The organism is Variovorax sp. Varisp41 (assembly GCF_047325085.1).
Taxonomy (GTDB): domain Bacteria; phylum Pseudomonadota; class Gammaproteobacteria; order Burkholderiales; family Burkholderiaceae_C; genus Variovorax.
In genome coordinates this window covers 3,736,347-3,848,004 of the sequence record NZ_CP168540.1, presented here as the reverse complement: position 1 = coordinate 3,848,004, position 111,658 = coordinate 3,736,347, and the positions used below count along the sequence as shown (strand labels likewise).

Sequence of the window (111,658 nt, the reverse complement as noted above, 5' to 3'; positions counted from 1 at the left end):
ATCGGGCTGGACGACAACTTCACCATCCACGACCGCGGCGACGCCGAGGACCTGATGGGGCTGGCGCGGCACGAGCTCGGCTTCTCGTCGAGCGCGCGCCGCTTTCCGCACAAGGGCACCTGCCTGTCGATCTATTCGCGCTGCGTGAACACGCGCGCGCCGCTCGAGTCGGTGCTCAGGCAGTCCTTTCCGTGGTGCGCAGAATGGGGCGTCGAACTGCAGCAGCTGTTCGGCGCCTACGTCGAGGCCAAGCAGCAGCAGAACGTGCTCGACTACGACGACCTGCTGCTCTACTGGGCCGGCATGATGGAGGAGCCCACGCTGGCGCGGCACCTGGGCGAGCGCTTCGACCACGTGCTGGTCGACGAGTACCAGGACACCAACCTGCTGCAAGCCGCGATCCTGCTCGCGCTCAAGCCCGACGGGCGGGGCGTGACGGTGGTGGGCGACGACGCGCAGTCGATCTATTCGTTCCGCGGCGCGACGGTGCGCAACATCCTCGACTTCCCCTCGCAGTTCTCGCGACCGGCGCGCGTGGTCACGCTGGAGCGCAACTACCGCTCCACCCAGCCGATCCTCGACGTGTCGAATGCGTGCATCGCTCATGCGGCCGAGCGCCATGCCAAGACGCTGTGGACCGACAAGCCCTCGGCCGGGCGGCCGCAGATCGTGCGCGTGCCCGACGAGGCCCAGCAGGCCTGCTGGGTGGCCGACCAGGTGCTCGCGCACCGCGAGGGCGGGCTCGCGCTCAAGTCGCAGGCGGTGCTGTTCCGCACCTCGAGCCACAGCGCGCCGCTCGAACTCGAACTGGCGCGGCGCAACATCCCGTTCGTGAAGTACGGCGGGCTCAAGTTCCTCGAGGCCTCGCACGTGAAGGACCTGCTCGCGGTGCTGCGCTTCGCGCAGAACCCGCGCGGGCGCATGGCGGGCTTTCGCGTCACGCAACTGATCCCGGGCATCGGGCCGGCCACCAGCGCGAAGCTGCTCGACGCGATGGACCAGGCGGCCGACCCGGCCATCGCCCTGCGCGACTTCGTGCCGCCGAGCGCCGCGCGCGCCGAATGGGCCGCCTTCGCCGAGGCCTATGCCGCGCTGCGCGCGCCGTCGCTGGCCTGGCCGGCCGACGTGGGCATCGCGATGGAGTGGTACCTGCCGCACCTCGAGCGGCTCTACGACGACACCGCGGGCACGCGCCGCGGCGACGTCGAGCAGCTGGTGCACATGGCCTCGGGCTACGCCTCGCGCGAACGCTTCCTCACCGAGCTCACGCTCGATCCGCCCGAAGCCACCAGCGACCGGCCCGGGCCGCCGCTGCTCGACGAGGACTACCTGATCCTCTCGACCATCCATTCGGCCAAGGGGCAGGAGTGGAATTCGGTCCACGTGCTCAACGTGGTCGACGGCTGCATGCCGGCCGACGTGGCGCAGAGCGCGCAGGAGCTCGAGGAGGAACGGCGCCTGCTCTACGTGGCCATGACCCGCGCCCGCGACCACCTGCACCTGCTGGTGCCGCAGCGCTTCTACATCCCGCAGCAGGCCGCGCGCGGCGACCGGCATCTGTATGCCAATCGCAGCCGCTTCATTCCCGATGCCGACCTCGCGCGCTTCGAAGCCCGGACCTGGCCGCCCCCGCCGCCTCGCGCGCCCGCGGTGCCGCCGCCGGCCGCGGTGATCGACCTGCGCAACCGGATGCGCGCCGCCTGGCGCTGAAGGGCGCCCGGCCCTTTCCCCAGCAGGGACATGCGCGGGTGGCCGCGAAAGATGGGCGCGGCAGCAATGGTTCGCAACGCGGCCCGCAGCATGCGGGGCCGCTGGGGCCTGCTATGGAAGAAATAGCTGAGCATGCGGCGCGGTCCGCCAGCCCGTCATCCGGGCATCCCCCGGTATTGCAATACCGTGACAGCTTGGGCATAGTGAATCGACCTTCTCCTCTCCCGCACCTCTCCCTCTTCCCCTCTCCCCCTTTCTTCTCCCAGCCCCACAACCGTTTTCGCCGGCCGCGCTGCATCCGCAGCGATGGTCATTTCCCCAACCGTCAATTCCAGGAGGTCATTCATGAATTTGACGATCAGCGGTCATCACCTCGACGTCACCCCTGCCTTGCGCACCTACGTCACGAGCAAGCTGGACCGGGTTATCCGACATTTCGACCAGGTGGTCGATGTGAAGGTGATCCTCACGGTGGAAAAGCAGAAGGAAAAGGAACGCCGGCAACGGGCCGAGTGCAACATCCACGTCAAGGGCAATGACATGTTCGCGGAGTCGAGCCACGCTGATCTCTATGCCGCGGTCGATGAACTGGTCGACAAGCTCGACCGCCAGGTGGTGCGCCACAAGGACCGCCTGCAGGACCATCACCACAGCGCGCCCAAGCGCCTGATGTAGGACGAAGCGGGTTCCCGGCTGTCGCGCCGGAGACTCTCGAAGCCGCCTCCGGGCGGCTTTTTCATGGGCTTTTCCGACTGCCCATCAAGGGTTTGAAGGGCCTCTGTCGAGGGAAGCGAGGCCTGCGGGCAACATGTAACCAGAAAGTAGATAAGCGGAGTGGGGGTTTTTACCAAGCAGGTGCATAATCGCCCCCGCTCTGACCCACCATGAATCGTCTCGCGTCCATCCTGCCGCCCGCTCAAGTGCTCGTGAGCGTTGACGCCACCAGCAAGAAGCGTGCTTTCGAGGAAGCCGGCTTGCTGTTCGAAAGCCTTCACGGGCTGGGCCGCGCCCTGATCACCGACAGCCTGTTCGCGCGCGAGCGCCTCGGCTCCACCGGCCTCGGTCATGGCGTCGCCATTCCGCATGGTCGCATCAAGGGCCTCAAGGCCCCGATGGCCGCGGTGTTCCAGCTCGCGAACCCGATCGGCTTCGATGCCCCCGACGAGCAGCCGGTCGGCCTGCTGATCTTCCTGCTGGTGCCCGAAGCCGCCACGCAGAAGCACCTCGAAATCCTCTCCGAGATCGCCGAGCTGCTGAGCGACGCCGGCCTGCGCGAGCAGATCAAGTCGAGCACCGACGCGGCCGCGCTGCACGGCCTGATCGCCGGCTGGCACTCCACGCAAGTCGCCTGAGCCCATGGCTCGGGGCGTGGCTGCTGCTAAGCTGCGCTGCCTTTCCTCCCGTTCCCCTCACCTCCGAAGAAGCGGTGCCGCGCGCCGCGCCCTGAACGCATGAAGCCGACCGTCATCAGCGCCGATGCCATGTTCGAGGAGTTCCGCGGCTCGCTGCGCTGGGAATGGCTCGCGGGACTCGGCGCCTCCGAGCGCCAGTTCGATCCCGAAGTCATCAGCCGCGCCCAGTCGGCCGCCGACCTGGTCGGCTACCTCAACTACATCCACCCGTACCGCGTGCAGATCCTCGGCGCGCGCGAGGTCGCCTACCTGACGCGCGGCAGCCCCGAGGACACCGCGCGGCGCATCGCCCGCATCGTCACGCTCGAGCCGCCGATGCTGGTGCTGGCCGACGGGCAGGCCGCGCCCGACGAGCTGCTGTCGATCTGCGAGCGCGCCCAGTTGCCGCTGTTCGCCACGCGCGAATCCTCGGCCTTCGTGATCGACCTGCTGCGCGCCTACCTGTCCAAGCACTTCGCCGAGCGCACCTCGATGCACGGCGTGTTCATGGACATCCTGGGCATGGGCGTGATGATCACGGGCGAGTCGGGCCTCGGGAAGAGCGAGCTCGGCCTCGAGCTGATCTCGCGCGGCAACGGCCTCGTGGCCGACGACGCGGTCGATCTCTACCGCATCAACCAGAACACCATCGAGGGTCGCTGCCCCGACCTGCTGCTCAACCTGCTCGAGGTGCGCGGCATCGGCCTGCTCGACATCCGCGCGATCTTCGGCGAGACGGCGGTGCGGCGGAAGATGCGGCTCAAGCTCATCGTGCACCTGGTGCGGCGCGACAGCTTCGAGCGCGACTACGAGCGCATGCCCTCGACGCCGCTCACGCAGGACGTGCTGGGCATCCCGGTGCGCAAGGTCATCATCCAGGTGGTGGCGGGCCGCAACATCGCCGTGCTGGTCGAGGCCGCGGTGCGCAATTCGATCCTGCAGCTGCGCGGCATCGACACCTATGCCGATTTCGTGGCGCGCCACCACAAGGCGATGGAAAGCGCGCGCGACGCGGACTAGCTCAGCGCTTTTTGACGCAGTCGCCGCACAAGCCGTAGAGCGACATGGCGTGGTCCTGCAGGATCCAGCCCTTGTCCTTGGCCACCAGTTGCTGGCGGCGCTCGATCTCGGCGTCGTAGAACTCCTCGACCTTGCCGCAGGCGGTGCAGATCAGGTGGTCGTGGTGCGTGCCTTCGTTGAGTTCGTAGACGGCCTTGCCGCTCTCGAAGTGGCTGCGCTCGAGGATGCCGGCCTGCTCGAACTGGGTGAGCACCCGGTAGACGGTGGCCAGGCCGATGTCGGAGTGCTCGTTGAGCAGCACGCGAAACACGTCCTCGGCGGTCATGTGGCGTTGGCCGCCGGTCTGGAAGATTTCCAGGATCTTCAGCCGCGGCAGGGTGGCCTTGAGGCCGGTGTTCTTGAGTTCGTCGATATTGGCCATGATGGTTCCTGCGCCCTGGGCAGCCAAAGGCCCCGGAAGGGGCCAGCCGCTACAATGGCCGATCATATCGCTACCCCCTTTTCCCCCAATGCCTGCCATTTTCCAACGCCGTCCCTGGCTGCTGGCTGCGGCCGTTGCCGTCACCCTGGGCCTCGGTGCCTGCAGCGGTATCAGCGAGCGCTCGCGTGGCGCGCTGGCGGCCGTCACTCCCTACAAGGTCGAGGTGGTCCAGGGCAATTTCGTGTCCAAGGAACAGGTCGCCGCGCTCAAGACCGGCATGTCGCGCCAGCAGGTGCGCGAGATCCTCGGCACCTCGCTGCTGACCGACATCTTCCATTCGAACCGCTGGGACTACGTCTTCACGATCCGGCGCCAGGGCGTGGAGCCACAGGAACGCCGCTTCACCGTCTTCTTCAACGGCGAGCAGCTCGAGCGCTGGGAAGGCGGCGACATGCCGAGCGAGGAAGAATTCGTCGCCACGCTCGACACCCGCAAGAAGACCGGCAAGGTGCCGCCGCTCGAGGCCACGGAAGAAGAACTCAAGAAGTTCGACCCCAAGGGCGACCGGAAAGCCACCGACACCGAGAGCAAGGCGCCCGCCACGCTGCCCCCGCTGCCGGCCGCCTACCCGCCGCTCGAGGCCGCGCGCTAAAAGCGGCGCCCGGCCGGCGCGCCGAACCTGGCTTGGCGCGGCGGCGCGGTTTCCCCACCCATCGTCCCCACCGTCCCTAGACGGCAAGCAAGCCCGAATCCGCGTGACCGACTCCAACACCACCACCTCCTCCTCCACGCCGGCCGCGCGCCGGGTTGCCGTCGCCGGCGCGTCGGGCCGCATGGGCCGCATGTTGATCGAGGCGGTCCGTAACGCCCCCGACTGCCGCCTGGCCGGCGCGCTCGACGTGGCCGCCAGCCCCGCCATCGGCAGCGACGCGGGCGCCTTCCTCGGCTTCGCCAGCGGCGTGGCCATCCAGGCCGACCTGCGCGCGGGCCTGCAGGACGCCCAGGTGCTGATCGACTTCACCCGCCCCGAGGGCACGATGGCCCACCTGGCCGTCTGCCGCGAGCTCGGCGTGCAGGCCGTGATCGGCACCACCGGCTTCAGCGATGCGCAGAAGGCCGAGATCGCCGAGATCGCGAAGGACATCGCGATCGTCATGGCGCCCAACATGAGCGTGGGCGTCAACGTCACCTTCAAGCTGCTCGAGATGGCGGCCAAGGCGCTGTCCACCGGCTACGACATCGAGATCGTCGAAGCCCACCACCGCCACAAGATCGACGCCCCCTCGGGCACCGCGCTCAAGATGGGCGAGGTCATCGCCGACGCGCTGGGCCGCGACCTCAAGGAATGCGCGGTCTACGGCCGCGAAGGCGTGACCGGCGAGCGCGACCCGTCGACCATCGGTTTCGCCACCGTGCGCGGCGGCGACATCGTCGGCGACCACACGGTGCTGTTCGCCGGCACCGGCGAGCGCATCGAGATCGCCCACAAGTCCTCGAGCCGCGCCAACTACGCGCAGGGCAGCCTGCGCGCGGTGCGCTTCCTGGCCGACCAGCGCGCCGGCCTGTTCGACATGTTCGACGTGCTCGGCCTGCGCTGAGACGGCTCCCCCTTCGCCATCCCCGACGATGAGCGTCCTCGAACTGCTGACCCACGGCGACGGCGTCAGCCGCTCGGTGGCCGCGCTGCTGCTCGCGATGTCGGTCTCGAGCTGGGTTGTGATCCTCTGGAAGGGCTGGCTGCTGCGCGGCGGCACGCGCGACGTGCTGCGCAGCATCGCGGCCTTCTGGCAATCGACCAGCCTCACCGAGGCGGAACAGCGGTTGCAGGCCTTCGACCGCTCGGCGCTGGTGCTGCCCGCGGTCGCGGCGCTGCGCCAGGCCGCGGCCTCCCGGACGCAAGACGCCACCACCCTCGGCGCCGCGGGCGACCGCAACCAGCGCCTCACGCGCGTGCTGCGCGAGGCGCTGCACGGCGCGCTGCGGCGGCTGCAGGCCGGGCAGATCCTGCTCGCCACGGTCGGCGCCACGGCGCCCTTCGTCGGCCTGCTCGGCACGGTCTGGGGCATCTACGGCGCGCTCGTGGGCATTGCGGGCCAGGCCGGCGGCTTCACCATCGACAAGGTGGCCGGCCCGGTCGGCGAAGCGCTGGTGATGACCGCCTTCGGCCTCGCGGTGGCGATCCCGGCCGTGCTGGCCTACAACGTCTTCGGCCGTGTCATCGGCCGCGTCGAGGCCGAGCTCGAAGGCTTCGCCCACGACCTGCTCGGCAGCTTCGGCGAAGCGCCTGCGCCGGCCCCGCCGCCGCCTGCCCGGCCGATGCCGGTCTGAAGGATTCCGCCGTGGCCTTCGGACGCACCTCGCTCGGCAGCAGCTCCGCCGGCGGTGGCCGTGCCACCGGTGCCGGCGGACAGCGGCCGCTGTCCGACATCAACGTCACGCCGCTGGTCGACGTGATGCTGGTGCTGCTGGTGATCTTCATCATCACGGCGCCGCTGATGGCCAGCTCGATCAAGCTCGACCTGCCGCAGACCGATGCCGGCCAGCCCAACGACACGCCGAAGTTCGTGAGCCTGTCGGTCGACGCCTCGGGCAAGGTCTTCCTCAACGACCAGCCCGTGACCGACGAGGAGCTCGCGACCCGCCTCGAGAAGGCCGCCGCCGACAGTAAGGACACCGAGGTCCAGCTGCGCGCCGACCAGACCGTGTCCTACGGCCGCGTGGTGGCCCTGATGGGCATCGCCAACAAGGCGGGCCTGAGCCGCATCGGCTTCGTCACCGAGGCGCCGCCGCCGACGACGCCGCGCTGATGCCGCCCGGCGCCGGGCTCAGCCCAGCACCACCGGCTTGGTCTGCCAGATGTCGTGCGCGTACTCGGCGATCGTGCGGTCCGACGAGAAGGCGCCCATGCCCGCCACGTTGAGGATCGCCATGCGCGTCCAGGCATCGGCATCGCGGTAGAGCGCATCGACCTCGGCCTGCTTCGCGACATAGCTCGCGTAGTCGGCCAGCAGCAGGTAGTGGTCGCCCCAGTTCACGAGCGCGTCGTAGATGCCCTGGTAGCGCGCCGGTTCGGCCGGCGAGAAGGCGCCGTCGCGGATCGCGTCGAGCACGCGCCGCAGCTCCTCGTTCCCGTCGTAGATGTCGCGCGGCTGGTAGCCGCGCGCGCGGATCTCGGCCACCTCGGGCGTGGTGTTGCCGAAGATGAAGATGTTCTCGGGCCCGACGTTCTCGCGCATCTCGACGTTGGCGCCGTCGAGCGTGCCGATGGTCAGCGCGCCGTTGAGCGCGAACTTCATGTTGCCGGTGCCCGAGGCCTCGGTGCCGGCGGTGGAGATCTGCTCCGACAGGTCGGCCGCCGGCATGATGATCTCGGCCAGGCTCACGCTGTAGTTCGGCAGGAACACCACCTTCAAGAGCTTGCCCACGCGCGCGTCGGCGTTGATGGTCGCGGCCACGTCGTTGATGAGCCGGATCACCTGCTTGGCCATCACGTAGGCCGAGGCCGCCTTGCCCGCGAACACCACCACGCGCGGCACCATGTCGACGCTGCCGCCCGCGGCCTGGGCGTCGAGAATGCGGTGGTAGCGCGCGATCACGTGCAGCACGTTGAGCAGCTGGCGCTTGTACTCGTGGATGCGCTTGACCTGCACGTCGAACATCGCGTCGGTGTCGACCACGATGTTCATGTGCTGCTCGATCCAGTTGGCCAGCCGCAGCTTGTTCTCGCGCTTGGCGTGGCGGAAGGCGCGCACGAAGGGCGGCTGCGTCGCCATCGGCCGCAGCGCCTCGAGCTGCGAGAGGTCGCGCCGCCAGCCCTTGCCCAGCCGCTGGTCGAGCAGCGCGGCCAGCGGCGGGTTGGCCTGCGCGAGCCAGCGCCTGGGCGTGACGCCGTTGGTCTTGTTGTTGAAGCGCTCGGGAAAGATCTTCGCGAAGTCCGCGAAGATCGACTGCTTCATCAGCTCCGAGTGCAGCCCCGACACGCCGTTGATCGAGTGGCTCGCGAGCACCGCCACGTAGGCCATGCGCACGCGGCGCTCGCCGGCCTCGTCGACCAGCGAGAGCCGGCGCATCAGCTCGACGTCGTTGCCGTGCGTCTGCGTCACGGTGGCGAGGAAGCGCGCGTTGATGTCGTAGATGATCTGCAGGTGGCGCGGCAGGATGCGCCCGAGCATCTCGACCGGCCAGGTCTCGAGCGCCTCGTGCATCAGCGTGTGGTTGGTGTAGCTGAACACCTTCTGCGTGTGGGCCCAGGCCGTGTCCCAGGGCAGGCCGTGCTCGTCGAGCAGCAGGCGCATCAGCTCGGGCACCGCGAGCACCGGGTGGGTGTCGTTGAGGTGGATGCTGACCTTCTCCGAGAGCCGGTCGAAGCTGGTGTGGTTGCGCAGGTAGCGCCGCAGCAGGTCCTGCACGCTGGCGCTGCAGAAGAAGTACTCCTGGTGCAGCCGCAGCTCGCGGCCCGAGGGCGTGGAGTCGTCGGGATAGAGCACGCGCGAGACGTTCTCCGAGTGGTTCTTGCTCTCCACCGCCGCCATGTAGTTGCCGCGGTTGAAGGCCGAGAGGTCGATCTCCTCGGTGGCGCGCGCCGACCACAGGCGCAGCGTGTTGGTGGCCTGCGTGCCGTAGCCCGGGATGATGGTGTCGTAGGCCACGGCGCGCACGTCGTGGGTGTCGACCCAGTCGGCCGCGCCGTAGGGCGCGTTGGTGCCTTCGCGTTTCTGCACGCGGCCGCCGAAGCGCACGCGGTAGTTGACCTCGGGCCGCTTGAATTCCCAGGGATTGCCGCGCGTGAGCCAGTAGTCGGGCGTCTCCACCTGCTGGCCGTCGACGATGCGCTGGCGGAACATGCCGTACTCGTAGCGGATGCCGTAGCCCATGCCCGGCACGCCGAGCGTGGCCATCGAGTCGAGGAAGCAGGCCGCGAGCCGGCCGAGGCCGCCGTTGCCGAGTGCCGCGTCGGGCTCGCGCTCGGACAGCGCCTCGATGTCGACGCCGAAGTCGGCCAGCGCGTCGCGCACGGTGGCGTGCAGGTCGACCGCGAGCAGCGCGTTGGTGAAGGTGCGCCCGATCAGGAACTCCATCGACAGGTAGTACACGCGCTTGAGGTCCTGCGCATAGTTGGCGCGCGTGGTGGCCATCCAGCGCTCCACCAGCTGGTCGCGCACCGCGAGCGCGGTGGCGTAGAGCCAGTCGTCCTGGCTCGCGGCCACGGGGTCCTTGCCGACCGCGTAGATCAGCTTGTTGGCCACGGCGCGCTTGAAGGCCGCGACATCGCGGTCGGGATGGTCGTAGGCGAAGTCTTCGATCGTCATGGTGGGTGTGTCTTGTGTGCGGGTTGAACGGATGCCTGCGCCTTCGTCAGTGGGGCAGGGGCGTCGGTGCCTGGGCCGCGGCCAGTGCCTGCCGGTACACGGCCACGTACTGCGCGGCCGCGGTGGCCCAGTCGGCGGGGCGCCGCATCGCATGGCCGCGCACGCGCCGCCAGTCGGGTGCGCGCTGGTAGAGCGCGAAGGCGCGGCGTACCGCGCGATCGTAGTCCGCCGAGTCGAAACGGTCGAACACGAAGCCGGTGGCCTCGCCGCTGGCCATGTCCTCGAGCGTGCTGTCGACCACCGTGTCGGCCAGCCCGCCGACGCGGCGCACCAGCGGCAGGCTGCCGTACTTGAGGCCGTACATCTGCGTCAGGCCGCAGGGTTCGAACAGCGAGGGCACGAGGGTCACGTCGCCCGCGCCGAAGAGCTGGTGCGCGAGCGTCTCGTTGTAGCCGATGGTGACGCTGACCGCGTCGGGCGCGGCGGCCGCGCGCTGGCGGAAGGCGTCTTCGAGCCAGGCCTCGCCGCTGCCCAGCAGCGCGAGCTGGCCGCCCTGGGCGAGCAGCGCGTCGAGGCCCTGCAGCACCAGGCGCAGGCCCTTCTGTTCGGTGAGCCGGCTCACGAGGATGAACAGCGGCGCGTCGGGCCGCGCGGCCAGCCCGAGCTGGTGCTGCAGCACGGACTTGCAGCGCGCCTTGCCCGTCATGTGGCGGCCCTCGGGCGCCTGGTAGCCCTGCACCAGCGCCGGGTCGGCGGCCGGGTTCCAGACCTGGTCGTCGACCGCGTTGAGGATGCCGTCGAGCACGCCGCCGCGCTGGCGCAGCAGGCCGTCGAGGCCGCAGCCCTGGTCGGGCGTCTGGATCTCGCGCGCGTAGGTCGGGCTCACGGTGGTGAGCCGGTCGGCATAGGCGAGCCCGCCCTTCATGAACGAGAGCTGGCCGTGGTATTCGAGCCCGTTCATCTGGAAGGCCGGCGCGGGCAGGCCGAGCTCGGGGAAGTGCCAGGGCGCGAACAGGCCCTGGTAAGCGAGGTTGTGGACCGTGAAGACGCTGCCCACGCGCGGCCCGTCGACGCCGCGCGCGAAGGCCATGTAGGCCGGCGCGAGCCCCGCGTGCCAGTCGTGCGCATGGACCACCTCGGGCAGCCAGGCCGGATCGAGCCCCTGCGCGAGCTGGGCCGCGGCCCAGCCCAGCAGCGCGAAGCGCCGGTGGTTGTCGCCGTAGGGTTGCCGGTTGGCGTCCTCGTAGGGATTGCCGGGCCGGTCGAACAGCGCGGGTGCGTCGACCACGTAGGCCGGGATCGGCGGCGCACCGTCGATCTCGATGCGCCCCTGCAGCAGCCCGAAGCGTTCGCCCCAGGGCGCCGAAAAGGCCGCGACCGGCGCGAGCCCGCGCACGCCCGCCACGATGGCCGGGAAGCCCGGCAGCAGCACGCGCGCGTCCTGGCCCGCGGCCATCAGCGCGAGCGGCAGCGCGCCAGCGACGTCGGCCAGGCCGCCGGTCTTGAGCAGGGGGAAGAGTTCGGCGCTGACCTGGAGGACTCTCATCGGCGGCATCAGGCGGCGGGCGCCGCGGAGCGCTCCGCCAGCCGCTTGAGCATTTCGCGCGTGACCAGCACCACGCCCGTTTCGGTGCGCTCGAAGCGCGCGGCATCGGCTTCGGCGTCCTCTCCGATCACCATCTCGTCGGGGATCACGCAGGCGCGGTCGATCACCACGCGGCTGAGCCGGCAGCCGCGCCCGACCTCCACGTCGGGCAGCAACACCGCCTCGTGGATGGTGCAGAACGAATGGATGCGCACGCCCGAGAACAGCACCGAGCTGCTGACCTGCGAGCCCGAGACGATGCAGCCGCCCGAGACGATGGTGTTGACCGTCATGCCATGGCGGCCGTCGTGGTCGAGCACGAACTTCGCCGGAGGCAGCTGCCGCTGGTAGGTCCAGATCGGCCAGTCGGTGTCATAGATGTCCAGCTCCGGGGTGATCGACGCGAGGTCGAGGTTGGCGGCCCAGAATGCATCAATCGTGCCCACGTCGCGCCAGTAGGCCTTGGCATCCGGCCCGCGCGCGGCGCGCGTGACGCAGGACATGCCGAAGGGATGCGCGAGCGCCCGGCCCTCGGCCACCGCGCGCGGGATGATGTCCTTGCCGAAGTCGTGGCTGGAGTTCGGGTCGCGGCTGTCTTCCTCGAGCAGCTTGTAGAGGTAGGCCGAATCGAACACGTAGATGCCCATGCTGGCCAGCGCCACGTCGGGATGGCCCGGCATCGCGGGCGGGTCGGCCGGCTTCTCGAGGAAGCTGGTGATGCGGCGGCTGTCGTCGATCGCCATCACGCCGAAGGCCGTGGCCTCCATGCGCGGTACCTCGATGCAGCCCACGGTGCAGCCGGCGCCGCTCTCGGCATGGTCCTTGACCATGATCGAGTAGTCCATCTTGTAGATGTGGTCGCCCGCGAGCACCACCACGTAGTCGTGCGGCGTGGAGCGGGTCTGGATGATGTCGAGGTTCTGGTAGACCGCGTCGGCCGTGCCGCGGTACCAGTGCTCGTCGCCCATGCGCTGCTGCGCGGGCAGCACGTCGACCATCTCGTTGAGTTCGGCGCGCAGGAAGCTCCAGCCGCGCTGCAGGTGGCGCATCAGCGAATGCGACTTGTACTGCGTGACCACCGCCATGCGGCGGATGCCCGAGTTGAGGCAGTTGGAGAGCGCGAAATCGATGATGCGGAACTTGCCGCCGAAATACACGGCCGGCTTGGCGCGCCGGTCGGTCAGCTGCTTGAGCCGGGAGCCGCGTCCGCCGGCCAGCACCAGCGCGATGGTGCGGCGCACGAGCTGGTGCGATTGCAGTGGCGCGCCGGGGGCGGCCGCGGGGGTCTTGGGGTCCATCCTGTGTCTCCGTTCGTTCGTGTGTCGTCAGAGTTTCTGTACGTGCCTGTGCCCGCTCGGGCCCTTGCACACTAGCACCGCCGCGCGGCGCGGGCTCCTACGTTGTTGCAATCCAGAGGCTCGAGGGCGGTATCTCGACCTCGGTGGCGTTCACCACCGAGGGCTCGGGGCCCGGGTCGATGGCGGGGTCGCTCGCGAGGACGCAGCGCCAGGCGCCGGGCGGCAGGCGGAACGGCTGCGCCCGCGCGCCCGCGTTCACGAGCAGCAGCCAGGCCGGCGCTGCCTTCGGTGTGGCTGGGGGGGTGGTCGATGTCGGTGTCTCCTTGGCGGTGCCTGCCTCCAGGCTGCCGAACAGGATTGCAAGGGTCGTGCCGCCTTCCCAGTCCGGCGGCTGCATCGGCGTGCCATCGGGCCGCAGCCAGCGGATGCCGGCCGTGCCCGGCGCGGGATCGGCCGGCCACCAGCGCGTGCTGCGCAGCACCGGTGCCGCGCGCCGCAGCGCGGCCAGCCGCGCCACGAAGGCGCTCAGCCGAGCCGGCTCGCCGGCCGGATCGGTGCTGCCGACCCAGTGCAGCCAGGTGGTCTCGTTGTCCTGGCAGTAGGCGTTGTTGTTGCCGTGTTGCGAGTGGCCGATCTCGTCGCCGGCCAGAAGCATCGGCGTGCCCTGCGACAGCATCAGCGCGGCCAGCAGCGCGCGCGAGAGCCGCAGCCGTTCGGCCCGCACCGCGGGGTCGTCGCTCGGGCCTTCCACGCCGCAGTTGCGGCTCAGGTTGTGGCCATGGCCGTCGCGGTTGTTCTCGCCGTTGGCCTCGTTGTGGCGCGTGTCGTAGCTCAGCAGGTCGCGCAGCGTGAAGCCGTCGTGCGCGGTCACGAAGTTCACGCTCGCGGCGGGCGAGCGCCCGTCGTGCGCGAACTGCGCGCTCGAGGCCGCGAAGCGGTGCGCGAAGTCGCCGAGGCCCGCGCGTCCCTCGCGGTCCTGGCGCAGCCAGAAGCCGCGTTGCGTGTCGCGGAAGCGGTCGTTCCATTCGAGCCAGCCCGGCGGGAATTCGCCGAGCCGGTAGCCACCGGGCCCGATGTCCCAGGGCTCGGCGATCAGCAGCGTGCGCGACAGCAGCGGGTCCTGCGCGATGGCCGCGAAGAAGGGCGCGCGAGGGTCGAAGCCCGTGGCCGTGGCGCGGCCCAGCACCGGCGCGAGGTCGAAGCGGAAGCCATCGACTCCCATCTCGCCGGCCCAGAAGCGCAGGCTGTCCATCACGAGCTGCAGCACGCGCGGCTCGCCGAGGTTCAGGCAGTTGCCCGTGCCGGCCCAGTTCTCGTAGAGCGCGCGGTCGTCGGCGCGCAGGTGGTAGTAGAGGGCGTTGTCGATGCCGCGCAGCGACAGCGTGGGGCCGAGCTCGTCGCTCTCGGCGCTGTGGTTGTAGACCACGTCGATCACCAGTTCCATGCCGCGCGCATGCACCGCGTCGGCCAGCGCGCGGAATTCGCCGGCCGGCGTGGTGCCGGGGCGGCCGCTCCAGTAGCGTGCCTCGGGCGCGAACCAGCCGATGGTGTTGTAGCCCCAGTGGTTCGTGAGGCCCATCGCGAGCAGCCGTTCCTCGTCGGCGCGGTGCTGCACCGGCATCAGGCTCAGGGTGGTGACGCCCAGGCGCTGCAGGTGGTCGAGCACGGCCGGCTCGGCGAGGGCGGCGTAGCTGCCGCGCAGGGGGGCGGGGACGGCGGGGTGCAGCTTCGTGTGGCTGCGGACGTGGAGCTCGCAGATGACGCGGTCGGTGGCGGGGATGCGGGCGTGGCCTGGGGCTCGAGTGGTCGATGGGGACACCACGCGGGCCTTGAGGGCGATGCTGGCGTTGTCCCGTGTGTCGCGCTGCGTCGGGTCTGCGGCGGCGTGGCCGTGGAAGAGGTCGCTGCCGTCGTAGCTTCCGACGATCTCGCGGGCGTAGGGGTCGAGCAGCAGCTTCGAGGGGTTGAAGCGGTGGCCCTCGCTCGGGGACCAGGGGCCGTGGACGCGGTAGGCGTAGACGAGGCCGGGGCGGGCGCTGGGGAGGTGGCCGTGCCAGATGCCGTCTGTGAACTCGGGGAGCTTGAGTCGCTGCTGTTCGTGGGTGCCTGTGGGGTCGAAGAGGCAGAGTTCTACCTTTTCTGCATGGGGGGCTGCCAGGGCGAAGTTGACGCCTGTCTGGGTTGCCGTGGCGCCTAGGGGGTGTGAGGTTCCTGGGTTCAGCACGATGGGTGAGGCTTTCTCTTGCTGAGGCTGGAGCCGGGAATTCGCCCCGGCGGGCGAGTCACTTTCTTTTGCTTCGCCAAAAGAAAGTAACCAAAGAAAAGGCGACCCCGCTGTCTGCGACCCCTCCGCTTCGCTACGGGGCAACCTGCGGTGCTCGCGTTTCGCGGGGTCTCGCAGAACTCGCTTCGCTCAAACAGCTGCGAGCCCTTGTCCGCGAAACGCTGCGCTCCTCGGCGCAGCCAGAGGGGGTGGGTCGGGCCATCGCTGCGCTCGGCCCCGGATACCCAACGGGCCTTCGCTTCGCTCGGCCCCGGTGGAAGAAGACCCGGGGCCTTCGCACTCGCACCTCCCCACACAAGGACGCGCCATGGCGCGTTGACCCTGATCCCCTCTGGCTGTGCCGAGGAGCGCAGGGGAAAGCGGGATAAGGGCCGCAGCTGTCTGAGCGGAACGAAGTGGAGCGAGTTCTGCGGACCCCCGCTTTCCCCGAGCACCGCAGGTTGCCCGTAGCGAAGCGGAGGGACACAGACAGTGGGGTCGCGTTTTCTTTGCCTAATTTCTTTTGGGGAAGCAAAAGAAAGTAGGTCCGCCGCCGGGCGGAATTCCCGGCACCTGCGTCTGCAAGACAAACAACTCAAATTCAAGCCAACACCCACATCAAGGTAGCCAGGGGAGGCAAATCAACAACCACCGAATCCGCTTTCCCATGCCAAGCCAAAGCCTCACTGACAACCACCCCATTCCCCACCCCACTCCCCCCATAAACAACCCCATCGGTATTGATGATCTCCCGATAGGACCCCGAACAAGGCACCCCCACCCGATACCCATGCCGAACCACAGGCGTGAAGTTGCAGACGGCCAAAACGAACGCCCCATCCCGCCCCCGACGAACAAAGGCAAACACCGACTGCGCCGTATCGTCATGCACCAGCCACTCGAACCCCGCCCCTTCATGGTCGAGCTCGTGCAACGCCGGATAGTGCCGATACACGTTGTTGAGATCCCGCACCAGCCGCCGCACCCCTTGATGCGATGCGTGCTCGAGCAGATGCCAATCAAGGCTGCGATCCGCATTCCACTCCGCCATCTGCGCGAACTCGCACCCCATGAACAGCAGCTTCTTCCCCGGATAGGCCCAGAGATAGCCGTACAGGTTGCGCAGCCCCGCGAACTTCTGCCATTCGTCGCCCGGCATGCGCGCGATCATCGAGCCCTTGCCGTGCACCACCTCGTCGTGCGAAAACGGCAGCACGAAGTTCTCGCTGTGCGCGTACATCAGCCCGAAGGTGATCTCGCGGTGGTGGTGCGGCCGATACACCGGGTCCTTGCCCGCGTAGGCCAGGGTGTCGTTCATCCAGCCCATGTTCCACTTGTAGTGGAAGCCCAGCCCGCCGTCCTCGGGCGGGCGCGTCACGCCGGGAAAACTGGTCGACTCCTCGGCGATCGTCACCGCGCCGGGGCGCTCGGTGCCCACCACGCGATTCATGCGGCGCAGGAACTCGATCGCCTCGAGGTTCTCGCGCCCGCCTTGCGCGTTCGGCACCCATTCGCCGGGCCCGCGGCTGTAGTCGCGGTAGAGCATCGAGGCCACGGCGTCCACGCGCAGGCCGTCGATGCCGTAGCGCTCGAGCCAGTACAGCGCGTTGCCCACGAGGTAGTTGCGCACCTCGGTGCGCGACCAGTTGAAGATCAGCGTGTTCCAGTCGTTGTGGAAGCCCTCGCGCGGATCGGCGTACTCGTACAGCGCCGTGCCGTCGAAGCGGCCCAGGCCGTGCGCGTCGGTCGGGAAGTGCGCGGGCACCCAGTCGAGGATCACGCCGAGCCCGGCTGCATGCGCCGCGGCCACGAAGAAGCGGAAGTCGCTCGGGGTGCCGAAGCGCGAGGTCGGCGCATAGAGGCCGATCGGCTGGTAGCCCCAGGAGCCGTCGAACGGATGCTCGGTGATGGGCAGCAGCTCGATGTGGGTGAAGCCCATGTCGCGCACGTAGGGCACCAGGGTGTCGGCGAGCTCGATGTAGTCCAGCCATTCGTGGCCGTTCTTGCGCCGCCACGAGCCCAGGTGCACCTCGTAGATGCTGATCGGCGCATCGCGCCCGTTGGCCTTGGCGCGGCCCGCGGGCATGGTGGCGACCGGCGGCAGCGGGCGCACCACGCAGGCGGTGTCGGGCCGCAGCCGCGACGAGAAGGCGAAGGGGTCGGCCTTGCGCAGCAGCTCGCCCTGCGCCGACAGGATCTCGAACTCGTAGGCATCGCCCACCGCCACGTGCGGCGCGAAGACCTCCCACACGCCGCACTCGCGGCGCAGCCGCATCATGTGGCGCCGGCCGTCCCAGTTGTTGAAGTCGCCGACCACCGACACGCGGCGCGCATTCGGCGCCCAGACCGCGAAGGCCACGCCCTTGACGCCGTCCATCTCGCGCAGGTGCGCGCCCAGGCGCTCCCAGGGGCGCAGGTGCGTGCCCTCGGCCAGCAGCCAGATGTCGGTGTCGCCGAGCACGAAGGGAAAGCGGTAGGGGTCGTCGATGCGCGAGACGTGCGAACCCCAGTCGACCTGGAACGCATAGCCCATGCGCGCCTGGGCCGCGGGCACCAGGCCCGCGAAGAGGTCGGAGCCCTCGTGCCGCTCGAGCGTGGCCAACGGCCAGCCAGAGCGCGCATGCAGCACCGTGACGCCCTGCGCGCCGGGCAGCAGCGCGCGCACCACCAGGCCGCGCGCGGTCTCGTGCGGGCCGAGCACGCCGAAGGGGTCGCCGTGCTCGGCGCGCATCAGCGCATGGACTTCGGCTTCGGGCAGTTGCGTCGGGGCCATGGGGTCAGTCGGTAATCGGTTCGCCGAAGAAGGCGCCGAAGGGCGCCAGCGTGAGCGCGCGACCGTCGGCGCCGCCGAGCGTCGCGGTCGACGCCAGTGGCGCGTCGGCCACGGCGCGCAGGGTTTCGCGCAGCATGATCGACACCGGCGCCGCGCCGAGGTTGAACACGGCCTGCAGTGAATTCGCGCCCTCGCGGCGCTCGAACCACAGCACCGGCTCGGGCGCGTCGAAGAAGGCGATGGCTGCCGTGTGCAGCAGCGGCTGCGCGCGGCGCCAGCGCAGCATCGCGCGGCTGAAGGCCAGCATCGACCGAGCATCGCCTTCCTGGCGGTCGACCGCCAGCGGCAGCTGCGCGGGCGACATCGGCAGCCAGGGCGTGCCGGTGGTGAAGCCGCCCTGCGCGTCGTCGCCGCGCCAGGGCATTGGCGTGCGGCAGCCGTCGCGGCCCTTGAACTCGGGCCAGAAGGCGCGGCCGTAGGGGTCCTGCAGCAGCTCGAACGGCACCTCGGCCTCGGGCAGGCCCAGCTCCTCGCCCTGGTAGATGCCGGCGCTGCCGCGCAGCGACAGCAGCAGCGCGAGCCACAGGCGGCTGCGCCGAACGTCGGGCGCCGCGCCGTCGCTCCAGCGCGTGGCCACGCGCGGCACGTCGTGGTTCGACACCGCCCAGCAGCCCCAGCCGCCGGTGGCCGCGAGCGCATGGTCGAGCGCCTCGACCTGCTGGCGCAGGTGCTTCGCCGTGTGGTCGGCGGTCAGCAGGCTGAAGCTGTAGGCCAGGTGCAGGCGCCGGCCGCGCGCGGTGTACTGCGCCATCACGGGCGGCGCGTTCTCGTCGCCGACCTCGCCGAGCGCGACCGCGCCGTGGCGCTCGAGCAGGGCGCGCAGCCGCTCGAGGAACAGCAGGTTCTCGGGTTGGCTCTTGTCGTACAGATGCTGCTGCATCGCGTAGGGGTTGTCGGCGCGCACCGTGCTGACCTCGCCCACCGACTGCGCCGAGGCCGGCGGGTTGCTGCGCAGCAGGGCGTCGTGGAACTGGTGGTTGCAGGCGTCGAAGCGGAAGCCGTCGACGCCGCGCTCGCACCAGAAGCCGACCTCGCCGAGCAGCGCGTCCTGCACCGCGGGGCAATGGAAGTTGAGGTCGGGCTGCTCGGCCAGGAAGCTGTGCAGGTAGTACTGGCGGCGGCGCGAATCCCATTGCCAGGCCGGCCCGCCGAAGACCGAGAGCCAGTTGTTGGGCGGCGTGCCGTCGGGCTTGGGGTCGGCCCACACGTACCAGTCGGCCTTGGGGTTGTCGCGGCTCGCGCGGCTCTCGGCGAACCAGGCGTGCTGGTCGGAGGTGTGCGAGAGCACCTGGTCGATGACGAGCTTCAGGCCCAGTTCGTGCGCCCGCGCGAGCATGGCGTCGAAGTCGGCCAGGGTGCCGAACATCGGGTCGACCGCGCGGTAGTCGGCCACGTCGTAGCCGAAGTCCTTCATCGGCGAGCGGAAGAAGGGCGAGACCCAGATCGCATCGACCCCGAGCGAGGCCACGTGCGGCAGCCGCGCCGTGATGCCGGGCAGGTCGCCGATGCCATCGCCGTTGCTGTCCATGAAACTGCGCGGATAGATCTGGTAGATCACCGCGCCGCGCCACCAGTCATCGCTCTTGCTGCCGTTGCTGCTGCTGCCCATGCTGTCCCTTGGTCTGAAATCATTGTGGCATGCGAAATCCGGGCCAGCGGTACGCTCGTGCGCGCCCCGCGACTCTCTACACTGCACGCGCTCCATGACAGAGACGATTCCTCACGCCAACGCGGGTTCCCCGCCCCCCGCCTCCGATGCCGAAGGGCTGCCCGCGCTCGAGCGCCGGCTCGCGCGCGACCTCGACATCCTGGGCTGGCGCGCCCGCGCCTGGATGCCGGCCTGCGAACACGAGGGCGAGGCGGTGCTCGACGTGGCCATCGTCGGCGGCGGGCAGGCCGGGCTGGCCGCGGCGGCCGCGCTCGCGAACCAGGGCATCCACGCCGTGGTGTTCGACCGCGCGCCCGAAGGTCTCGAGGGACCCTGGGCCACCACCGCGCGCATGGAGACGCTGCGCTCGCCGAAGGAACTCACCGGCCCGGCGCTGGGGCTCGCGGCGCTGAGCTTTCGCGCCTGGTTCGAGGCCCAGCACGGCGGCGCCGCCTGGGCCGCGCTCGACAAGATCCCGCGGCTGCAATGGATGGACTACCTGCGCTGGTACCGGCGCGCGATGGCGCTCGAGGTGCGCAACGACTGCGCGGTCACGGCGACCGTGCCCGAGGCCGGCGGCGCGCTGGTGCGGCTGGACCTGCGCACGCCCGCCGGCGCGCGGCGCGTGTTCGCGCGCCGCGCGGTGCTGGCCACCGGGCGCGACGGCCTCGGCGGCCCGGCGGTGCCGGATTTCGTGGCCGGGCTGCCGCGCGAGCGCTGGGCGCATTCGTCCGACGCCATGGACTACGGCCGGCTCGCCGGGCTGCGCGTGGGCGTGATCGGCGCGGGCTCCTCGGCCATGGACAGCGCCGCCACCGCGCTGGAGGCCGGCGCGCGCAGCGTCGAGCTGCTGATCCGCCGCCCCGACCTGCCGCGCGTCAACAAGGGCAAGGGCGCCGGCGTGCCGGGCCTGACCCAGGGGCACTACGACCTGCCCGACGAGAACAAGTGGCGCGTGCGCCACTACATCAACCGGCTCAACGTGCCGCCGCCGCACGGCAGCACCCTGCGCGTGTCGCGCTTCGCCAACGCCTTCTTCAACTTCGGCTGCCCGGTCGAGGCGGTGGCGCTGGCCGGCGACGGCGCGATCCGCGTGGCGACGCCGCGCGCGGATTTCGAGTTCGACTTCCTGATCGTCTCGACCGGCTTCAAGGTCGACTGGGCGGCGCGCCCCGAGTTCGCCGCCATCGCGCCCCATGTGCGGACCTGGAAGGAGCGCTTCGTGCCCGCGCCCGGCGACGAGGACCAGGAACTGGCCGATTCGCCCGACCTCGGCCCGGCGTTCGAGTTCGAGGAGCGGGTGGCGGGCGCCTGCCCGGGGCTGGCGCGCATCCACTGCTTCTGCTATCCGGCCGCGCTCTCGCACGGCACGGTCTCGGGCGACATCCCGGCCATCAGCGACGGCGCCAAGCGGCTGGCCGCGGGCATCGCGGGGCTGTTCTACCGCGAGGATTTCGAGCGCCATTTCGCCAACATCGAGGCCTACGCCGAGCCCGAGCTGTACGGCGACGAATGGACCCCCGCGCCGCAGCCCGACCGGCGGCCGGCACCCAAAGCCCGCTGAATGGCCCGGCCCGGCGGGAGCCGGGCGGCCGGGGCGCGATAATCCGCCTTCCCGGCCGCCCCGCGCCGGGCTCCTGCCGAACCCCGTCATGAACCCCAGCTACAAACCCAGCGACGTCGAGTCCGCTGCCCAGGCGCAATGGAGCGCCGCCGATGCCTACCGCGTGACCGAGGACGCGAGCCGCAAGAAGTACTACGCCTGCTCGATGCTGCCGTATCCCAGCGGCAAGCTGCACATGGGCCACGTGCGCAACTACACGATCAACGACATGCTCACGCGCTACCTGCGCATGAGCGGCTACAACGTGCTGATGCCCATGGGCTGGGACGCCTTCGGCCTGCCGGCCGAGAACGCGGCGCTGAAGAACGGCGTGCCGCCGGCCAAGTGGACCTACGAGAACATCGCCTACATGAAGGGCCAGCTCCAGGCCATGGGCCTGGCGATCGACTGGAGCCGCGAGATCGCCACCTGCGATCCGAGCTACTACAAGTGGAACCAGTGGCTGTTCCTCAAGATGCTCGAGAAGGGCATCGCCTACCGCAAGACCCAGGTCGTGAACTGGGACCCGGTCGACCAGACCGTGCTGGCCAACGAGCAGGTGATCGACGGCAAGGGCTGGCGCACCGGCGCCACGGTCGAGCGCCGCGAGATCCCGGGCTACTACCTGAAGATCAGCGACTACGCCGAGGAACTGCTCGAGCACACCCAGCACAAGCTGCCGGGCTGGCCCGAGCGCGTCAAGCTGATGCAGGAGAACTGGATCGGCAAGAGCGAGGGCGTGCGCTTCGCCTTCACCCATGACATCAAGGGCGCCGACGGCCAGCCGATCCAGGACGGCCGCATGTACGTGTTCACCACGCGCGCCGACACCATCATGGGCGTGACCTTCTGCGCCGTCGCGCCCGAGCATCCGCTGGCCGCGCATGCCGCCACGCTCGATCCCAAGGTCGCGGCCTTCATCGAGGAGTGCAAGAGCGGCGGCACCACCGAGGCCGAGCTCGCCACCCAGGAGAAGAAGGGCGTGCCCACCGGCCTCACGGTGACGCACCCGATCACCGAGGAGCAGGTGCCGGTGTGGGTCGGCAACTACGTGCTGATCGGCTACGGCGACGGCGCCGTGATGGGCGTGCCCGCGCACGACGAGCGCGACTTCGCCTTCGCCAACAAGTACGGCATCGAGATCATCCAGGTGGTGCTGGTCGACGACGAGCCGCACTTCGACTATCACAAGTGGCAGGACTGGTACGGCGACAAGCAGCGCGGCGTGACCATCAACTCCGACAACTTCAGCGGCATGACCTACAAGGAGGCCGTGGCCGCCGTGGCGCATGCGCTGGGCCAGAAGGGCCTGGGCGAGCTGCAGACCACCTGGCGCCTGCGCGACTGGGGCGTGAGCCGCCAGCGCTACTGGGGCACGCCGATCCCGATCATCCATTGCGAGGAGCACGGCGCGGTGCCGGTGCCCGAGAAGGACCTGCCGGTGGTGCTGCCCACCGACTGCGTGCCCGACGGCTCGGGCAACCCGCTGCACAAGCACGAAGGCTTTCACGCCGGCGTGGTCTGCCCCGTGTGCGGAAAGCCCGCGCGGCGCGAGACCGACACGATGGACACTTTCGTCGACTCGTCGTGGTACTTCATGCGCTACTGCGATCCGAAGAACGACCAGGCGATGGTGGCCGAAGGCGCCGACTACTGGATGCCGATGGACCAGTACATCGGCGGCATCGAGCACGCCATTCTTCACCTGCTGTACGCGCGCTTCTGGACCAAGGTGATGCGCGATCTCGGCCTGGTGAAGGCCGACGAGCCCTTCAGCAAGCTGCTGACCCAGGGCATGGTGCTCAACCAGATCTTCTACGCGCGCAACGAGAAGGGCGGCAAGGATTACTTCCCGCCCTCGGATGTCACGCCCGAGCTCGACGCGCAGGGCCGCATCGTCGGCGGCACCGCGGCCGACGGCACCAAGGTCGAGTACGGCGGCGTCGGCAAGATGGGCAAGAGCGAGCGCAACGGCGTCGACCCCCAGGACCTGATCGAGAAGTACGGCGCCGACACCGCGCGCCTGTACACCATGTTCACGGCACCCCCCGAAGCCACGCTCGAGTGGAACGACGCGGCCGTCGAGGGCAGCTTCCGCTTCCTGCGCCGCGTGTGGAACTTCGGCGCGGCGCAGTCCGCCGTCGCGACCCCCGCGGGTGGCAAGCCAGCCTACGGCAAGCCGGCCCAGGCGCTGCGCCGCGAGGTGCACACCGTGCTGCGCCAGGTCGACTACGACTACCAGCGCATGCAATACAACACCGTGGTCTCGGGCGCGATGAAGCTGCTCAACGCGCTCGAGGGCTTCAAGCCCGACGGCAGCGCGGGCGACGCGGCCACGCTGCACGAAGGCTTCGGCATCCTGCTGCGCTGCCTCTATCCCGCCACGCCGCACATCGCCCAGCAGCTGTGGACCGAGCTCGGCTACGACCAGGCGCTCGGCGCCCTGCTCGACGCGCCCTGGCCCACGGTTGACGTCGATGCGCTGGCGCAGGACGAGATCGAGCTGATGCTGCAGGTCAACGGCAAGCTGCGCGGCAAGCTGCTGGTGCCGGCCGGCGCCTCGAAGGAAGAGATCGAGAAGCTCGCGCTGGCCTGCGAGGACTTCACCACCTTCGCGCCGGGCGCGAGCGCCAAGCGCGTGATCGTGGTGCCGGGCCGCCTGGTCAACGTGGTCATTTGAACAAGCCAAGCATGAACATCCGCACTGTCTCGCTGCCGCGCCGCGGCTTCCTCCTGGGCCTGGCCGCCGGCGGCGCCTCGCTGGGCCTGGCCGGTTGCGGCTTCGAGCTGCGCAAGCCGCCGGTCTTCGCCTTCAAGTCGATCGCGATCTCGGGCAATTCGGCGCTGGTCAACCAGATCCGCCGCAACCTGCGCGCGGCCGGCACGGTGACCCTGCTGCCGGGCGACGACAAGACCGCGGAGGCGGTGCTCGAGATCCTCGGCGAGGACCGCGAGCGGCTGGTGGTGTCGACCAACTCGGTCGGCCTGCTGCGCGAGATCCAGCTTGTGCTCAAGGTGCGCTTCCGCCTGCATGCGCAGGGCGGCAAGGACCTGCTGGCGGCCACCGAGCTCATGCAGACGCGCGACCTGACCTTCAACGAGACCAACGCGCTGGCCAAGGAAGGCGAGGCCGACCTGCTGTTCCGCGACATGCAGGTCGACATCGCGCAGCAGCTGGTGCGCCGCCTCGGGGCGGTGAAGACGCTGTGAGCGGCCGCTGACGCGATGCAGCTCGCCAGCGCCCAGCTCGCGGCCCACCTGCAGAAGGGGCTGAAGCCGCTCTACACGATCCACGGCGACGAGCCGCTGCTCGCGCAGGAGGCGGCCGACGCCATCCGCGCGGCGGCGCGCGCGCAGGGCCATACCGAGCGCAGCTCGTACACCGTGGCCGGCGCGCACTTCGACTGGAGCGCGGTGCTCGCGGCCGGCGGCTCGCTCTCGCTGTTCGCCGACAAGCAGATGGTCGAGATCCGCATTCCCTCGGGCAAGCCCGGCAAGGACGGCAGCGTCGCGCTGCAGCAGATCGCCGAGGGCGCGGCCTCGAACGAAGGCACGCTCACGCTGGTGATGCTGCCGCGGCTGGACAAGGCCACGCGCACCGGCGCCTGGTTCTCGGCGCTCGAGAACCACGGCGCCAGCATCCAGGTCGACCCGATCGAGCGCGCCGCGCTGCCGCAGTGGATCGCCCAGCGGCTCGCGCTGCAGGGCCAGCGCGTGAAGCCCGGCGACGAGGGCCAGCGCACGCTGCAGTTCTTCGCCGACCGCGTCGAGGGCAACCTGCTCGCGGCGCACCAGGAGATCCAGAAGCTCGCGCTGCTGCATCCGGAGGGCGAGCTCGGCTGGGAGGAGGTCGAGGGCGCGGTCAACAACGTCGCGCGCTACGACGTCTTCAAGCTGTCGGAGGCCGTGCTCGGCGGCAACCCGCAGCGCGTGGCGCGCATGCTCGACGGCCTGCAGGCCGAGGGCGAGGCCGAGGTGCTGGTGCACTACACGCTGGCCGAGGACATCCGCGCGCTCAAGCGCGTGAAGGATGCGATGGCCGCGGGCCGGCCGCTGCCGATGGCGCTGCGCGAGAACCGCATCTGGGGCCCGCGCGAGCGCGCCTTCGAGCGCGTGCTGCCGCGGCTGGACGACCGCATGCTGGCGCGGCTGCTGCGCGCGGCGCACCTGGTCGACGGCATCGTCAAGGGCCTGAAGCAGCCCGACTGGCCGGCCGGCGGCTGGCAGGCGCTGCAGCGGCTGGCGCTGATGCTGTGCCGCGCCTGCGGCAACGGTGCCGCCGCGGCACCGCGCCGCGCCTGAATTCCCGGCGTCAGCCGCCCGCAGGGTTGGCGTGGGAAAATGCCGCCCATGAACGCGTTCAATGTCAGTGAACACATGCAGACCCTGGGTCTGCAGGCAAAAACGGCCGCCGCCCTCATGGCGCGTGCGGATGCAGCTACCAAAAACGTAGCGTTGAAGGCGCTGGCCCGGCGCCTGCGCGAAGCCGGCCCGGTGCTCGCCGCGGCCAACCAGAAGGACCTCGAGCGCGCCACGGCCGCGGGCCTGTCGGCCCCGATGGTCGACCGCCTGAAGCTCGGTCCCAAGGTGATCGAGACCGTCGCCCTCGGCTGCGAGCAGCTCGCGGGCATGGCCGACGTGATCGGCGAGATCATCGGCATGAAGCAGCAGCCCAGCGGCATCCGCGTCGGCCAGATGCGCGTGCCGATCGGCGTCTTCGGCATGATCTACGAGAGCCGCCCCAACGTGACCATCGAGGCCGCGAGCCTCGCGATCAAGTCGGGCAACGCCGCCATCCTGCGCGGCGGCTCGGAGGCCATCGAGTCGAACAAGGCGCTGGCGCTGCTGGTGTCCGGGGCACTGGCCGAGGCCGGCCTGCCGGTGGAGGCGGTGCAGCTGGTGCAGACCACCGACCGCGAGGCCGTGGGCCAGCTGATCGCGATGCCGCAGTTCGTCGACGTGATCATCCCGCGCGGCGGCAAGGGCCTGATCGAGCGCATCAGCCGCGACGCCAAGGTGCCGGTCATCAAGCACCTGGACGGCAACTGCCACGTCTACGTCGACGACACGGCCGAGTTCGGCATGGCGCTGCGCATCGTCGACAACGCCAAGACCCAGAAGTACAGCCCCTGCAATGCCGCCGAAGGCCTGCTGGTGGCGGCCTCGGTGGCCGAGGACTTCCTGCCGAAGATCGGCGCCATCTTCGCCGCCAAGGGCGTCGAGATGCGCTGCGATCCGGCCGCGGCCCAGATCCTGCGCGCCGATGGTGCTATCGATCCGGGAGCAAAGGTGGTCGATGCGGTGGAATCCGACTGGTCCGAGGAATACCTGGCCGCGGTGATCAGCATCAAGGTGGTGGCGGGCCTCGAGGAGGCCATCGCGCACATCAACCACTACTCGAGCCACCACACCGACGCGATCGTCACGCGCGACCACGTGAATGCCCAGCGTTTCCTGCGCGAGGTCGATTCGGCAAGCGTCATGGTCAATGCGAGCACACGCTTCGCCGACGGTTTCGAGTTCGGCCTCGGGGCCGAAATCGGCATCAGCACCGACAAGTTCCACGCCCGCGGACCGGTGGGCATCGAGGGGCTGACCTCGCTCAAGTACGTGGTGCTGGGGCAGGGCGAAGTCCGGACCTGAGGGGGCGCGACGGGCGCCTTGCGGTGCCCTTCGCATCGGCGGCGCGTGTGGATTCCACGTAGGCCATGGTGCTTGTCATCGGGGTTCGTGTCCCCAAATCCTAGAATCCCGCATACCGTTAAGTAGAAAACAAAGAAGGCCGCCGCATGGTTCCGCATCTCGTCACAGCCTTGACCGGCCCGATCAACGAACTGGAGCAGCGGGTGCTCGACTCGATGCCCGCCATCGAGCGCTGGTTCCGGCTCGAGTGGATGGAGCACACGCCGCCTTTCTACAGCGCGGTCGACATCCGCAACGCGGGCTTCAAGCTGGCGCCGGTCGACACCAACCTCTTTCCCGGCGGCTGGAACAACCTCACCAAGGAAATGCTGCCGCTGGCGGTGCAGGCCGCGCAGGCCGCGATCGAGAAGATCTGTCCCGAGGCGCGCAACCTGCTGGTGATCCCCGAGAACAACGCCAAGAACAGCAGCTTCTACCTGGCCAACGTGGCGCAGATGGTGCGGATCTTCCACATGGCCGGGCTCAACGTGCGCGTGGGCTCGATCGATCCGGCGATCAAGTCGCCCAAGAAGATCGAGCTGCCGCACGGCGACGTCGTCACGCTCGAGCCGGTGGTGCGCACCAAGCGCCGCCTGGGCCTGAAGAACTTCGACCCCTGCACCATCCTGCTGAACAACGCGCTCTCGGCGGGCACGCCCGGCATCCTCGAGGACCTGCACGAGCAGTACCTGCTGCCGCCGCTGCACGCGGGCTGGTCGGTGCGCCGCAAGAGCAACCACCTGCACAGCTACGAGGAGCTGTCCAAGCGCTTCGGCAAGCTGCTGGGCATCGATCCCTGGCTCATCAACCCGATCTACGCGCGCGCCGACGGCGTCGACCTCGCCGAGGGCCGCGGCCTCGACGTGCTGACCAGCCACGTCGATGCGGTGCTGACCAAGGTGCGCCGCAAGTACAAGGAATACGGCATCAACGAGAAGCCCTTCGTGGTGGTCAAGGGCCAGAGCGGCGCCGAGGGCCCGCGCGTGCTGACGGTGCGCGACGCCAAGGAGGTCGAGGGCCTCGTGGGCAAGGCGCGCGGCGCGGCCGCCCGGCCGGCCGGTGCCCGCGAACCGGGCGAGATCATCGTGCAGGAGGGCGTGCTGACCAACGAGCGCGTGCACAACGGCGTGGCCGAGCCCGTGGTCTACATGATGGATCGCTACGTGGTCGGCGGCTTCTACCGCGTGCATGCCGACAGCGCGCCCGACGAGAACCTCAAGCTGCCGGGCGCGAGCTTCGTGCCGCTGGCCTTCTCCGAGAGCGCGCACCTGCCGCAGCCCGGCGCCAAGCCCGGCGCCAGCGCGCCCAACCGCTTCTACATGTACGGCGTGGTCGGACGTCTCGCGATGGTCGCCGCCAGCTACGAGATGGAAGCCACCGACCCGGATGCCGAAGTCTACGAATGACCCCCACCGCCCGCCGTGTTTGCGGCCCGCGCGGGTGACGGCAGAATAGCGGCCCCACAGCAACGGAAATCGAAGGGCGGCGAGGGCGAGGATCGAGGCGCGGCGGAAGCACCGTCCGCCCGGGCACGCCCCCTGGCATACCTGATGCGTCGTCATCGCGAGCCGCCGGCCCTTTTCCCATCGACCTCGTGTCAGCCCCCAAATCCCTCTCCGCCGGCCTGATCGTCGGCGCCATCGGCGTCGTCTATGGCGACATCGGCACCAGCGTGCTGTACGCCGTCAAGGAAGTCTTCGGCCACGGCCACGTGCCTTTCACCGTCGAGAACGTCTACGGCATCCTTTCGATGTTCGTCTGGACGCTCACCACCATCGTCTCGCTCAAGTACGTGGTGCTCGTGCTGCGCGCCGACAACGAGGGCGAGGGCGGCCTGGTCGCGATGCTGGCGCTGGCCTCGCGCGCCGTGGCCGACAAGCCGCGGCTGCGCCACCTGCTGCTGGTGATCGGCATCTTCGGCACCTCGCTGTTCTACGGCGACGGGGTGATCACGCCGGCGATCTCGGTGCTCTCGGCGGTCGAGGGCCTGGAGGTGGTGTCGCCGCACTTCAAGCATTACGTGATCCCGATCACGCTGGTGGTGCTGTTCTGCCTGTTCGCGGTGCAGAAGCACGGCACCGCGGGCATCGGCCGCTTCTTCGGGCCGATCACGCTGGTGTGGTTCCTCTCGCTGGCGGTGCTCGGCGTGTGGCACATCGTCGACCATCCCGAGATCCTCAAGGCCCTGAGCCCGTTCTACGCGCTCAAGTTCATCTGGGACAACCCCGGCACCAGCTTCATCCTGCTGGGCGCCATCGTGCTGTGCGTGACCGGCGCCGAGGCGCTGTACGCCGACCTCGGCCACTTCGGCAAGGCACCGATCCGCATTGCCTGGTTCACCGTGGTGATGCCGGCGCTGATCCTCAACTACTTCGGCCAGGGCGCGCTGCTGCTGGCCAATCCCGAGGCCGTGAAGAACCCGTTCTTCATGATGGCGCCCGAGTGGGCGCTGATCCCGCTGGTGCTGCTGGCCACCGCCTCCACGGTGATCGCCTCGCAGGCCCTCATCACGGGCGCCTTCAGCGTCACGCGCCAGGTGATCCAGCTCGGCTACCTGCCGCGCCTGAACATCGAGCACACCAGCGTGCGCACGGCCGGCCAGATCTACATCCCGCTGGTCAACTGGGGCCTGTTCGTGGCGATCGTGCTGGCGGTGGTCATGTTCCGCTCCTCGAGCAGCCTGGCCGCGGCCTACGGCATCGCCGTGACCACCGACATGCTGATCACCACGGTGCTGACCTTCTTCGTGATCCGCTATGCCTGGAAGCTGCCGCTGGCGCTGTGCATCGCCTCGACCGCGGCCTTCTTCTTCATCGACTTCATGTTCTTCGCGTCGAACCTGCTCAAGCTGCCCGAGGGCGGCTGGTTCCCGCTGGTGATCGGCGGCGCGGTGTTCATGCTCATGATCACCTGGAAGGAAGGGCGCCGCCTCATGGGCGAGGTGCAGCGCTCCGATGCCATCGAGCTGAAGGCCTTCCTCGACTCGGTGTTCGAGAATCCACCGGTGCGCGTGGACGGCACCGCCGTGTTCCTCACGGCCGAGCCCGGCGTGGTGCCCAATGCGCTGCTGCACAACCTCAAACACAACAAGGTGCTGCACGAGCAGAACCTGTTCGTCACCGTGCGCAACCACGAGGTGCCGTGGATCCCGATGGACAAGCGCATCGAGATCGAGCCGCTGGGCCGCCATTGCTGGCAGGTGATCGTGCACTACGGCTTCAAGAACGACATCGACCTGCCTCGCGCGCTCGACAACGCGCGCCTGCGCGGCTGCCAGCTCGAGCCGATGCTGACCAGCTACTTCCTTTCGCGCGACGTCGTGATCCCCACGCTGGGCAGCGGCATGGCGCCCTGGCGCGAGAAGCTGTTCGCGCAGATGCACCACAACGCGAGCGGCGCGGCGGCCTTCCTGGGGTTGCCGAACAACGCGGTGGTGGAGTTGGGGTCGAAGATAGAGATCTGAATTCGGACAGCCGAACGCAGAAGTCGCGACCTCTGCGCGCTTTGGGCGTTCTTCTGCGTTCGGCTGTCCGCTTTCAGTCGAAGTCCGCTGGCCGTTCCAGCGCGAGCTGCCCCATGTGCGCCGCGATCGCGCCGGGCGTGGTGAACCAGATCTCGCCGCGGTCGCGCGCGAGCGCCAGCTGCGTCAGCACGCCGCGCAGGTGGCGCAGCCGGTAGGGCTGGCCCACGATGTAGGGATGCAGCGCGAGGCCCATCACCAGCGGCTGGGCGCGCGACTGAACGCGCATCTCCTCGAAGTTGTCGAGCACCATTGCGCAGAAGTCCTTCGCGTCCATCAGCCGGCCCACGATCATCGGGATGTCGTTGAGCTCCTGCGGATAGGGCACCGACCAGATCGAGCCGCCGCCGCGCGTGCGCATGCGCACCGGCTGGTCGTCGTGGCACCAGTTGAGCGTGTAGCCGTAGCCGGTCTCGGCCAGCAGGTCGGGCGTCAGCGGGCTCTCGGAGATCCATGGCGACAGCCAGCCCGCGGGCGCCTGCCCGCTCTCGCGCGCCATGCGCTCGCGGCAGCGCACCAGCAGCGCGCGCTCGTGGTCTTCGCCGAGCGCGCCCTGGCGCTCGGCGTTGCTGTGGCCATGGCCGATCAGCTCGTCGCCGCGTGCCACCAGCGCCTGCACCAGTTCCGGGCAGTGGTCGTAAAGGGCGGTGTTGACCAGCGCGCCCGTGGGCAAGGCGAGCGCATCGAACAGCTCGAGGCAGCGCCAGGCGCCCACGCGGTTGCCGTATTCGCGCCAGCCGTGGTTGAGCACGTCGGGCTGCGGCGAGGCCGGGCCGAGGCAGGCGCCCAGCCCGTCGCCGAAGGCGAAGTGCTCGATGTTGAAGCCGAGGTAGACCGCGAGCCGCGCCCCGTTGGGCCAGCGGTAGTCGGGCCGGCGCGTGATCGGCCGGTAGTCGAAGCGGTCGTGCGAGGGCAGCAGTTCGGGCCAGCGTGTCGTCATGCCCTGGTCGCCTGCAAGCCTCGTGCCCGATGGTCGACATATCGATCTGAAATTGTTGACCATCGCGCCACCGGGACGGCCCGGCGCGACCGGCCCGGCACAATCGCGCGATGCGTTTCTTCAAGGACCTGAGCCTTTCCGCCTTCACCGCCGGCTTCGTCGCCGTGCTCGTCGGTTTCACGAGTTCGGTGGCCATCGTGTTCCAGGCCGCGCAGGCCTTCGGCGCCACGCCCGAGATGGTGGCCTCGTGGATGTGGGCGCTGGGCATCGGCATGGGGCTGGCCTCGATGCTGCCCTCGCTGTGGTGGCGCAAGCCCGTGATGATCGCCTGGAGCACGCCCGGCGCCGCGGTGCTGGCGGTGGCCGGCGCGGGCCACGGCATGGGCGAGGCGGTCGGCGCCTTCGTCGTCTGCGCGCTGCTGATCGTGCTGGCCGGCGCCACCGGCTGGTTCGAGCGCGCGATGAACCGGATCCCGATGGCCATCGCCTCGGCGCTGCTGGCCGGCGTGCTCGCGCGCTTCGGCCTCGCGGCCTTCACCGCGGCGCAGACCGCGCTGCCCCTGGTGCTGCTGATGCTGGCCACCTACCTCGTGGGCAAGCGCTGGTTGCCGCGCTACGCGGTGCCGCTCACGCTGCTGGTGGCGATCGCCTTCGCGGCCGCGCGCGGCGAGCTCGCCTGGTCGGCGGTGCATTTCTCGCTGACCTGGCCGGTGTTCGTCATGCCGGTGTTCCACTGGCAGGCGATCGTGAGTCTGGCGCTGCCGCTGTTCGTCGTCACCATGGCCTCGCAGAACCTGCCGGGCGTGGCGGCGATCCGCGCCGCCGGCTACGGCGAGCTGCCGGTCAGCAAGCTCATCACGATCAGCGGCCTGACCACGCTGGTGCTCGCGCCCTTCGGCGCCTTCGCGCTGAACCTCAGCGCCATCACCGCCGCGATCTGCATGGGCCGCGAAGCCCACGAGGACCCGGCGCGGCGCTACACCGCGGCCGTGAGCTGCGGCGCGATCTACGTCGTGATCGGCCTGTTCGGCGCGGCCGTGACCGGGCTGCTCACGGCCTTCCCGAAGGAGCTGGTGGCGGCCATCGCGGGGCTCGCGCTGCTCGGCACCATCGGCGGCGGACTGGCGGCCGCGGTGCGCGACGAGCCGCACCGCGAGGCCGCGCTGATCACCTTCCTGGTCACGCTCTCGGGCGTGACCCTCGCCGGCATCGGCTCGGCCTTCTGGGGCGTGGTGGCGGGCGCGTTCGCGCTCGCGGTGCAGCGGCTCGGCAGACGGCCGGGCCCGCCAAAAGCCCCGGCCGGCCAGGGCCTCGCCGCTTCCGGCAACATCGCGACCGACAGCAGCAACATGGCGGCCCCGCCGGGCGCCGGAAAGACCTCCTGATGAAAAACATCCTCTTCGTGGCCGACCCGCTCGATCACTTCAAGATCTACAAGGACACCACCTTCTCGATGATGCGCGAGGCCCAGCGCCGCGGCCACCGCATCGCGGCCTGCCTGCCGCAGGACCTGCAGTGGGTGTCGGGCGGCAAGGTCACGGCCACGGTGCGCCAGGTCACGCTGACCGGCGACCCGAAGGACTGGTACGCCGTCGACATCGTCGAGACCAAGGCGCTGGCCGATTTCGATGCCGTGCTGATGCGCAAGGACCCGCCCTTCGACGCCGAGTACATCTACGCCACCCACCTGCTCGAGCAGGCCGAGCGCGAGGGCGCGCGCGTGGTGAACAAGCCGCGCGCCCTGCGCGACCATCCCGAGAAGCTCGCGATCATGGAGTTTCCGCAGTTCACCGCGCCCACGCTGGTCACGCGCAGCGCGCAGGCGGTGCGCGACTTTCATGCGCAGCACGGCGACATCATCCTGAAGCCGCTCGACGGCATGGGCGGCATGGGCATCTTCCGCGTGAAGCAGGACGCGCTGAACCTCGGCTCGATCGTCGAGACGCTCAACAAGGACGGCGCCGAGACCATCATGGTGCAGCGCTTCGTGCCCGACGTGGTCGAGGGCGACAAGCGCATCCTGATCATCGCGGGCGAGCCCGCGCCCTTCGTGCTGGCGCGCATCCCGCAGGGCACCGAGGTGCGCGGCAACCTCGCGGCCGGCGGCAAGGGCGTGGCCCAGCCGCTCACGCCGCGCAACCGCGAGATCGCCGAGATCGTGGGCCGCGCGCTCGCGCCGCGCGGGCTGCTCTTGATCGGCCTCGACGTGATCGGCGACTCGGTGACCGAGATCAACGTGACCAGCCCGACCTGCTTCCAGGAGATCACGGAGCAGACCGGCTTCGACGTGCCGGCGATGTTCATCGATGCGCTGGAGGCGCATCTGGCGCAGGCGGCCTGAGGGCCATGAAAAAGGCGCCCGGGGCGGTCTTCGCCCCGGGCGCCTTTTTTTTCGATCCCGAGGAAGCCAGGATCGCCGATCAGAAGTCGACCGTGGCCGACAGGCTGAAGGTGCGCGGGTTGCTCAGCACCAGGTAGCCCGAGCCCGGGTAGCCGCCCACCGAGGCCCAGTAGCTGCGGTCGGCCACGTTCTCGATGCGCGCGCGCAGGGTCAGCAGCTTGCCGTTGCCGACCTCGGTGACGTAGCGCGCACCCACGTCCAGGCGCGTCCAGCCGGGCACGCGCAGCGTGTTGATCGCATCCGCGTAGCTCGAGCCGCTGGTCACGACGCGACCGTTGAGCGACAGGCCCTGCACGCCCGGCACGTCCCATTCGACGCCGATGCTGCCCTGCGCCTTCGGCACGCCGATCACGCGCTTGCCGTCGGTGGTGAGGCTGCCCGTTTCCTTCTGCTTGGCGTCGAGCCAGGTCACGCCGCCGAGCACGCGCAGGCCCTTGGTCGCCTCGCCGAAGACGTTGAGCTCGACCCCGCGGTGGCGGTCCTCGCCGCCGGCCTGGAACGAGCCGTTGGCCACGAAGGCGCGCGGCTTGGCGGTGCTGAACAGCGCCAGGCTGCCGCCGATGCGGCCGGCGTCGTACTTGACGCCGATTTCCTTCTGCTTCGACACGTAGGGACGCAGCGACTGGCCGGCGTTGAGCACCGGCTGGCCGTTCGACTGCGCGGGAGCGCTCTCGCCGGGCGACAGGCCCTCGATGTAGTTCGCGTAGACCGACAGGTCCTCGCGCGCCTTGAACACGATGCCGGCCACCGGGCTGGTGCGGCTCTGGTCGTACGAGGTGACGGCGCCGCCGGCCGAGGTCAGCCGGCCGCCGCTCACGATCTGGTAGCTGATGTCGCTGGTCTCGATCGACTGGCGGCGCACGCCGAGCGTGACGAGCAGGCGGTCGTCCAGGAAGGACATCGTGTCGCCGATCGCCACGCTCTTGAGCGTGATGGTGCCGTTCAGGCGCGGGCTCGCGAGGTTGTTGCCCAGGTAGGTGAGCTGCGTAGGCAGGTAGCCGCGCGGGTAGTAGATGTTGCTGGCGAGCGTGCCGCCGGTGCCCAGGCCCAGGCCGTAGGCGTTCTTCTTGTCGAGGTCGAAGTAGGAGTAGCCCAGCACCCACTCGTGGCCCACGCTGCCGGTGCGCGCCTTGCCGCGGATGCCGAGCTCGGCGGTCTTGACCTTGTCCTCGCGCGTGTTGTCGAAGCGGCTGGTGGTGAAGGCGCCGGTCAGTCCGTTGGACACCGTCGGGCCCGCGAGCGAGTTGTTCTCGTAGCTGCTGCGCGCGCCGGCCGCGGCCCAGGCCGTGATGTTCGGCGTGATGTCGTATTCGCCGCGCACCGAGCCGAAGGTGTCGCGCTCGTAGGAATAGGTCCAGGGCTGGGCGAAGTTGGTGTCGTTGTCGGGCGCCTTGGGCACCACGGTGACGGCGCTGCCGAGCGTGACGTTGGGGCGCGTGTTGCGCAGGCGGTGCTCCTGGTGGCCGATGTCGGCCGAGATGCGCGCGTCGCGGCTGCGCCAGTCGAGGCCGACCGCCAGCGCGTCGAGCTTGACGCTTTCGCCGTTCACCGCCGTGCCGCCGTCGCGGTGGACGGCATTCAGGCGCACGCCCACGCTGTCGTCGGGCCCGAAGCGGCGCGCGATGTCGGTCGCGGCATAGGACTGCGAGCCGCTCGCGGTGCCGAGCGTGAACTGCGTGAGCGGCTCGTTCGGCGCGCGCTTGGGCAGCAGGTTGATGGTGCCGCCGATGCCGCCGCCCGTGGGCGCCGCGCCGTTGAGGAAGGCGCTCGCGCCGCGGAACACTTCCACGCGCTCGAACAGCTCGGAGGCGATGTACTGGCGCGGCAGCAGGCCGTACAGGCCGTTGTAGGCGATGTCGTCGGAATTGACGATGAAGCCGCGGATGAAATAGGACTCCTGGAAGTTGCCAAAGCCGCGTGCCACGCGCACCGAGGGATCGTTCTGCAGCACGTCGGCCACGCTGCGGGCCTGCTGGTTCTGGATCAGCTCGTTGGTGTAGTTGTTGCTCGAGAACGGCGTTTCCATCATGTCCCGGGTGCCCAGGATGCCGGCGCGGCCGCCGCGCGCCACCTGGCCGCCGGCGTAGGGCTTGGCCAGGCCTTCGGCCGAGGCGTCGGCGCTCGCTTCGACGGTGATGGTGGCGAGCGCGGCGCCGGGAGCGCCCGGTGCGGCGGCCGGCTGGGCCGGGGCCGGCGCGGCGGTCTGCGCCGAGGCCGTCAGGGCATGGAGGACGAGCAGCGTCGCGGCGACGGTCGGGCGGAGGCTGGCGCGGAGAAGGGCGGGGGAGGCGGGCATGGACGGTTCGTATTCACGCAAATGAGAACCGTTATTGTTATCGCCTCAGGCCCTCCCACCGATACTTTCTTGCAATGTTGCGAAAATGTGTCAGAAAAAACGTTTCGTTTGCAGGGCCATCGGCCTGGCGTCAGCCAACCCGTTGCCGGCAGGCCACGGCGGCCGGTGCTTCAGTGCCCCGAGCGCTGCCCGTCCACGAACACATGCAGCTCGCCCGGCTCGAACGCCGTCCACTCCTCGTTGGTGGTCAGCGGCGCGGTCACCACCACCGCGACGCGGTCGTGGGGCGTGGTGTGCTGGGCGAAGTCGATCTCGAGGTCCTCGTCCGACAGCTGCGCGGTCACGAAGGGATGGCGCCGCTCCACGTACCAGAGGTTCGTGGAGGCATGGGCCCACAGCGCCTGGCCGTTCGAGAGCATGAAGTTGAAGGTGCCATGCCGCGCGAGCTGGGGCGCGAGTTCGCGCAAGGTGAGCGTGAGCTCCTCGACGCTGGGCACGCCCGCATGCGACTTCGCGAGCTCCTGCATCAGCCAGCAGAAGGCGTGCTCGCTGTCGGTGTTGCCCACCGGGTGGAAGTTGCCGTGCAGCCGCGGGCGGAAGTCCTTCAGGTCGCCGTTGTGCGCGAACACCCAGTAGCGGCCCCACAGCTCGCGCACGAAGGGATGGCAGTTCTGCAGGTTGACCTCGCCCTGGGTGGCCTTGCGGATGTGGGCGATGACGTTGCGGCTCTGGATCGGGTAGCGCCGGATCAGCTCGGCCACCGGCGACTCGCAGGCCGGCTGGTGGTCGACGAAATGGCGCAGCCCGCGGTCCTCGAAGAAGGCGATGCCCCAGCCATCGGCGTGGTGGTCGGTGCGGCCGCCGCGCTGCGCGAACCCCGTGAAGCTGAAGGTCACGTCGGTCGGCGTGTTGCAGTTCATCCCTAGCAATTGACACATGGGGGCCATTAGACACCGCCCCCGCTTACCCGAGCGCCCGGGTTTGCTTCCGCGTCAGCGCAGGAAGCGGCCTTCCTTGGTCACGCGGACCATCTCGATGAAGCGCGAGCCGGTGTTGCTGGCGCCGGTGAAGTCGAGCTCCATGCCGGCGATGCGCAGCTTCATCGCCTTGAGCGCCGCATGCAGCCGCGCGCGCGTGAGGTCGCGGCCGGTGCGGCGCAGCGACTCGATCATCACCAGCGCGTTCACGTAGCCCTCGAAGCTCAGGTAGCCGATGTCGACCTTGGCGCGCTCGGCGAGCTGGCGGTAGTCGCGCGCCACCGGCTCGACCTCGCTCCAGGGATAGGGCACCACCTGCGAGATCGCCAGCCCGCTGGTCTTGTCGCCCACCAGCCTGGCCGTGACGTCGCCCGGCACGATCGACATGCCGTAGAACATCTGGCGCCCGCCGGCGTCCCAGGCGCTCTTCATCACCTCGCCGCCGATGGCACCGCCCAGGTACATGATCACTGCCTGCGCCTTGCTGTCGGCCAGCGCCTTGCCCATGGCGGCGTTGGTCGAGCCGTCGCCCTTGACCGCCACGGCCGCCACCGGCTTGAGCTGGTGCGCCGCGAGCGCGGCCTCGACCAGCTTCGTGACCTCGGCGCCGCCCGGGTTGTCGAGGCAGGCCGAGGCGATGCGCGTCACGCCGATGGTCGTGAGGTGCTGCACCAGCGCCTGCGCCTCGCGCGCGAAGGTGGCGCGTACGAAGTAGCCCGAGCCCATGACCTTCTCGCGCGCCGAATCCGACACCGCATAGCCCGCGACCATCGGCGCGCCGCTTTGCGACAGCACCTTGGCCGCGGCCGCGGTGGTGGCCGAGCCGACGCAGCCGAAGAAGGCGAACGCGCGGTGCTCGCCGAGCAGCTTCTCGTAGTTGGCCACCGCCTTCTCGGGCGAGAGTTCGTCGTCGAGCGACACCAGCCGGATCTTGCGGCCCGAGACGCCGCCCTGCGCGTTGACGGCGTCGAAGGCCAGCCCCGCGCCGGACATCACCACCTTGATCGGCGCGCCCAGCGGGCCGCTGAGGATGCCGGTGTGGCCGAGCACCACCTCGGTGTCAGTGACCCCGTTCTCGGCCGCGCGGGCCACGGAAAAAAGGCCAAGGCTGGCCGCGGCCGCCGAGGCGGCCATGAAGTTCCGACGATGCATGGGAGAAAACCGTCCAATCGATACAACTGATAACAATTGAAATCGATGGGCGGCCGTTTGCCCGCAGGGGTTTACCCCGGCTTGCGGGGCGCGTCGCCGGGATTCGCGCGGATGCGAAGCTGCCAGGCCGCGCAGATCGCGAGCGCGCACAGGCCGGCCAGCATCGCGAACACCTCGTCGAAGGCCGCCAGCCGCGCCGGGCTGGTCTGCGGGTTGGCGAGCGAGTCGCCGTGCGCCGCCAGCCGCCACTCGAGCACGATCGCGCACAGGCTCACGCCGGCCGCGCCGCCGAGCATGCGCACGAAGTTGATGGCGCTCGCGCCCTGCGGGATCAGCGGCTTGGCCAGCGGCCGCATCGAGCCCAGGTTCAGCGAGGGCAGGATGAAGCCCAGCCCGATGCGCCCGACGATCGCGAACGCCACCAGCAGCCACAGCGCGCTGTCGGCGCGCAGCAGCATCATCAGCGCGAACGAGGCCGCCAGCAGCGCCAGCCCGATGCTCACCAGCGCCCAGGTCGGCTGCCGGTCGGCCAGCCGGCCCACGCCCGCGATGGTGGCCGCCAGCACGAAGCCCGCCGGCAGCAGGATCGTGCCCACGTGCGAGGCCGACAGATGCAGCCCGACCTGCATGTAGACCGGCAGCAGGTAGGTGGAGCCGAACAGCGCGGTGCCGTAGATGAAGGCGACCACGCTGCCCATCGCGAACTGGCGGTAGCCGAACAGCGCGAGGTTCATCAGCGGCGTGCCGCCCGCGGCCGCCAGCCGCCGCTGCCACCAGATGAAGAGCCCGAACGAGAGCAGCGCGGCGCCCAGCAGCGCGGCCGCCTCGAGCGGCGAATCGCCGCGCAGCGCCACCAGGCCGTTGAGCAGGCACAGCGTGCCCACGGTGCCGAGCGCGAGGCCGCGCACGTCGAGCCCGCCGCTGCGTGCCGCGACCGCGCCGCCGGGCGCGGTGGTCGGCACGAACTTGTAGGCCAGCCACAGCGAAGCGAGGCAGAACGGCACCACCATGTAGAAGATCGAGCGCCAGCCGAACAGGTCGACCAGCACGCCGCCGATGCTCGGGCCGATGGCCGGCGCCAGCACCACGCCCATGCCGAAGATGCCGCTCGCGCGGCCCTGCTCGTGGGGCTCGAAGGCGCGCAGGATGATGATCGCCGGGATCGGCTGCACCACGCCCGCGGCCAGGCCCTCGGCCACGCGCGCCAGCAGCACCAGCGAAAAATCGTTGGCCATGCCGCCCGCGATGCCGCCGGCCAGCAGCAGCAGCATCGTGCCGACGTAGGTGCGCCGGTAGCCGTAGCGCCCCAGCAGCCAGGGCGTGGTGAGCATCGACACCGTCATCGCCACCATGAAGCCCGAGCTCACCCACTGGGCGCGCTCCTGGCCCAGCGAGAAGTGGTGGCTCATGCCGGGGATCGCCACGTTGACGATGGTCGAGGACATGATCGAGGCCATCGTGCCCACCATCACCGACAGCAGCAGGTACCAGCGGTAGCGTTCGCCATAGCGCGCGCGCAGCGGGCCCATGGCGGGGGGCGGGGCCGGCGGGGCGGCTTCGGGCGTCTCTTGGTGGGTCATCGGCGGTGGGGGAACGTCGGGCGTGAAGGTCGGCGATGCCGGGCCCGTCGTCCTACAAGCATATCGGGCTTTGCGCGGCGGCCCGCGCAAGGGCCGGCTCCACAATGCCCGGGCTGTCCCGCATCCGACCCGCCGCCGATACAACGCAAAGACGACCATGGACCTCTCTACGCCCGCGACGAACGACGACATCCCATCCGAGCCCGCCGAGGGCGCGACCACCCTGGCCGCCGAGCTCGCCGCGCCCACCGTCACGCGCGCCTACCGCTGCCAGTGCGGGCGGCCCGTGTTCCTGCGCAACAGCGAGTGCCTGGCCTGCCACACGCCGCTGGGCTACGTGGAGGACAGCCTCGGCGTGGTGCCGCTCGCGCCCGCCGCGGCCGAGGACGCGAACGGCAACGCCGTCGCCGAGCCCGACAGCTTCACCATCTTCGGCGACCCGCAGGGCCCGACCTACCGGCGTTGCGCCAACCTGATGACGCCCGCGGCCTGCAACTGGATGGTGCCGGTGGCACGTCCCGGCCAGACGCTCGCGCCCGACATGCACGGTCTCGCGCCCGGCTACTGCCTGGCCTGCAGCGTCACGCGCACCATTCCCGATCTCTCGGTGGCCGGCAACGACGAACTCTGGCGCAAGCTCGAGCAGGCCAAGCGGCGCCTGATCTCGCAGCTGCTCGCGCTGCGGCTGCCCGTGGTGAGCCGCCATGCCGACCCGGTGCACGGCCTGGCCTTCGACTTCCTGAGCAACGTGCCGGGCGGCCCGCACGTGATGACCGGCCACGACACCGGCATCATCACCCTCAATGCCGAGGAGGCCGAGGACGCGGTGCGCGAGCGCATCCGCACCGAGATGCGCGAGCCCTATCGCACGCTGGTGGGCCATTTCCGCCACGAGATCGGCCATTACTACTGGGACCTGCTGGTGCTGCCCTCGGCCTGGCTCGAGGACTTCCGCACGCTGTTCGGCGACGAGCGCGCCGACTACGGCGCCGCGCTGCAGCGGCACTACGACCAGGGCCCGCCGCCCGACTGGGCGCAGCGCCTCGTGAGCAGCTACGCCAGCATGCATCCGTGGGAGGACTGGGCCGAGACCTGGGCCCACTACCTGCACATGGCCGACTCGGCCGACACCGCGATGAGCTTCGGCGTCGATGCCACCAACGTCGAGCTCACGAGCGACCTGTTCACGCCCGAGGACCTGTGGCGGCCCGAGCATCCCGAGGCCGCGAAATTCCTCGACTTCATCAACAGCTGGGTGCGGCTGACCAACGTGCTCAACGAGTTGTCGCGCAGCATGGGCCAGCCCGACTTCTATCCCTTCGTGCTGCCGCGCACCGCCGTCGGCAAGCTGCAGTTCATCCACTGCGTGGTGACCGAGCTGCGCGGCGATGGCGGGCCTTCGCTGGTGACGGCGCAGGACGTGGAGGCGGCGGCCGAAGCCGTGGCGCAAGCGCAGGAGCAGGGACAGGAGCAGGCGGCCGAGGTCGAGGCCCAGCCCGCGGTTCAGTCGCCCTGAGCGCCCGCCGCGCAGCGCGCGCAGAGGCAGGCCTGGCCGCGCAGCGCCTCGGGCAGGCGCTCGAGCGGCGCCCGCGAGAAATCCACCGCCATGCACCAGCACGGCGGCTGCGGCTGGCCGGTCTCGCGCTCGATCTCCATCGCGCAGCGGTTCGCCGCGCCGCACAGCGGGCAGCGCGTGGCGTCGAGCGCCTGCACCATGTTCGCCATCACGCGAGTTCGAACGGCGGCAGCTTCTTCGGCACCGCCACGTTGCCGAGCGTGGCGTAGACCGGCAGGCCGCCGCGGTAGGCCGGGTAGTCCTCGCCCTCGATCAGCGGCAGCAGGTAGCGCCTGCATTTCTCGGTGATGCCGTAGCCGTCGTCGGAGATGAAGTCGCGCGGCATCGGCTTCTCGACATTGGCCACCGAGGCCAGCGGCGCGCTGCCGATGGCGTAGGCATAGGGCACATCGCTGGTGCGCTCGATCGTCGGCATCACCGCGTTGTGGCCTTCCAGCGCGAGCTCGACCGCGCGCTGCCCGAGCTCGTAGGCCTGGCGCACGTCGGTGGCCGAGGCGATGTGGCGCGCCGCGCGCTGCAGGTAGTCGGCCACCGCCCAGTGGAACTTGTGGCCCAGCGCGTCCTTCACCATCTGCGCCACCACGGGCGCCGCGCCGCCGAGCTGCGCATGGCCGAAGGCGTCGCGCGTGCCCTGCTCGGCGAGGAAGGTGCCGTCGGGATGGTGGCAGCCCTCGGACACCACCACCGAGCAGTAGCCGTGCCGCTTCACCAGTTCGTCGACACGCACGAGGAAGCGTGTCTTGTCGAACTCGATCTCGGGGAACAGCACCACCACCGGAATGCCCTGGTCGGCCACGAGCCCGCCGGCCGCCGCGATCCAGCCCGCGTGCCGGCCCATGACCTCGAGCACGAACACCTTGGTCGAGGTGGCGGCCATCGAGCGCACGTCGAACGAGGCCTCGAGCGTGGACACGGCCACGTACTTCGCGACCGAGCCGAAGCCCGGGCAGCAGTCGGTCAGCGGCAGGTCGTTGTCGATGGTCTTGGGCACGTGGATGGCCTGCAGCGCATAGCCCATCGACTGCGAGAGCTGGCTCACCTTGAAGCAGGTGTCGGCCGAATCGCCGCCGCCGTTGTAGAAGAAGTAGCCGATGCCGTGCGCCCGGAAGACCTCGATCAGCCGCTCGTACTCGCGCCGGTTCTTCTCGAGCGACTTGAGCTTGTAGCGGCAGGAGCCGAAGGCGCCCGCGGGCGTGCTGCGCAGCGCGGCGATGGCCTCGGCCGGTTCGGCGCCGGTGTCGATCAGGTCCTCGGTCAGCGCGCCGATGATGCCGTTGCGCCCGGCATAGACCCGGCCGATGCGTTCGGGATGCCGGCGCGCCGTCTCGATCACGCCGCAGGCCGAGGCATTGATGACCGAGGTGACGCCGCCCGACTGGGCGTAGAAGGCGTTGGTGGGATTCGTGGGCATGCGGGGGCTCCTTCGCGCGGGGAAGGCCATTCTGGCCCAGTGCGCGGCCGCGCTCAAACGGGCCCGGGGCCCGTCACGCCGCGGATTCGGCCGGATGGAACCAGACGTTGCGGATGCACCCGTCGATCACTTCGTAGACCGCCACGATCTCGACGGCATTCGCCGCCAGGCCCGTGATGCGTTCGTGGTCGATCACCTTGTTGCCGACCACCATGCGCTGCACCACCTCGGCATGCAGCTCGGGCAGCACGAAGCGGTGGTCGCGGTAGTAGGCCCGCAGCGCCTCGCGGCCGACCAGCACGGGCTCGGGCGCGGGCGGGCGGAAGGTGCGCACGTCCTCGGCGTATTCGGCGACGAAGGCGTCGAGGTCCCTGGCGTTGTAGGCGAGCAGTTGCCGTTGCACGGCGTCTTCGGGTTTCATCGGCGTGTTCCTCCCTCGAGTCGCGCCCGGACGCGAGCGCCCGCGCAGTCTAGCGGCCGGGAAACTCCGGCGCGCGCTTCTGCAGGAACGCGCTCACGCCTTCGCGGAAAGTCGGCCGCTCGATCAGCTCGCGCTGCCGCTCGCTCTCGTAGTGCAACTGCTCGGGCAGCGTGTGGCGCTCGGCCGCGGCGAAGGCCGCGCGTGCCTCGGTCACCGCGTGCGCGGGCAGGCGCGCGAGGCGCTGCGCGGTCTCGCGCGCTTCCGCCATCAGGTTCTCGTCGTCCACGCAGCCCCAGATCAGGCCCCACTGCACCGCGCGCCCGGCGCCAAGCCGCTCGTCGAGCAGCGCCATGCCCATCGCGCGCGCCCGGCCCGCGCGGTGCGGAATGGCCCAGGTGCAGCCCAGGTCGGGCACGATGCCGAGCTTGGGCAGGAAAGGCAGGTAGAAGTAGGCGCTGCGCGCGGCGAGCGTGATGTCGGCCGCGAGCGCGAGGCCCACGCCGGCACCGGCGGCCGCGCCGTTGACGGCGGCCACGACCGGAATCGGCATCGACTGCAGCGTCTCGATCAGCGGATTGCTCAGCGACTGCATCCACTCGGCGGTCTGGTCGCCAAGCGTCTTGCCGTCCTGCGGCGGCCGCATCGCGCTGAGGTCGGCGCCCACGCAGAAGGCCTTGCCCGCGCCCGTGAGGATCAGGGCGCGCACCGCGCGGTCGTCGCGGATGCGTTCGAGGTGGGCACGCAACTCCTGCTGCAGCTCGAGCGCCAGCGGGTTGAGCTTGGCCGGCAGGTTGAGCGTGAGCGTGGCGATGCCCTCGTCGAGCGCGTAGAGCACGAAGGGTTGCGCGCCCGGGTCCTGTGATGGTTGCGTCATCGGAATCTCTCCACGTGTTCGTCGCCCTGGATGTTCGGAGGGAATGGCCGGCCGTGCACGGCCCCAAAGAAAAAGCCGCCCGTCGACGGGGCGGCTTTCGATCGCGTGCGCCGGTTCCCTGGCTTCGATGGTTCGATGCCGGGGGGCCAGGGTCAAGCCGGGGACAACCCGTGGGGCAGCAGTCGCCAAGGCGACCGCCGGCGCGCGGGCACCGGCAGCGGGATCGCGGCCGGCTGCGCATCCGACACCGTGATGCGCGCGGGCTCGAGCGCCGACACCAGCATGCGGCGGTGCTCGCTGCCCTCGAAGCGCTCGCCGGGCTCGAGCACGATGTCGCGCGGATCGCGGTCCAGGGTGACCCAGACCGAGCCGCTGCGGCACTCGATGCCCACGCCGGCGCCATCGGCCACGGCGAAGACCGCGCGCGCCGGCAGGCTGAGCTGGAAGCAGGAAGGGAAGGGGGTGCTCATGGCAAGCTCCATTGCATTCGTCATGCGAATGAATATATTGAGCGCCCGGTCCTTTACAAACGGTCTTTTGGAACTCATTGCATGCGTATCGAGAATGCAAAGCCGGCCTCGGCGGCCCTGCCCCAGAGCGCGGTCGATCTGCCGCCGCTGGAACTCCTGCGCAGCTTCGAGGCCGCCGCGCGCCGGCTGAGCTTCACGCTGGCCGCGACCGAGCTGCACCTCACGCAGTCGGCCGTGAGCCGGCAGATCCAGCAGCTCGAGGCCAGCCTGGGCGTGCTGCTGTTTGAGCGCCGCCACCGCGCGCTGGTGCTCACCGAGGCCGGCGGCGTGATGCAGCGCGCCGTCACCGACAGCATGGAGCGGCTGCGCGACGCCACCGCGCGCGTGCGCGCCGGCTCGGCGCCGCGCCAGGTCGCGATCACCACCACGCCGGGCTTCGCCTCGCTGTGGCTGATCCCGCGGCTCGCGCGCTTCACCGGCAGCCATCCGCAGGTCGACGTGCGCGTGTCGGCCACGCTCGAGGTGCTCGACCTCGAGCGCAGCCGCGTCGACGTGGCGGTGCGGCTGATGCCGGTCTCGCGCGGCAAGGGGCCGGCGCTGTTCGAGGAGAGCGTGGTGCCGCTGTGCTCGCCCGCGCTCGCCAAGTCGCTGCGCAAGCCGGCCGATCTCGCGAACCTGACCCTGCTCACGGTCGAGTACCCCGACCACAGCGAGGCGCCCACCATCGACTGGGAGCCCTGGCTCAAGGTGATGGGCCTGCACGACCTGCGCATGAAGAGCACGCTGCGCTTCACGCAGTACGCCGACGCGGTGGGCGCGGCGGTGGCGGGGCAGGGCGTGGTGATCGGGCGCCTGCCGCTGCTGCGCGAGCTGATGCGCGAGGGCCGGCTGGTGGCGCCGCTGGGCGAGGGCGCGGCCTCGCAGCGCGGCTACTTCGTCGAGACCTCGCGGCGCGCCGCGGGCAACCGCGATGCGCTGGAGTTCGCGCAGTGGCTGCGCGAGGAAGCCGAAGAGGCCGAAGCAGCGCAGCGCGCCTGAGCACGCCGCGCCGGCGGGCGATCAGCCCGGCAGCAGCACCTTGTTCACGACGTGGATCACGCCGTTCGACTGGTAGACGTCGGCGATCGTCACCATCGCGGTGCCGCCCTTCGCATCGGTCACGAGCACGTTGCTGCCGCTCATCATCGCGGTCAGCGTGCCGCCGCTCGCGGTCTTCAGCACGGCCTTGCCGCCGCCGGCCTTGATCGCGTTCATCAGCGCGGCGCTGTCCATGCGGCCGGGCACCACGTGGTAGGTCAGCACCGTCGTCAGCGTGCCCTTGTTCTCGGGCTTGAGCAGCGTGTCGACCGTTCCGGGCGGCAGCGCGGCGAAGGCCGCGTTGGTGGGCGCGAACACGGTGAACGGGCCGGGGCTCTTGAGCGTGTCGACCAGGCCCGCGGCCTTCACCGCGGCGACCAGCGTCGTGTGGTCCTTCGAATTCACGGCGTTGTCGACGATGTCCTTCGTCGGATACATCGGCGCGCCGCCGACCATGGGCGTGTTCATGTTGCTGCTGCTGCCGCCCATGCCCATGCCGCCCGCGCAAGCGCCGAGCAGGACCGAGACGCCGAGTGCGATGACGAGTTTCTTCATGAAGGTCTCCTTGAGGGATGCGCCATGCGCGCATCGCCGTGTGTCTGTGGAACCGCCAACAGCGCGGAGGCGCGATGCGCTTGAGACCAATACGGGGCGCATGCGCGGCTGGATTCGCGCGGCGGTTTTTTTCTTCGATGACGGTGAATCGGACACGTCGCCTTCACGCCACAGCGTTGCACAACGGTCTTGCGCGCCGTGCGCGGCCTCGCCAGAATCCGGCCTTCATTTTTCAGCGACAGTTTTTTCTTTCACGCGCGCACGGCGACGATCGACCTCCCGGGCGCACCACCACTTCAATGAACCGTCCTCTGAACTCCTGACCGCACACCGACCGCCCCGGCCGGATGTGCACCCACGCATCCCGCCGCGGCCGTATCGACAAGGGCCCCGCGCGCAAACATTCGCCGGGGCCTTTTTGTTTTTGATCCGGAGTGTGTGCACATGAGTGCTCAGCGAAAGGCCCGCGACGACGAGAAGCGTCTGGGCCGGTTCTATTTCTCGGTGCCGGGCGAAGCCCCGCGCAATCCCGTCGTGGCCGCGATGGCACGCCGCGCATCCAGCCAGGGCGCGGGCCGCCACCTGCGCACGCATCGCGCCGAGCGGCGCGCGCAGAAGGTCGCGCTGCAGAAGGCGGCGCGCGGACTGAAGGAGGACTGACCATGCGCGAAGACATGGACAAGGTGATCGTCGAACGCCCGCGCGGCGGCTGGCGCGTGCAGGGCGACGGCCGCCCGTGGCGCAACAGCCGCGAGCGCGGCTCGCACCTGGGCATGCGGCGCGGCTACCAGCACCCCAAGTGGCTCAGCGAGAACCTGCAGCCGCTCAAGCGCTGGCTGCACAAGCAGGTGCATCGGCCCTGGGACAAGGTGTGGAGCGAACTCTGCGAAGGCATCGACCGGCGCAACACGGTGCAGGCCCACATCTTCGTGCACATCGACCAGTTCGTCGAACGCCAGGCCGAGCTGCGCGCGGGCGAGGTGTGGGTGCCGGGCCGCGTGTGGCAACGGTCGCTGGTGCCGCTGCGCGAGTCGGCGTCGGTGGAGCTGTTCGTGCATCCCGCCACGGGCATCCTGCTGCCCAACCGCCACCTGCAGCGCGCGAAGCGGCAGCGCAAGGCCGAGCGGGCCGAGCGCTACGGCAGCAGCGACACGGTGCGGCCCTATGCGCCCTATCACGTCATCGATGCCGTCACGCAGTGGCATCGCGTCGATGGCGCCTGGTGGGAGGTGAGGCTCGCGCGCGTGCCCGAGGCGCGCGGCGGCGAGGCCGAGCCGCGGCACTACGACGTGCTGCGCCGCTGCTTCGTCACGCGCAAGGGCTGCGAGGCGCCGGCCTTCGGCAGCGCCGATGCGCGGGCGATGTACGGCCGGCCGCACGTGTACGCGCAAGACATGCGCCGGCTCGGCCGCGTGGAAGTGCGTTCGCGGCTCGGCTGAGCCTCAGCGGCCGGCGGCGATCGCGCCCGTGCGTTCGTGCGCGCGCGGCAGCAGCAGGAAGGCCGTGGTGCCCGCGGCCAGCATCAGCGCGATCGTGAGGAACACCGCGCGGAACGGCTCGACGCCGTTCGTGGCCGCCCACGAGGCGGCCACGCCGGTGGTCCACTGCATCAGCGAGACGCCGAGGAACATCGCCATGTTGAGCAGCGACAGCGCGCGCCCGGTCATCGCGGCCGGATAGGCGGCGCGCGTGTACGAGTACTGCAGCACCGAGTAGCCCGAGAGCAGGCCATAGAGAATCGGCAGGCCGATGTCGACCGCCAGCGACTGCGTGAACGCCATCAGCGCGAACATGATCGCGGCCGCCGAGGCGCAGCCCATGAGCCAGCGCCCGCGCCGCGCGCCGCCGGGATCGAGGCGGCCGAACAGGGCCGGACTGATCATCCCCGCGACGGTCATTACCAGCGCGACGTTGCCGCTGCTCACGAGCGAGAGTCCGTGGCGGTCGTGCAGCACCGGGCCGAGCCACAGGCCGCGCAGGGTGATGAAGGCCGCGTACGAAACGCAGGCGAAGCACAGCAGGCCCAGCGTGTGCGGCATCGCGAACAGCGGCAGCAGTTCGCGCACCGCCTGGCCCAGCGTCTGGCGCTGCGTGGCCTGCGCATGCGGCGGCTCGTGCACGCGCCAGAACACGAAGCCCCACGACAGCACCGCGAAGCCCGCGAGGCAGGCATAGCCCGCGCGCCAGCTCGCGGCCTCGATCAAGAGCGCCAGCGGCGTGCCGGTGAACAGGATGCCCAGGCCCGCGAGGCTCATGACCAGGCCCGACATGGCGGTGAAGCGCGCGGCCTCGAAGTGGCGCGCGATGAACACGGTGCAGGCCAGGAAGGCCGGCGCGCAACCGACGCCGATCATCGCCTGGCCGAGCAGCAGCCCGTGGAAGCTCGGCGCCAGCGCGCACAGCACCGCGCCCACGATCGCGAGCGGAAAGGCCGTGAGCACCGTGCGGCGCACGCCGTACATGTCGATCGCCACGCCCATCGCGAGCTGCGTGGCGCCGAACATGAAGTGGAAGGTGCCGGCCCACAGGCCGAGCGCCTGCGCCGTGAGGCCGAAGTGCTGCGAGAGCGGCGTGGCCATCATCGCGCCGACGGTGCGGAAGGCCTGGCTCAGCGCGAAGGCCGAGGCCAGCACGATCAGCATCGAGGTGGCCGAGCGTGCGCGGGCCGGGGAGAACGTCATGGGACAGCAGGAAACGGAGAGCGGCACGCATCCTAACCAGCCATGAAAAACGGCGCCCGAAGGCGCCGCGGTTCGCGAGTCGTTCGCTCGGCGATCAGGCTTCGCCCTTGACCTTCAGGCGCCAGGCGTGCAGCAGCGGCTCGGTGTAGCCGCTGGGCTGCTCGATGCCCTTGAACACCAGGTCCTGTGCTGCCTTGTAGGCGGCCGAGGTGTCGAAGTGGCCGGCCATCGGCTGGTACAGCGGCTCGCCCGCGTTCTGCCCGTCGACCACCTTGGCCATGCGCTGGAAGGTCTCGTCGACCTGCGCTTTCGTGACCACGCCGTGCAGCAGCCAGTTGGCGATGTGCTGGCTCGAGATGCGCAGCGTGGCGCGGTCTTCCATCAGGCCCACGTCGTGGATGTCGGGCACCTTCGAGCAGCCCACGCCCTGGTCGATCCAGCGCACCACGTAGCCGAGGATGCCCTGCACGTTGTTGTCGATCTCCTGCTGCTTCTCGGCCTCGGTCCACTTGGCTTCGGCGGCGATCGGCACCTGCAGCAGCGCGTTCAGGATGTTGTCGCGCTCGGCATCGGCGTCGATCTTCTCGAGCTCCTGCTGCACCGCGGTCACGCTGACCTGGTGGTAGTGCAGCGCATGCAGCGTGGCGGCGGTGGGCGAGGGCACCCAGGCGGTGTTGGCGCCGGCCTTCGGATGGCCGATCTTCTGCTCGAGCATGGCGGCCATCAGGTCGGGCATGGCCCACATGCCCTTGCCGATCTGCGCCTTGCCGCGCAGGCCGCACGACAGGCCGACCAGCACGTTGTTCTTCTCGTAGGCGCCGATCCAGGCGCTGGCCTTCATGTCGCCCTTGCGGATCATCGGGCCGCCCTGCATGGCGGTGTGCATCTCGTCGCCGGTGCGGTCGAGGAAGCCGGTGTTGATGAAGGCCACGCGCGCGGCGGCCTCGGCGATGCAGGCCTTGAGGTTCACGCTGGTGCGGCGCTCCTCGTCCATGATGCCGAGCTTCACGGTGTTGGCCGGCAGGCCCAGCAGCTGCTCGACGCGGCCGAACAGCTCGCTCGCGAAGGCCACTTCGGCCGGGCCGTGCATCTTGGGCTTGACGATGTAGATGCTGCCGGTGCGCGAGTTGCCCTTGCGCTTGAGGTCGATCATCGCGATGGTGGTGGTCACCACGGCATCGAGGATGCCTTCGGGGATTTCCTTGCCGCCGTCGTACAGCACGGCCGGGTTGGTCATCAGGTGGCCCACGTTGCGCAGGAACATCAGCGAGCGGCCGTGCAGCTTGATCGGCTGGCCGTTGGCGCCGGTGTATTCGCGGTCGGGGTTGAGGCCGCGCGTGAAGGTCTTGCCGCCCTTGGCGACTTCTTCCGTCAGCGTGCCCTGCACGATGCCGAGCCAATTCGAGTAGGCGACCACCTTGTCGGCGGCATCGACCACGGCCACCGAGTCCTCGAGGTCGAGGATGGTCGACAGCGCGGCCTCGAGCACCAGGTCGCTGACGCCGGCGGCGTCGCTCTTGCCGATCGGCGTGGAGCGGTCGATGCGGATGTCGAGGTGGATGCCGTTGTGCTTGAGCAGCACCGACGACGGGGCCGAGGCATCGCCCTGGTAGCCGATGAACTGCGCGGGATCGGCCAGCGCGGTGCTGCTGCTCTGCAGCGCGACGACCAGCTGGCCGTCCTTCACGCTGTAGCCGGTGGCGTTCTTGTGCGAGCCGTTGACCAGCGGCGCGGCCTGGTCGAGCACGTTGCGCGCGAACTCGATGACCTTGGCGCCGCGCACGGGGTTGTAGCCCTTGCCCTTTTCCGCGCCGTCGGTCTCGGGAATGGCATCGGTGCCGTACAGCGCGTCGTACAGCGAGCCCCAGCGCGCGTTGGCGGCGTTGAGCGCATAGCGTGCGTTGAGGATCGGCACCACCAGCTGCGGGCCGGCCTGCTGCGCCAGTTCGGCGTCGACGTTGGCGGTGGTCGCCTTCGTGCCCTTGGGCTGCGGCAGCAGGTAGCCGATCTTCTCGAGGAAGGCGCGGTAGGCCGGCATGTCGGCGATCGGGCCGGGGTTCTTCTTGTGCCAGGCGTCGAGTTCGCTCTGCAGGCGGTCGCGTTCGGCGAGCAGCGCCACGTTCCTGGGCGCGAGGTCGGTGACGATGGCGTCGAAACCCTTCCAGAAGGTCTCGCTGGCCACGCCGCTGGCGGGCAGCACCTTCTCCTCGACGAAGCGGTGGAGTTCGGTCGCGACCTGGAGTCCGTGGGCGGTGGTGCGGGCGGTCATGTTTTCTCCTCGGGGACGAAATGCGATGCGGGGGATGTATTCGGGTTCGGGGCGCGCGCATGCGCGATCCATAAGCTCCACTTTATTGCATACCGTAGTGAAGAGTAATAGCTCAAAGCGGGATTAATCGATGACAAAAATGAATGTAATAGCAGCCGCTCACCGTCATTGCGTTCACCCGCGGCCTGCAATGCGTTCACCCGCCCGCGCCTGCGGGAAGGGTAGGCCCCGATGGCCGCGCCGGGCCGGCCGGATAAATTTAACTTCTTAAATAAATCCGCCTTTCCGCACCGACGACATGACCGCCCCGAAGATCCTCCTGGCCTCCAACGAAAACCCGCTCGGCATGCCCGAGTCGGCGCGCCGCGCGGCCGCCGACGCGCTCGCGGGCGCCGGCACCTACCCCGACAGCAACGGCAGCGCGCTCAAGCAGGCGCTGTCGGCGCGCCTGGACGTGCCGCCCGACTGGCTGGTGCTGGGCAGCGGCTCGAGCGAGATCCTCGAGCTGGCCGCGCAGGTCAGCCTGAAGCCGGGCGAGAACGTGGTCTATTCGCAGTACGGCTTCGTGGTCTACGCCCAGGCCACGGCGCACGCCCATGCGCGCGCCACCGTGGTGCCGGCGCGCGACTTCGGCCACGACCTCGATGCGATGCGCGCGGCCATCGGCGAGGACACGCAGCTGGTCTTCGTCGCCAACCCCAACAACCCCACCGGCAGCTTCATCGAGGCCGCGCCGCTCGAGGCCTTCCTGCAGTCGGTGCCGGCGCACGTGACGGTGCTGCTCGACGAGGCCTACACCGAGTACCTCGCGCCCGCGCAGCGCTACGACAGCATCGAGTGGGTGCGGCGGCTGCCGAACCTGATCGTGGCGCGCACCTTCTCCAAGGCCTTCGGCCTCGCGGGCCTGCGCATCGGCTACGGCGTGGCCCAGCCCGCGCTGGCCGCGCGCATGAACGCGCAGCGCCCGCGCTTCAACGTCACGACGCCGGCGCTGGCCGCGGCCACGGCCGCGCTGGGCGACGCGGACTTCCTCGCGCGCAGCTACGAACTCAACACCGCCGGGCGCGCGCAGCTCGCCGCGGGCTTCGACGAGCTCGGCCTCGCGCACCTGCCCTCGTCGGGCAACTTCCTGGCGGTGAAGGTGGGCGACAGCGCCGCGGTGCATGCGCGCCTGCTGGCCGCGGGCATCGAGGTCTCGCTGCTGGGCAACTACGGCCTGGGCGAATGGCTGCGCGTCTCGATCGGCCTGCCCGAGCAGAACCGCGCGCTGCTGGCCGCCTTGCGCTGAAGAGCGAAGAGATCCAGGGACGACGACACGACAACAACGCGACAGACCATCCACCCCCGAGGAGACAGACCCCATGAAACGCCGTCAGTTCGCAGCGCAGGCCGCTGCATTCGCCGCCGCCGTCGCCATCGCGCCGCGGTCCTTCGCGCAGGAGCGCACCCTGCGCATCCTGGTGGGCTTCCCGCCCGGCGGCTCGGCCGACGTGGTCGCGCGCCTGCTGGCCGACAAGATGCGCGTGACGCTCAACCAGAACGTCATCATCGACAACAAGCCCGGCGCCGCCGGCCGGCTCGCGCTCGGCGAGGTCAAGCGCGCGGCGCCCGACGGCAACACGCTGGTGTTCTCGCCGAGCGGCGCGCTGGTGATCCATCCGTGGCTCTACCCGAACCTCGGCTACGACCCGGTCAAGGACTTCACGCCGGTCGCGCTCGCGGGCACCTTCGACTTCGCGGTCACGGCCGGCCCCGGCGCGCCGGCCGGCGACCTGAAGGCGGTGCTGGCCTGGATGAAGGCCAACCCCACCAAGGCCAACTACGCGACCTCGGGCGCGGGCACGGTGCCGCACTTCGCGGGCCAGCTGCTGGCGCAGGCCTCGGGCGTGCCGATGACGCACGTGGCCTACCGCGGCGGCGCGCCGGCCGCGCAGGACCTGATCGGCGGCCAGGTGCCGCTGATGGTCGACACCGCCTCGGAGACCATCGAGCACCACCGCGCGGGCAAGGTGCGCATCCTCGCGATGACCGGCGCGCAGCGCAACCGCTCGCTGCCCGAGGTGCCCACGCTCAAGGAGGCCGGCATCGACGTCACGGCCAATGCATTCTTCGGCCTCTACGGCCCGGCCGGCCTGCCGGCCGAGACGGTGCAGCGCCTCGACCGCGCCGTGGCCGAGGCGCTGCGCGCGCCCGACGTGCAGGAGCGCATCTACGCGCTGGGCCTGGTGCCCACGCACGCCGGCCCGGCCGAACTCGCGGCCACGCAGGCGGCGCACCTGAAGATGTGGGAGCTGCCGATCAAGAACTCGGGCTTCAAGGCCGAGGGCTGAAGCCGAACAGCCGAACGCAGAAGGAAGACAAAAACTACGCAGAAGTCGCAGAAGGAAAACCATTTTTTGGCTGTTTCTTCCGCGACTTCTGCGAAACCTTCGCGACTTCTGCGTTCGGCTGTCCGAGCCCGTTCCCCTACACCAGCCCCGTCAGTTCGCGTGCCGCTGAACGCACCGCCTCGGCATGGCGCGCGTCGTAGCGATGCGCGGGCATGGTCAAGGTGACCGCCGCGGCCAGGCGGCCGTCGCCATGGAACACCGGTGCCGAGATGCCCGCGAGCTCGGCGCTGCGGTCGCCCACCAGCGCGCAGAAGCCCTGCGCGCGGATCTCCTCGTAGCGCCGGCGCTCGGCCGCGGCGCGCGGCAGCTCGGCCTCGGGCCCCCAGGCGATCAGCACGCGCGCGCCCGCGCCGCGGTCGTTGGGCAGCAGGTCGCCGGCGCGCACGTGGTCGCGCACCACCTGCGGCGAATCGACGCGGAACTGGCACAGCCGCACCCAGCCCGTGCCCTGCGGCTGCCGCACGTGATAGGCCGCGCTCTCGCCGGTGGCCGCGACCAGCGCGCGCAGCACCGGCAGCACGATGCGGTCGAGCGACTGCGCGGCCGCGTAGAGCCCGTGCAGCCGCGCGATCTCCGAACCGAGCGCATAGCGGCCGTCGTCCTGGCGGCGGATCAGCCGTGCGTGCTCGAGCGAGGCCAAAAGGCGCAGCACCGTGCTCTTGTAGAGCTGCGTGCGCTCGGCGAACTGCGCGAGCGACAGCGCCTCGTCGCCGGGGCGGAAGGCACCGAGCAGGCTCAAGGCGCGGTCGACCGCGGCCGCGCCTCCGGGCGCGGCATCGCGGTCGGACATCGATTCGGTCTGGGCTTTGCGGGGCATGGGCAGGGTGCGTGGCTTGACAGCGATGCCGGGGCCGGCGTCTAATTCTGTTCTGCAAAATATAGTTCTGTCAGATAGAACTGTCAAATTTCCGATGACAACTCCCGATGTGCTCATCAGCGAGGTCGGTCCGCGCGACGGCCTCCAATCGGTCGCGGCCACCATGCCGACGGACTCCAAACTGCGCTGGATCGACGCGCTGCACGCCGCCGGCGTGCGCGAGATCGAGGTCGCCTCCTTCGTGCCCGCGAAGCTGCTGCCCCAGATGGCCGACGCGGCCGAGGTGGTGCGCCATGCGATCACCTTGCCCGGCCTCACCGTGATGGCGCTGGTGCCCAACCGCAAGGGCGCGCAGGCCGCGCTCGAGGCCGGCGTGCACAAGCTCACCATGCCGGTGTCGGCCAGCGTGGCGCATTCGCTGGCCAACGTGCGCAAGACGCCGACCGAGATGGTCGAGGAGGTGCGCGCCATCGCCGAGCTGCGGCGCGCGATCGCGCCGCAGGTGAAGCTCGAGGCCGGCATCTCCACCGCCTTCGGCTGCACCCTGCAGGGCCTGGTGCCCGAGGACGACGTGATCCGCCTCGCGGCCCAGTGCATCGAGGCCGGCGCCGACGAGTCGGGCCTGTCGGACACCGTGGGCTATGCCAATCCCGCGCAGGTGCGACGCCTGTTCAAGCGCCTGCGCGCCGAACTCGGCGCCCACGCCGGCGCGGCCCACATGCACAACACGCGCGGCCTCGGCATCGCCAACTGCCTCGCGGCCTGGGACGAGGGCGTGCGCACCTTCGACGCCTCGCTCGGCGGCCTCGGCGGCTGCCCCTATGCGCCCGGCGCCTCGGGCAACGCGGTCACCGAGGACCTGGTCTTCATGTTCGAGGCCATGGGCGTGCGCACCGGCATCGACATCGAGAAGCTCATCGCGGCGCGCGCGCCGCTCATGGCCGGCCTGCCCGGCGAACCGGTCTACGGCATGACGCCCGAGGCCGGCCTGCCCAAGGGCTTCGCCCAGGAGAACACCGCCCATGGCTGATACGAATCCGCTGCCCTACGCCGGCGTGCGCGTGGTCGAGTTCACCCACATGGTGATGGGCCCGACCTGCGGTCTGATCCTGGCCGACCTCGGCGCCGAGGTCATCAAGGTCGAGCCGGTCGAGGGCGACAACACGCGCCGCCTGCTCGGCTCGGGCGCGGGCTTCTTCCCGACCTTCAACCGCAACAAGAAGAGCATCGCGCTCGACCTCAAGCAGCCCGAGGGCATCGAGGCCGCGCTGCGGCTGATCGCCACGGCCGACATCGTGAGCGAGAACTTCAAGCCCGGCACGATGAAGAAGCTGGGCCTCGACTACGACACGCTCAAGACCCTGCACCCGGGCCTGATCTACGTGAGCCACAAGGGCTTCCTGCCCGGTCCCTACGACCACCGCACAGCGCTCGACGAGGTGGTGCAGATGATGGGCGGCCTGGCCTACATGACCGGCCGCTCGGGCGATCCGCTGCGCGCGGGCACCAGCGTCAACGACATCATGGGCGGCATGTTCGGCGCCATCGGCGCGATGGCCGCGCTGCGCCAGCGCGAGCTCACGGGCAAGGGCTGCGAGGTGCAGTCGGCGCTGTTCGAGAACAACGTGTTCCTGGTGGCGCAGCACATGATGCAGTTCGCCGCCACCGGCAAGCCGGCGGACCCGATGCCCAGCCGCATCTCGGCCTGGGCGGTGTACGACGTGTTCACGGTCAGGGACGGCGAGCAGATCTTCCTCGCGGCCGTCAGCGACAAGCAGTGGGCCGTGTTCTGCCAGGCCTTCGGCCTCGAGGAACTGGCCGCCGACCCGCGCCTGAAGACCAACAACGACCGCGTGCTGGCGCGCGAATGGATGATGCCGATCCTGCGCTCGCACCTCGCCGGGCGCAGCGCGGCCGAGCTCGCCGCGGTGTTCGAGCACAACGAGCTGCCGTTCGCGCCCATCACCAAGCCGCAGGCGCTGTTCGACGACCCGCACCTCAACGCCACCGGCGGCCTCGCGCCGGTGCGCATGAACGACGGCCACATGGCCAAGGTGCCGCTGGCACCGTTCACCCTCGACGGCCAGCGGCCCGGCATCCGCCTGCAGCCGCCGCGCCTGGGCGAGCACACCGTCGAACTGCTGCGCGAAGCCGGCTACGACGACGCAGCGATCGAGGCGCTCCGGCGCCGCCACATCACCACAGGAGACTGATCCCATGACATCCATCCCACGGCGCGGCCTGCTGGCCGGCGCCGCGACCGCGTTCGCCTGCGCCCTGGCGCTCAGCGCCTGGCCGGCCCATGCCGACACCGCCTGGCCCGACAAGCCGGTGCGCCTGGTCGTGCCCTACACGCCGGGCGGCGCCACCGACATCGTTTCGCGGCTGGTCGCGCAGAAGCTCGCCGAGGACACGAAGTGGAGCTTCATCGTCGACAACCGCGCGGGCGGCAACGGCAACATCGGCATCGACGTGGTCGCCAAGGCCAAGCCCGACGGCTACACCATCGGCATGGGCCAGACCGCGAACCTCGCGATCAACCCGACGCTGTTCCCGAAGATGCCCTACGACGCGCTGAAGGACGTGGTGCCGGTTTCGGTCGTCGCCGCGCAGCCCGTGGTGCTGGTGGTGCGCGCCGATTCGCCCTACCGCTCGCTGGCCGACTTCGTCGCCGCGGCCAAGGCCAGGCCCGGCGAGATCAAGCAGGCGCTGGCCGGCACCGGCACCCTGGGCCACATGGCCGGCGAGGTGCTCGCCAAGCGCGTGGGCTTCAAGGTGCTCAACGTGCCCTACAAGGGCGCGGCGCCGGCCATCACCGACCTGCTCGGCGGCCAGACCGACTGCATGTTCGCGACGCCGCAGGGCGCGCTGTCGATGGTCAAGGCCGGCAAGCTGCGCGCGCTGGCCGTGACCTCGGCCAAGCGGCTGCCGGTGATGCCCGACATCCCCACCGTGGCCGAGACCTACAAGGGCTTCGAGGCGGTCGACTGGAAGGCGGTGGTGGTGCCCGCGGGCACGCCGAGCGAGATCGTGAAGAAGCTCAACGCCGCGATCGACAAGGCGCTGGCCAAGCCCGCGACCATCGCGCAGCTGCAGGCCGAGGGCAGCATGCCGGTGGGCGGCAGTCCCGAGCAGGCGGCGCAGTACGTGCGCGCCGAGCATGCGCGCTGGGGCGCGGCGGTGCGCGAGGCCGGGGTGCAGCCCGAATAGCCGGTTCCCGGGATGAGCCCGCGCGGCGCCGGGCTTCCCGCCGCCTCTATATAGTTCGGGCGCCATGGACCGCCTGAAGCAGCTCGAATCCTTCGTCTCGGTCGCCACGCGCGGCAGCCTCACCGCGGCCGCCAAGGCCGAGGGCGTGGCGCCCGCGATCATGGGGCGCCGGCTCGATGCGCTCGAGGAGCGCCTGGGCGTGAAGCTTTTGGTTCGCACCACGCGGCGCATCACGCTCACGCACGAGGGCAGCGCCTTCCTCGAGGACTGCCAGCGCCTGCTGGTGGAGTTCGCCAATGCCGAGGCCAGCGTGAGCGCGGGCGGCGTCAAGGCCAGCGGCCACCTGCGCGTGACCGCGCCCGCGGGCTTCGGCCGGCGCCATGTCGCGCCGCTGGTGCCGCGCTTCCATGCGCTGCATCCCGAGGTGACGATCTCGCTGAACCTCAGCGACCGCGTGGTCGACGTGGCCGGCGAGAGCTTCGATTGCGCGGTGCGCGTGGGCGACCTGCCCGACTCCTCGCTGGTTAGCGTGCGGCTGGCCGACAACCGGCGCCGCTGCGTGGCCACGCCCGAGTTCGTGCTGCGCCACGGCGCGCCGCGCCATCCGAACGAGCTCACGCGCTTCGCCTGCCTGGCGCTCACCAGCGACGCCTCGCAGACGCGCGGCTGGGCCTTCCGCATTCCCGACGACCAGGGCGGCCACGAGCTGATCCACCTGCGGCCCAGCGGCCCGCTCGACTGCTCCGACGGCCAGGTGCTGCACGACTGGTGCCTGGCCGGCCACGGCATCGCCTGGCGCAGCACCTGGGAGGTCGAGGCCGAGATCGACGCCGGGCTGCTGGTGCCGCTGCTCGACGAGTTCGCGGCGCCGCCCAACGGCATCTACGCGGTGTTCGCGGGCGCCAAGCACCTGCCGCTGCGCGTGCGACTGTGGCTTGATTTCCTCAAAGACCAATACGGGCGGCCCGAATTCTGGGGTGGACGGACCTGAGCCGGGCGCGCGGCTGCACAATCTGTTTGCATTTGCAAACCCCACGCGCCCCGACGAAGAGAACGCCACGATGACCCTCGAAGCCATCCTCGCCTACCTGCATCTGCTGGCCATCCTCACGATGGTCGTCTTCATCGCCAGCGAGGCGGCGCTGTGCCGCGTCGAGTGGCTCAATGCCGCGGTGGTCGAGCGGCTCGCGCGCGTCGACATGGTCTACGGCATCGCCGCCGTGGCCGTGCTGCTGACCGGCATCGCGCGCACCCTCTGGGGCGTGAAGGGCACGGCCTGGTACTGGACCAACCCGCTGCTGCACCTGAAGCTGGGCCTGTTCATCGTGGTGGGCGTGCTGTCGATCTTCCCGACCCTGAACTACCTGCGCTGGCGCAAGGCGCTGCGCGCCGGCGGCACGCTGCCGTCGGACGTCGAGGTGAAGAAGACGCGCAAGCTGGTGATGATCCAGGCCCACCTGATCGCCGTGATCCCGCTGGCGGCGGTGTTCTTCGCGCGCGGCTTCGGCAGCAAGTAGTCGCATGGCGAGCGCCGGCATCCAGCTCCTGTTTGCCGGCACGATCTTCGGCAGCGCCTTCCTTCTCTTCCTCGTCCAGCCGCTGATCGCCAAGCAGATCCTGCCGTGGTTCGGCGGCTCGGCCGCCGTGTGGTCGATCTGCATGGTGTTCTTCCAGGTCGCGCTGCTCGCGGGCTACGCCTATTCGGACTGGATCTCGCGCCACCTGCGCATGCGCGCGCAGGCGCTGCTGCATGTGGCGCTGCTGCTCGCGAGCCTGGCCTTCCTGCCGATCGTGGCCGGCGCGCAGTGGAAGCCGGCCGGCGCCGAGGATCCGGCCTGGCGCATCCTCGGGCTGCTGGTGGGCACCATCGGCCTGCCGTATTTCCTGCTCTCGACCACCGGGCCGCTGGTGCAGTCCTGGGTGTCGCGCACGCCCTGGGGCGCGCGCGTGTACCGGTACTTCTCGCTGTCGAACCTCGCATCGCTGCTCTCGCTGCTGAGCTACCCGGTGCTGATCGAGCCGCGCAGCACGCTGATGCAGCAGGCCATCGGCTGGTCGTGGGGCTACGCGGGCTTCGTCGTGCTCTGCGCGGGCACCACGCTGTACATGGCGCGCCGCTGGAGCCATGACCTGCCGGCCGCCGTATCCACCGATGCGCCCGTCGCCGCGCCGCGCCGCATCGACCAGCTGCTGTGGCTCGCGCTGCCCGCGCTCGGCTCCTGGCTGCTCTTGGCCGTCACCAACCACATCACGCAGAACATCGCGGCCGTGCCCTTCCTCTGGGTGCTGCCGCTGTCGCTCTACCTGCTGACCTTCGTGCTGTGCTTCGAGAGCGATCGCTGGTACCGGCGCGGCCTGTTCGTGCCGCTCGCGGCCGCGATGCTGGCGCTGTGCGCCTACCAGCTGCAGGACGGCGCCGGGCTCAAGATCCATACCGCGCTGACGATCCACGTGGCGGGCCTGTTCGTGCTGTGCATGTTCCTGCACGGCGAGACCGCGCGGCTGCGGCCCGGTCCCGCGCACCTCACGCGCTTCTACCTGATGCTGTCGCTGGGCGGCGCCATCGGCGGCGTGACGGTCGGGCTGGGCGCGCCCTACCTGCTGCCGGCCTACTACGAGCTCGGCATCGGGCTGGTGCTGGCCGCGCTGCTCGCTGCGCTGGTGCTGCGCGCGCGCTGGCTGCTGTGGGTGCCCGGCCTGGGGCTCGCGGCCTGCTGCGCCTGGCTGCTCTCGGAGCAGGTGCGCAGCGACCACGAGGGGCTGCGCACCCTGGGGCGCAATTTCTACGGATCGATGCACACCTACGACGTGCGGCGCCAGGACCCGCCCGACTACGTGCGCCAGTTCGTCCACGGCTCGATCAAGCATGGCGAGCAGTTCCTCTCGCCCGAGCGCCGCCGCGAACCCACCACCTATTACGGCGCCACCTCGGGCATCGGCCGCGCCATCGAGGCGCTGCCGATCGGCGCGCGCCGCGTCGGCCTGATCGGGCTGGGCGCCGGCACGCTCGCGGCCTACGGGCGCACGGGCGACGTCTACCGCTTCTACGAGATCAATCCCGAGGTGTTCGGCATCGCGGACCGCGAATTCACCTTCCTGCGCGACAGCCGCGCGAAGGTCGAGCGCGTGCTCGGCGACGCGCGGCTGGCGCTGGAGCGCGAGAGCGCGCAGGGCTTCGACGTGCTGGCGGTTGATGCCTTCTCGGGCGACTCGGTGCCGGTGCACCTGCTGACCGCGCAGGCCATGCAGGTCTATCTGCGGCACCTGCGGCCCGACGGCGTGGTGGCCTTCCACGTCACCAACCACTTCCTCGCGCTCGCGCCCGTGGTGGCCCGCATCGCGCAGTCGCAGGGGCTGCACGCGGTGCTGGTCAGCGACGACGCGGAGGATTCGGCCTGGCTGCACGCCACCGACTGGGTGCTGGTGGCGCGCGATCCGCAGGCGCTGGCGCGGCCGCCGATCGCGGCGGCGGCCCAGCCGATCGCGGTCGACCCGGCCGCGCGGCCCTGGACCGACGACTACAACAACCTGCTGGGCGTGCTCAAGTAACAAAGCCCGCACGAGGCGGGCTTTGTTTACAAAGGTTGCGGAGAAAAGCGGTCTCAACCCTTGGCGGCGTCCGCCTCGCACTTCTTCATGAAGCTGTTCTTGGCGGCGCCGGCGAGCGCCTTGCCGTTCTTGTCGACCGCCTTGGTGGCGCAGGCGGGGGCGGCGGCGGCCTTGGCTTCCTTCTCGCACTTCTTGATCGAGCTGGCCTTGGCGGCGCCGGCCAGGGCCTTGCCGTTCTTGTCGACGGCCTTGGCTTCGCAGCCGCCGGCGGCTGCGGCGGGGGCCGCCGCGGCGGGAGCGGCCGGGGTGGCGGCCTTGTCCTGGGCCTGGGCGGCGCCGAAGGAAAGGCAGGCGCCGAGCGCGATGGTGGAGGCGACCAGGGAAAGGAGCTTCTTCATGGTGTGTGTCCTTGCAAATGGGTTGTGACAGTGGCTGCCCCGCCTCGGGGTTGACCATCGTAACGGCCAAGGTCGACGGTTGGATGACGATCGTCAACTGCGGCCGAGTTTGCCCCCGGTAAAATTCCACGATGCTATTGGTCAAACAGGAGCTGCTCGCGGCGCTCGCGAACACGCTCGAATCCCTCTCCCCCGGCGCCGGCCTCAAGGCCGCGTTTGAGTCCCCCAAGGTCGCGGCCCACGGCGACTTCGCCAGCAATGCCGCCATGCAGCTGGCGAAGCCGCTCGGCCGCAAGCCGCGCGAACTCGCCGAGGAACTGAGCGCCGCGCTGCTCGCCACCCCCGCCTTCGCCCAATGGGTCCAGGCGGTCGAGATCGCCGGCCCCGGCTTCCTCAACATCCGCCTGAAGACCGCCGCCAAGCAGCAGGTGGTGCGCGAGGTGCTCGACGCGGGCGCCGCCTTCGGCCAGCGCCCCGCCACCGGCGAGAAGGTGCTGGTCGAGTTCGTCTCGGCCAACCCCACCGGCCCGCTGCACGTGGGCCACGGCCGCCAGGCCGCGCTCGGCGACGCCATCTGCAACCTGCGCGCCTCGCAGGGCGAACAGGTCTGGCGCGAGTACTACTACAACGACGCCGGCGTGCAGATCCAGACCCTGGCCAACAGCACGCAGCTGCGCGCGCGCGGCTTCAAGCCCGGCGACGCCGAATGGCCGAGCGGCGAGAAGGCCGCGGCCTACAACGGCGACTACATCGCCGACATCGCGGCCGACTTCATCGCGAAGAAGACCGTGAAGTCGGAGGACCGCGAGGTCACGGCCAACGGCGACATCGAGGACCTGGACGCGATCCGCGAGTTCGCCGTCGCCTACCTGCGCCGCGAGCAGGACCTGGACCTGCAGGCCTTCCGCGTGCGCTTCGACCAGTACTACCTCGAGTCCAGCCTCTACACCAGCGGCCGCGTCGAGCGCGCGGTGGCGCAGCTGGTCGCCGCGGGCAAGACCTACGAGCAGGACGGCGCGCTGTGGCTCAAGTCGACCGACTACGGCGACGACAAGGACCGCGTGATGAAGAAGCAGGACGGCACGTACACCTACTTCGTGCCCGACGTCGCCTATCACATCGCCAAGTGGGAGCGCGGCTTCCACAAGGTCATCAACATCCAGGGCACCGACCACCACGGCACCATCGCGCGCGTGCGCGCCGGGCTGCAGGCGGCGGGTGAGGGCATCCCCGAGGGCTACCCCGACTACGTGCTGCACACCATGGTGCGCGTCACCAAGGGCGGCGAGGAGGTCAAGATCAGCAAGCGCGCCGGCAGTTACGTCACGCTGCGCGACCTGATCGAGTGGACCAGCACCGACGCCGTGCGCTTCTTCCTGCTGAGCCGCAAGCCCGACACCGAATACACCTTCGACGTCGACCTGGCCGTGGCGCAGAACAACGACAACCCGGTGTACTACGTGCAGTACGCGCATGCGCGCATCTGCTCGGTGCTCGCGGCCTGGGGCGGCGACGCGGCCGTGCTGCAGGGCGTCGACCTGTCGCCGCTCGAGAGCCCGGCGGCCCAGTCGCTGATGTTGCTGCTGGCCAAGTACCCCGAGATGCTGAGCGCCGCGGCCAAGGATTTCGCGCCGCACGACGTCACCTTCTACCTGCGCGAACTGGCGGCCACGTACCACAGCTACTACGACGCCGAGCGCATCCTGGTGGACGACGAGGCGGTGAAGCTGGCGCGCCTGGCGCTGGTCGCCGCGACCGCGCAGGTGCTGCACAATGGCCTCGCGATCCTCGGCGTCACCGCGCCGCGCAAGATGTGAACCCCCTCACCATGAAGAAGACAACCAGACAACGCGGCAACATCGTCATCGGCCTGATCATCGGCCTGGTGCTCGGCCTGGGCGTCGCGCTGGGTATCGCGGTCTACGTGACCAAGGTGCCGATCCCCTTCGTCACCAAGACGCAGCGCGGCGGTGCCGAGCAGGACGAGGCCGAGGCGCGCAAGAACCGCGACTGGGATCCGAACGCCCCGCTGGCCGGCAAGCCGCAGCAGCCCCGTCCCGCGGCCGCCGGCCCGGTCGGCGCGCCGCCTTCCGGCGACAACGCCAATCCCGCCACCGCCGCGGTCTCGCCCGGCACCCCGCCGCCCACGGCGCCGGTGCCTGTGGTGGTCGCGCCCAAGCCCGCGCGGCCCGCCCCGGTGCCGGCCGAGGCCAATGCGCTGCCGCCCTCGAACGATCCGCTCGGCGACCTGGCCCGGGCGCGCGCCGGCAGCGTCGGCGGCAGCACCACGGTGGCCGCCGCCCCGTCGTCGAGCAGCGGCAATGCCGCGGCCGCCACCGGCTCCGGCGGCGCCGATCCCTTCATGTACTTCGTGCAGGCTGGCGCCTTCCGCACCACCGAGGACGCCGAGGCGCAGCGCGCCAAGCTCTCGCTGATGGGCGTCGAGGCCCGCGTGACCGAGCGCGAGCAGGCCGGCCGCACCGTCTACCGCGTGCGCGCCGGTCCGTTCAACAAGAAGGACGACGCCGACCGCCTCAAGGAACGGATGGACGGCGCCGGCCTCGACTCGGCGCTGGTGCGCGTCCAGCGCTGAGCGCCGCCCGGGCCGGGGGAGGGCACCATCCTGTGGTGGCCTTTCCCGACAACGGTCATGGTTTTTCTTTAAGCTTCGCCGCGGTCCGCGCCGCCCCCGGTTTCCCGGAGCCCCGAGCACCGCGCGCGGGAACTCCGCTTCACCGGCCCGGCTCAGTCTGCCGTCTATCAACTGGAGAGCTCTTTCCCATGAAACGTCGTGATTTCTCGCTGGCCGCCGCCGCCGGTTCGCTCGGACTGCTGGCCCACCTGCCGGCGCAGGCCCAGGCCCGCGCGCCCAAGGCCGGCACCGAATACCTCGTGCTCGACAAGCGCGTGCCGGTCGATGCGCCGGCCGGCAAGATCGAGGTGATCGAGTTCTTCTCGTACAACTGCCCGCACTGCAACGACTTCGAACCCGCGCTCGAGGCCTGGGCCAAGAGCAAGCCCGCCGACGTGGTGCTGCGCCGCGTGCCGGTGCCCTTCGTGGGCAACGACGTCGAAGCCAAGCAGCGCCTGTACTACGCGCTCGAGGCGATGGGCAAGGTCGACGAGTACCAGCCCAAGGTCTTCAGCGCCATCCACGCCCAGCGCCAGAACGTCAACGGCGACGCCAACATCGTGGCCTGGGCCGAGAAGAGCGGCCTCGACGCCGCGAAGTTCAAGGAGCTGTTCACCTCCTTCGGCGTGGCGAGCAAGGCCAAGCGCGCCTCGCAGCTGACCGACGCCTACAAGGTGGCCGGCGTGCCCGCGCTGGCCGTGGCCGGCCGCTGGTACGTGGACGGCGAGACCGCCGGCAACATGAACAAGGCGCTGGCGGTCACCAATTTCCTGATCGGCGAAGCCCGCAAGGGTTGATTTCGATTTCGTGGCCGCCGGGAGGCCGGGCCCCATCGAGGGTTCCGGGGCGGCCGGGCCGTCATTCGGCCGGTCGGCAGAACGCGGGGCGATCCCGCGGGGTGCCGTGCCCGGGTTCGCCGCCCCGGGGCTTTTTCATCCGCGCGCATGGGTCTGGCGCGATGGGCCGCATACAATGCAGAGCAAGTTTCGTGCCTCTATGACATCGCACTCTCACCCCACCTCCTCCCTTCGCCGCACCGGCCGCCTCGTGCTGGCCGCGCTGCTGCTGGCCGGCTCCGCCGCCACGGCCCTGGCCGAAACGGCCGACCGGACCAAGCCGATGAACATCGAATCCGATTCGATGCGCTACGACGATCTCAAGCAGACCAGCGTCTTCACCGGCAACGTGGTGGTCACCAAGGGCACCATCATCATCCGCGGTGCGCGCATCGACGTGCGCCAGGACCCCGAGGGCTACCAGTACGGCGTGGTCACCGCGGCGCCCGGCAAGCTCGCCTATTACAAGCAGAAGCGCAACGGCAACGGCGACGAGTGGATCGAGGGCGAGTCCGAGGTCATCGAGTACGACAGCCGCGCCGACAACGTCAAGTTCATCCGCCGCGCCGTCATGCGCCGCCTGGTCGGCGCCACGCCCAACGACGAGAGCAGCGGCGCGCTGATCGTCTACGACCAGAGCAACGACACCTACACCGTCAACGGCTCGACCGTGCCGCCGAACGCCGGCGTGTCGGCACCGGGCGGCGGCGGCCGCGTCAAGGCCATCCTCACGCCGAAGTCGGCCGCGCCCGCGGCACCGGGCGCCTCGGCCCCGGCCACGCGCCGTCCCGCGGCCCCGGCGCCCACGCCGGCCCCGGGCGCCGGCCTGCGCCCGAGCACCACGCTCAGCGGCGAAGCGGAAGAGCGCAAGTGATCGAAGCCGCCGGAACCCAGGAAACCAACGGCGTGCCGGGCAGCCGCCTCGTCGCGCGCGGCCTGCAGAAGAGCTATGGCAGCCGCAAGGTGGTCAAGGACGTCTCGCTCGACGTGCAGAAGGGCGAAGTCGTCGGACTGCTCGGCCCCAACGGCGCCGGCAAGACCACCTCGTTCTACATGATCGTCGGGCTGGTGCGCGCCGACGCGGGCGAGATCTCCATCGACGGCGAGCCCATCGCCCACATGCCGATCCACCGCCGCGCGCGCATGGGCCTGAGCTACCTGCCGCAGGAAGCCTCGATCTTCCGCAAGCTCACGGTCGAGGAGAACGTGCGCGCGGTGCTCGAGCTGCAGCGCGAACCCGACGCCAACGGCCGGCCGCAGGCGCTGTCGAAGCAGCGCATGGAAGAGCGCCTGTCGGAACTGCTGGCCGACCTGCGCGTCGACCACCTGCGCGATTCGCCCGCGCTCGCGCTGTCGGGCGGCGAACGCCGCCGCGTCGAGATCGCGCGCGCGCTGGCCACCCAGCCGCGCTTCATCCTGCTGGACGAACCCTTCGCCGGCATCGACCCGATCGCGGTGATCGAGATCCAGCGCATCATCAGCTTCCTGAAGGAACGCGGGATCGGCGTGCTCATCACCGACCACAACGTGCGCGAGACGCTGGGCATCTGCGATCACGCCTTCATCATCAGCGACGGCCATGTGCTGGCACAGGGCACGCCCTCGGAGATCGTCGACAACGCCGAAGTGCGCCGGGTCTACCTGGGCGAGCACTTCCGCATGTGATGACCCTCGCGCCAGCCATTTCCTGAGGGCATGAAACAAGGCTTGTCGCTGCGCGTTTCGCAGCATCTCGCGCTGACGCCTCAGCTGCAGCAGTCGATCCGGCTGCTGCAGCTCTCCACGCTCGAGCTGAGCCAGGAGGTCGAGCAGATGCTCGACGAGAACCCCTTCCTCGAGCGCACCGCCGAGGAAGCCGCGCGCGAGGAATTCGGCCTCGACGCCGCCGACACGCCCGCGCCGCGCGAGGACACCGAGCGCGAGGCCGAGAGCGACTACGCGGGTGCCGCGCCCTCGACCTCGACCACGTCCACCGAGACCGCCTCGTCGTCCGAGGCCGAGCCGGCCCTCGACTCGCCCGAGCGCGAGCCCGACTGGGAAGGCGACGGCACCGTCGACATGGCGCCCGACGACAGCGAGTGGGGCAGCGACGCGCCCGCGCGCAACAACAGCAGCACCGGCGACGACGAGCGCGCCGATGCCACCGAGCTCGCGCGCAGCCAGGAATCGCTGCAGTCCTTCCTGCACCGCCAGGCGCTGAGCCTGCGGCTCAACGAGAACGACAGCGCCGCGCTGCGCTTCCTGATCGAGTCGCTCAACGACGACGGCTACCTCGAGGATTCGCTGCCGGCCCTGGCCTCGGGCCTCGCGGGCGACGACAACGACCAGTTCGACGAGCTGGTGCACCACTTCCAGGTCGCGCTCGGCCTGCTGCAGAGCCTGGAGCCCGCGGGCGTGGGCGCGCGCGATCTCGGCGAATGCCTCGCGATCCAGCTGCGCGCGCTGGCCGACGAAGACGAGACAGAGGAAGAGGAACTGGTGCGCAAGACCGCGCTCGCCATCTGCAAGCAGCCGATGGAGCTGCTCGCGCGGCGCGACTTCAAGCGCCTGGCCACGCTCACGCGCACCAACGAGGAGCTGGTGCGCTCGGCGCTGCAGGTCATCGCGCGCCTGGAGCCCAAGCCGGGCCGCCGCTTCGTCGACGTCGAGCGCAACATCGTCATTCCCGACGTGATCGTCACCAAGACCGGCCGCGGCACCAACGTGAAGTTCCGCGTCATGCTCAACCCCGAGGTGATGCCGCGGCTGCGCGTGCACGACATCTATGCCGGCGCGCTCAAGTCGCACAAGGGCGAGGGCAGCCAGGCGCTGTCGCAGCGGCTGCAGGAGGCGCGCTGGTTCATCAAGAACATCCAGCAGCGCTTCGACACCATCCTGCGCGTGAGCAACGCCATCGTCGAGCGGCAGAAGAGCTACTTCGTGCACGGCGAGCTCGCGATGCGCCCGCTGGTGCTGCGCGAGATCGCCGACGAGCTCGGGCTGCACGAATCCACCATCTCGCGCGTGACCACCGCCAAGTACATGGCCACGCCCTTCGGAACGGTCGAGCTCAAGTACTTCTTCGGCTCGGCGCTGGGCACCGAGACCGGCGGCAATGCCTCGAGCACCGCGGTGCGCGCGCTGATCAAGCAGTTCGTCGGTTCGGAGAGCGTGAAGAAGCCGCTGTCGGACAGCCAGATCTCCGAGATGCTCAAGGAGCAGGGCATCGAGTGCGCGCGCCGCACCGTCGCCAAGTACCGCGAGGCGCTGCGCATCGCGCCCGCCAACCTGCGCAAGGCCCTGTAGAAAGCCGCCGATGGCCCGACGCCTGCTGTCGCGCTGTGGGCTCCGGGTGTTCGCCCTCGCGGCCACGCTGCTGGCCGCCGGCTGCGCCTCGCTGCCCGACGAGGCCCCGCGCACTCCCACCAAGGCCATCGCCGTGTCGAAGGACACCGCGCTCGGCCGCATCGCGCTGGCCGCGCAGCCCGACCCCGACCTCAGCGGCTTTCGCCTCATGCCGGGCGGCGACTTCGCCTTCGACACCCGCATCCAGCTTGCGCGCCGGGCCCAGCGCACGCTCGACGTCCAGTACTACCAGATCGAGAACGACGAGACCGGCCGCTACCTGCTGCGCACCCTGCGCGACGCCGCGCAGCGCGGCGTGCGGGTGCGCGTGCTGATGGACGACCTCTACACCGCGGGCGAGGACGAGCTGCTGCGCGGCTTCGCGGCCACGCCCAATGTCGAGCTGCGCCTGTTCAACCCCTTTCCGGCCGGCCGCGGCAGCCTGCTCGCGCGCTTCACCGCCTCGCTGTTCGACTTCAGCCGCGTTAACCGGCGCATGCACAACAAGCTGTTCATCGCCGACGGCGCGATGGCCGTGGCGGGCGGGCGCAACATCGGCAACCAGTACTTCCGGCGCACCGCGGGCGAGAACTTCATCGACCTCGACACCTTCGTGACGGGCGCGCTGATCCCGCGCCTGGGCAGCCTGTTCGACCAGTACTGGAACAGCCCCTACGTGCGGCCCGTCGAGTCGGTGGTGGCGAGCGCGCTGCCTGCCGACGAACTGCGGCGCCGCTTCGAGGCCGCCACCGGCCCCGACACCACGCCGCCGCCGCCAAAGCCCGCGCCCAACGACCTGCTGGGCTACGGCCCGATCGCCGAGGACCTCGATGCCGGCCGGCTCGGCCTGATCTGGACCACGGCCGAGGCCTATGCCGATTCGCCCGACCGCGTGATCGGCAAGACCGCCTCGTACGGCGGCGTGCCGCTGCTCGACGTGGACAGCGTGCGCTACAACGTGGTCGAGCAGATGCGCCGCGCGCGCAGCGAGGTGACCATCGTCTCGCCCTACCTGATCCCGGGCGCCGCGGGGCTCGAGGTGATGAACGAGATCCGCCGGCGCCAGGTGAAGATCAGCGTGGTGACCAACTCGCTCGCCGCCACCGACGAGCCGCTGGTGCACACCGCCTACCGCCGTTACCGGCCCGAGATGCTGCGCCTGGGCGCCGAGCTCTACGAACTCAGCACCAACCGCACCCGCCGCAGCGTGCGGCTGGGCCTGTTCGGCACCTCGGTCGGCCGGCTGCATGCCAAGTCGGCGGTGATCGACCGGCGCATCCTGTTCGTCGGCTCGATGAATTTCGACCCGCGCTCCGAGGTCCACAACACCGAGATCGGCCTGTTCATCCGCAGCCCCGAGATGGCGCAGCAGGCGCTGAAGCTGCTCGAGGTGCTCAAGCAGCAGGGCGCCTACAGGCTGCGCTTCGCCGAAGGCAGCGACTCGCGCCTGGAGTGGGTTAGCGAGGAGGCCGGCAAGACCACGGTGCTGAGCGAGGAGCCCGACTCGGGCTTCTGGGATCGCACCATGCTCGAACTGCTGGCGCCGCTGACGCCCGAGAGCCTGCTCTAGGAATCGGCCTCAGGTCCCGCGCACCGCCGACCACACCAGCCGCAGCCCCAGCAGTCCCATCACGCCGCCGGCCGCGCGGTCGATCCAGGTCTTGTAGCGCAGGTAGGCCGAGCGCGGCGCCGCCGACGACAGCGCGAGCGCGACGATGGCGTACCAGCCGGTCTCGATGCAGAAGATCACGGCCGGCACCGCGAGCGCCAGCACCAGCGGCACCTCGCGCGGCAGGAAGGCCGCGAAGATGCTCGCGTAGACCACGGCCGTCTTCGGGTTGCTGACCTGCGTGGCCAGCCCGAGCAGGAAGGTGCGCTTGCCGCGGCCGCCCGAAGCGGCGGGCGTGCCCGCCTCCGGCGCCATCGCGAGCGGCTGCCGCGCGCCGCGCCAGATGCGGATGCCGAGGTAGACCAGGTAGGCGCCGCCGAAGCCCTTGATCGCGAGGTAGAGCGCCGGCACCGCGAGGAACGCGGCCTGCAGCCCCGCGAGCGCCGCGATCGCGAACACCAGCCCGCCCGCGCCCATGCCGAGCGCGGCCGCGAGGCCGTCGGCGCGCGAGGCCACGGCCGTGCGCGCCACCATCACGAAGCTCGGGCCCGGGCTCATCGCGCCCACGGTCATGGCGCCGGCGATGCCGAGCAGGGAAAGGGTGGTGTCGATCATCGGAAGTGCTCTCTTTCGGAATTCATTGCTGCACGTTGACCGCCTCGACCTGCACCAGCAGCTTCACCTTGTTCTCGAAGCCGAAGTTCAGCCCCCAGGTGATGCCCCAGTCGCTGCGCTCGACGGTGGTCTCGAAGTCGCCGCCGCAGACCTGGCGGTTGATCAGCGGGCTCAGGTAGCAGTTGAAGCGCACGGCCTTGAGGGTGACGGGCTTGGTCTGCCCCATCAGCGTGAGCGTGCCGGGCACCTCGGCCACCTTGTCGCCGCTGAAGGCGATGCGCTCGGCGACGAAGCGGCCGGTGGGGAATTCGGCGACGTTGAAGAAGTCCTTGCTCTGCACGTGCCGGTTCAGCAGGTCGACGCCGGTGTTGATCGAGCTGATGTCCATGGTGATGTCGACCTTGCCGCTGGTGCCGGCGGCATCGATCTGCACGCTGCCGTCCTTGGTGCTGAAGCGGCCGCGGTTGGTGGTGGTGCCGTAGTGGCCCATCTCGTACATCACGAAGGTGTGGGTCGGGTCGACCACGTAGCTGGCGCCCTTGACCGGGCCGCCCGCGGGCTTGGCCGCGACGGGCGGGGCGGTGTATTCCTGCGCGGCGGCAAGGCCGGACGCGGCGAGCGCGAGGCCCAGCAGGGCGGCGGGAAGCAGTGTCTTGTTCTTCATGGCGAATGCTGCATGCGGGAGAAATGTGAAGGGTCAGGGCGCGCCGAGGCCGTCGACGACCAGCTTGAAGCGCACCTGCACCTCGTTGGCGATCACCGAGGTGTCGGTCCATTCGCCGTCGCCGACCTTGTAGTCGATGCGCTGCAGCACGAAGCTGCCGCTGGCCACCGACTGGCCGTTGGCGGCCGGCGCGATCGTCACGGGCACGGTCAGCGGCCTGGCGATGCCCTTGAGCGTGAGCTTGCCGGCCATCTCGAAGCGGCCGTCGCCGAGCGCCCTGATGGCCGTGGTCTGGAAGCCGGCCTGCGGGAAATGCGCGGCATCGAACCACGGCGCCTTGGGCAGCTCGGCATCGGTCATCGGAATGCCGAAGGCCGCGCTCGCCGTGTCGATCTGCAGCGCCACGCTGCCGCCCTCGGGCTTCTTCGGATCGAAGGCGATGCGCGCGTCGAACTTCCTGAACGAACCCTCGACCGGCACGCCCATCTGCTTGCTCACGAACACGATCTGGCTTTTCTCGGTCACCAGCCGCGCGGGCTGTGGCTCGGCATGGGCCGCCGGAAGGAGGAGGGTGGCGAGCGCCAGCGCACCGTGCCAGCGGTGAAGAAGGGAAGTCATGCGTCGGGTTTCCTGGAAGTCGATGACGGCCCGGGCCACATGCGCCGCAGCAGGCCGTCGCGCGCGATCCACTGGTGCTTGACGACGGCCGCCACGTGCAGCACCGAGACGGCGGCCAGCAGGTAGGCGCCGGCCCGGTGCAGCGGCTGCAGCCAGTGCTCGGCGAGCGCGCGGTCCACGGGCACGAAATCGGGCAGCGGCAGCACGCCGAACCACACCACCGGCACGCCGAGCGCCGAGCTCTGGGCCCAGCCCAGCAGCGGCACGGCGAAGAACAGCAGGTACATCAGGCGGTGGCTGGCCGTGCGGCCCGCGCGCTGCCAGCGCGGCATGGCGGCCCGCACGAAGCCGGGCAGGCCGGGCGGCGGATGGCCGAGGCGCCACAGCAGGCGCACGGCGGACAGCAGCAGGATCGCGATGCCGGTCCACTTGTGCCAGCTGTAGAAGCGCACGCGCTGCGGCGAGAACGGCAGCCCGGTCATGTACAGGCCCAGTGCGAGCGCGCCGAGGATCAGCAGCGCCAGCAGCCAGTGCAACCCGATCGCGACCGGCGTGTAGCGGGCGGCCTTCGGTTCGGCGAGGGTCGGGGCGGAGGGGGCGCTGGGCATCGGCGGACGGGCCGGCATCGGGGATGGCGCGCAGCATAGCTCGGAACGCCGCGCCGGGTGGCGCGGGGCTCAGCGCTGCGCCCGCCGCAGCAGCGCATGCAGCTCGGCCGGCTGCACCGGCTTGCGCAGCGCGTGCCAGCCGCGCTCGTTGGCCAGCCGCTGCGTGGCCTCGTCGATGTCGGCCGACACCAGCGAGATGGCCAGCGCGGGCTTGAGCTGCTGCAGCCGGGTGGCCAGCGCGATGCCGTCGAGCGCGCCCGGCAGCCGGATGTCGCACAGCGCCAGGTCGAGCGCCTGCAGGTCGGCCAGCGCCAGCGCCTCGGCGGCGCTGCCGTAGACGCGCGGCTGCGCGCCCCACTGGCGCAGCAGCGACTGCAGGCTGTCGGCGACCACGGCGTTGTCCTCGACCACCAGCACCGCGAGGCCGGGGCGCAGCGCGGGTGCGGCCTCGGGCGGCGGCTTGAGGGCGGCCGGCGCCGGCGGCGCCGAGTCGGCGGGCGCGGCCGCGAGCTCGAAGGCGAACACCGAGCCGCGCCCGGGCGCCGAGCGCAGTTCGACCTCGATGCCGAGCTGGGTCGCGAGCCGCCGCACGATCGCCAGCCCCAGGCCGTGGCCGCGCTGCAGGTTGCGCTCGACGTTGCCGATCTGCTCGAAGTCGCCGAACACGCGCTCGTGCGCCTCGGGCGCGATGCCGATGCCGCTGTCGCGCACCTCGACGCGCCAGGCGGCTTCACCCTCGCGCCGGCGTGCGCGCACCGCCAGCAGCACGCGGCCCGCGGGCGTGAACTTGACGGCGTTGTCCACCAGGTTGGCGAGCACGCGGCGCAGCGAGACCGCGTCGCTCCAGGCCACCGCGTCGCTCGGGCAGCGCACCAGCACGCGGCGCTCGCCGGCCTGGCGCGCGAGTTCTTGCAGCAGCGGCGCCAGCGCGACCGCGGCCGGGCGCAGCGGGTCGGCCGCGGCCTCGATGCGGCCGATCTCCAGCAATTGGTTGGTGAGCCCTTCCAGCGCCTGCTGGGCGCGTGCCAGCGAGCCCACCGTGTGCTGCACCGCCATCGTGTCGGCGCCCTCGCGCAGCTGCTGGCGCAGCACCTCGGCCTGCAGGCCGATGGCCATCACCGGCTGGCGCAGGTCGTGGTTGGCGGCCGAGAAGAAGCGCAGCCGCTCGGCCTGGGCCTGCTCGGAGGCGCGCAGGCCGGCCAGCGCCTGCTCGCGCAGGGTGCGCTCGTTGAGGCGCAGGCCGATGTTCTCCTCGAGCTGGCGCGAGCGCTCGGCCACCAGCTTCCACATCATGGCGGTGAGGCCGGCGCCGATGACGGCGACCGCGATCATCATCGGCGGCCCGAGCCAGATGCCCATCACGATGATCGGCGCCAGCAGCAGCGTGATCGCGAGCTGCGTGGCCGGCGTGTAGAACGAGACCGAGAAGGCGGCCGACAGCGTCATGCCCATCACGATCACGCCCAGCAGCAGCTGCAGCTCGATGCGCGAGGGGTCGAACAGCAGCACGCCGGCCGCGCCGTGCGCCAGCTCCCAGATGCCGGTGCGCAGCACGTGCACGCGCTGGGCGCGGCGCAGGCTCGCGGGCGTGAAGGGCTCGGGCAGGCGCTGCGGCACGAAGGCGCGCATCACCGTCACCAGCGTGATCAGGCCCAGCCAGGCCAGCGACAGCGGCAGCGAGAACTGCCAGGCGAACAGCGCCGCGATGCCGCAGTTCAGCAGGTACTGCACCGCCAGGATCGGCCCGATCGGCTGCACCGAGATGCGCAGCACCTCGCACTGGATGGCGAAGCCGTCGTCCCGCGCCGCCCCGGGGGAAGAGGGGTTTCCGCCGGCGCTGGCGGGGTGGGCGGCGGGCGCCGCGGAGTCGTGCAGGGGCTTCATGGACCGGACCACTATAGGCAAGCAGGGCGACACAGCGACAATGGCAATCCCGTAGCCGGCCGTCGACCAAGCGAACTTCCGTGAATGATCTCTCCCTTTTCCTGCCTTGCGCCGCCGGCGTCGAGGAGTTTCTCGCGCAGGAGGTGCATGCGCTCACCGGCCGTGCCGGCGACGACCTGCTGATGCTGCGCGGCGGCGTGCGGGTGCGCGCCGACTGGCGCGAGGTGCTGCAGCTCAACCTGCACTGCCGCCTCGCGCAGCGCGTGCTGGTCGAGCTGGCCCAGGGCCTGTACCGCAACGAGAACGACCTCTACGGGCTGGCCAGCGGCGTGGCCTGGGAGATCTGGTTCACGCCCAGGCAGACCTTCAAGATCGAGACCACGGCCCAGCACAGCCCGCTGCAGAGCCTGAACTTCGCCACCCTGCGCATCAAGGACGCGATCGCCGACCGCTTCCGCGCCAAGGCCGGCGGCGTGCGCCCCAGCATCGAGACCCAGTGGCCCGACTGCCGCGTGTTCGCGCACCTGACCACCGACACCTGCACCCTCTACATCGACACCTCGGGCGAGCCGCTGTTCAAGCGCGGCTGGCGCCAGGACAAGGGCGACGCGCCGCTGAAGGAAACCCTGGCCGCCGCCATGCTGGCCGCCAGCGGCTGGTGGAACCCCGAGACCGGCGAGGTCGACGACAAGCCGCTGTACGACCCCTGCTGCGGCAGCGGCACCATCGCCATCGAGGCGGCCCAGATCGCGCTCGGCATCCCGGCCGGCTGGCTGCGCCGCTTCGGCTTCGAGAAGCTGCTGCCGTTCCAGCCCCACGTGTGGGCCGCGGTGCGCGCCGCCTCCGAACCGCCGGCGGCCGAAGCGGGCGCCGCGCCGCGCATCTTCGGCTCCGACGTCTCGCACCGCATGGTCGATTTCGCGCAGCGCAATGCCGAGCGCGCGGGCGTCGACCACGCGGTCGAGTTCCGCGGCGGCGACGCGCTGCAGCGCATGCCGCCCGCCGCGGCCGGCCTGATCGTGCTGAACCCGCCCTACGGCGAGCGCATCGGCATCGGCGGCGTGGCGCGCAGCGGCGCGCGCGAGACCGCGCAGGTGGCGGCGCCGGCCGCGGGCGAGGGGGAAGGCGACGGCGGCGAATTCTTCCCGCAGCTCGCGAGCCACTGGAAGAAGAACTACCCGGGCTGGACCGCCTGGGTGCTCACGCCCGACCTCAAGCTGCCCAAGCGCATGCGCCTGAAGGAATCGCGCCGCGTGCCGATGTGGAACGGCCCGATCGAGTGCCGGCTGTTCCGCTTCGACATGGTGGCGGGCTCAGCGCGCGGGTAGCGAGGCGGCGTCGGCCGGCGCTGGCGCCGCGCCGTCGCCACCGGTGCGCGGCGGGCGCACGCTGCAGGCCGCGTTCACGGTGCGCACCGCGAGATCGGGCGGCGCGCCCGCGAAGGCCATCGGCCGCCGGTCCTGCGGCTCGAACACGCGCACCGCGATGGGTTCGCCCACGAAATCGGGCCGGCCGTAGTAGGTGGCGCTCACATAGCGCGCGGCGCGCGCCTCGCAGTCGACCTGCACGCGGCTCGTGAACGAGCGGAACACGATGCCGTCGCGCGTGGTGCGCGGCGCGGCCAGGCTCAGGCGCACCGCCATCGTGCGCTGCGAGCCCTCGGCCTCCACGCTGGTGGGGTCGACCTGCACGTAGCTCTCGCCAGGCACGCCGGCCGAGCCGCGCAGGGTGAACCATTCGGCACGGGCGCCGGCGGCGGCGAGGAGCAGGAGGCACAGCAGCGAGAATCGCTTCATCGAAAGAAGATGCAACAGGGCGATGGCGGATGCGCGATTGTCCCTGCCCCCGTCCCGCCGCGGGCGCCATCGTGTGATTTGACATGTCCCTGCCTTCCCCCGGCGCGCACGCCGCCGATGCCGCTGCCGCTCCCGCCGATGTCGTCATCGACACCAACATCGCGCTCGACCTGCTGGTGTTCGACAACCCCGAGAGCGCGCCGCTCGCGGCCGCGCTCGCCGAGGGCCGGCTGCGCTGGCTCGCGACCGCGGCGATGCGCGTGGAGCTCGCGCGCGTGCTCGGCTATCCGCTGATCGTGCGCCGCCTCGCGCAGCGCGAGCGCGCGGCCGAGGCGGTGCTGGCCGAGTTCGACGCGCGCTGCGTGATGGTGGATGGCGTGCCGCCGCGCGCGAGCTGCGTGTGCAAGGACCCCGACGACCAGGTCTTCATCGACCTCGCGGTCGCGCGCGGCGCGCTGCTGCTGAGCAAGGACCGCGCGGTGCTCGTCATGCGCAAGCGGCTGGCCGCGCGCGGCGTGGTCGTGCGTTCGGACTGGGCCGCCGGGTAGGCCTTCGGCCTGCATGCGCGGGCGACGCCGGCCGACACGGCTTCGCGGCGCCGCGATGGGCATACAGGTGCCATCGCACGGCTCAATGGAGGCTCGCGTACGGCGGGGGATTCAGAGGGCCGATGGGAAAAGACGAGGAAAAAAGGTTGCATGCGCAAGCTGTCTAGACAGCCATGGCAGGGCACGCAGATGCACCACTGTGGCGTTTGCCATGAGCGCATAAACACCGCCGTCATCCGCATAGGGTCTGGCATTTGCTTGTGGCCCTCACTATCTTCCGCCCCGCGCAAGCGGCCCCACCCAGGGAATCGGCAGCCTCGCGGCTGACACGCAAAGAAGGTCCGCTCGACTTCGGAAGCCGGCGATTCGTCGCCGGCCGATCCGCGCCGCCACGTTCGGCCGGCGCCATGTCCAACACCAAGAAAGTCATGCCGAATCCAAGCCAAAGACCACCGCGCCAGCTGCTGCCCGAATTCGAAGTCGAGATGTCCCGTTCGCCCGCCCTGGGCTATGAATCCCCGCAGGAGCGCGGCCTGGTGCGCTGCCTCAAGCACGGCTACCCGACGCCGCTCGCGCGCTGGCACTGCCACGAGGAGTACGAGCTGCACCTGATCGTGGCGACCTCGGGCACCGCCTTCGTCGGCGACTGGATCGGCGACTTCGAGCCCGGCCACCTCGTGCTGTGCGGACCGAAGCTGCCGCACAACTGGATCTCGCGCGAGGTGCCGTCCGAGGGCGTGGCCGTGCGCGACCTCGTGATCCAGTTCCTGCACGACCCGATCGTCGAGGCCGCGCAGAAGATCCCCGAGCTGCTCGAGGCGGTGCGCGTGCTCGAGCGCGCGCGCCACGGCATCGAGTTCTTCGGCATGGCCGAGCAGGCGCAGACGCACTGGCGGCGCGTGAAGGCCGCGCGCGGCCTCAAGCGCTTCAGCCTGTTCTGCGACTTCCTCTCCGACCTCGCGCAGTGCGGCGACTACCGGCTGCTCTCGGGCATGCAGGGCGAAGGCGACAACCAGATCGATGCCATCAACGCGATCGTCACGCGCATCGAGAAGAACCCCGAGGCCGAGGCCAACGCGGCCGAGATCGCGGCCGAGCTCGGCATGAACTCGGGCCGCTTCAGCCGCATGTTCCGGCGTGCCACCGGCCACAGCTTCCTCGGCTACGTGAACCAGGTGCGCGTGAACAAGGCCTGCCTGCTGCTGATGCACAGCGATCGCTATGTCACGTCGATCTGCTACGAGGTCGGCTTCAACAACGTCTCGAACTTCAATCGCCATTTCCTCGAGATCAAGGGCGTGACGCCGACCGAGTTCCGGCGGCAGAGCCAGTTGCGGCTCGAGGGCGCGAGCATCGCGGACTGAGGTGAAAGTGCCTCGCGGCGCGAGAGTGTTTACCAAAGAATTCTCTCGCGCGATGCAATGGCGATCGACAACGAATTCGTATCGACATTCACAAAAAGTCTATCGAGGCGGCGCCGCGCGGCTTCCTACGATCCGGCTGTCTTTTCAACAGCAGCCAACTCGCAGAGGAACCTACGCAATGCATAGCCAACGCCTGACACGCATCGGTGCCCGCCTCCTTTCGCAGATCAAGATCCGCGGCCAGGGCATGACCGAGTACCTCGTCATCCTGGGCCTGATCGCGATCGCGGCGATCGCGGTGTTCAGCTTCTTCGGCCAGACCATGCGCAACCAGGTCGCGGGCATGGCGCAGGAAGTGGGCGGCAAGACCGGCACGGCCGAAGTGACCAAGGCGCAGGCCGCGGCCGGCAAGGCTTCCACCAACGCCGACATCAACATGAACATGAGCACCTATACCAAGGGCGGCGCCGACGGCGCGAAGTAAGAGCGGCGCGCGGCATCCATCGCAACGGCGAGCCAGCGAGGTGAGCATCCCTCCATCGCGCAGCGCCCGGCGGCAGTCGGGCCAGGCGATCGTCTGGATCGTCGCGATGCTGCCCTTCATCTTCCTCGCCGTGCTGGTGGTCTACAACACGGCCGCCGCCACGCGCGAGAAGATGAAGCTGCAGGCCACGGCCGATGCCACCACCTACAGCGCGAGCGTGCTCACCGCGCGCACGCTCAACTACCTCTCCTACACCAACCGCGCGATGGCCGCCAACGAGGCCAGCATCGCCACGCTGGCGAGCGTGCAGACCTCGATGGCCGCCTTCATCACGAGCGCGGCCAACATCCAGGAGGGCCTGGTCATCGCCAAGGGCTTCCAGGGCCTGCGCAACCTCGAGCGCAGCCGGCTGCCGATCGTGGGACCGATCTTCGCGCTGCAATGGCTGGTCAACGTCGGCCAGGCGCAGCGGCTGCAGCGCACCGCCGACCGCATCGCGGGCTTCGTCGAGCCGGCCTCGCGGCCGCTGCAGGTGGGCGTGGACGTGCTGCGCGTGCTCAACCAGGGCATCTCCGCGAGCCAGGCCGCGATGCTCGCGAGCACGGTGGCGCAACTGCCGCAGCTCATCGTCGACGTGATGCGCAGCAACGATCCCGACGCCACCGTGCCGCCCGGCGAGACCGCGATCCTCGCGACCAAGTACGTGGTCGACCTCGGCACCTACCTCGACACCTACCACCAGTCCACGCGCGGCCCGTTCGACGAGGACGAGTTCAACGAGGTGCTGCGCTTCGCGCACGCGGCGCAGGCCACGCGCGACGACTGGACCAAGAACCGCCGCTTCCTGCCCGACTGGGCGAGCTGGATCGGTTCGGGCCTGGCCGGCGCGATGCACGGCATCGCCAACCAGTTCCCGGTCTCGCCGCCGGGCTTCGCCGAGATCGCGGGCGACGCGCTCGCCGGGCTGGTCGAATGGAAGGGCGGCACCGAACTGGTGGCGGCGCAGAACCTGATCGGCGAGGAGCAGGGCCGCATCCGCTGGCAGTCGGCCGATTCGATCGAGATCAAGCTGCCGATCGGCCTGCTCTACACCGACATCATCGGCGGCGCGAGCGACATCGCGCGCGGCCGCTTCGGCCTCGGTGCCGGCGCCGCCGCGGCCGGCGGCCCCAACTACATGAGCAGCTGGGAAGGCCAGCGCCTCACCCTGCGCAGCTATGCGCGCGAGGCCCGCACCTACGGCGGCCTGAACCGCGAGATCGGCGACCACGCCTACATGGAGCGCGGCTCGTTCCAGCGCGCGGCCGGCGACCGCGACGGCGCCATCCTGCCCGGCGCCTTCCCGGTGCTGGTGTTCAACGCCAAGCTGCACTACGGCCCGCGCACCTCGATCGGCACCAACCTCACGCAGGGCTGGAGCCTGCCGCGCTACGTCGACGTGCGCGAGCATCCGCCGATGCGCGCCAACGAGGCCGACAACTGGATCGCCGAGCAGGCGATCCGCGGCGCCAATCCGCTCAAGTGGGGCAAGAACACCGACAAGGGACCGGCCTTCACGCTGGTGGTGCAGAAGGGCGCCGAGCGCGTGCGCACCGGCCAGGTCGCCGGCTTCGGCGACGCGAGCGAGGAGGGCCGCACCGGCCTGCGCGACAACTTCGCGGGCAACCAGGTGAAGGCGGTGTCGACCGCGCAGGTCTACTTCCGCCGGCCGCAGGACCGCTGGGCGCGGCGCGACTTCTCGGCCACCGATCCGCCGACCGTCGGCGGCCACAACGTCGGCTTCGCGGGCGGCTACATCGAGCACCGCAGCCTGTTCAGCCCCTACTGGCACGTGCACAACATCGAGCCCTCGCTGTGGGCGCGCGCGGTCGCCACCGGCGGCGCGATCGTGAGCGCGGGCGCGCAGGAGGACAACGGGCAATGACCGCACGTCGCATGCATCCGCGCGCCGCGACGCAGCGCGGCCAGTCGATGACCGAGACGCTCCTGATCGCGAGCTTCGCCGCGCTCGCGCTCGCGGCCGTGCCGGCCATCGGCGAGTACGGGCTCAAGCGGCTGCAGACGGTGTCGGCCGCGCGGCTGGTGGCCTGGCAGCGCACCGTGTGGCTGCCCGACGAGCACGGCGTGAGCGCCGAGGAAGCCAAGGGCGCTTCGGGCGCGATCAAGAAGACCGATGCCGAGGTCACGCGCGACCTGCGGCGCCACATCTTCCGCGACCGCCGCGAAGCGGGCGCGAGCATCCATGCCACCGAGATCGCCGAGTTCGAGGCCACGGTGCCCGCGGTCGATCCGCGCACCACGGTCGTCACCGCCTCGAGCACCGCGCAGTCGCTGCCCTCGCTGATGAATGCCTCCGACGTGCTGTGGGACAACGTGCGCGTGGCGCAGAACGCGCTGGGCAACAACCTCGTCACCGGCTCGCTCGGCAAGTTCACCTTCATCAGCAGCGGCTACCTGCGCAACGAGGTCAAGGTCACGCAGACCAACCCCGCCTTCGCGCTGGTGCCGCAGATCGAGCTCGGCGAGCAGGTCACGATGCTGACCGAGGCCTGGAATGCCGGCGGCACCAACCGCGAGGAGAAGAAGATCCAGGGCCTGGTGCCGCTGAAGCTGACCGACAGCGTGTTCTACCAGCAGCTGCGCGGCGGCCTGCACCAGACCGCCTACAGCATCAGCCAGGTCTACCCGGCCTTCGCCAACTCCAACCTCACCTTCGGTCTCACGCCTGGCGACGCGCTCGAGAAGACGCCGCTGGACCGCTTCGAGCGCTTCCCGGGCGAGACGCCGCCCGCGGGCGAGGCCGGCGGCGGCGCCGATGCCGACGGCGGCAGCCCGCGCGACAAGTTCCGCTACTACCGCGCGTTCCCGCCGACGCCGGTGGTCAACACGCTGCCCTGAGGCCATGAAGCGAACGCACGCAACCATCCGACGCCTGGGCGCCTGCGTCTGGCTGGCGCTCGCGGGCTGGGCCGGCGCGGCCGCGCCGCAGCGCGACTGGCCGCAGGTGCCCGTGCCCGGGGATGCGCGCGCCTTCTGGGTCGCCGAGTACATCGAGCAGAACACGGTGCCGATGCAGATCCGCGGGCTGGAGTCGAAGGCCCCGATGAAGGAGGTCTCGCGCTACTACGAGAAGTGGCTGGCCGAGCGCCCCGGCTACGGCGTCACCACGCTGGGCGCGGTGCGCATCCTCGGCGCGCGCTTCGGCGACTACCAGGTCACGGTGCAGCTGCGCGACACGCCCGAGGGCACCATCGGCCGGCTGGTGTCGGCCGCGGTCTACGAGCCCGTGGGCGACGTGCAGGAGCGCAGCGCGCGCATCGGCCGCGGCTTCCCGCGGCCGGCCGGCTCGCAAGTGGTGTCGGACACGCTGTCGTGGGACCAGGGCCAGCGCAACCGCACCATCGTCGTGACCAACGGCGTGAGCGTGGAGACCAATGCGCTCTACCTGCGCGAGCAGCTGCTGCGCCTGGGCTGGACGCTGGTGCAGGACCGCACCATCGAGGGCGGCCAGCGCAGCGCCCTGGTGTTCCGCCGCACCAACGAGGAAATGGCCGTGACCATCGTCAAGCGCGATCAGGCCTATGTCGTCACCGCCAGCCAGACCTCGCCCGAATGAAGCGCCCGCGCCACGTTCCCCCGCACCGCCAGCGCGGCCAGACCATCCTCGAGTACGCCATCGTCGCCGGCATCCTCGCCACGATGCTGTTCGCCACCTTCCCGGGCGCCGACCGCTCGGTGGTGGGGCTGCTGATCAAGGCCTTCCGCGATGCCTGGGCCACCTACTCGTACACGCTGTCGTTCCCGCTCTAGCGCCTTCCCTTTCCTCTCTCTCCTCTCCCGCATGAAACCCGCCTCCGCCCGATTCACCAAGTTCAAGCACAGCGTGCGGCGGCTCTCGCCGCTGATCGGCGCGGTGGCCCTCGGCGTGCTCGCCGCCGGCCTGGGCTGGTACTACCTGCGCGCCAGCGAGCGCGAGATCGCGGCCAGCCTCGAGAAGGATGCCGACAGCCAGCGGCGCGACGTGGTGGTGGCGCGCCAGGCGCTGGCCGACGGCGTCAACGTGATGCCCAACATGGTGGCCAAGCGCTCGGTGCCCAACGAGTACGTGCACAACGATGCGCTCACGCCCGAGACCTTCCAGCAGTTCGTGGGCCGCACGCTGACCGTGCCGGTGGCGCCGGGCAAGCCGCTCTTGGCCTCCTTCTTCGCGCAGCCGCGCAAGGTGTTCGCGCAGGAGATCGAGCAGGGCGTGCGCGCCGTCACGATTCCCGTGGACGAGATCAGCTCCATCTCGGGCATGCTGCGCGCGGGCGACCGCATCGACTTCATGTACGTGGTCGACAAGGGCGCGGCCGCGGCCGGCGGCGAGCCCTCGGTGGTGGTGCCGCTGCTGCAGGACGTGGAGGTGCGCGCCACCGGCCAGATCACCTCCGAGCAGTTCGCGGCGCTGCGCCGCCGGCCCGACGTGGCGGCCGATGCCGATCCCTACGCGCAGCAGCGCTACTCGACCGTCACGGTCGCGATCCAGCCGCAGGACGCGCAGAAGCTGATCCTCGCGCAGCGGCTCGGCAAGATCGTCGCGGCGCTGCGCAACCCCGAGGACCGCGCGACCATGCACACGGGCGTGGACGCGGTCGACCTCGACGCGGTGGTGGCCGGCTTCCGGCCGCAGCGCGGCGGCCCGGTGGTGGCCGCGCGCGGTCCGGCGCCGCGCCCGGGCGTGGAATACATCGTCGGCGGTGCCGGCAACCGCGGTGCGGCGCCCGCCCCGAGCCAGATGCTGCCGCAGGGCGAGCTGCCCGTGCGCTGACGCGAGCGCCTCCCCGCCATGCCGGCCGCGCGGAGGGCGCGGCTTCCGAATGTTGTTCCGAAAAGAAGTCCGAATGAATCTCAAGCGATGCACCCTGGCAGCGAGCGCGCTGTGTCTTGTCCTTCATGGCGCGGCCCGGGGCGCCGAGGGCACCATCACGGGCGGCGGCTCCTACGTGGGGACCGCGCGCGGCATGGGCGGCGCGCCCGCGGCGCTCGCGGTGCCGATCCCCGCGCCGCCGCCGTCGCTGCCTTCCGCGGCACCGTTCGCCGCGCCATCCGCCGCGCCCGCCGCCGAGCGCTCGCCCGGCATCCGGCCGCCGGCGCCGCCGCCGGCCGTCGCGCCGGTGATCACGCCCGAGGAGCTGCAGCGCATCGCGCAGCGCGCCACCGTGCTGCAGGACCTGCCGCAGACGCTCACGCTCTACGTCGGCCAGATGGTGCTCGTGAAGATGCCCGGCGTGGCGCGCGTGGCGATCGGCAGCGGCAAGGTGATGGAGGCGCGCGTGCTCGATGGCGCCAACCTGCTGATCACCGCGCAGGACGCGGGCGACAGCACGCTGCACGTGTGGGAGAAGGGCGGGCGCGTGCGCAAGCTCAAGGTGCGCGTCAACGTGGTCGACCTCGAGCGCATCGCCGAGGAGCTGCGCGAGATCACGCACGGCATCACCGGCGTGAACATCCGCCGCGTCGGCGAGCGCGTGATCCTCGACGGCAGCAACCTCGACCCGGCCGCGGTCGAGCGGCTCAACACCATCGCCCAGCTCTACGCGCCGGCCGCGGTGTCGCTGGCCACGGCCGACCGCATCCGCGTGGACCGCATGGTCGACATCCAGGTGCGCATCGTGGAGTTCACCAAGACCGCGCTCGACGACCTCGGCGTGCGCTGGCAGAGCTCGGGCGACGGCTTCAACTTCGGCCTGTTCTCGGACATCGCGGGCAACGGCCGCTACCGCATCCTGCCCGACAACTCCGGCTTCAACACCAGCACGCCCGAGGGCGCGGCCTTCCTCGCGCAGCGCCACCGCTCGCCGCAGGCCTACTTCGGCCTCGCCACCAGCCTGACCTCGCAGATCAACCTGCTGGTGCAGCGCGGCAACGCCTACCTGCTGGCCTCGCCCAACCTCAGCACGCGCAGCGGCGGCGAGGCCAAGTTCCTGGCCGGCGGCGAGATCCCGCTGCCCGCGCTGAGCACGCAGGGCGCGGGCTCGGTGGAGTTCAAGCCCTACGGCGTGCGGCTCAACATCAAGCCGATCGCCGACGGCGAGGGCAACATCTCGGGCAGCATCCTGACCGAGGTCAGCAGCATCGACCGCAGCGTGGCGGTGCAGGGCATCCCGGGCCTGCTCATTCGCCGCACCGACACCGAGTTCAACGTCAAGGCCGGCGAGACCATCGTGCTGTCGGGCCTCCTGAGCCGCGAGTCCACGCGCTCCAGCGACGGCGTGCCGGGCCTGCGCAAGGCGCCGGTGATCGGCCGCGCCTTCCGCGCCGACACCGACAACGACAAGGAGCAGGAGGTGGTGGTGTTCATCACGCCGCGCGTGGTCGATCCCTCGTACAGCCAGCCGCGCATCGAGCGCGCGCGCCAGATCGAGGGCGACGTCTCGCGCAACTTCGAGACCCTGACCGAGGACCGCTCCGACCCCGAGCGCCGCCGCCCGCCGCCGCCGGCCGCCAGCATCGACGGCCTGGTGCCGCCCGCGCCGCCGCGCGAGAGCGAGGCGCCCGACAACCCGCTGGGCTCGCCCGCCAACCCGATCGCCCCCTGAGCGGGCCGCGCCACATGCACAAGGTCTTCGTCAATTCCCCGCAGCAGCCGGTGCGCGAGTTCCCGTTCGACGCGCCCGAGCTGCAGGTCGGCAAGGACGCCGCGAGCCGCATCGTGCTCAGCGGCTGGAACGTCGCGAAGCAGCATGCGCAGTTCGTGCTGCACGAGGACGAGGTGTTCGTGCAGGACCAGGGCAGCCTGTTCGGCACCTGGGTCGACGGCAACCGCGTCACGCGCTACGGCCCGTTCAAGGGCGGCGAGGAGATCATCATCGGCGGCCACACGCTGGTGGTGTCGCTCGACAGCGCGATCCGAGCGCCGCGCGCCGACGGCCACGAGGCCGAGGAGACGCGCTCGCGCGACGCCGTGCCCGCGGTGCAGGAGGACCCGCTGCTGCAGTGGCGCCGCACCCTGCACCGCACGCTGCTGCAACAGCTGGACAACCGGCGCGTCGACACCGCGAACATGAAGGACGAGGAGCTGCGCTCCAACATCCGCGCGCTGATCGCCGAGATCATCCGCGACACGCGCGACCTGCCCGCCGAGCTCGACCGCGCGCTCCTGAGCCAGCAGCTGCTCGACGAGGCCATCGGCCTCGGGCCGCTGGAGGTGCTGCTCAAGGACGAGAGCGTGACCGAGGTGATGGTCAACCGCTTCGACGAGATCTGGATCGAGCGCGCCGGCCGCCTCGAGCGCACCAGCGTGGCCTTCACCAGCAACATCGCGGTGCTCGGCGCCATCGAGCGCATCGTCACGCCGCTCGGGCGGCGCATCGACGAGAGCTCGCCGATGGTCGACGCGCGGCTCAAGGACGGCTCGCGCGTGAACGCGATCATTCCGCCGCTGGCGCTGCGCGGGCCCAGCGTCACGATCCGGAAGTTCCCGAAGAACCGCATGGGCCACGAGGGCATGCAGCGCATCGGCTCGCTGACCGCGCCGATGGTGGAGTTCCTGCGCATCGCGGTGGAGGAGAAGCTCAACATCATCGTCTCGGGCGGCACCGGCACCGGCAAGACCACGCTGCTGAACATGATGTCGAACTTCATCCCGGGCAACGAGCGCATCGTCACCATCGAGGACGCCGCCGAGCTCTCGCTGGGGCAGCCGAACCTGGTGTCGCTCGAGTCGCGCCCGGCCAACATCGAGGGCAAGGGCCAGATCTCGATCCGCGACCTGGTGCGCAACGCGCTGCGCATGCGGCCCGACCGCATCGTGGTCGGCGAGTGCCGCGGCGGCGAGGCGCTCGACATGCTGCAGGCCATGAACACCGGCCACGACGGCTCGCTGACCACGCTGCACAGCAACTCGCCGCGCGACGCGGTCTCGCGCCTGGAGGTGCTGGTGACCATGGCCGGCATGAGCATCCCGGTGGCCGCGATCCGCGAGCAGATCGCCTCGGCGGTGGACCTGATCGTGCAGCTCACGCGCTTTCCCTGCGGCAGCCGCAAGGTCACGCAGATCACCGAGGTGGCGGGCTTCGCCGAGGGCGTGATCCAGTTCCAGGACGTCTATGCCTTCCGCAAGACCGGCGTGGACGAGAACTACCGCACCGTGGGCCACTTCGAGGCCGCGGGCACCGTGCCCGAGTTCTTCACGCGGCTGCAGGAGCACGGCGTGAAGCTCGACCTGGACTTCCTCTTCGGGGAGACGACGCGATGAAGACCCTGGTGCTGTTCGCCTCCGTGCTCTGCGGCATGGGCTTCTTCACGCTGTGCGGCTACCTGTTCCTGCGCGGCTCGCCCGAGCTCGCCTCGCGCCTCATGCAGCGGCTGCAGTCGAGCGGGCGGCGCACGCTCAACCTCTCGGAGTTCCAGGCCCAGCACGCGGTGGCCTTCGCCTCGGGCCACGTGCTGCTGGTGGCGCTGTGCGGCCTGCTGGGCTGGGCCGTCACCGGCAAGCTCATGGGCGGCGCGGTGGCGGCGGTGGTGCTGTACCTGCTGCCGGCGCGCTGGTTCGCCTGGCAGCGCAAGAAGCGGCGCAAGCAGATCGAGGCCGAGCTGCCCGACGCGCTGCTGTTCATCGCGAGCGCGCTGCGCACGGGCAGCGCGCTGTCGGTGGCGCTGCAGGTGCTGGTGCGCGACCAGCAGGGGCCGCTGGGCCAGGAGTTCGGGCTGGTGCTCAAGGAGCAGCGCCTGGGCGTGAGCTTCGACGACGCGATCCAGAAGATGGCGCAGCGCCTGGGCATCCCCGACTTCGTGCTGGTGGTGGTGGCGCTGCGCGTGTCCAAGGAGGTCGGCGGCAACCTCTCGGAACCGCTGCAGGCGCTGGCCGAGACGCTGCGGCGCAAGGCGATCCTCGAGGGCCGCATCCAGGCGCTGACCGCGCAGGGCCGCATCCAGGGGCTGGTGATGACGCTGTTCCCGGTGTTCCTCGGCGGCGTGCTCTACATGATGCAGCCCACCATGGAGCTGCTGTTCACCACCACCATCGGCTGGGTGGTGATGACCGTGGCGCTGGTGATGCTGCTGCTGGGCTACCTGATGATCCGCAAGATCGTCGCGATCGACATCTGAGCACCGCGAGGCCGCCCCATGCGTTCGCTGATCCTGCTCGCCATCGTCTTCCTGTGCGCCACCACGGGCGTGATCCTGCTGCTGTACGTGATCTCGCTGATCCGCAAGGCGCGGCCCTCCGAGCGCACGCACATGGACCCGCTGCCGCGGCTGCTGCGCATCGTGTGGCCCGCGGTCAACATCCTGCAGTTCCACATCTCCGAGATGGCGCCCACCGCGATGCTGGTGCGGCGCCGGCGCCAGCTGCAGCTCGCGGGGCTGGAGTTCGTGCTCAAGGCCGAGGAGTTCATCGCGGTGCAGGTGGTGGCGCTGCTGGTGGTGGGCGCGCTGGGCCTGTGGTGCGCGGGCCTGCTCGACGCGATGGCCGGCACCAAGGTCTGGGTCACGCTGGCCTCGTGCCTCGCGGGCTGGTACTACCCGGTGCTGTGGATGCGCGACCGGCGCAAGCGCCGCGAGAAGGAGATCCTGCGCACGCTGCCGGGCTACCTCGACATGATCACGCTGTGCTGCCAGGCCGGCCTGAGCCTCACCGGCGCGATCGCGCAGGCGGTGCAGAAGGGACCGGGCGGCGCGCTCGGGCAGGAGTTCGACCGCATGATGCGCGAGATGCGCACCGGCGCGAGCCGCATGGACGCGCTCAACGCCATGGCCGAGCGGCTCGACAACAAGCACATCAAGAGCCTGGTGTCGAACCTCACGCAGGCCGAGTCGCTGGGCGCGAGCCTGGCCGACACGCTGACCGCGATCTCCGAGCAGCGCCGCACCGAGCGCTTCCAGCAGGCCGAGAAGCTTGCGATGGAGGCACCGGTGAAGATGATCGGGCCGCTGGTGATCTTCATCTTCCCGGTGACCTTCATCATCATCTTCTTCCCGCTGGTGATGCAGTTCCTCGAGACCCAGCGCTGAAGGCCGGGCATGCGCATCGTCTCGCTCCGCACCACCGCCGCCCGCGCGCCCTTCGGCCCGGTGCGCGTGGCCGAGCGCGGCTGGGACCGCACGCGCGGGCTGCTCGGGCGTGCGCGCATCGAGGGCGGCGAGGGCCTGCTGATCACGCGCTGCAGCTCGGTGCACACCGTGGGCATGCGCTATGCGATCGACGTGGTGTTCCTCGACCGCGAGGGCCGCATCGCGCGCATCGTCGAGGGGCTGCGGCCGATGCGCATGGCGCTGTGCCTGGGCGCGGCCAGCGTGCTCGAGCTGGCCGAGGGGCAGGCCGCGCGGCTGTCGCTGCGGCCCGGGCTGCTGCTCGAAGGCTGGTAGGAACCACGACAAGGAGATGAAAGCCATGCGACACCGAACCCGTTCGCCGTATGCAACGCGCCGCCGCCCCGCGCGCGGCGTCTCGATGGTCGAGACCCTGATCGCGCTGCCGGTGCTGATCCTGTTCGTGACCAGCGTGGTCCAGTTCGGCCTGATCTACCGCGCCAAGCTCACGCTCGAGTACGCGGCGCACGAGGCCGCGCGCGCCGGTTCGCTGAACAACGGCATGCCGCTGCCCTTCATCTTCCGCATCGGCAACTCGACCATGCCGGGCGTGGGCACCGTCAACAGCGCTGCGCTCACCACGCTGACCAACGCGCTCACGCGCGGCAGCGTGTGGCAGGGCCTGGTGAAGGGGATGATGCCGCTGCAGGTGCGCGAGTCGAGCGTGGGCGGCATGCTCTCGGGCTGGGTGGCGACCAACAAGGACCTGATCGAGTCGGCCTGCATCGAGTACCTGAACCCGACGCAGACCACCTTCGTCGACTGGGCCTTCATCGAGAACTTCGGCGAGCACCGCTGGATCGTGCAGATACCGAACGACACCCTGCGCTACCGCAAGCCGCTGCCCTACGACTACAAGGCCAAGGCCATGGGCACGGCGGCCGGCATCAACGACCCGACGCCGCCCGACGCCGAGCTGCGCGGCACCGCCTCGAACAAGACGCTGGGCGAGACCAGCGTGCTGCACCTGAAGGTGCACTACGGCTACCGGCTCGGCATCCCGGTGGCCAACCGCATCATCCTCAAGGCGCTGCAGGGCTACCAGTTCGTGGCCGAGGCCTGGTTCAAGCTGCTGTCGCCCGACCGCGCGACCGCGCCCGCGGGCGACTTCCGCTTCACCCAGCTCGAGGCCTACTACATCGCCAACGGCAAGATCCCGCTCACGGCCGAGGGCGTGGTGGGCATGGAGTCGCCGATCTACTGGCATCCGTTCTATGCCTTCGGCCCGCAGGCCGACCGCACGATCGGCATCCAGTGGGACCCGGCCTGGAGCCAGAACACCGGCACCAACGTGCTGGAGGCGCCCGGCGACGCGATCACCAACGTCAGCGCCTTCATCCGCAACAACAGCACCGAGTGGGCCACTCAGCTGGCGGCACGCGGCCTCGACGCGCTGGCCGACAAGGTCGGCGACGGCAACGCCTTCTGCCCGGCGATCTGGGACGCCTCGGTCAAGGGCCAGCTCGACAACGTGCCGAGCCCGGACGGCAGCACGGGCGGCGGCGGATGAGCGTGCCGGTCTCGTCCGCGCGCGCGGCCGGCCTGTGCGCCGCCACCATCTTCGTGTCGGCCTTCCTGCTGTTCCTGGTGCAGCCGATGGTGGGGCGCCAGATCCTGCCGTGGTTCGGCGGCTCGGCCGCGGTCTGGACGCTGTGCCTGGTGTTCTTCCAGCTGTTGCTGCTGGCCGGCTACTTCTATGCCGAGCGGCTCGCGCGGCGGCCGCTGCGCACGCAGGCGGCGGTGCATGCGCTGCTGCTGCTCGCGGCCTGCGCCACGCTGCCGGTGATCCCGGGCGCGGCATGGCGCCCCGACGGGCAGGGCGACCCCTCGCTCGGCGTGCTCGCCGTGCTGGCCGCGACGGTGGGGCTGCCCTATCTCGCGGTGTGCACCACCGGCCCGCTGGTGCAGAGCTGGGTGGCGCGGCTGCATGCGCACGATGCGCAGCGGCGCGCGCGCGTGTACCGGCTGTTCGCGCTGTCGAACCTGGCCGCGCTCGCGGCGCTGGTGGCCTATCCGTTCGCGATCGAGCCGGTGTTCGCGCTGCGCACCCAGGCGCTGGCCTGGTCGGCCGGCTTCGTGCTGTTCGCGCTGCTGGCCCTGGGCTCGCTGTGGGCGGTGGCGCGCTGGCAGCGGTGCGCGGGCGAGGCGCCCGCGGCCGCGCCCGCCGCGCGTCCGGCCGCGCCGCCCGGCTGGCGCGACCAGCTGCTGTGGCTGCTGCTGTCGGCGCTCGGCACGGTGGCGCTGCTCGCGGTCTCGGCCTTCATCACGCAGGACATCGCCTCGGTGCCGCTGCTGTGGATCCTGCCGCTCGCGCTGTACCTGCTGTCGTTCGTGCTGTGCTTCGACAGCGAGCGCTGGTACCGGCGCGCCGTGTTCTGGCCCGCGGTGCTGCTGCTGGTGCCGGTGATGGGCTGGTATCCGACCACCGCGCAGCGCGCGCTGCCGATCGCCGCCGCGGTGGGGCTCTACGCGCTGGGCCTGTTCGCGGTCTGCATGTTCGCCCACGGCGAGCTCGCGCGCGCGAAGCCCGCGCCCGAGCGGCTCACGCGCTTCTACCTGATGGTGGCGCTCGGCGGCGCGATCGGCGGCCTGTTCGCGGGCGTGGCCGCGCCGCACCTGTTCGACGGCTACTGGGAACTGCCGCTGTGCCTCGCGCTGCCGGGGCTGCTGATGCTGTGGCTCACGCGCGGCCAGCAGCGCGGCCCGTGGCCATGGTTCGCCTTCGGCGTGGTCGCGGGCTTCGCGGCCTGGCTGCGGCTGGCCTCGGTCGCGGTCTCCAGCGGCGTGTACCACGCCATGGTGGCGGCGCTGGCGCTCGTGGCCGTGGCCTACACCGCGCGGCGCGCGCGCTCCTGGTCGGCGGGCGCGGGCCTGATGGGCGCCTTCGCGGCAGCCGCGGTCGCCTGGTTCACGCTGTCGAACCTGCGCGAGACCGACGGGCGCACCGCGCTGCGCGTGCGCAACTTCTACGGCGCGCTGCGCGTCGAGCAGTTCGGCGCCACCGATTCGCCCACCGCCTCGCGGCGGCTGATGCACGGCGTGATCTCGCACGGCGAGCAGCGCCTGGGCGCGGTGGCGCGCAGGCTGCCGAGCACCTACTACGGGCCGGGCTCGGGCGCCGGGCTGGCGATCGCGGCGCGCGGCACGCAGCCGCAGCGGGTGGCGGTGATCGGCCTCGGCGTGGGCACGCTCGCGGCCTACGGCCGGCCCGGCGACACCTACCGCTTCTACGAGATCAACCCGCTCGTGATGGCGGTCGCGCGCTCGCACTTCAGCTACCTCGCCGATTCGCCTGCCACCATCGAGATCGCGCAGGGCGACGCGCGGCTGCTGCTGCAGCGGGAGCTCGAGGCGCGCGGGCCGCAGGGCTTCGACGTGATCGTGGTCGACGCCTTCTCGGGCGACTCGATCCCGATGCACCTGATGACGCGCGAGGCGCTCGCGCTCTATGCCAGGCACCTCGCGCCCGGCGGCGTCGTGGCCTTCCACATCAGCAACCGCCACCTGGCGCTGGCGCCGGTGGTGCGCCGGCTGGCCGACACGGCCGGGCTGCAGGCGCGGCGCGTGCACCACGTGCCCGATGCCGACAGTCCCGCGCTCGAGCACACCTCGGAGTACGTGCTGCTGTCGCGCGACGCGGGCTTCATCGAGGGCGCGGCGATGCGCGAGCACGGCGAGCCCATCGAGGCGTCCGCGGCCGCGCCCTGGAGCGACGACCACGCCAACCTGCTGGCCGCGATGCGCTGGACGCCGCGCTGACGAGCCTCAGCGCGCCGGCGGCAGGTGCCAGCGCCCGAGCAGCCGCGCCACCGCGCGCACGCGCTGCGTGTCGCGGCCCCAGCGGCGGCTCGCGGGCAGCTTCTGCGCCCACTTCATGCGCCGCGCCGCGTTCGCGATGCGCTCGCGCACGTCGGCGTTCACCTCGGCCAGCGCCGCATGCCAGTGCTGGCCGGCGGCATCGGGCGCGGCGGCCTCGAGCATCATGGCCGTGGAATGCAGGTAGCTGAGCCAGTCGCGCGCCTGGCATTCGGCCAGCGTCATCACCTCCGAGGGGTCGTCCTCGAAATCGATGTAGCCGATCACGCCGTCGGGGCACTGCACCAGGTTGCGGTCGAAGGCCTGGCTCAGGTGCTGGCCGTGCGCATGCACGGTGGCGATTGCCGCCAGCCCCTCGCGCCAGACCGCGAGCAGCGCGGCCGGGCCGGCGGCCGCGGCCTGGTCGAGCCGTTCCTGCAGCACCACGGTGCCGCGCCCGCTGGCGCCCAGGTCGGAGATCAAGAGGCCGTCGGCCTGTTCGGCCAGCACCCGCGGCACGCGCAGGCCGGCCGCGGCCAGCTGGCGCAGCCGGCGCGCCTCGGTCGCGATGGCGGCCTCGCCGCCGGGATTGGGCACCGGCTTGATGATGTCCAGCCCCGCCATGCGCGCGACCGCGGCCATCACCCGGTAGCCCCACTTGCCGTGGCGCGGGCCGGCCTTCTTGAGCCACACGCGCTCGTCGCCGAAGCGGTGGCTGGCCACGTTCCTGGCCTGGCGCGGCAGGGTGGCGCGCAGGAAGGCCGCGTAGTCGCCCGGCGCGGGCGCGGAGGGGATCGCGTCCAGCGGGGCCGGGCCCGAGGCCACGCCCTTGCGCATCGAAAGGCGCGCGCCGGCGCCGCCACGTCGCAGCGGATTCATGCGGCCAGTGCGAGCCCCTGGGGCGCCGTGGCGAGCGCCTCCTGCGTGCCCTGGACCCCCTGCGTCAGGGGCTGGAAGCTGTCGGCGCTGGCCAGCGGCCAGTAGGTGCGGAACACGTTGTGCTGCGCGTCGAGCGGGCCCAGCAGCGCGCCCGGCTGCACCTGCATCACCAGGTTGCTCAAGAGGCGCACCTCGGTGTCGGAGATCCGGCGCACGATGTGGTGGGCCGTGATCTGCTGCGGATGGTCGAGGCCGGCGGCCTGCACCAGTTCCTTGAGCGCATGCAGCGTGCTGTGGTGGAAGTTGCGCACCCGCTCGGCCTTGGTCGGCACCACCAGCGCCTGCTGGCGTACCGGGTCCTGCGTGGTCACGCCGGTCGGGCAGTGGCCGGTGTGGCAGCTCTGCGCCTGGATGCAGCCCAGGGCCATCATGAAGCCGCGCCCCGCGTTGCACCAGTCGGCGCCCAGCGCCATCATGCGCGCCAGGTCGAAGGCGGTGATGACCTTGCCGGCGCAGCCCAGCTTGATGCGGTGGCGCAGGTTCACGCCCAGCAGCGTGTTGTGCACCAGCAGCAGCCCTTCCTGCAGCGGCGCGCCCACGTGGTCGCTGAACTCGACCGGCGCCGCGCCGGTGCCGCCCTCGGCGCCGTCGACCACGATGAAGTCGGGCGTGATGCCGGTGGCCTGCATCGCCTTGACGATGCCGAACCATTCCCAGGGATGGCCGAGGCAGAACTTGAAGCCCGTGGGCTTGCCGCCCGAGAGCTCGCGCAGCCGGGCCACGAAATGCATCATCTCGGTCGGCGTGGAGAAGGCGCTGTGCGAGGACGGCGAGATGCAGTCCACGCCGATCGGCACGCCGCGCGCGGCCGCGATCTCGGGCGTGACCTTGGGCGCCGGCAGCACGCCGCCGTGGCCGGGCTTGGCGCCCTGGCTCAGCTTGATCTCGATCATCTTCACCTGCGGGTCGCGCGCATTGGCGATGAAGCGTTCCTCGCTGAAGGTGCCGTCCTCGTTGCGGCAGCCGAAGTAGCCCGAGCCGATCTCCCAGATCAGGTCGCCGCCGTGCACCCGGTGGTGCTGCGAGATCGAGCCCTCGCCGGTGTCGTGCGCGAAGCCGCCGCTCTTGGCGCCCTGGTTGAGCGCGAGGATGGCGTTGGCCGAGAGCGCGCCGAAGCTCATGGCCGAGATGTTGAACACGCTGGCGCTATAGGGCTGCGTGCAGACCTGGGCCGGGTTGGCGTCGGCCGGCTGCGGCGTGCCGCCGATCACGATGCGGAAGTCGTGGCCGGCCAGCTTGGTCGGCTGCATCGAGTGGTTGATCCACTCGTAGCCCGCGATGGTCACGTTGAGCTGGGTGCCGAAGGGCCGGTTGTCGGGCTCGCCCTTGGCGCGCTGGTAGACCAGCGAGCGCTGGGCGCGCGAGAAGGGCGCGGCCTCGGCATCGCTCTCGATGAAGTACTGGCGGATCTCGGGCCGGATGAATTCGAGCAGGAAACGCAGGTGCCCGATCACCGGGTAGTTGCGCAGGATCGCGTGGCGGGCCTGCCGCAGGTCGTGCACGCCGGTGCCAGCGAGCACCGCGAACACCACCAGCGCGATCCAGGCGAACCAGAGATGGGGGGAGGCCAGGACGAAGGCCAGGCTGGCCGCGAAACCGGCCACGCACAGGGCGAAGGCGGTGTAGCGGACCGGGAATGGAGTGATCGTGGGCATGGTTGTTGGGGGTCTGCCGAAGCCTGCTGCATCATAGAGGGCTGCTTCGAACTTGCCATGACGACCTCCCCACCCGACTCCGCCGGCACCAGCCCGGCCCCCGCCACCGACCTGCAACCCCTCGGTCCCGACGACTTCGACGCCCTCGACCGGGCGCTCGACGCGATGCGCGAGCACGACGAGGAAATCCCCCAATGGGAGTTCTGCGAGGGCTTCATGGCGGCGCTGATTTGTACCCGCCGCGTCATCGAGCCCTCGGAGTACTGGCCCGTGCTACTGGGCGATGGCTTCGTGCCGGCCCAGCAGATGGAATTCGTCTGGCACTGGAAGCGCCGCTGGCGCGAGATCGAGACCGGTCTCGATGCCGACGTCGAGACGCTCGAGGACGAGCGCAGCTGGCAGCCCGAGGTGCTCGACACCCGTGGCGCCATCGCCATGCTGCCGCCCGAGGAGCGCGCCGAGATGGACGGCGAGGCCCTGCCCTCGTTCGCCCAGATCTGGGCGCTGGGCTTCATGTACGCGGTCGAGAACTGGCCCGAGGACTGGACCCCGCCGCGCGACAAGGAGGCGGCCCGGATGCTCGACGACGCGCTCGAGAACATCGTCGTGCTGACCGAGGACGACAAGGCCAAGCCGGTGCTCTCGATGTACGACGAGAACGGCCCGCCCAGCGTGAGCCAGCAGCGCCTGGACGACTTCGGCGCCGCCATCTGGGCCGTGTACGACCTGCGCCAGCTCTGGAAGAGCCTGGGCCCCAAGGTCGAGACCCTCCGCAAGGAAGCCGCGCCCGGCCGCAACGACCCCTGCCCCTGCGGCAGCGGCAAGAAGTACAAGAAGTGCCACGGTGCCGGCTGAGGGCGCCAGTACCGCTTCACCACCGGCCGCGGCGCTGAACGCGCGCGCGGCCTGGGCCATGGTGCTCGCGCTGTGCGCGGGCGTGGCGCTGAGCCAGGCCTTCCGCACCGTCGGCGCCATCATGGCCAGCCCGCTGCAGGCCGAGTTCGGCCTGTCGCCCCAGGCGCTGGGCATCTTCTCGGGCGCCTTCCATTTCGCCTTCGGCGCGATGCAGCTGTTCATGGGCATCGGCATCGACCTGCACGGCGTGCGGCGCACCGTGCTGGTGGCCTTCCCGGTCGCGATCGCGGGCGCGTTGCTGTCGGCCCTGTCCTCGAACTACCTGGTGCTGGTGCTGGCCCAGGCGCTGATCGGCGTGGGCTGCGCGCCGGCCTTCCTGGTCTGCACCGTGTTCATCGCGCGCCACTTCCCGGCCGAGCGCTTCGCCACCGTCTCGGGGCTGGTGCTGGCGATCGGCGGCCTGGGCATGCTGGTCACGGGCACGCCGCTTGCCTGGCTGGTGCAGGCGCATTCCTGGCGCGCCGGCTTCGTGCTGCTGGCGCTGGCGGCCGCGCTGGCCTGGCTCGCGATCTGGCACTGGGTGCGCGAACCCGCGGCGGCCGTGCCGGCGCGGCGCGAGTCGGTGCCCGAGGCGATCCGCCAGTTCGGCGCGCTGCTGATGCTGCGCCACACGTTGGGCATCGTGGTGCTGGGCGGCGTGACCTACGCCGCCTTCATCTCGCTGCGCGGGCTCTGGCTCGGGCCGCTGATGATCGAGCGGCACGGCTTCTCGCTGGTGCAGAGCGGCAACGTCGCGCTCGCGGTGTCGGTGATCTCGCTGGTCGGCGCGCCGCTGTTCGGCCGGCTCGACAGCACCGATCCCGCCGCGCGGCGCCGCCGCATCGTGCTCTGGGCGCTGGCCTACACGGGCCTGTTCGCGCTGATCGCCTTCGTGCACTCGGCCTGGCTCGACATCGCCGGCATGCTGCTGATCGGCCTGCTCTCGGGCTTCATCGTCTGGCAGTACGCCGACGTGCGCGGCGCCTACCCGGCGGCGCTCACGGGGCGCGCGATGGCGGTCTTCACCATGGCGATGTTCATGGGCGTGGCGCTGATGCAGTGGGGCACGGGCGTCGCCGCCTCGGTGGCGGTGGCGCACGGCGGCGATCCGCTCACGGCCGTGCTGGCCACCATCGCCGTGCTGCTGCTGGCGGGCATCGCGGCCTTCGCCTGGCTGCCGGCGCCTGACGGCGAGCGCGCTGCTAGATCTTGAACGCGCGCTGGATGTCCGGCCGCACCAGGTCGGCGTACTCGCGGTGCTTGCGGATGTAGCCCGCGATGAACTGGCACACCGGGATCACGTGCAGGCCGCGCGCGCGGGCTTCGTCGAGCACGTGCTTCGCGATCTTCGAGCCCAGGCCCTTGCCCTCGTGCGCGGGCATCACCTCGGTGTGGGTGAACATGATCGCGTCGGTCAGCAGGTTGTATTCGGCCAGCGCGGCGAGCTCGCCGCCGATGCGGGCCTCGTAGCGGTGCTCGGCCTCGTTGTTCGAGAGGATCGGGGCGTTGTCGTCGGTGCTCATGGTTGTCCTTGCAATGGTCGTGTTCAGGCGGGTCGGCTCGCGAGGTACCTGGCGAGGTTGGCGGCGGCGGTGGCGCGCACCTTCTTGCGCAGCATGGGCGACCAGCCCAGCAGCAGCCCCGGCGTGCCCAGCGCCTGGCGCGACCAGGTCCAGAACGGGAAGCTGTCGCGGTGGGTGGCGATCAGGCCCTCGGGCGTGAAGCCGAAGCGCGCGTCGATGCTGTTGTCGACCAGGCGACCGGTGGCGCTGAAGCGGTAGTGGGCGTCCCAGTGGGCGCTGCCGCCGCGCTCGTCGGCGCGCACGTCGCGATGGCGCAGGCGCCAGACGTCGGCGCCCTTGGCCTTCGTGGCCTCGCACAGCATGCGCCACATGCCGCCGATCTCGCGCCGCCCGCGCAGCGAGAAGGCCTCGTCGTCGAACACCGCGTCGGGTGCGTAGCAGGCTTCCATGGTGGCGGCGTCGAGCTGGGCGAACGCGCCGTAGAAGCGCTCGATGGTCTGCGCGTTGGTGGTGGCTGTCATGGGGCCTCGGGCGCCGGGAGCGCGGTGGTGGGGGAAGAAGGTCAGAGCGCGGCCGGAAGGGCGCGCACCAGGAAATCATAGACCGCGCGGATGCGCCGGTCGGTGCGGACCTCGCGGTGCACCGCCAGCCACACCGGCAGCGCGGGCAGCTTGAGCGCGGGCAGCACGCGCACCACCTCGGGGTCGCTGCGCGCCAGCGATTCGGCCACGAAGCCGATGCCCATGCCGTGGCGCAGCGCCTCCCAGTAGACGCTGACGTCGTCGGTGCGGAAGCAGAAGTCCTCGCGCTGCAGCGGCGCGCCGAGCTCGGCCGAGCTGCGCAGGATGCTCTCGTCGCGGTCGTAGCCCAGCAGGTCGTGCCGCAGCAGGTCGGTCCAGTGGCGCGGCGTGCCGCGCCGGCGCAGGTAGTCGCGCTGCGCGAAGGCGCCGAGCGCGAAGCGGCCCACGCGCCGCGCCACCAGGCTCGCGGTCTCGGGCCGGGTCATGCGCAGCGCGATGTCGGCCTCGCGCCGCAGCAGGTTGCTGACCTCGTTGCTGGCCACCAGCTCGACCTGGATCTCGGGCAGCTCCAGCCGCATGCGCGCCAGGATCGCCGGCAGCAGGTGGCGCGCCGTCGCCTGGCTGGCCGACAGCCGCACCGTGCCCGCGGTGGCGGCGTTGGCGCCGGCCACGCTGCGCGACAGCGCGAGCGCGCCGTTCTCCATCACGCGCGCCGATTCGGCCAGCTGCGTGGCCATGGCCGTGGGCTGCAGCCCCTGGCCGGTGCGCTCGAACAGCACCACGCCGAGCTGCGATTCGAGCTCGGCGATGTGCCGCCCCAGCGTCGGCTGGCTCGCGTTCAGCAGGCGCGAGGCGGCCAGCAGGCTGCCGCTGTCGAGCGCCGCGAGGAAGGAGCGGATCAGCCGCCAGTCGAAATCGAGGTCGGTGCCGCGCCGCATGGGGTATTCAATTCTGAATATCTGTTGTCAATGGTTGTCTAATTGTGATCTGAGTTTCGCCTTCCGATAATTCCCGGCATGGACGAGCGAAGAAACTTTGTCCGGCTGCTGGGAGGCGGTGTGGTGCTGGCCGCGGGCGCCGCGGCACTGGCCACCTGGTGGCTGCACGACGACATGCCGGCCGCGGCCCTCGAGATCTGGAACGGTCCGGGCGACGAGCCCGACGTGCGCCGGCGCGCGCTCGCCTATGCGGTGACCGCGCCCTCGGCCTACAACCGGCAGCCCTGGCGTGTGGACCTGCGCGAGCCCGATGCGATCGTCCTGTACTGCGACCGCGAGCGCCTGCTGCCCGAGACCGACCCGTTCGGGCGCCAGGCGGTGATCGGCCAGGGCGCTTTCCTCGAGCTGCTGGTGATGGCGCTGGCCCAGCAGGGCGTGGCGGCCAGCGTGCAGCTGTGGCCCCAGGGAGAGCTGCCCGCCGACCCGCGGCAGTGGGGCCACCTGCCGGTGGCGCGGCTGCGGCTGTCGAGCGGCGGCACGCCCGATCCGCTGTTTTCCCAGGTGCTGCGCCGGCGCACGCCGAAGCAGCGCTTCGACACCGCGCGGCCGGTCTCGGCCGAGCTGCTGCAGGGCGTGCTCGCGGCGGTGCCCAACGGCAGCGCGCTGCGCGCCGACGGCACGGTCGAGATGGGCCGCGTGCTGCCGCTGCGCCGGCTCTGCCTGGCCGCGGCACGGGTGGAGATCGCCACGCCGAACACCGCGCGCGAGAACCTGCGGCTGCTGCGCGTGGGCCCCGAGGAGATCCTCGCGCACCGCGACGGCTTCTCGCTCAACGATCCCGCGCTGCGGCTGGCCGTGGCACTGGGCCGCTTCGACCGCGAGGTGCCCGCGCGCGAGGGCAGCCGTGCCTTCGAGCGCACGCTGGCGCTCTACGCCGACCAGGCCGGCACGGCCATGGGCTTCGCCTGGATCAGCAGCGCGGGCAACAGCCGCACCGACCAGCTCAACGCCGGCCGCGCCTACCTGCGCCAGCAGCTGCGCGCCACCGACCTCGGGCTGGGCATGCACCCGATGAGCCAGCCGCTCGAGGAGTTCGCGGAAATGGCGGCGCACCACGCGGCGGCGCACGAGATGCTGCTGGGCCTGCCGCCGCCGCGCGACGCGCGCGGCCGCACGCTGCAGCTGCTGTGCCGGATCGGCTATCCGATGGCGCTGGTGCCGCCCGCGCCGCGCCGGCCGCTGGGCGAGTTCGCGCTGGCCTGATCAGGTCGCGCTCGGGGCTTCGAGCAGTTGCACCAGCGTGTGCAGCGCATGCCGCACCGTGGCCGCGCGCACCGTGGCGCGGTCGCCGTCGAAGCGGCGCCGCTCGGTGCGCACCTGGCCGTCGACCGACCAGCCGAACCACACGGTGCCGACCGGCTTGTCGGGCGTGCCGCCGGTGGGGCCGGCGATGCCGGTGACCGCCACCGCGACGCGCGCCGGCGCCGAATGCGCGATCGCGCCCAGCGCCATCGCGCGCGCCACCGGCTCGCTGACCGCGCCGTGCGCCTCGACCAGCGCGGCGTCCACGCCCAGCAGCTCGGTCTTGGCCGCGTTGGAGTAGGTCACGAAGCCGCGCTCGAACCAGGCGCTGGAGCCCGCGAGCTCGGTGCAGGCGGCGCCGATCAGGCCGCCGGTGCAGCTCTCGGCGGTGGCCAGCAGCCAGCCCTTCTTCAGCAGCAGGCCGGCCAGGGCCTCCACCAGCTCGGGCGTGTCGAGGTCCTGCGACGAAGGGGGCGGGAAGGAGGATTCCATGGGTCGGGGTCTCACCAGGCGCGCCAGAGCGCGATCACCAGCAGCGCGCAGAAGGCCGCCACCAGGTCGTCGAGCATGATGCCGAAGCCGGCGTGCCACCAGCGCACCGGCGCGGCATCGCGCGGCTTGAACAGGCCGTCGGCCCAGGCCACGGGGCCCGGCTTGGCGGCATCGAAGAAGCGGAACAGGGCGAAGGCGACGGTCTGCGCCCACAGGCCGGCCGGCGTCACCAGCCACAGCACGATCCAGAACGCGACCACCTCGTCCCACACCACCGCGCCGGGGTCGGCCAGGTTCATGTCGCGCGCCGTCAGCGTGCAGGCCCACCAGCCCAGCGGCAGCGAGACCCCGATGATCCAGCCGATGGCGGCCGGCGACAGCCAGTGCTGCATCACCGAGAACGCGGCCCAGGCCCACAGCGTGCCCACGGTGCCGGGCGCGAAGCGCGACAGGCCGGAACCCAGGCCCAGCCCGATGAAGTGCGCGGGATGCGAGAACAGGAAGCGCGCGCTCGGGCGGCGGATGGAGGGCGGGGGCATGGCGCCGGAAGTGGGCATCGGACGGGCGGGATCGGAGACGGGAACGGCGGCGTGCATCAGCCGGGAGTGTCGCGCATCTTGCCGCGGCGGGCGCCGCCTTCGTTTTTATTTATCAAAGCAATTGCTTGTTTAATTCAGGGCGCGGGCCTAGTATCCGGGCACCTTCCAGATCCGGGTCCGGGCGCTGCGCCATCGGGCCGCCGCTTCCATCATGGCCTCTTCCTCCTCTCCCTCCCTCGACCGCTCCCGCGCCGACCCGCCGGCCACCGCCGGCTGGGGCGAACTCTTCAGCGGCCGCAACGGCTGGCGCGCGCTCGCGCTGACCGGCGGCGTCGCGCTGCATGCGGTCAACGTCCACATCGTGACCACCGTGCTGCCCTCGGTGGTGCGCGAGATCGGCGGGCTGGACTGGTACGCCTGGAGCACCACGCTGTTCGTGCTCGGCTCGATCCTCGGCGCGGCGCTGTCGGTGCGCCTGCTCGCGGTGCTGGGCCCGCGCGGCGCCTGCCTCGCGGCGCTGGCGGTGTTCAGCGCCGGCTCCATCGGCTGTGCGCTCGCGCCGGCCATGCCGTGGATGCTGGCCGGCCGCACGGTGCAGGGCCTGGGCGGCGGGCTGCTGGCGGCGCTGAGCTACGGCCTGATCCAGCTGGTGTTCGCGCCGCGGCTGTGGCCGCGCGCGGTGGCGCTGGTGTCGGGCATGTGGGGCGTGGCCACGCTGTGCGGGCCGGCGGTGGGCGGGCTGTTCGCGCAGGGCGGCCACTGGCGCTGGGCCTTCTGGACCCTGCTGCCGGTGGCGGCCGCGCAGGCGCTGCTGGTGACGCTGCAGCTGCGCCCCGCGGCCGGCGTGCGCCACGAGCGCCCCGCCAGCGCGCCGCGCATCGCGCTGCCGCAGATCGCGCTGCTGCTGGCCTCGGTGTTGGTGATCGCGGCCAGCGAGTTCGGCGCCTCGTTGCCGGCGCAGGCCGCGGGCGTCGCGCTGGGGCTGGCGCTCGGCATCGCCGCCACGCGCGTCGACCGCGCCTCGGCCGTGCGGCTGCTGCCCACGGGCGCCTATTCGATCGCCGCGCCGCTGGGCGCGATCTACGCCAGCGTGGCGCTGCTGCTGATCGGCACCACCACCGAGATCTTCGTGCCCTATTTCCTGCAGCTGCTGCACGGCCACACGCCGCTTGCGGCCGGCTACCTCACGGCCGCGATGGCCGGCGGCTGGAGCGTGGGCTCGCTGCTGTCGTCGGGGCGCAGCGGCGCGGGGGCCGACCGCATGCTGCGCGCCGGCCCGGTGGTTTGCACGCTGGGCCTGGCGACGCTGGCCGTGCTACTGCCCGCGCCGGGGCATCTGCCGGCCGGGCTCGAGACGCTGGCCGTCGCGCTCGCGCTGGCGGCCGTGGGGCTGGGCGTGGGCATCGGCTGGCCGCACCTGCTGACGCGCGTGATGTCGCGCGCGCCGGCCGGCGAGGAGGGCCTGGCCTCGGCCTCGATCACCACGGTGCAGCTCTACGGCATGGCGGTCGGCGCCGCGGTGGCCGGGCTGGTGGCGAACGCGGCCGGGCTCACGCAGCCGGGCGGCGTCGAGGGCGCGCGCTCGGCGGCCGTGTGGCTGTTCGCGAGCTTCGCGATCGCGCCGGCGCTGGTGGTGCTGCTGGCGCGGCGCGTGGTGTCGGCCACGCGCGCTGATTCCTAGGCCAGCACGCCTTCCCAGGGCAGCGCGCGCTTGGTCGCGCGCTCGCGCTGCGGCTCGCCGCGCAGCCGCGCCACCAGCGCATAGACGTCGGCCGGGATGTAGGCGCCGCGCCAGGCCACGTGCTGGTCGGCGCGGCACAGCACCAGCCGGTGCGCGTAGGCCGGCGGCACCACGGCGGCGTCGATGTCGAGCACCGTGAGCGGCATGCGGTAGGTGTCGGCCGCGCGTTCCAGCGCGCGCACGTCGGCGCTGCGGTCGAAGCGCAGCAGCGTGTAGCCCGGGCCGAAGGCGTCGTACAGCGAGCGGCCGTCGGCCAGCCAGAAGTGCGGCGCGCGGCAGCCCGGCACGGTCGAGGCCGTGAAGGCGCCCATCGAATAGGCCGGCGGCACGTGCTCGCCGTCGGGCACGATGATCGGCGAGCCGGTGTAGAAGTAGCCGAAGTTCAGGCCCGCGCAGCAGAACTGCTGCACGTTGAGCTCGTAGGCCTCCTGCCCGATGTCGGCGCGCAGCGCGTCGCCCTCGGGGCCGGGCGCCTCGATGTTCGGGGGCACCGCGCGGCGCGCGCGGATCATCTTCTGCGCATGGTCCATCGCGAACTGCGAGACCTGCTCGGTGATCGGCAGCCGCTCGGCCTCGTAGGCGTCGAGGATGCCCTCGTCGGCCCAGCCCTGCACGCTGGCCGCGAGCAGCCACGAGAGGTTGAGCGCGTCGGCGATGCCGGCGTTCATGCCGTAGCCCGCGTAGGGCACCCACAGGTGGGCGGCGTCGCCCGCGAGGAACACGCGGCCGTTGCGGAAGCGGTCGGCCACCAGCCGGCGGCCGACCCAGTCCTCCTTGCTGAGGATCTCGTACTCGAAGTCGGAGCCGACGCCGAGGATCTCGCGCAGCGAGCGGTCGCGGTCCACCGAATCGAACTCGGGCTCCTCGGCATTGAGGTGGTTGTGGACCAGCCAGGTCTCGTGGCCGTCGATGGCGAACATGGTGCCGCAACGGCGCGGGTTCATCGCGTAGTAGGACCACGCGGGCTTGCCCGGGATCAGCGCGCGCAGGCCGGGCGCGCGGATGCAGGTCGACTGCACGCGCTGGATCACCGCCGTGCCCTTGAGCTTCGCCCCCATCTGCTTGCGCACCGCCGAGCTGCCGCCGTCGCACCCCACCATGTAGCGCCCGCGCAGGCTGCGCGTCACGCCGCTGTCGAGGTCGGTGGCGATCGCCGTCACGCCCTCGGCGTCCTGCACGAAGCCCGCCACCTGCGTGCGGTTGAGCAGGGTCACGCCCGGCAGCGCGGCCGTGTGGCGCAGCAGGATCGGCTCGAGGTAGATCTGGTTGATGCGGTGCGGCGGCTCGGGCGTGGGCCACCAGGCGTCGGGTCCCTCGGTCTCGGTGTAGCGATCGCGCCGGCAGGGAATGGGGATGCGCGCGAGCTCGGTGCCGGTCACGCTGGTGCGGAACACCACGTCGTTCGGGTGGTCGGCCGGCAGGCCCGCGTCGCGCAGCTTCTGCGCCACGCCCAGGCGGCGGAACTGCTCCATGGTGCGCGACGCCACATGGTTGCATTTCACGTTCGGCGGCTCGGCGAAGGCGCGCGTCTCGCACACGATCGTGCTGACGCCGCGCGAGGCCAGGTCCATCGCGAGCGAGAGGCCCACCGGGCCGGCGCCGACGATCAGCACGTCGGCCTGGAGATCGAGGTCGTTCTTCATGCGCACGGGGTCTATTCGAGCTTGATGTTGGCGGTGCGGATCACCTGCGCCCACTTGCGGGTCTCCGCGCGGATGTAGGCATCGAAGGCCTCGCTCGACCCCGGCGCGGGTTCCACGCCCAGGTTGCGCATCGCGGCCTTGATCTGTTCGTCGCCGAGCGCCGCGTTGATCTCGGCGTTGAGCCGCGCGACCACCGGCGCCGGCGTGGCCGCCGGCGCCACCACGCCGAACCAGCCGGTCGAGTCGTAGCCGGGCAGGCCGGCCTCGGCCACCGTCGGCACCTCGGGCAGCATCGGCAGCCGCGCGGGACTGGTGACCGCGAAGGCGACCAGCTTGCCGGCCTTGATCTGCTGCAGCGCCGAGGGCAGGTCGACCACCGCGAGCGGGACCTGTCCCGCGAGCGCGTCGAGCGCGGCCGGGCCCGAGCCGCGGTAGGGCACCTCGACCAGCCTGACCTCGGCCATCTGCGCGAACAGCGCGGCCGACAGGTGCATCGCCGTGCCGTTGCCGCCATGGCCGATCGACAGCCCGCCGGGCTGCGACTTCGCGAGCGCGATCAGCTCGCGCTGGGTGCGCGCCGCGACCGAGGGATGGCCCACGATCACGAACGGGATCGCGGCCAGCATGCCCACGGGCTTGAAGTCCTTGAGCGGATCGAAGGGCATCTGCGCATAGAGGCTCGCGTTGGCCGCGAGCGCGCCCGCCGCGCCCACGCCCAGCGTGTAGCCGTCGCCCGGTGCCTTGGCCACCAGCGTGAGCCCGACGTTGCCGCCCGCGCCGGGCCGGTTGTCGACCACCACCGGCTGGCCCAGCTTCTCGTTGAGCCGCGGCACCAGCATGCGCACCACCGCGTCGGCGCTGCCGCCGGGCGGGAAGGTCACGACCACGCGGATCGGCTTGTCGGGAAAGGCGCCCGCCGCGGGCGCCTGCGCGAAAGCGGGTCCGCCGCACAGCGCGGCGGCCGCGGCCAGCAGCAATTGCCTGCGCGGCGGTTGCATCGCGCCGCGGGCGATCGTTGCGGTCATCGGTACTCCTTGAATGTGCATCCGTGTTCTGGCGCCCGATTGAACGATGGGCGCATTCATTCGTAAATCAAGAAATTCAGAACCAAATATCATGTTTCCTGATGAAAGCGAACTTCAGTCCTACGATCCGCCAGCTGCGCGCCTTCCTCGCCGTCTACCAGCTGCGGCAGCTCAGCGCCGCGGCGCAGCGGCTGTTCGTCACGCAGTCGGCCGTGAGCATGCTGCTGCGCCAGCTCGAGGACGGATTGGGCACGCGGCTGTTCGACCGCACCACGCGCTCGCTCAAGCCCACGGCCGCCGCGCAGGAGATGCTGCCGGCGGCCGAACGCATCCTGCGCGACGTCGATGCGCTCGCTTCCGGCTTTCGCGACCTCGCCACGCTCGAGCGCGGCCGCGTCTCGATCGCGATCACGCCGACCCTGGCCTCCTTCCTGCTGCCCGAGGCGATCGGAGAGTTCCAGCGGCAGCATCCCAAGGTGCGCGTGGTGGTCAGCGACTGCGCGCCCGACCAGTTCATCGCGCGCATCCTCGGCGAGCACGTGGACTTCGGCATCGGCACGCCCGAGCGGCCCGGCGCCGAGGTCGAGACGCAGCGCCTGCTGCGCGACCATCTCGCGCTGGTGTGCCGCGACGACCATCCGCTGGCGCAGGCGCGCGTGGTGCGCTGGACCGACCTCGGCCGCCACCCGGTGATCACGGTGCGGCCCGGCTATGGCGTGCGGCCCTTGATCGACGGCACCGCCAGCGATGCGGGCGTGGCGCTCGAGGTCGCGCACGAGGTGTCCTTTCTCTCGACCGCGCTGTGGATGACCGCCTGCGGCATGGGGCCGTCGATCATGCCCTCGGCCTTCGCGCGCGCGGCGGGCGATCCCTCGCTGGTCATCAAGCTGCTGAGCGCGCCGCGCGTCTCGCGCGACATCTCGGTGGTCACCAAGCGCGGCCACACGCTGTCGGAGGCGGCGCGCCAGTTCCTCGACGTGCTCAAGCGCACGCTGTGAGGAGGACTGGCGTTCAGGCGAAGTGATCGAAGGAGCCGAAGCGCTGCGCCACCGGCGTGCCCGCGGCATCGACGAAGCGCAGCCCGCTCTCGCCATCGATGCGCCCGATGCGCGTGACCGGCGTCGCGCTGTCGCGGCCGGCCTGTTCCACCGCCGCGCGCGCCGAGGCCGGCGCGGTGAACACCAGCTCGTAGTCGTCGCCGCCCGAGATCGCCATCGCGCGCAGCGTGTCGCGTTCCAGCCCCGCGGCGGCGGCCGAACCGTCGGCCACGGCCGCGATGCAGTGCATCGCGGCGTCCACGTCGAGCGTCGCGCCCACGCGGCTCGCGCGCAGGATGTGGCCGAGGTCGCCCGCGAGGCCGTCGCTCACGTCGGCCGCCGCGCTCGCGATGCCGCGCAGCGCCTGGCCCAGCGCCACGCGCGGCGCGGGCTGCTCCATGCGTGCGCGCGTGCGCTCGAACAGCGGGCCCGGCAGCGACAGCGTGCCGCGGAAGTTCTCGAGCGCCAGCCGCGCATCGCCGAGCGTGCCGCTGATCCACAGCTCGTCGCCCGCGCGCGCGCCCGAGCGCAGCAGCGCCGCGCCGGCCGGCACCTCGCCGAATACGGTGATGCAGAGGTTGAGCGGGCCGCGCGTGGTGTCGCCGCCCACCAGCTCGCAGCCGTGCTCGTCGGCCAGCGCGAACAGGCCGCGCGAGAAGCCCTCGAGCCAGCCTTCGTCCACGCCCGGCAGCGCCAGCGCGAGCGTGAAGGCCAGCGGCTTCGCGCCGCAGGCCGCCAGATCGCTGAGGTTGACCGCCAGCGCCTTGTGGCCGAGCCGCGCCGGATCGACGGTCGAGAGGAAGTGCCGGCCCTCGACCAGCATGTCCGAGGAGACCGCGAGCTGCATGCCCGGCGCGGGCGCGAGCAGCGCGCAGTCGTCGCCCACGCCCAGCGGGGAACGGAGGGCGGGGCGTTGGAAATAGCGTTGGATCAGGTCGAATTCACCCATGCGCCGAGCATAAATGCATGCGTTCGGCTGTCCGCCTCTTACGCCGCCCCGCGAAAGCGCAGCGACGCCTGCCGCACCACCTCCGCCAGCAGGCGCTCGCGCCCCTGCCGCTCGCGCAGCCAGCGCGCGTCGTTGCGGTTGGTCTCGACGCTGGTGCGCAGCTCGCCCAGCGCCTGGGTGGCGTTGAGCGCCTCGCTGTGCCATTCGAGCTGGGTCATGGTCATCAGGATGTGGTCGCGCAGCGGCATGTGCTGGCCGCTGGCGGGGTCGACGTAGACCGCGTCGAGGCCGAAGCGGCAGGCCTGGAAGCGGTTGTAGGTGTAGACCAGGTAGTCGTCCTCGCTGGGTTCGAAGGGCTGCTCCTGCAGGAACCAGGCGGCCAGCGACTGCACGTAGCCCGCGAGCGCGGCGGCGCGCGCCACGGTCAGCGGGGTGTCGAAGACGCGGATCTCGATGGTGCCGAACTCGGGCTTGGGCCGGATGTCCCAGTAGAAGTCCTTCATGCTGCGCACGACGCCGGTGCGGGTCATGCGCTCGAAGTAGGCCTCGAATTCCTTCCAGCTCGTGGTGAAGGGCGCGCGGCCCGACAGCGGGAAGGCGAACACCGAGTTCAGCCGCGCCGAGTCGAACTGCGTGTCCTGCCCCTGCACGAAGGGCGAGGAGGCCGACAGCGCGATGAAGTGCGGGATGTAGCGCGACATGCGGTGCAGCATCAGGAGCGCCGAGTCGGCATCGGGGCAGCCGATGTGCACGTGCTGGCCGAAGATGGTGAACTGCTTGCTCAGGTAGCCGTAGAGCTCCGACAGCTCGCGAAAGCGCGGCTTGTCGTAGATGCGCCGCTCGTGCCATTGCTGGAACGCATGCGTGCCGCCGCCCACCACCGCGATGTTGAGCTTGTCGGCGTTCTTGATCAGCGCGTCGCGGATCGGCGTGAGCTGCGCGATCACGTCCTGCGCCGAATGGCAGATGCCGGTCGAGATCTCGATCATGCTCGAGGTCATCTCGGGCACCACGCTGCCGGGCAGCGGCGTCTGCGCCATGAGGCGCAGCATGTCTTCCGCATACGGCGCGAGGTCGTAGTCGTGCGTGTTCACGAGCTGCAGCTCGAGCTCGACGCCGAGCGACAGCGCCTCCGACTTGTTGAAGGGCTCGAGCTTGACGGCGCGGCTCGCGGGATCGGCCGGCAGCGGCGCCGAGCGCACGTCGTCGCTGTCGGGGTCGATCGCGGCGGTCGGGGTGGGGGTCGTGTTGCTGCTCATCGCTGCGTGTCCTCGGCGGTGCTGCTGAAGGCCTCGGGCGCCCAGGGCACCGAGCTCTCGCCCACCGCGTGGATCGCGACGGTGGCAAGCACGGCGCCCAGCAGCTCCATCAGCAGGATCGAGGGCAGCGCGACCTGGGTGATCATGGTGCCGAGCAAGGGCGAGGCGGTGGCGAAATTGGAGGCGATCAGGAGCGCGATCGAGGACAGCGGCGACATCGCGCAGCCGACCCAGAAGGCCTGCTTCCAGCTCGCGCCGCTGCCGGGATTGGCGATCGCCACGCCGGCGATCTTGGCGACCATGCGCACGGCGATCAGCGCCAGCACCACGCTGGCCACGGGCAGCGTCCAGTCGGCCTGCGCCGCGACGATCGACACCAGCACGAACATCAGCATGGTGAGCAGCGAGGCCGCGGTGCCGAGCTGGCGCTGCCAGGCCCAGGGCTTGGGGTTCAGGGTCTTGAGCAGCACGCCGCCGATCAGCGCGGCCAGCGGCGCGGAGCCGCCGATGTGCGCGGTGACGGCGGCGCCGGCGGCGATCAGCGCGAGCAGCAGCAGCGAGGTGTTCTCGCTGGTCGGGCTCATCACGCGCAGCGCGGCGCGCAGCGCCAGCGCCATCAGCGCGCCGACCACGAAGGACAGGCCCAGCACCACCGCGATCGGGTAGAGCTTCTGCAGCACGGTCTGCGGCGCGCGCTCGATCAGCCCGGCCTGCGCATAGCCGAGCGCGAGCGCGTAGAAGGTGTTGAGCGTGGCCAGCGTCATCGCGCGCTCGGTCACCGGGCCGGCGGCGCGGGTGTCCATGATCACGCGGCTGAGCACCGCCGGCGAGGCGACGATCGCCATCAGCGCGAGCGGGTTGGCCACCGGGTCGGGCAGGCCCAGCAGGCGCAGCACCCAGAACACGCCGAAGTAGGTCAGCGTGGCTTCGAGCAGGCTCTGCACCAGCACCATCGGGTTGTGGCGGAACCAGCGCAGCGGCAAGCGGCCGCCGGCCTCGAACAGCACCACGGCCACGCCGAGCTCGAGCAGGAACAGGCTGATGCCGCGCAGCGGCCAGATCGCGCCCTCGAAGCCGGCGAAGCCGACGATGGTGCCCACGATCGAATAGCCGACCACCTTGGGCATGCCCATGTAGCGGCGCACCAGGTGGCCGGAGGCGGCGGCCGCTGCCAGCAGCAGCGACCACAGCACGGTGGGAAGGCCGGCCGAGGGGCGGGCCCATTCGGACCAGAAGCCCATCAGGTCGGCGGTGAGACTCGTCAGGTTCATGCGGGTAGGAAAAAGCTCGTGGGCCGGCTGCGCCAGCGCTCGCGCAGCGCGCCGCGGATGCGGGCGCGGTCGGCGAGGCTCACGCTGTGCGCGCGCAGCGCCAGCCGGAAGGCGAAATAGAAGCTCACGCTCACGTTGAGCGCACCGATCGCCGGGATCGCCGCCACCGCCCACCACAGCAGCGGCTGCTGCAGTGCCGGCAGGCCGAGCGACACCGCGGCCGCGCCGATCTGGCCGGCCGACAGCGTCACGTGGCGCACGTCGAGGCCGAGCCCGAAGAAGCCCGCGACCGCGGGCAGCAGTCCGAGCATCAGGCCTAGCGAAATGTTGGCGGCGAAGCCGGAGATATGGGTGCGCATGAAGTCGGCCCATCGGCGGGCCCGGGCGGCACCCAGGACGGCGCCGATGCGGGGGTTGTACCGCATGGCGGAGTCCAGCCTGTGCAGGACAAAGGCGTTTTCTGCCCAGCCCGCGATCAGGCTGGAGGCGAACAGCAGCACCCCCGTGAAGGCCGCGAACAGCACCGTGGGGCCCGCGAGCGACAGCGAGCCCAGCACCGCGCCCGCGTGCGCGGCATCGAGCAGCGGCCGCTGCAGCGCCAGCTGCCAGGCGATGGCGAGCGCGGCCACCGCCGGCACCACCACCAGCACGTTGCCCAGCACCGCCGCCACCTGCGAGCGCACCAGGTTGGCGACCTCGTCGACGAATTCGTCGAGGCCGCTGTCGGCGCGGATCCCGCGCAGCCGCGCGGCCAGCGCCGGTGCCGTCATGGCCGGCTGCTTGGTGGCGAGCGTGAGGTGCAGCAGCTGGATCGCGACGAAGCTGGCGGCGTACATCACGCCCGAGCCCAGGCCGCTCCAGAAGGCCGACAGGCCCAGCGCGTAGATGCCGAACTTCGCGAGCACCGTGAGCGAGGTCAGCGCGCCGCCGCCGGCGGCCTTGCGCACCATCTGCCGGTAGCTCGCGCGGTCGCGCGTGATGTAGTGCTCGCCGGTCTCGGCGCTGCGCTCCGTGACCTTGGCCGCGAGCATCGAGGAGTTCGAGGCGATCAGCGCGCGGATGCTGTTGCGCTCGCTGCCGGCCTGCACCAGCCGGGCCACCAGCCGCGCGATGCTGACCGCGGGCGTGGGCGACATCAGGCCGTCGAGCAGCTCGCGGATGCGCAGCACCCGCTCGCGCATCTGGCGCACGCGGAACACCAGGCCGACCGAGATGCCGTTGTCCTCGAGGTGCTCGTAGACCGAGGCGGCGCTCGCGCGGCAGGCATCGAGCCGGTCGCGGAACGCGACGAAGGCGGCCTGCACCGCGGCCTCGTCGCGCGGCCGGTCGTCGAACAGCCGCTCGCGCAGCTCGTCGAGCTCGGCCATCAGCGCATGGAAGGGGCGGCTCTCCTCGGTGCTGCGCATGCGCAGCCGCAGCTCGGACGAGAAGCCCGCGGCCACCAGCTGGCTCGCGCAGTAGGTGATCGCGTCCATCAGCGTGGCGCGCCAGCGCGGCACGGTGGCGCCGTCGTCGCTCGTTTCATCGGTCAGCAGCGCGCCGATGCGCACCAGCTGCGAGGCTTCGAGCAGCGCGATCCAGCGCGCGTCGAAGACGCCCGGCAGCACCATGCGGAACAGCTCCGAGGCATCGGTGGTCTCGGGCGTGCCCGGCAGGATCTTGCGGCGCAGCCGCTCGTTGAATTCGCTGAGGAAGGCGGTGCGCGGCGCGAAGCCGTAGTCCGCCAGGAGCGTCGACAGGTCGACGTCG

At 70.7% G+C, this 111,658-nt stretch carries 98 protein-coding genes (2 of these 98 only partly in view); 57 read left to right on the top strand and 41 right to left on the bottom strand.

The window, feature by feature from the left end; genetic code table 11:
- The 4 genes from ACEN9J_RS17680 to hprK all read left to right on the top strand — a co-directional run.
- Positions 1–1,710, top strand: the 3' portion of a protein-coding gene (locus tag ACEN9J_RS17680) for an ATP-dependent helicase (protein ID WP_413761663.1). Its footprint begins 423 nt before the window's first position; only the last 1,710 of its 2,133 coding nucleotides appear in the window; the start codon falls outside the window, past its left edge; it ends in the stop codon at positions 1,708–1,710.
- A 345-nt stretch (positions 1,711–2,055) separates the two neighbouring features.
- Entirely contained in the window at positions 2,056–2,385 is a 330-nt protein-coding gene (gene hpf, locus ACEN9J_RS17675) for a ribosome hibernation-promoting factor, HPF/YfiA family (RefSeq protein WP_057593826.1), read from the top strand.
- Positions 2,386–2,594: 209 nt separating this feature from the next.
- Positions 2,595–3,062 carry a PTS sugar transporter subunit IIA gene (locus tag ACEN9J_RS17670; RefSeq protein ID WP_057593827.1) on the top strand — a complete coding sequence of 156 codons (468 nt, stop codon included), beginning with the start codon at positions 2,595–2,597 and terminating at the stop codon, positions 3,060–3,062.
- A gap of 99 nt (positions 3,063–3,161) precedes the next feature.
- A complete protein-coding gene (hprK, locus tag ACEN9J_RS17665; protein ID WP_057593828.1) occupies positions 3,162–4,121 on the top strand; it encodes an HPr(Ser) kinase/phosphatase in 960 nt (319 codons plus the stop codon).
- 1 nt (position 4,122) lies between these two features.
- Here hprK and fur read toward each other — a convergent pair whose 3' ends face one another.
- Positions 4,123–4,542, bottom strand: a complete 420-nt coding sequence (gene fur / locus ACEN9J_RS17660) for a ferric iron uptake transcriptional regulator (protein WP_057593829.1) — start codon at positions 4,540–4,542, stop codon at positions 4,123–4,125.
- A gap of 88 nt (positions 4,543–4,630) precedes the next feature.
- Here fur and ACEN9J_RS17655 point away from each other — a divergent pair, with 88 nt between their 5' ends.
- The 4 genes from ACEN9J_RS17655 (at position 4,631) to ACEN9J_RS17640 (ending at position 7,349) form a co-directional block, all read left to right on the top strand.
- Positions 4,631–5,194 (top strand): outer membrane protein assembly factor BamE, encoded by a 564-nt coding sequence (locus tag ACEN9J_RS17655; RefSeq protein ID WP_057593830.1) that lies wholly within the window; start codon positions 4,631–4,633, stop codon positions 5,192–5,194.
- 103 nt (positions 5,195–5,297) lie between these two features.
- Positions 5,298–6,140, top strand: a complete 843-nt coding sequence (gene dapB, locus ACEN9J_RS17650) for a 4-hydroxy-tetrahydrodipicolinate reductase (protein WP_413761662.1) — start codon at positions 5,298–5,300, stop codon at positions 6,138–6,140.
- 28 nt (positions 6,141–6,168) lie between these two features.
- Positions 6,169–6,870 carry a MotA/TolQ/ExbB proton channel family protein gene (locus tag ACEN9J_RS17645; protein WP_413761661.1) on the top strand — a complete coding sequence of 234 codons (702 nt, stop codon included), beginning with the start codon at positions 6,169–6,171 and terminating at the stop codon, positions 6,868–6,870.
- Positions 6,871–6,881: 11 nt separating this feature from the next.
- On the top strand, positions 6,882–7,349 hold the full coding sequence (locus tag ACEN9J_RS17640) for an ExbD/TolR family protein (RefSeq protein WP_413761660.1): 468 nt from the start codon (positions 6,882–6,884) through the stop codon (positions 7,347–7,349).
- 18 nt (positions 7,350–7,367) lie between these two features.
- On the opposite strand, the gene ACEN9J_RS17635 is transcribed toward ACEN9J_RS17640, so the two are convergent.
- The 6 genes from ACEN9J_RS17635 to ACEN9J_RS17610 form a co-directional block, all read right to left on the bottom strand.
- Complete coding sequence (locus tag ACEN9J_RS17635; protein WP_413761659.1) at positions 7,368–9,851, bottom strand: glycogen/starch/alpha-glucan phosphorylase; 2,484 nt, start codon at positions 9,849–9,851, stop codon at positions 7,368–7,370.
- A 46-nt stretch (positions 9,852–9,897) separates the two neighbouring features.
- A complete protein-coding gene (gene glgA, locus ACEN9J_RS17630; protein WP_413761658.1) occupies positions 9,898–11,397 on the bottom strand; it encodes a glycogen synthase GlgA in 1,500 nt (499 codons plus the stop codon).
- Between the two features lie 8 nt (positions 11,398–11,405).
- Positions 11,406–12,734 (bottom strand): glucose-1-phosphate adenylyltransferase, encoded by a 1,329-nt coding sequence (gene glgC / locus ACEN9J_RS17625; RefSeq protein ID WP_057593834.1) that lies wholly within the window; start codon positions 12,732–12,734, stop codon positions 11,406–11,408.
- Positions 12,735–12,831: 97 nt separating this feature from the next.
- Positions 12,832–14,958 carry a glycogen debranching protein GlgX gene (gene glgX, locus ACEN9J_RS17620; RefSeq protein WP_413761657.1) on the bottom strand — a complete coding sequence of 709 codons (2,127 nt, stop codon included), beginning with the start codon at positions 14,956–14,958 and terminating at the stop codon, positions 12,832–12,834.
- Positions 14,959–15,598: 640 nt separating this feature from the next.
- Positions 15,599–17,770, bottom strand: coding sequence for a 1,4-alpha-glucan branching protein GlgB (gene glgB, locus ACEN9J_RS17615; RefSeq protein WP_413761656.1), 2,172 nt, complete (start codon positions 17,768–17,770; stop codon positions 15,599–15,601).
- A gap of 4 nt (positions 17,771–17,774) precedes the next feature.
- Positions 17,775–19,439, bottom strand: coding sequence for an alpha-amylase family glycosyl hydrolase (locus ACEN9J_RS17610; RefSeq protein ID WP_413761655.1), 1,665 nt, complete (start codon positions 19,437–19,439; stop codon positions 17,775–17,777).
- A gap of 94 nt (positions 19,440–19,533) precedes the next feature.
- Here ACEN9J_RS17610 and ACEN9J_RS17605 point away from each other — a divergent pair, with 94 nt between their 5' ends.
- From ACEN9J_RS17605 to ACEN9J_RS17575, 7 genes are all read left to right on the top strand, one after another.
- Complete coding sequence (locus tag ACEN9J_RS17605) at positions 19,534–21,042, top strand: SidA/IucD/PvdA family monooxygenase (protein ID WP_413761654.1); 1,509 nt, start codon at positions 19,534–19,536, stop codon at positions 21,040–21,042.
- 88 nt (positions 21,043–21,130) lie between these two features.
- Positions 21,131–23,761 carry a leucine--tRNA ligase gene (gene leuS, locus ACEN9J_RS17600; RefSeq protein WP_413761653.1) on the top strand — a complete coding sequence of 877 codons (2,631 nt, stop codon included), beginning with the start codon at positions 21,131–21,133 and terminating at the stop codon, positions 23,759–23,761.
- Between the two features lie 11 nt (positions 23,762–23,772).
- Positions 23,773–24,291 (top strand): LPS assembly lipoprotein LptE, encoded by a 519-nt coding sequence (gene lptE, locus ACEN9J_RS17595; RefSeq protein ID WP_413761652.1) that lies wholly within the window; start codon positions 23,773–23,775, stop codon positions 24,289–24,291.
- 15 nt (positions 24,292–24,306) lie between these two features.
- Positions 24,307–25,383: a DNA polymerase III subunit delta gene (holA, locus tag ACEN9J_RS17590; protein ID WP_261209494.1), complete on the top strand. Its 1,077-nt coding sequence runs from the start codon at positions 24,307–24,309 to the stop codon at positions 25,381–25,383.
- A gap of 48 nt (positions 25,384–25,431) precedes the next feature.
- Positions 25,432–26,724, top strand: coding sequence for a glutamate-5-semialdehyde dehydrogenase (locus ACEN9J_RS17585; RefSeq protein WP_413761651.1), 1,293 nt, complete (start codon positions 25,432–25,434; stop codon positions 26,722–26,724).
- Positions 26,725–26,870: 146 nt separating this feature from the next.
- Positions 26,871–28,169, top strand: a complete 1,299-nt coding sequence (gene gshA, locus ACEN9J_RS17580) for a glutamate--cysteine ligase (RefSeq protein WP_057593842.1) — start codon at positions 26,871–26,873, stop codon at positions 28,167–28,169.
- 188 nt (positions 28,170–28,357) lie between these two features.
- Positions 28,358–30,226 carry a potassium transporter Kup gene (locus tag ACEN9J_RS17575; RefSeq protein ID WP_057593843.1) on the top strand — a complete coding sequence of 623 codons (1,869 nt, stop codon included), beginning with the start codon at positions 28,358–28,360 and terminating at the stop codon, positions 30,224–30,226.
- A 73-nt stretch (positions 30,227–30,299) separates the two neighbouring features.
- Here the strand turns inward: ACEN9J_RS17575 and ACEN9J_RS17570 are convergent, their stop codons facing one another.
- Complete coding sequence (locus tag ACEN9J_RS17570; RefSeq protein WP_413761650.1) at positions 30,300–31,223, bottom strand: polysaccharide deacetylase family protein; 924 nt, start codon at positions 31,221–31,223, stop codon at positions 30,300–30,302.
- Between the two features lie 110 nt (positions 31,224–31,333).
- Between ACEN9J_RS17570 and ACEN9J_RS17565 the strand changes: the two genes are divergently transcribed.
- Entirely contained in the window at positions 31,334–32,608 is a 1,275-nt protein-coding gene (locus ACEN9J_RS17565) for a benzoate/H(+) symporter BenE family transporter (protein ID WP_413761649.1), read from the top strand.
- Positions 32,608–33,564 (top strand): glutathione synthase, encoded by a 957-nt coding sequence (gene gshB, locus ACEN9J_RS17560; protein ID WP_261209465.1) that lies wholly within the window; start codon positions 32,608–32,610, stop codon positions 33,562–33,564. The genes ACEN9J_RS17565 and gshB overlap by 1 nt, the downstream gene beginning before the upstream one ends.
- A 79-nt stretch (positions 33,565–33,643) precedes the next feature.
- On the opposite strand, the gene ACEN9J_RS17555 is transcribed toward gshB, so the two are convergent.
- The 4 genes from ACEN9J_RS17555 to ACEN9J_RS17540 all read right to left on the bottom strand — a co-directional run bounded on the left by ACEN9J_RS17555 (position 33,644) and on the right by ACEN9J_RS17540 (position 39,629).
- On the bottom strand, positions 33,644–35,920 hold the full coding sequence (locus ACEN9J_RS17555) for a TonB-dependent receptor (RefSeq protein ID WP_413761648.1): 2,277 nt from the start codon (positions 35,918–35,920) through the stop codon (positions 33,644–33,646).
- A 170-nt stretch (positions 35,921–36,090) separates the two neighbouring features.
- Positions 36,091–36,858, bottom strand: coding sequence for a class II glutamine amidotransferase (locus tag ACEN9J_RS17550; RefSeq protein ID WP_057593847.1), 768 nt, complete (start codon positions 36,856–36,858; stop codon positions 36,091–36,093).
- A 54-nt stretch (positions 36,859–36,912) separates the two neighbouring features.
- Entirely contained in the window at positions 36,913–38,049 is a 1,137-nt protein-coding gene (locus tag ACEN9J_RS17545; protein WP_413761647.1) for an ABC transporter substrate-binding protein, read from the bottom strand.
- A gap of 71 nt (positions 38,050–38,120) precedes the next feature.
- Positions 38,121–39,629 carry an MFS transporter gene (locus ACEN9J_RS17540; protein ID WP_261209457.1) on the bottom strand — a complete coding sequence of 503 codons (1,509 nt, stop codon included), beginning with the start codon at positions 39,627–39,629 and terminating at the stop codon, positions 38,121–38,123.
- A 157-nt stretch (positions 39,630–39,786) separates the two neighbouring features.
- Between ACEN9J_RS17540 and ACEN9J_RS17535 the strand changes: the two genes are divergently transcribed.
- Positions 39,787–41,145, top strand: coding sequence for a putative zinc-binding metallopeptidase (locus ACEN9J_RS17535; protein ID WP_413761646.1), 1,359 nt, complete (start codon positions 39,787–39,789; stop codon positions 41,143–41,145).
- On the opposite strand, the gene ACEN9J_RS17530 is transcribed toward ACEN9J_RS17535, so the two are convergent.
- The 5 genes from ACEN9J_RS17530 to ACEN9J_RS17510 form a co-directional block, all read right to left on the bottom strand.
- Positions 41,133–41,354: a cysteine-rich CWC family protein gene (locus ACEN9J_RS17530; RefSeq protein ID WP_413761645.1), complete on the bottom strand. Its 222-nt coding sequence runs from the start codon at positions 41,352–41,354 to the stop codon at positions 41,133–41,135. The two genes, ACEN9J_RS17535 and ACEN9J_RS17530, sit on opposite strands and share 13 nt — an antisense overlap.
- Complete coding sequence (locus tag ACEN9J_RS17525) at positions 41,354–42,616, bottom strand: 6-phosphofructokinase (RefSeq protein WP_261209451.1); 1,263 nt, start codon at positions 42,614–42,616, stop codon at positions 41,354–41,356. The genes ACEN9J_RS17530 and ACEN9J_RS17525 overlap by 1 nt, the downstream gene beginning before the upstream one ends.
- A 73-nt stretch (positions 42,617–42,689) precedes the next feature.
- The gene (locus tag ACEN9J_RS17520; RefSeq protein WP_261209449.1) at positions 42,690–43,037 is read right to left on the bottom strand and encodes a nuclear transport factor 2 family protein; all 348 of its coding nucleotides are present in this window, start codon (positions 43,035–43,037) and stop codon (positions 42,690–42,692) included.
- Positions 43,038–43,086: 49 nt separating this feature from the next.
- Positions 43,087–43,911 (bottom strand): enoyl-CoA hydratase-related protein, encoded by an 825-nt coding sequence (locus ACEN9J_RS17515; RefSeq protein WP_413761644.1) that lies wholly within the window; start codon positions 43,909–43,911, stop codon positions 43,087–43,089.
- A gap of 152 nt (positions 43,912–44,063) precedes the next feature.
- A complete protein-coding gene (locus ACEN9J_RS17510; protein WP_413761643.1) occupies positions 44,064–44,381 on the bottom strand; it encodes a DUF2917 domain-containing protein in 318 nt (105 codons plus the stop codon).
- Positions 44,382–44,462: 81 nt separating this feature from the next.
- On the opposite strand from ACEN9J_RS17510, the gene ACEN9J_RS17505 reads away from it, so the two are divergent.
- Positions 44,463–45,419, top strand: a complete 957-nt coding sequence (locus ACEN9J_RS17505; protein WP_057595546.1) for a LysR substrate-binding domain-containing protein — start codon at positions 44,463–44,465, stop codon at positions 45,417–45,419.
- Between the two features lie 21 nt (positions 45,420–45,440).
- On the opposite strand, the gene ACEN9J_RS17500 is transcribed toward ACEN9J_RS17505, so the two are convergent.
- Positions 45,441–45,953 (bottom strand): fasciclin domain-containing protein, encoded by a 513-nt coding sequence (locus ACEN9J_RS17500; RefSeq protein ID WP_413764576.1) that lies wholly within the window; start codon positions 45,951–45,953, stop codon positions 45,441–45,443.
- Positions 45,954–46,457: 504 nt separating this feature from the next.
- Between ACEN9J_RS17500 and ACEN9J_RS17495 the strand changes: the two genes are divergently transcribed.
- Both ACEN9J_RS17495 and ACEN9J_RS17490 read left to right on the top strand, forming a co-directional pair.
- The gene (locus tag ACEN9J_RS17495; protein WP_093350583.1) at positions 46,458–46,673 is read left to right on the top strand and encodes a hypothetical protein; all 216 of its coding nucleotides are present in this window, start codon (positions 46,458–46,460) and stop codon (positions 46,671–46,673) included.
- 2 nt (positions 46,674–46,675) lie between these two features.
- Positions 46,676–47,452: a hypothetical protein gene (locus ACEN9J_RS17490; protein WP_413761642.1), complete on the top strand. Its 777-nt coding sequence runs from the start codon at positions 46,676–46,678 to the stop codon at positions 47,450–47,452.
- A 3-nt stretch (positions 47,453–47,455) separates the two neighbouring features.
- On the opposite strand, the gene ACEN9J_RS17485 is transcribed toward ACEN9J_RS17490, so the two are convergent.
- On the bottom strand, positions 47,456–48,694 hold the full coding sequence (locus ACEN9J_RS17485; RefSeq protein ID WP_413761641.1) for an MFS transporter: 1,239 nt from the start codon (positions 48,692–48,694) through the stop codon (positions 47,456–47,458).
- Positions 48,695–48,788: 94 nt separating this feature from the next.
- Positions 48,789–50,963: a malate synthase G gene (locus ACEN9J_RS17480; protein ID WP_413761640.1), complete on the bottom strand. Its 2,175-nt coding sequence runs from the start codon at positions 50,961–50,963 to the stop codon at positions 48,789–48,791.
- Between the two features lie 298 nt (positions 50,964–51,261).
- Between ACEN9J_RS17480 and hisC the strand changes: the two genes are divergently transcribed.
- Complete coding sequence (gene hisC / locus ACEN9J_RS17475) at positions 51,262–52,251, top strand: histidinol-phosphate transaminase (RefSeq protein WP_413761639.1); 990 nt, start codon at positions 51,262–51,264, stop codon at positions 52,249–52,251.
- 73 nt (positions 52,252–52,324) lie between these two features.
- Positions 52,325–53,293: a Bug family tripartite tricarboxylate transporter substrate binding protein gene (locus tag ACEN9J_RS17470; RefSeq protein WP_261209414.1), complete on the top strand. Its 969-nt coding sequence runs from the start codon at positions 52,325–52,327 to the stop codon at positions 53,291–53,293.
- 136 nt (positions 53,294–53,429) lie between these two features.
- On the opposite strand, the gene ACEN9J_RS17465 is transcribed toward ACEN9J_RS17470, so the two are convergent.
- The gene (locus tag ACEN9J_RS17465; protein WP_296781727.1) at positions 53,430–54,170 is read right to left on the bottom strand and encodes an IclR family transcriptional regulator; all 741 of its coding nucleotides are present in this window, start codon (positions 54,168–54,170) and stop codon (positions 53,430–53,432) included.
- A 94-nt stretch (positions 54,171–54,264) separates the two neighbouring features.
- Here ACEN9J_RS17465 and ACEN9J_RS17460 point away from each other — a divergent pair, with 94 nt between their 5' ends.
- From ACEN9J_RS17460 to ACEN9J_RS17435, 6 genes are all read left to right on the top strand, one after another.
- Positions 54,265–55,200 (top strand): hydroxymethylglutaryl-CoA lyase, encoded by a 936-nt coding sequence (locus ACEN9J_RS17460; RefSeq protein WP_413761638.1) that lies wholly within the window; start codon positions 54,265–54,267, stop codon positions 55,198–55,200.
- Positions 55,193–56,383 (top strand): CaiB/BaiF CoA transferase family protein, encoded by a 1,191-nt coding sequence (locus ACEN9J_RS17455; RefSeq protein ID WP_413761637.1) that lies wholly within the window; start codon positions 55,193–55,195, stop codon positions 56,381–56,383. Before ACEN9J_RS17460 ends, ACEN9J_RS17455 begins: the two co-directional genes overlap by 8 nt.
- Before the next feature lie 4 nt (positions 56,384–56,387).
- Positions 56,388–57,380: a Bug family tripartite tricarboxylate transporter substrate binding protein gene (locus ACEN9J_RS17450; protein WP_413761636.1), complete on the top strand. Its 993-nt coding sequence runs from the start codon at positions 56,388–56,390 to the stop codon at positions 57,378–57,380.
- Positions 57,381–57,444: 64 nt separating this feature from the next.
- Complete coding sequence (locus ACEN9J_RS17445; protein ID WP_057595568.1) at positions 57,445–58,371, top strand: LysR family transcriptional regulator; 927 nt, start codon at positions 57,445–57,447, stop codon at positions 58,369–58,371.
- Between the two features lie 70 nt (positions 58,372–58,441).
- Positions 58,442–58,897 carry a DUF2214 family protein gene (locus ACEN9J_RS17440; protein ID WP_413761635.1) on the top strand — a complete coding sequence of 152 codons (456 nt, stop codon included), beginning with the start codon at positions 58,442–58,444 and terminating at the stop codon, positions 58,895–58,897.
- A 4-nt stretch (positions 58,898–58,901) separates the two neighbouring features.
- The gene (locus tag ACEN9J_RS17435) at positions 58,902–60,929 is read left to right on the top strand and encodes a spermidine synthase (RefSeq protein ID WP_413761634.1); all 2,028 of its coding nucleotides are present in this window, start codon (positions 58,902–58,904) and stop codon (positions 60,927–60,929) included.
- Positions 60,930–60,982: 53 nt separating this feature from the next.
- Here ACEN9J_RS17435 and ACEN9J_RS17430 read toward each other — a convergent pair whose 3' ends face one another.
- Positions 60,983–61,327 carry a hypothetical protein gene (locus tag ACEN9J_RS17430; protein WP_057595575.1) on the bottom strand — a complete coding sequence of 115 codons (345 nt, stop codon included), beginning with the start codon at positions 61,325–61,327 and terminating at the stop codon, positions 60,983–60,985.
- 131 nt (positions 61,328–61,458) lie between these two features.
- Here ACEN9J_RS17430 and argS point away from each other — a divergent pair, with 131 nt between their 5' ends.
- From argS to ACEN9J_RS17395, 7 genes are all read left to right on the top strand, one after another.
- The gene (gene argS, locus ACEN9J_RS17425; protein WP_296735452.1) at positions 61,459–63,144 is read left to right on the top strand and encodes an arginine--tRNA ligase; all 1,686 of its coding nucleotides are present in this window, start codon (positions 61,459–61,461) and stop codon (positions 63,142–63,144) included.
- 11 nt (positions 63,145–63,155) lie between these two features.
- Positions 63,156–63,920 (top strand): SPOR domain-containing protein, encoded by a 765-nt coding sequence (locus tag ACEN9J_RS17420; protein ID WP_057595594.1) that lies wholly within the window; start codon positions 63,156–63,158, stop codon positions 63,918–63,920.
- 188 nt (positions 63,921–64,108) lie between these two features.
- Positions 64,109–64,756 (top strand): thiol:disulfide interchange protein DsbA/DsbL, encoded by a 648-nt coding sequence (locus ACEN9J_RS17415; protein ID WP_413761633.1) that lies wholly within the window; start codon positions 64,109–64,111, stop codon positions 64,754–64,756.
- A 199-nt stretch (positions 64,757–64,955) separates the two neighbouring features.
- Positions 64,956–65,669 carry a lipopolysaccharide transport periplasmic protein LptA gene (gene lptA / locus ACEN9J_RS17410; RefSeq protein WP_057595580.1) on the top strand — a complete coding sequence of 238 codons (714 nt, stop codon included), beginning with the start codon at positions 64,956–64,958 and terminating at the stop codon, positions 65,667–65,669.
- On the top strand, positions 65,666–66,460 hold the full coding sequence (lptB, locus tag ACEN9J_RS17405) for an LPS export ABC transporter ATP-binding protein (protein ID WP_413761632.1): 795 nt from the start codon (positions 65,666–65,668) through the stop codon (positions 66,458–66,460). Before lptA ends, lptB begins: the two co-directional genes overlap by 4 nt.
- Before the next feature lie 30 nt (positions 66,461–66,490).
- Positions 66,491–68,080 carry an RNA polymerase factor sigma-54 gene (locus ACEN9J_RS17400; RefSeq protein ID WP_261209303.1) on the top strand — a complete coding sequence of 530 codons (1,590 nt, stop codon included), beginning with the start codon at positions 66,491–66,493 and terminating at the stop codon, positions 68,078–68,080.
- A gap of 10 nt (positions 68,081–68,090) precedes the next feature.
- Positions 68,091–69,689 carry a phospholipase D family protein gene (locus ACEN9J_RS17395; RefSeq protein WP_413761631.1) on the top strand — a complete coding sequence of 533 codons (1,599 nt, stop codon included), beginning with the start codon at positions 68,091–68,093 and terminating at the stop codon, positions 69,687–69,689.
- 9 nt (positions 69,690–69,698) lie between these two features.
- On the opposite strand, the gene ACEN9J_RS17390 is transcribed toward ACEN9J_RS17395, so the two are convergent.
- From ACEN9J_RS17390 to ACEN9J_RS17370, 5 genes are all read right to left on the bottom strand, one after another.
- On the bottom strand, positions 69,699–70,343 hold the full coding sequence (locus ACEN9J_RS17390; RefSeq protein WP_413761630.1) for a LysE family translocator: 645 nt from the start codon (positions 70,341–70,343) through the stop codon (positions 69,699–69,701).
- A 22-nt stretch (positions 70,344–70,365) separates the two neighbouring features.
- Entirely contained in the window at positions 70,366–71,007 is a 642-nt protein-coding gene (locus ACEN9J_RS17385; RefSeq protein ID WP_413761629.1) for a YceI family protein, read from the bottom strand.
- Between the two features lie 33 nt (positions 71,008–71,040).
- Positions 71,041–71,625: a YceI family protein gene (locus tag ACEN9J_RS17380; protein ID WP_413761628.1), complete on the bottom strand. Its 585-nt coding sequence runs from the start codon at positions 71,623–71,625 to the stop codon at positions 71,041–71,043.
- A complete protein-coding gene (locus tag ACEN9J_RS17375) occupies positions 71,622–72,233 on the bottom strand; it encodes a cytochrome b (protein ID WP_057598366.1) in 612 nt (203 codons plus the stop codon). The genes ACEN9J_RS17380 and ACEN9J_RS17375 overlap by 4 nt, the downstream gene beginning before the upstream one ends.
- 69 nt (positions 72,234–72,302) lie before the next feature.
- The gene (locus ACEN9J_RS17370; RefSeq protein ID WP_413761627.1) at positions 72,303–74,117 is read right to left on the bottom strand and encodes a hybrid sensor histidine kinase/response regulator; all 1,815 of its coding nucleotides are present in this window, start codon (positions 74,115–74,117) and stop codon (positions 72,303–72,305) included.
- Positions 74,118–74,197: 80 nt separating this feature from the next.
- On the opposite strand from ACEN9J_RS17370, the gene ACEN9J_RS17365 reads away from it, so the two are divergent.
- A complete protein-coding gene (locus ACEN9J_RS17365) occupies positions 74,198–75,445 on the top strand; it encodes a THUMP domain-containing class I SAM-dependent RNA methyltransferase (RefSeq protein ID WP_057595753.1) in 1,248 nt (415 codons plus the stop codon).
- Here ACEN9J_RS17365 and ACEN9J_RS17360 read toward each other — a convergent pair.
- The gene (locus ACEN9J_RS17360; protein ID WP_057595754.1) at positions 75,431–75,913 is read right to left on the bottom strand and encodes a surface-adhesin E family protein; all 483 of its coding nucleotides are present in this window, start codon (positions 75,911–75,913) and stop codon (positions 75,431–75,433) included. The two genes, ACEN9J_RS17365 and ACEN9J_RS17360, sit on opposite strands and share 15 nt — an antisense overlap.
- Before the next feature lie 83 nt (positions 75,914–75,996).
- Between ACEN9J_RS17360 and ACEN9J_RS17355 the strand changes: the two genes are divergently transcribed.
- From ACEN9J_RS17355 to ACEN9J_RS17285, 15 genes are all read left to right on the top strand, one after another.
- Complete coding sequence (locus ACEN9J_RS17355) at positions 75,997–76,461, top strand: putative toxin-antitoxin system toxin component, PIN family (RefSeq protein WP_413761626.1); 465 nt, start codon at positions 75,997–75,999, stop codon at positions 76,459–76,461.
- 428 nt (positions 76,462–76,889) lie between these two features.
- The gene (locus ACEN9J_RS17350) at positions 76,890–77,825 is read left to right on the top strand and encodes an AraC family transcriptional regulator (protein WP_057595780.1); all 936 of its coding nucleotides are present in this window, start codon (positions 76,890–76,892) and stop codon (positions 77,823–77,825) included.
- Positions 77,826–78,003: 178 nt separating this feature from the next.
- Positions 78,004–78,309 carry a Flp family type IVb pilin gene (locus ACEN9J_RS17345; RefSeq protein WP_057595756.1) on the top strand — a complete coding sequence of 102 codons (306 nt, stop codon included), beginning with the start codon at positions 78,004–78,006 and terminating at the stop codon, positions 78,307–78,309.
- A gap of 40 nt (positions 78,310–78,349) precedes the next feature.
- Positions 78,350–80,233: a Tad domain-containing protein gene (locus tag ACEN9J_RS17340; protein WP_057595757.1), complete on the top strand. Its 1,884-nt coding sequence runs from the start codon at positions 78,350–78,352 to the stop codon at positions 80,231–80,233.
- On the top strand, positions 80,230–81,207 hold the full coding sequence (locus tag ACEN9J_RS17335; protein WP_413761625.1) for a hypothetical protein: 978 nt from the start codon (positions 80,230–80,232) through the stop codon (positions 81,205–81,207). Before ACEN9J_RS17340 ends, ACEN9J_RS17335 begins: the two co-directional genes overlap by 4 nt.
- A gap of 4 nt (positions 81,208–81,211) precedes the next feature.
- Entirely contained in the window at positions 81,212–81,925 is a 714-nt protein-coding gene (locus tag ACEN9J_RS17330; protein ID WP_413761624.1) for a hypothetical protein, read from the top strand.
- A complete protein-coding gene (locus ACEN9J_RS17325; protein ID WP_057595760.1) occupies positions 81,922–82,119 on the top strand; it encodes a hypothetical protein in 198 nt (65 codons plus the stop codon). Before ACEN9J_RS17330 ends, ACEN9J_RS17325 begins: the two co-directional genes overlap by 4 nt.
- Positions 82,120–82,150: 31 nt before the next feature.
- Positions 82,151–83,119 carry a Flp pilus assembly protein CpaB gene (gene cpaB, locus ACEN9J_RS17320; protein ID WP_057595761.1) on the top strand — a complete coding sequence of 323 codons (969 nt, stop codon included), beginning with the start codon at positions 82,151–82,153 and terminating at the stop codon, positions 83,117–83,119.
- Between the two features lie 73 nt (positions 83,120–83,192).
- Complete coding sequence (locus tag ACEN9J_RS17315; RefSeq protein WP_413761623.1) at positions 83,193–84,890, top strand: type II and III secretion system protein family protein; 1,698 nt, start codon at positions 83,193–83,195, stop codon at positions 84,888–84,890.
- A 14-nt stretch (positions 84,891–84,904) separates the two neighbouring features.
- Positions 84,905–86,548: an ATPase, T2SS/T4P/T4SS family gene (locus tag ACEN9J_RS17310; RefSeq protein WP_413761622.1), complete on the top strand. Its 1,644-nt coding sequence runs from the start codon at positions 84,905–84,907 to the stop codon at positions 86,546–86,548.
- Positions 86,545–87,402: a type II secretion system F family protein gene (locus ACEN9J_RS17305; protein WP_413761621.1), complete on the top strand. Its 858-nt coding sequence runs from the start codon at positions 86,545–86,547 to the stop codon at positions 87,400–87,402. The genes ACEN9J_RS17310 and ACEN9J_RS17305 overlap by 4 nt, the downstream gene beginning before the upstream one ends.
- A gap of 18 nt (positions 87,403–87,420) precedes the next feature.
- Positions 87,421–88,308, top strand: coding sequence for a type II secretion system F family protein (locus ACEN9J_RS17300; RefSeq protein WP_057595765.1), 888 nt, complete (start codon positions 87,421–87,423; stop codon positions 88,306–88,308).
- A gap of 9 nt (positions 88,309–88,317) precedes the next feature.
- Complete coding sequence (locus ACEN9J_RS17295; protein ID WP_057595766.1) at positions 88,318–88,662, top strand: DUF192 domain-containing protein; 345 nt, start codon at positions 88,318–88,320, stop codon at positions 88,660–88,662.
- Between the two features lie 25 nt (positions 88,663–88,687).
- Positions 88,688–89,896, top strand: a complete 1,209-nt coding sequence (locus tag ACEN9J_RS17290) for a TadE/TadG family type IV pilus assembly protein (protein ID WP_413761620.1) — start codon at positions 88,688–88,690, stop codon at positions 89,894–89,896.
- Entirely contained in the window at positions 89,893–92,145 is a 2,253-nt protein-coding gene (locus ACEN9J_RS17285; protein ID WP_413761619.1) for a spermidine synthase, read from the top strand. Before ACEN9J_RS17290 ends, ACEN9J_RS17285 begins: the two co-directional genes overlap by 4 nt.
- A 6-nt stretch (positions 92,146–92,151) precedes the next feature.
- Here the strand turns inward: ACEN9J_RS17285 and ACEN9J_RS17280 are convergent, their stop codons facing one another.
- On the bottom strand, positions 92,152–93,060 hold the full coding sequence (locus ACEN9J_RS17280) for a hypothetical protein (RefSeq protein WP_057595770.1): 909 nt from the start codon (positions 93,058–93,060) through the stop codon (positions 92,152–92,154).
- Positions 93,057–94,775: an FMN-binding glutamate synthase family protein gene (locus tag ACEN9J_RS17275; RefSeq protein WP_413761618.1), complete on the bottom strand. Its 1,719-nt coding sequence runs from the start codon at positions 94,773–94,775 to the stop codon at positions 93,057–93,059. The genes ACEN9J_RS17280 and ACEN9J_RS17275 overlap by 4 nt, the downstream gene beginning before the upstream one ends.
- A gap of 57 nt (positions 94,776–94,832) precedes the next feature.
- Between ACEN9J_RS17275 and ACEN9J_RS17270 the strand changes: the two genes are divergently transcribed.
- Positions 94,833–95,630 carry a UPF0149 family protein gene (locus ACEN9J_RS17270; protein WP_413761617.1) on the top strand — a complete coding sequence of 266 codons (798 nt, stop codon included), beginning with the start codon at positions 94,833–94,835 and terminating at the stop codon, positions 95,628–95,630.
- A gap of 58 nt (positions 95,631–95,688) precedes the next feature.
- Entirely contained in the window at positions 95,689–96,882 is a 1,194-nt protein-coding gene (locus tag ACEN9J_RS17265; protein WP_296735511.1) for an MFS transporter, read from the top strand.
- Here the strand turns inward: ACEN9J_RS17265 and ACEN9J_RS17260 are convergent.
- Genes ACEN9J_RS17260 through ACEN9J_RS17250 form a run of 3 tightly spaced genes read right to left on the bottom strand, consistent with a single transcriptional unit; the run spans position 96,872 to position 98,651 of the window.
- The gene (locus tag ACEN9J_RS17260) at positions 96,872–97,192 is read right to left on the bottom strand and encodes a GNAT family N-acetyltransferase (protein ID WP_057595774.1); all 321 of its coding nucleotides are present in this window, start codon (positions 97,190–97,192) and stop codon (positions 96,872–96,874) included. The genes ACEN9J_RS17265 and ACEN9J_RS17260 overlap by 11 nt on opposite strands.
- 23 nt (positions 97,193–97,215) lie before the next feature.
- Positions 97,216–97,713: a nuclear transport factor 2 family protein gene (locus tag ACEN9J_RS17255; RefSeq protein ID WP_057595775.1), complete on the bottom strand. Its 498-nt coding sequence runs from the start codon at positions 97,711–97,713 to the stop codon at positions 97,216–97,218.
- Between the two features lie 41 nt (positions 97,714–97,754).
- The gene (locus ACEN9J_RS17250; protein ID WP_413761616.1) at positions 97,755–98,651 is read right to left on the bottom strand and encodes a LysR family transcriptional regulator; all 897 of its coding nucleotides are present in this window, start codon (positions 98,649–98,651) and stop codon (positions 97,755–97,757) included.
- A gap of 78 nt (positions 98,652–98,729) precedes the next feature.
- On the opposite strand from ACEN9J_RS17250, the gene ACEN9J_RS17245 reads away from it, so the two are divergent.
- Positions 98,730–99,914 carry an Acg family FMN-binding oxidoreductase gene (locus ACEN9J_RS17245; protein ID WP_057595777.1) on the top strand — a complete coding sequence of 395 codons (1,185 nt, stop codon included), beginning with the start codon at positions 98,730–98,732 and terminating at the stop codon, positions 99,912–99,914.
- On the opposite strand, the gene ACEN9J_RS17240 is transcribed toward ACEN9J_RS17245, so the two are convergent.
- Together ACEN9J_RS17240 and ACEN9J_RS17235 are read right to left on the bottom strand one after the other, a co-directional pair.
- On the bottom strand, positions 99,915–100,445 hold the full coding sequence (locus ACEN9J_RS17240; protein WP_261209208.1) for a CinA family protein: 531 nt from the start codon (positions 100,443–100,445) through the stop codon (positions 99,915–99,917).
- A gap of 11 nt (positions 100,446–100,456) precedes the next feature.
- Entirely contained in the window at positions 100,457–100,984 is a 528-nt protein-coding gene (locus ACEN9J_RS17235; RefSeq protein ID WP_057595781.1) for a phosphatidylglycerophosphatase A, read from the bottom strand.
- A 211-nt stretch (positions 100,985–101,195) separates the two neighbouring features.
- On the opposite strand from ACEN9J_RS17235, the gene ACEN9J_RS17230 reads away from it, so the two are divergent.
- Complete coding sequence (locus ACEN9J_RS17230; RefSeq protein WP_413761615.1) at positions 101,196–102,665, top strand: MFS transporter; 1,470 nt, start codon at positions 101,196–101,198, stop codon at positions 102,663–102,665.
- Here the strand turns inward: ACEN9J_RS17230 and ACEN9J_RS17225 are convergent.
- Both ACEN9J_RS17225 and ACEN9J_RS17220 read right to left on the bottom strand, forming a co-directional pair.
- A complete protein-coding gene (locus ACEN9J_RS17225; RefSeq protein WP_413761614.1) occupies positions 102,662–104,368 on the bottom strand; it encodes an FAD-dependent oxidoreductase in 1,707 nt (568 codons plus the stop codon). The genes ACEN9J_RS17230 and ACEN9J_RS17225 overlap by 4 nt on opposite strands.
- Before the next feature lie 11 nt (positions 104,369–104,379).
- Positions 104,380–105,393 (bottom strand): Bug family tripartite tricarboxylate transporter substrate binding protein, encoded by a 1,014-nt coding sequence (locus tag ACEN9J_RS17220; RefSeq protein WP_057593328.1) that lies wholly within the window; start codon positions 105,391–105,393, stop codon positions 104,380–104,382.
- A 101-nt stretch (positions 105,394–105,494) separates the two neighbouring features.
- Here ACEN9J_RS17220 and ACEN9J_RS17215 point away from each other — a divergent pair, with 101 nt between their 5' ends.
- The gene (locus tag ACEN9J_RS17215; RefSeq protein ID WP_057593327.1) at positions 105,495–106,391 is read left to right on the top strand and encodes a LysR family transcriptional regulator; all 897 of its coding nucleotides are present in this window, start codon (positions 105,495–105,497) and stop codon (positions 106,389–106,391) included.
- 13 nt (positions 106,392–106,404) lie between these two features.
- Here the strand turns inward: ACEN9J_RS17215 and thiL are convergent, their stop codons facing one another.
- The 4 genes in view from thiL to ACEN9J_RS17195 are tightly spaced (at most 38 nt apart) and all read right to left on the bottom strand, a layout consistent with a single transcriptional unit that may run on beyond the window.
- Entirely contained in the window at positions 106,405–107,379 is a 975-nt protein-coding gene (gene thiL, locus ACEN9J_RS17210) for a thiamine-phosphate kinase (protein WP_413761613.1), read from the bottom strand.
- A 38-nt stretch (positions 107,380–107,417) separates the two neighbouring features.
- Positions 107,418–108,638 carry a YbdK family carboxylate-amine ligase gene (locus ACEN9J_RS17205; protein ID WP_261209187.1) on the bottom strand — a complete coding sequence of 407 codons (1,221 nt, stop codon included), beginning with the start codon at positions 108,636–108,638 and terminating at the stop codon, positions 107,418–107,420.
- Positions 108,635–109,909 carry a cation:proton antiporter gene (locus ACEN9J_RS17200; protein ID WP_413761612.1) on the bottom strand — a complete coding sequence of 425 codons (1,275 nt, stop codon included), beginning with the start codon at positions 109,907–109,909 and terminating at the stop codon, positions 108,635–108,637. Before ACEN9J_RS17200 ends, ACEN9J_RS17205 begins: the two co-directional genes overlap by 4 nt.
- Positions 109,906–111,658: the 3' portion of a site-specific recombinase gene (locus ACEN9J_RS17195; protein ID WP_413761611.1), read on the bottom strand. It continues 224 nt past the right edge of the window; 1,753 of the gene's 1,977 nt are visible here — the last part of the coding sequence; its start codon lies off the right edge, out of view; its stop codon occupies positions 109,906–109,908. Before ACEN9J_RS17195 ends, ACEN9J_RS17200 begins: the two co-directional genes overlap by 4 nt.

Coding starts and splice junctions, on each gene's coding strand:
- hpf (WP_057593826.1), top strand. CDS start 2,056: ATGAATTTGACGATCAGCGGTCATCACCTCGACGTCACCCCTGCCTTG.
- ACEN9J_RS17670 (WP_057593827.1), top strand. CDS start 2,595: ATGAATCGTCTCGCGTCCATCCTGCCGCCCGCTCAAGTGCTCGTGAGC.
- hprK (WP_057593828.1), top strand. CDS start 3,162: ATGAAGCCGACCGTCATCAGCGCCGATGCCATGTTCGAGGAGTTCCGC.
- fur (WP_057593829.1), bottom strand. CDS start 4,542: ATGGCCAATATCGACGAACTCAAGAACACCGGCCTCAAGGCCACCCTG.
- ACEN9J_RS17655 (WP_057593830.1), top strand. CDS start 4,631: ATGCCTGCCATTTTCCAACGCCGTCCCTGGCTGCTGGCTGCGGCCGTT.
- ACEN9J_RS17645 (WP_413761661.1), top strand. CDS start 6,169: ATGAGCGTCCTCGAACTGCTGACCCACGGCGACGGCGTCAGCCGCTCG.
- ACEN9J_RS17635 (WP_413761659.1), bottom strand. CDS start 9,851: ATGACGATCGAAGACTTCGCCTACGACCATCCCGACCGCGATGTCGCG.
- glgA (WP_413761658.1), bottom strand. CDS start 11,397: ATGAGAGTCCTCCAGGTCAGCGCCGAACTCTTCCCCCTGCTCAAGACC.
- glgC (WP_057593834.1), bottom strand. CDS start 12,734: ATGGACCCCAAGACCCCCGCGGCCGCCCCCGGCGCGCCACTGCAATCG.
- glgB (WP_413761656.1), bottom strand. CDS start 17,770: ATGGCCCCGACGCAACTGCCCGAAGCCGAAGTCCATGCGCTGATGCGC.
- ACEN9J_RS17610 (WP_413761655.1), bottom strand. CDS start 19,439: ATGGGCAGCAGCAGCAACGGCAGCAAGAGCGATGACTGGTGGCGCGGC.
- ACEN9J_RS17605 (WP_413761654.1), top strand. CDS start 19,534: ATGACAGAGACGATTCCTCACGCCAACGCGGGTTCCCCGCCCCCCGCC.
- leuS (WP_413761653.1), top strand. CDS start 21,131: ATGAACCCCAGCTACAAACCCAGCGACGTCGAGTCCGCTGCCCAGGCG.
- lptE (WP_413761652.1), top strand. CDS start 23,773: ATGAACATCCGCACTGTCTCGCTGCCGCGCCGCGGCTTCCTCCTGGGC.
- holA (WP_261209494.1), top strand. CDS start 24,307: ATGCAGCTCGCCAGCGCCCAGCTCGCGGCCCACCTGCAGAAGGGGCTG.
- ACEN9J_RS17585 (WP_413761651.1), top strand. CDS start 25,432: ATGAACGCGTTCAATGTCAGTGAACACATGCAGACCCTGGGTCTGCAG.
- gshA (WP_057593842.1), top strand. CDS start 26,871: ATGGTTCCGCATCTCGTCACAGCCTTGACCGGCCCGATCAACGAACTG.
- ACEN9J_RS17570 (WP_413761650.1), bottom strand. CDS start 31,223: ATGACGACACGCTGGCCCGAACTGCTGCCCTCGCACGACCGCTTCGAC.
- ACEN9J_RS17565 (WP_413761649.1), top strand. CDS start 31,334: ATGCGTTTCTTCAAGGACCTGAGCCTTTCCGCCTTCACCGCCGGCTTC.
- gshB (WP_261209465.1), top strand. CDS start 32,608: ATGAAAAACATCCTCTTCGTGGCCGACCCGCTCGATCACTTCAAGATC.
- ACEN9J_RS17555 (WP_413761648.1), bottom strand. CDS start 35,920: ATGCCCGCCTCCCCCGCCCTTCTCCGCGCCAGCCTCCGCCCGACCGTC.
- ACEN9J_RS17550 (WP_057593847.1), bottom strand. CDS start 36,858: ATGTGTCAATTGCTAGGGATGAACTGCAACACGCCGACCGACGTGACC.
- ACEN9J_RS17545 (WP_413761647.1), bottom strand. CDS start 38,049: ATGCATCGTCGGAACTTCATGGCCGCCTCGGCGGCCGCGGCCAGCCTT.
- ACEN9J_RS17540 (WP_261209457.1), bottom strand. CDS start 39,629: ATGACCCACCAAGAGACGCCCGAAGCCGCCCCGCCGGCCCCGCCCCCC.
- ACEN9J_RS17535 (WP_413761646.1), top strand. CDS start 39,787: ATGGACCTCTCTACGCCCGCGACGAACGACGACATCCCATCCGAGCCC.
- ACEN9J_RS17530 (WP_413761645.1), bottom strand. CDS start 41,354: ATGGCGAACATGGTGCAGGCGCTCGACGCCACGCGCTGCCCGCTGTGC.
- ACEN9J_RS17525 (WP_261209451.1), bottom strand. CDS start 42,616: ATGCCCACGAATCCCACCAACGCCTTCTACGCCCAGTCGGGCGGCGTC.
- ACEN9J_RS17520 (WP_261209449.1), bottom strand. CDS start 43,037: ATGAAACCCGAAGACGCCGTGCAACGGCAACTGCTCGCCTACAACGCC.
- ACEN9J_RS17515 (WP_413761644.1), bottom strand. CDS start 43,911: ATGACGCAACCATCACAGGACCCGGGCGCGCAACCCTTCGTGCTCTAC.
- ACEN9J_RS17510 (WP_413761643.1), bottom strand. CDS start 44,381: ATGAGCACCCCCTTCCCTTCCTGCTTCCAGCTCAGCCTGCCGGCGCGC.
- ACEN9J_RS17505 (WP_057595546.1), top strand. CDS start 44,463: ATGCGTATCGAGAATGCAAAGCCGGCCTCGGCGGCCCTGCCCCAGAGC.
- ACEN9J_RS17500 (WP_413764576.1), bottom strand. CDS start 45,953: ATGGGCATGGGCGGCAGCAGCAGCAACATGAACACGCCCATGGTCGGC.
- ACEN9J_RS17495 (WP_093350583.1), top strand. CDS start 46,458: ATGAGTGCTCAGCGAAAGGCCCGCGACGACGAGAAGCGTCTGGGCCGG.
- ACEN9J_RS17490 (WP_413761642.1), top strand. CDS start 46,676: ATGCGCGAAGACATGGACAAGGTGATCGTCGAACGCCCGCGCGGCGGC.
- ACEN9J_RS17485 (WP_413761641.1), bottom strand. CDS start 48,694: ATGACGTTCTCCCCGGCCCGCGCACGCTCGGCCACCTCGATGCTGATC.
- ACEN9J_RS17480 (WP_413761640.1), bottom strand. CDS start 50,963: ATGACCGCCCGCACCACCGCCCACGGACTCCAGGTCGCGACCGAACTC.
- hisC (WP_413761639.1), top strand. CDS start 51,262: ATGACCGCCCCGAAGATCCTCCTGGCCTCCAACGAAAACCCGCTCGGC.
- ACEN9J_RS17470 (WP_261209414.1), top strand. CDS start 52,325: ATGAAACGCCGTCAGTTCGCAGCGCAGGCCGCTGCATTCGCCGCCGCC.
- ACEN9J_RS17465 (WP_296781727.1), bottom strand. CDS start 54,170: ATGCCCCGCAAAGCCCAGACCGAATCGATGTCCGACCGCGATGCCGCG.
- ACEN9J_RS17460 (WP_413761638.1), top strand. CDS start 54,265: ATGACAACTCCCGATGTGCTCATCAGCGAGGTCGGTCCGCGCGACGGC.
- ACEN9J_RS17455 (WP_413761637.1), top strand. CDS start 55,193: ATGGCTGATACGAATCCGCTGCCCTACGCCGGCGTGCGCGTGGTCGAG.
- ACEN9J_RS17450 (WP_413761636.1), top strand. CDS start 56,388: ATGACATCCATCCCACGGCGCGGCCTGCTGGCCGGCGCCGCGACCGCG.
- ACEN9J_RS17445 (WP_057595568.1), top strand. CDS start 57,445: ATGGACCGCCTGAAGCAGCTCGAATCCTTCGTCTCGGTCGCCACGCGC.
- ACEN9J_RS17440 (WP_413761635.1), top strand. CDS start 58,442: ATGACCCTCGAAGCCATCCTCGCCTACCTGCATCTGCTGGCCATCCTC.
- ACEN9J_RS17435 (WP_413761634.1), top strand. CDS start 58,902: ATGGCGAGCGCCGGCATCCAGCTCCTGTTTGCCGGCACGATCTTCGGC.
- ACEN9J_RS17430 (WP_057595575.1), bottom strand. CDS start 61,327: ATGAAGAAGCTCCTTTCCCTGGTCGCCTCCACCATCGCGCTCGGCGCC.
- argS (WP_296735452.1), top strand. CDS start 61,459: ATGCTATTGGTCAAACAGGAGCTGCTCGCGGCGCTCGCGAACACGCTC.
- ACEN9J_RS17420 (WP_057595594.1), top strand. CDS start 63,156: ATGAAGAAGACAACCAGACAACGCGGCAACATCGTCATCGGCCTGATC.
- ACEN9J_RS17415 (WP_413761633.1), top strand. CDS start 64,109: ATGAAACGTCGTGATTTCTCGCTGGCCGCCGCCGCCGGTTCGCTCGGA.
- lptA (WP_057595580.1), top strand. CDS start 64,956: ATGACATCGCACTCTCACCCCACCTCCTCCCTTCGCCGCACCGGCCGC.
- ACEN9J_RS17400 (WP_261209303.1), top strand. CDS start 66,491: ATGAAACAAGGCTTGTCGCTGCGCGTTTCGCAGCATCTCGCGCTGACG.
- ACEN9J_RS17395 (WP_413761631.1), top strand. CDS start 68,091: ATGGCCCGACGCCTGCTGTCGCGCTGTGGGCTCCGGGTGTTCGCCCTC.
- ACEN9J_RS17390 (WP_413761630.1), bottom strand. CDS start 70,343: ATGATCGACACCACCCTTTCCCTGCTCGGCATCGCCGGCGCCATGACC.
- ACEN9J_RS17385 (WP_413761629.1), bottom strand. CDS start 71,007: ATGAAGAACAAGACACTGCTTCCCGCCGCCCTGCTGGGCCTCGCGCTC.
- ACEN9J_RS17380 (WP_413761628.1), bottom strand. CDS start 71,625: ATGACTTCCCTTCTTCACCGCTGGCACGGTGCGCTGGCGCTCGCCACC.
- ACEN9J_RS17375 (WP_057598366.1), bottom strand. CDS start 72,233: ATGCCCAGCGCCCCCTCCGCCCCGACCCTCGCCGAACCGAAGGCCGCC.
- ACEN9J_RS17370 (WP_413761627.1), bottom strand. CDS start 74,117: ATGAAGCCCCTGCACGACTCCGCGGCGCCCGCCGCCCACCCCGCCAGC.
- ACEN9J_RS17360 (WP_057595754.1), bottom strand. CDS start 75,913: ATGAAGCGATTCTCGCTGCTGTGCCTCCTGCTCCTCGCCGCCGCCGGC.
- ACEN9J_RS17355 (WP_413761626.1), top strand. CDS start 75,997: ATGTCCCTGCCTTCCCCCGGCGCGCACGCCGCCGATGCCGCTGCCGCT.
- ACEN9J_RS17350 (WP_057595780.1), top strand. CDS start 76,890: ATGCCGAATCCAAGCCAAAGACCACCGCGCCAGCTGCTGCCCGAATTC.
- ACEN9J_RS17345 (WP_057595756.1), top strand. CDS start 78,004: ATGCATAGCCAACGCCTGACACGCATCGGTGCCCGCCTCCTTTCGCAG.
- ACEN9J_RS17335 (WP_413761625.1), top strand. CDS start 80,230: ATGACCGCACGTCGCATGCATCCGCGCGCCGCGACGCAGCGCGGCCAG.
- ACEN9J_RS17330 (WP_413761624.1), top strand. CDS start 81,212: ATGAAGCGAACGCACGCAACCATCCGACGCCTGGGCGCCTGCGTCTGG.
- ACEN9J_RS17325 (WP_057595760.1), top strand. CDS start 81,922: ATGAAGCGCCCGCGCCACGTTCCCCCGCACCGCCAGCGCGGCCAGACC.
- cpaB (WP_057595761.1), top strand. CDS start 82,151: ATGAAACCCGCCTCCGCCCGATTCACCAAGTTCAAGCACAGCGTGCGG.
- ACEN9J_RS17315 (WP_413761623.1), top strand. CDS start 83,193: ATGAATCTCAAGCGATGCACCCTGGCAGCGAGCGCGCTGTGTCTTGTC.
- ACEN9J_RS17310 (WP_413761622.1), top strand. CDS start 84,905: ATGCACAAGGTCTTCGTCAATTCCCCGCAGCAGCCGGTGCGCGAGTTC.
- ACEN9J_RS17305 (WP_413761621.1), top strand. CDS start 86,545: ATGAAGACCCTGGTGCTGTTCGCCTCCGTGCTCTGCGGCATGGGCTTC.
- ACEN9J_RS17300 (WP_057595765.1), top strand. CDS start 87,421: ATGCGTTCGCTGATCCTGCTCGCCATCGTCTTCCTGTGCGCCACCACG.
- ACEN9J_RS17295 (WP_057595766.1), top strand. CDS start 88,318: ATGCGCATCGTCTCGCTCCGCACCACCGCCGCCCGCGCGCCCTTCGGC.
- ACEN9J_RS17290 (WP_413761620.1), top strand. CDS start 88,688: ATGCGACACCGAACCCGTTCGCCGTATGCAACGCGCCGCCGCCCCGCG.
- ACEN9J_RS17285 (WP_413761619.1), top strand. CDS start 89,893: ATGAGCGTGCCGGTCTCGTCCGCGCGCGCGGCCGGCCTGTGCGCCGCC.
- ACEN9J_RS17280 (WP_057595770.1), bottom strand. CDS start 93,060: ATGAATCCGCTGCGACGTGGCGGCGCCGGCGCGCGCCTTTCGATGCGC.
- ACEN9J_RS17275 (WP_413761618.1), bottom strand. CDS start 94,775: ATGCCCACGATCACTCCATTCCCGGTCCGCTACACCGCCTTCGCCCTG.
- ACEN9J_RS17270 (WP_413761617.1), top strand. CDS start 94,833: ATGACGACCTCCCCACCCGACTCCGCCGGCACCAGCCCGGCCCCCGCC.
- ACEN9J_RS17265 (WP_296735511.1), top strand. CDS start 95,689: ATGGTGCTCGCGCTGTGCGCGGGCGTGGCGCTGAGCCAGGCCTTCCGC.
- ACEN9J_RS17260 (WP_057595774.1), bottom strand. CDS start 97,192: ATGAGCACCGACGACAACGCCCCGATCCTCTCGAACAACGAGGCCGAG.
- ACEN9J_RS17255 (WP_057595775.1), bottom strand. CDS start 97,713: ATGACAGCCACCACCAACGCGCAGACCATCGAGCGCTTCTACGGCGCG.
- ACEN9J_RS17250 (WP_413761616.1), bottom strand. CDS start 98,651: ATGCGGCGCGGCACCGACCTCGATTTCGACTGGCGGCTGATCCGCTCC.
- ACEN9J_RS17245 (WP_057595777.1), top strand. CDS start 98,730: ATGGACGAGCGAAGAAACTTTGTCCGGCTGCTGGGAGGCGGTGTGGTG.
- ACEN9J_RS17240 (WP_261209208.1), bottom strand. CDS start 100,445: ATGGAATCCTCCTTCCCGCCCCCTTCGTCGCAGGACCTCGACACGCCC.
- ACEN9J_RS17235 (WP_057595781.1), bottom strand. CDS start 100,984: ATGCCCCCGCCCTCCATCCGCCGCCCGAGCGCGCGCTTCCTGTTCTCG.
- ACEN9J_RS17230 (WP_413761615.1), top strand. CDS start 101,196: ATGGCCTCTTCCTCCTCTCCCTCCCTCGACCGCTCCCGCGCCGACCCG.
- ACEN9J_RS17225 (WP_413761614.1), bottom strand. CDS start 104,368: ATGAAGAACGACCTCGATCTCCAGGCCGACGTGCTGATCGTCGGCGCC.
- ACEN9J_RS17220 (WP_057593328.1), bottom strand. CDS start 105,393: ATGACCGCAACGATCGCCCGCGGCGCGATGCAACCGCCGCGCAGGCAA.
- ACEN9J_RS17215 (WP_057593327.1), top strand. CDS start 105,495: ATGAAAGCGAACTTCAGTCCTACGATCCGCCAGCTGCGCGCCTTCCTC.
- thiL (WP_413761613.1), bottom strand. CDS start 107,379: ATGGGTGAATTCGACCTGATCCAACGCTATTTCCAACGCCCCGCCCTC.
- ACEN9J_RS17205 (WP_261209187.1), bottom strand. CDS start 108,638: ATGAGCAGCAACACGACCCCCACCCCGACCGCCGCGATCGACCCCGAC.
- ACEN9J_RS17200 (WP_413761612.1), bottom strand. CDS start 109,909: ATGAACCTGACGAGTCTCACCGCCGACCTGATGGGCTTCTGGTCCGAA.